This is a genomic window from Pseudoalteromonas sp. A3, from assembly GCF_025942345.1.
GTDB classification, from domain to species: domain Bacteria; phylum Pseudomonadota; class Gammaproteobacteria; order Enterobacterales; family Alteromonadaceae; genus Pseudoalteromonas; species Pseudoalteromonas atlantica.
The window spans coordinates 1-115,343 of record NZ_JAPCKL010000008.1; the positions used below are offsets into that span (position 1 = coordinate 1).

The window sequence follows — 115,343 nt, forward strand, 5'->3', positions numbered from 1 at the left end:
AGCATTTGCTATGTGAAAGTAGGACATTGCCAGGCTCCAAATAAGAGAAACCCGTTGCAGCGATGTAACGGGTTTTTTGCTGTCTGGGTTTTAATAAATAGCCGAACTCAGTAGTGAAACGAAACAGCTCGAAGGCGAGCCCTACGAAAGGCCGCCCCGAGACAATGATAATGTACATTTGCTATGTGACTCTCTACCGCTGTGGGCATTACGACATCGCTAGGCTCCAAATACAAGAAAGCCCGACTCGAAAGAGCTGGGCTTTTTTACGTCTGCAGAAAAGTAAAAATACATTCCAGATATTATTCTCACAATCTCCACCACCTCCGTAGCGTGGGTTGAGTATCACGAAACCCGCGGCAAAAGCCCACCACAGAACTCACACTCTTTGTATTAAAGGCTTCAATTTCAGCTTTAATAGCTGTTTAGCATGCTAAACCCGCTATTGAAAAGTGCTCTTTTATCCCAAGCTATAGTTATAGAGCATCTACACACTTATTTATGGCGAGTTTCTATGTTAAATAAACAAAGGCATATTTACACAAAAGATCAGGTTCGCTCCTATGAGGGAGAGGCGGCTAAGCAATGTGGAATAGATTTATTTACTTTAATGCAGCGAGCGGGAGAGGCAGTATACAAGCAGTGGCAGTCTTTTAACGCTAAGCTTACTTTGATTATTGTAGGTAATGGCAATAATGCGGGTGATGCTTACATAGCCGCGTGTTTAATTAAGGACTCTGGTGCAGAGGTTAAAGTTTGCGCTATAGATCCTGTTAAAACACTCAGTGGTGACGCTGCTAAAGCGAAGCAGCTATGGCTTGATAATGGTGGCATAGTTAACGAGTTTGCAAAGAGTGATTTAAATTGCTGTGATTGTGTGATTGATGGGTTACTAGGTACTGGGCTTAATTCACCTGTTCGCGAAAATTATTGTGAGATTATTACTGCCATCAACCAAAGCGAAAAGCCTGTTTTAAGTATCGATGTTCCCTCAGGGATTGATGCAAATACAGGTGAAGTATTAGGCGCAGCTATTCAGGCAACAAAAACACTTACTTTTATTGCGATTAAACAAGGCCTTTCTACAGGGACAGGTAAACAGCATGCCGGTGAGTTGATTCTCGATGAATTAGCAATTGAAGATACTTTTAGTCAACTCGCTTCACCTTCTGCTCATTTAATAAATATAGACAGCTTTAAACGTTTGGGCTCTCGGGCTTTAAATAGCCATAAGGGCAATCATGGCAAGTTATTATGCGTAGGTGGCAACCAAGGTACTGCGGGAGCAATTAGGCTCAGTAGTGAAGCTGCGCTACGAGCAGGTGCGGGGATGGTGAAGGTTTATACGCATCAAAGCTCTATTATGCCAATAAGCATAGGTAGGGCAGAATTAATGGTCATGAGTGAAAACCTTGAACAGGCTTTAGAGTGGGCAAGTTGTGTTGTACTTGGTCCTGGACTTGGGCAGGATGAATGGGCTAAAAAAACGTTTTGCACAGTAATGCACTATTGCCAAGAGCACAATACGCCGCTTGTACTTGATGCTGATGCACTTAATTTATTAGCTGAAAATGCAAGTGCTTATACGTTGGCTCAATGTGTCCTAACTCCGCATCCTGGTGAGGCGGCTCGGCTCATTAGCAAAAACACTTCTGAAATAGAGTCAAATAGGTTTGAAAACGTGCGACTATGCGCAAAACGGTATAATGCTACTTGCATATTAAAAGGCGCTGGGTCTTTAATTGATAACGGTAAAAGTACTTGGGTGTGTGAAAATGGTAACGCAGCACTTGCCGTGGGAGGGAGTGGCGACGTACTTACAGGTATTATTGGTGCATTGCTTGCTCAAGGGCTTAGTATCGATGAAGCAGCGCGATACGGGGTAACTCTTCATGCTCGAGCTGGTGAAGTTGCGGCTGAAGAGCAAGGGCAGCGCGGCATGCTACCCTCGGATTTATTTCAAATAGTCAGGTCGTTAATCAATTAAGTATTTAGCTCTGTTGAATAAGATCCCATTTGTTACCATAGAGATCTTCAAATACGGCCACCGTACCGTAAGGCTCATTGCGAGGCTGCTCATGAAATACTACGCCATTTTCTAGCATGCTTTCGTAGTCGCGCCAAAAGTTGTCAGTGTTTAAAAATAGCCATACACGGCCACCTGCTTGATTGCCAACAGCGTTAAACTGCTCAGGCTCTGTGGCTTGTGCAAGTAATATATGTGTGCCGTTTGAGTTGGGTGGAGTTATTAACACCCAGCGTTTTCCATCACCTAAATCCGTATCTTCCACTAATTCAAAGCTTAATTTTTTTGTATAAAATGCGATTGCTTCGTCATAGTCTTTTACAACAAGAGCAATACTACCTATATGCTGCTTTGGCATAACTTAAAAACCTTAAGTTGTTTTATGTCGGTGTATTTTCACATATCAATACAGGGTTGAATAGTATAGGTAAATGTTTATTAAAGCTTATTTTAAGGGGGGTTGTACGTTATACATTGGCTTCGCATATAGGGTTAGTAGTAAAAGGGTTCACTCTATTTTAAACCCTATAGCATGCTTAAAGCGTCCTTAAAGAGTGTTTTAATTTACGTAGCTAAACTGGCTTACTCATCTTCATTAGTAGGGTCGTCACCTGAGTCTTCTTTTCGTTTACGCTGCTCTTGCTTGGCCTTTTGAACATTTTCATAAGTAGGGGGTGGAATAGGCATAAGTGAAATTAGTGGAAAAAATGCTAAAAATAAATACGCTCCTTTAGACATGCTCTTACCCCATATAACAAGCTTAAGCATAATCCAAGCAATAAATACCACTAACCCTGTTATAAGTGATACCAAAATAAAGAAGGTGATTAATTCATTATTATTAAGCAAATCCTTTTACCTTTAATCCAATAACTCATGGTATAGATGTGGAGATAAATTAAGCAATAACAATAGGCTTGTATTAAAAAGCAAAAACCCAGCCGAAGCTGGGTTTTTATATAAGCAAGGTGCTTAAAGGAGGATGATCACATCATGCCGCCCATACCACCCATTCCGCCCATGCCACCCATATCAGGGGCACCAGCAGCTTCTTCTTTAGGGATTTCAGCAACCATTGCTTCGGTAGTGATCATTAGACCCGCAATCGAACCTGCAAATTGTAGTGCAGAGCGCGTTACTTTAGTTGGATCTAGGATACCCATTTCAAGCATGTCGTTGTATTCGCCAGAGGCTGCGTTGTAACCGTAGTTACCTTCGCCACCTTTAACAGCGTTTATTACTACCGACGCTTCGTCGCCTGCATTTGTTACGATTTGACGAAGTGGTGCTTCCATTGCACGAAGTGCAACTTTAATACCATGGTTTTGGTCTTCGTTGTCGCCAAGTAGCTCAACTAGCTTGCTAGCAGCACGTACAAGAGCAACACCACCACCAGGTACTACGCCTTCTTCAACCGCTGCACGAGTTGCATGTAATGCATCTTCAACACGGTCTTTTTTCTCTTTCATTTCAATTTCAGTCGCTGCGCCTACTTTAATTACTGCAACACCGCCGGCAAGTTTAGCCATACGCTCTTGTAGTTTTTCTTTATCGTAGTCAGACGTTGCTTCTTCAATCTGTGCTTTAATTTGAGCAACACGGCCGTTAATGCCATCTTCTTCACCCGCACCATCAATGATAGTTGTATCATCTTTAGTGATTACTACACGCTTAGCAGTACCTAGGTCTTCGATAGTTGCTTTTTCAAGCTCTAAACCAATTTCTTCAGAGATAACAGTACCGCCAGTTAATACGGCGATATCTTGTAGCATTGCTTTACGACGGTCGCCAAAACCAGGGGCTTTAACTGCTGATACTTTAACAATACCGCGCATGTTGTTAACTACAAGCGTTGCAAGTGCTTCGCCTTCTAGGTCTTCAGCAATGATTAATAGTGGCTTGCTTGCTTTAGCAACGGCTTCTAATGTAGGTAGTAGCTCACGAATGTTAGATACTTTTTTATCTACAAGTAGAATGAACGGGTTGTCTAGCTCAACAGCGCCTTTTTCAGCGTTATTGATAAAGTACGGAGATAGGTAACCACGGTCAAACTGCATGCCTTCTACAACATCTAGTTCGTTCTCTAGTGATTGACCTTCTTCTACAGTAATAACACCTGTGTTACGGCCTACTTTTTCCATTGCTTGTGCAATGATGTCGCCAATTTCTTTATCAGAGTTAGCTGAAATAGTACCTACTTGTGCAATAGCTTTAGTATCAGCACATGGTACAGATAGCGCTTTAAGCTCTTCTACTGCAGCGATAATTGCTTTATCAATACCGCGCTTAAGATCCATTGGGTTCATACCCGCAGCAACCGCTTTAAGACCTTCGTTTACAATAGATTGCGCAAGTACAGTTGCGGTAGTAGTACCGTCACCCGCTGCATCATTTGCTTTAGATGCAACTTCTTTCACCATTTGTGCACCCATGTTTTCAAACTTGTCTTCAAGTTCGATTTCTTTTGCTACAGATACACCATCTTTGGTGATCACTGGAGAGCCAAATGATTTATCTAGTACTACGTTACGGCCTTTAGGACCTAAGGTCACTTTTACTGCGTTTGCTAGGATATTTACGCCTGTTAGCATTTTAGCGCGTGCGTCACCTGCAAAAAGTACTTCTTTTGCTGCCATCTTTAATTTCCTCTAAATTCTTAAATGTTTGTTAAACGAAAAGTAGGGTTAGCCTACAATGCCTAAAATGTTGTCTTCACGCATGATCAGGTACTCTTGACCTTCGATCTTTTCAGTTTTTTCAACATATGAGCCAAATAACACAGTGTCACCGGCTTTTACTTCTAAAGCTCTAACGTCACCGTTATCTAGAACGCGACCATTGCCAACAGCAATAACTTCTCCGCGAGTTGATTTTTCAGCTGCAGAGCCAGTTAATACAATACCGCCAGCAGACTTGGTTTCTTCTTCTAGACGCTTAACGATTACGCGATCTTGTAAAGGACGAATGTTCATTTTTTTAGTTCTCCTAACAGTTTCTGAACAGTACAGAAAAAAGCTTTTCTAATTTGCATTCATTAATGGGGGTAGAGTGTAAAATTCCAAGAGAAAAATCGATAAATTTTTAATCTTTTCTCTCATACTCGCCATCAATGGTAGTTGGTTTATTTACATGCTGTTGTTCTTGCTGCGAGTGTGGGTGTTGTGTAAAGGCTGAAGAGCCTTGCTGTGCACCTGTGCTCATGCGTACCGTTGCCTGACTAGCAAGGCCTGCAGCAAGTTTATTGCGTATTGAGGGGGTTAATAATAGTAGGCCGAATACATCGGTCATAATGCCTGGGGTTAGCAATAAAACACCCGCAATGATCACGCAAATACCGGTAAATAATTCTTTAGCTGGCATTTGTCCTTGGGCCATTTGGCTTTGTGCATTTTGTAATGCACCCATACCTTGTTGTTTAACCATTCTGGCGCCCAAAATAGCCGTAACAATCACTAGGGCTATAGTCGCAAACCCACCAATTACATCGCTAACCTGTATTAGTAGCGCAATTTCGATGATAGGAATGATAATAAACAACACAAATAAAAATCTAAACATAGGGCTCTCTAAATTATGGCACTCAAAAGAGTGGATGAAATATAAGTGAGGGTGAAAGGGTCTATTTTCAAGGTTGAGCTTAAAGTGATTAATAATTGCTTAATATCTACAATTATTCATCGCCTACACATTACACTAGCTATCAGATACTATTGCATTAGTTCCCTATAAATTAGTAAAGGTTAATTATGACTACGCAATTTAAAATGATATTTACCACGTGCAAAGATGAGGCTGAAGCACGCACTTTAGCAAAAGCACTTGTAGCGCAAAAATTAGCGGCGTGTGTAAATATTTTACCAAATATGACCTCAGTTTATATGTGGGAAGGCGATGTTGCCCAAGAGATAGAAGCAAAGCTACTGATTAAAACAAAATCAGAAAAAATGAATGATGTTTTTGAAACCATCAAAAGTTTACACAGTTACGAAGTACCCGAAATTCAAGTGGTTGATGTGGCCACTGGTAATTTGGCTTATTTTCATTGGATGGATGAGGTATTAAATTAATGCGGTTTTTCTTTTTATTATTGGTTAGCTTGCTGGCGCTTCCTGCAAAGGCAAACACCAATAATGTGCTAGGTGATTTACTTGCCCCGCCACAGCAAACCTTTTTACCCGTAGACCAAGCGTTTGTATTTGATTTTGATCAGCAAGGTAGCACTTTATTTGTGGGGTGGGATATAGCCCCTGATTATTACCTTTATAAAAAGAAAATAGAAATTATCGCTAAAGGCGCCAACATAAAGGTCGGCGATGCCGGTACTGGCGAAATAATTGAAGACGAGTTTTTTGGCAAAACCGAAGTTTTTTTCAATAGTGTGAGTGTTATAAGTAAGCTCAGTAGTGTTACAGAGGGTGCTGTTGTAAAGGTGCGCTATCAGGGCTGTGCCAAAGCAGGGCTGTGTTATCCGCCTGAGGTTATTAGTATTCCTTTAAGCATTATTGCCTCAGAGCAAGCGCAAGGTAAAAACTCATCTGCTAATGCCGCTGATACATTAAACGCATTGACTCCTTCTGTAGACTCAACGCGTAGCCAAAGTAATACAACCACTCAAGATTTAAGTTTTACAGAGCGATTAGCAAGTCAAAGTTTAGTAACCAATTTACTCATATTTTTTGCTGTTGGGGTGGGGCTTGCGTTTACACCGTGTGTGTTCCCTATGTTTCCTATTTTATCGAGTTTAATTGCAGGGCAGCAAAATCTATCTACTAAAAAAGCGTTTGCGTTGTCGTTTGTATATATACAAGGTATGGCGCTTACTTATGCTGCATTAGGGTTAGTAGTGGCGGCCTTAGGCGGGCAAGTGCAGGGGTATTTACAACACCCTTATGTACTTATTAGTTTTAGTTTACTGTTTGTATTGCTGGCAATGTCGATGTTTGGCTGGTACGAAATTAAGTTACCCAGCGCCATGATGAGCAAGCTAACGCAAGTCAGTAATAACCAAAAAGGCGGCAATTACCTAGGTGTGTTTTTAATGGGGGTGTTGTCAGGGTTAATTGCATCACCTTGTACCACAGCTCCGTTATCTGCTGCGCTATTATTTGTAGCGCAAAGTGGTGACTACCTTGTCGGTGGTTTAACCCTGTATGTATTAAGTTTAGGAATGGGCCTACCGCTTTTATTACTCGGTACGTCTGGTGGCAAATTGCTTCCTAAAGCTGGCGGTTGGATGGAGCAAGTTAAAACGTTATTTGGTTTTATTATGCTTGTTGTGCCACTTATTTTATTGGAGCGCATAATTAGCGCCGACATTATTTTACTTATGGCGGGTATTTTAGCACTGGCAACGGCTGTTTATTTACACTATTGGCAGAGTGCTCAGCCACAAAGCACGCTTAAAACAGTGCTTTGGTTTAGTGCTACATTTTTAGTAGTTACTGGTTTTACATTAGCTAAAAACGTTATTTGGCCGCAGCAACAGGTTGAGCAGGTTAGTCAGCAAAGTAATGAGTTTAAACAAGTGGCTAATTTAACCGAGCTAAAAAACGCTGTTGCTGAAGCTAATCAGCAAGGCAAACTGGTGATGGTTGATTTATACGCCGATTGGTGTGTGGCATGTAAAGAGTTTGAACATTACACATTTCCAGATGCCAAAGTACAGAGCGAGTTTAGCCACTATCAGTTAATTCAAATCGATTTAACGCAAAGTGATGACACCACCATTGAGCTAATGGAAGAGTTCACTGTGTTTGGTTTACCCAGTATTTTGTTTTTTAACACACAAGGGCAAGAGCTAAGTTCAGAGCGCGTTACAGGATTTTTAAACGCTGATGATTTTGCCACCCACCTAGCTGCAGTGCGCGCCAGCGCACAATAATAGTGCAATTTAGCCGCTTGGGCTTACCAAGTGGCTTGCCTCCAATTACGTCATATTTATTACACCTCCAGAGATTAGACCAGTATTTTGCTGCTATTTACATCGAACTGACTATAATAGTTGGCTAACGTGAGAATTTGTTGCAATTTTTGTTTTTTATACTTACTTTAGTGTACAAAATTAGCTCGCAACGGCTTAACTCATTACTTAGAGGATATATCGCGTATTATGGCTGCAAAATTTAAACTTTTAGTTATAAATGGTCCAAATTTAAACATGCTAGGAAAGCGTGAGCCAGAAAAGTACGGTTTGCACACTCTTGGTGAAATTATGAGCGAACTAACGACTGCCGCAGAGGGTCTAGATGTTCAGCTTACGCATTTTCAAAGTAATAGTGAGCAAGCCCTTATTGAAAGAATACACGATGCTTGGCAGGCAGTTGATTACATAATTATTAATCCTGCTGCATTTACGCATACTAGCGTCGCTTTACGTGATGCATTGTTAAGCGTTGATATTCCTTTTTTTGAGGTGCACTTAAGTAATGTGCATGCACGTGAAGCATTTCGTCACCATTCGTATTTTTCTGATGTGGCGCAAGGTGTGGTATGTGGATTAGGTGCAATGGGTTACCACGCAGCATTGAACGCTGCCGTGAGCCGGTTGCAAAACTCGAATTAATTTAAACTAACAAACTTATAGGCGGGTCGTTCATGGATATTCGCAAGATCAAAAAGCTAATCGAATTAGTAGAAGAATCAGGTATTGCTGAGCTAGAAATCACTGAAGGTGAAGAATCAGTACGTATTAACCGTAACAACATGAGCGCAGGTCCTGCTTACGCTCAGTACGCACCACAGCAATTGGCTGCTCCAGCGCCTGCGGCACCAGCACAAGCTGCGCCAGCCGTTGAAGCCGATGCTACACCAGCAGCGCCTGCAGGCCATCAAGTTAAATCACCTATGGTTGGTTCATTTTACTCAGCAGCTTCTCCAGAAGCGCCAGCATACGTAGAAGTAGGTTCTCAAGTAAAAGTAGGTGATACTTTATGTATCGTTGAAGCAATGAAAATGATGAACCAAATTGAGTCAGATAAAGCGGGTACAGTTACAGCTATTTTAGTTGAAAATGGCGAACCAGTAGAATTTGATCAACCTCTATTCATCATTGAATAATTTAGTAACCTAAAGGCCAACTCTTATGTTAGATAAAGTAGTCATTGCAAACCGAGGTGAAATAGCACTTCGCGTATTGCGCGCCTGCAAAGAGCTTGGGATCAAAACGGTTGCTGTGCATTCAACGGCGGATCGCGATCTTAAGCACGTATTACTTGCAGATGAAACCATTTGTATCGGTAGACCTCCAGCCACTGAAAGTTACTTAGATATTCCGCGCATTATTGCGGCTGCTGAAGTAACAGACGCTGTAGCGATTCACCCAGGGTATGGTTTTCTTTCAGAAAATGCAGATTTTGCTGACCAAGTTGAGCAAAGCGGCTTTGTATTTATTGGTCCAAAAGGCGACACTATTCGTCTTATGGGCGATAAAGTATCGGCAATCAATGCAATGCGCAAAGCCGGTGTACCATGTGTACCAGGTTCTGACGGACCAGTATCGGATGACAAAGAACGCAACATGCAAATTGCAAAGCGCATTGGTTACCCGGTAATTATTAAAGCCGCTGGTGGCGGTGGTGGCCGTGGTATGCGTGTAGTACGTAGCGAAGCTGAATTAATTGATTCAATCGCACTTACTCAACAAGAAGCGAAACAGTTTTTTGGTAATAGCATGGTTTACATGGAAAAATTCCTTGAAAACCCTCGCCATATTGAAATTCAGGTACTTGCTGATGGACAAGGTAATGCTGTTCATTTAGGTGAGCGTGACTGTTCTATGCAACGTCGTCACCAAAAAGTAGTTGAAGAAGCGCCTGCTCCAGGTATAACGGCAGAAGTGCGTAAATTTATTGGTGAGCGCTGTACACGTGCATGTATCGAAATTGGTTACCGTGGTGCGGGTACGTTTGAGTTTTTATACGAAAACGGCGAATTTTACTTCATCGAAATGAACACCCGTATTCAAGTTGAGCACCCAGTGACTGAAATGGTAAGCGGTGTTGATTTAATTAAAGAGCAGCTAAAAATTGCTGCTGGGCAACCGCTATCTTTCACGCAAGATGACGTGGTTATCCGCGGCCATGCAATTGAATGTCGTATTAACGCAGAAGACCCAGAAACGTTTATCCCGTCGCCGGGTAAAATTACCCGTTTCCACCCTGCAGGTGGTTTAGGTATTCGTTGGGATAGCCATATTTATGCTGACTATACAGTACCCCCACATTACGATTCGATGATTGGTAAGCTTATTACTTACGGTGAAAACCGTGATGTGGCTATTGCCCGTGCTCGTAATGCGTTGAACGAATTAGTTATTGATGGCATTAAAACAAACACGCCATTACATAAGAAAATTCTTGCAGACGAAAACTTCCAAAGTGGTGGTACAAATATCCACTACCTTGAGAAAAAACTAGGGCTATAAAGCCCCAGTTAATTAAAACCGGCTTAGGCCGGTTTTTTTATGCCTAAAACGCCAATTTATCGCCTTCAAGAAATATTCTGGTATGATTAGCAAAGATGCGCTTTTAGTAAATTTTTGAGGTAACAATGACGCGTAGTTTTGAAGCTCACCTAAATGATGAAATAGCCACAGTAGCAATGGGTAACAAAGTGGCTGCTATTATAGAGCAAGGTGCAGTAATTTATTTACACGGTGATTTAGGCGCAGGTAAAACAACATTTACGCGTGGTGTAGTGCAAGGCTTTGGCCACACTGGTAAGGTAAAAAGCCCAACCTATACGTTGGTAGAGCCATACGAACTGACACGTGCTAATGTATATCATTTTGACCTATACCGGTTAGGCGATCCTGAAGAGCTTGAGTACATGGGTATAAGAGATTACTTTTCTGAGCAGGCTATTTGTATTGTTGAGTGGCCAGAAAAAGGGGGAGAGTTTATACCAGTTCCCGATTTAGACATTACCTTAAGTTACGTTGGCGATGAACGCAAAATTGTTATTAATAGTGCCAGCGAGCGCGGAATAGCAATTGTCGAAAAACTAACTAACCCAAACCCGAGTTAATATACTTACTAACACATTGAAATATAAAAGCATCAAAGTTACCTTTTTAGTTGGCGTACAAAATAGCGGCTTAAGGTAGATTTACTATCCAACGTTTAGGTTAATAAGCTAATAGCGGGTTAAGGCGCCCGCTCTCATAATAATAAATAGTTAAGGCAATGGTAGTTATAATGAATCGAGGTGTAGTTAAACTTTTTATTTGTTTCATAGTTTTCGCTGTGAGCTTACCGTTGTGGGCAAAAAATACCATAAATAGTGTACGAGTATGGCCCTCGCCAGATAGCACGCGGGTGGTATTTGATTTAGATGATAAGCCCGATTTCAGCTATTTTATGCTTAAAAACCCGAGTCGCTTAGTGGTCGACCTTGAAAACACCAAAGGGTTAAAAGTATTACCGAGTATTCCTTCTAAACACAAAATTGTTAGCAAGCTGCGCTATTCAAAGCCTAAAAATAAACAAAGTGTACGTTTTGTATTTGAGCTAACCGCGCCTATTAAGCCGGTTATTTTTGCGCTGGCACCTACTGGCCCGTACAAAAACAGGCTGGTTGTGGATTTATATAATAAAAGTGAACCCGCAGTAAGCACTACACCTGCCCAAAAAGCAGCTAAAAAGCGCCAATTAAGCCAAGAGCGAGACATTGTTATTGCAATTGATGCGGGCCATGGCGGAGAAGACCCAGGTTCTATTGGCCCCTCTGGTACGTATGAAAAAACCATTACTCTACAAATAGCTAAACGTTTAGAGCGTATGATTGACGGCGAACGTGGCATGATTTCGCGCATGGTAAGAAGTGGCGACTACTTTGTTAAGCTTAATACCCGTACCAACCGAGCACGCCAGAAAAAAGCCGACTTTTTAGTGTCAATTCATGCTGATGCATTTACCAGCCCTGGGCCAAATGGTGCTTCGGTGTGGGTGTTATCGCTTGGTCGCGCTAATTCTGAGATTGGTAAATGGATAGAAGATAAAGAAAAACACTCAGAGCTTTTAGGTGGTGCAGCTGATGTAATTAAAGATGCTGCTAACGAAAAGTACCTCGCGCAAGCGCTACTCGATATGTCTATGGACCATTCAATGAAAACAGGGCTTAGTGTGGCTGAAGAAGTAGTAAAAGAGCTAAAAAAGGTCGCTAAATTACATAAAAAAGATCCACAACATGCAAGTCTTGCCGTATTAAAGTCGCCAGATATTCCTTCCATTTTGGTTGAGACAGGTTTTATTTCAAACCCCCGTGAAGAGCGCATGTTAAAAAGCGCTAATCATCAGGAACGCTTAGCTAAAGCGATGTTTACGTCTATAAAAAATTATTACTTAAAAAACCCACCTGATGATTCGTTATTTGCAAAGCTTAAATCGCAGTACCCAACTAAGCATAAAGTTCGCCCAGGTGAATCGCTAAGTCTATTAGCGAGTCGGTATGGCGTATCGGTAGCCAAATTAAAGCAAGTTAATCAACTACGCTCAAACACCTTGTTTATAGGTCAAGAGCTGGACATACCGCAGAGTTGATGTTTATTAAACCTGTACACGTATTAGGGGCCTCATGAGTATTGAAATATTACCTGCACGATTAGCTAACCAAATAGCGGCAGGTGAAGTGGTTGAACGCCCGGCTTCAGTGGTTAAAGAACTGGTAGAAAATAGCTTAGATGCGGGCGCTACGCGTGTGCAAATAGACATAGAGCGGGGTGGTCACAAGCTTATTCGTATTCGTGATAATGGCTCAGGTATTGGCAAAAATGAGCTCACTTTAGCGCTTTCTCGCCATGCAACAAGTAAACTTAAATCACTCGATGATTTAGAAAACATTTGCTCCTTAGGCTTTAGAGGGGAAGCGCTTGCATCTATTAGTTCGGTATCGCGTTTAACGCTTAGCTCAAAGCCCAAAGCACAAGATGCCGCGTGGCAAGCGTTTGCACAGGGGCGCGATATGGACGTGCAAGTAAAGCCGGTAGCCCACCCAGATGGCACAACGATAGAAGTTAAAGATTTATTTTTTAACACCCCAGCAAGGCGCAAGTTTTTACGCACCGAAAAAACCGAATTTAGCCACATTGATGAGCTTATAAAGCGTATTGCACTGAGTCGTTTTGATGTGTCGATTACACTGACGCATAACCAAAAGGTGGTTAGGCAGTACCGTGCTAAAACCGAACCAAATCAAGCGATTACTCGGGTTGCGCAAGTTGCAGGTAAAGCCTTTGCTGAGCAAGGATTGCATATTCAATCTGGTGAAAGTGGTTTACAGCTACATGGTTGGGTATTGCCAGTGGGATCAGCTAATACCACGCAATATACATATGTAAATAATCGCATGATGCGCGATAAGCTAATTTTACATGCTATACGTCAGGCGTTTGAAGAGGTAAGTGGAGCGCAAGAACTCCCAGGGTTTGTTATTTATATTGATATTGACCCAAGGCAAGTGGATGTAAATGTTCATCCTGCTAAGCACGAGGTGCGTTTTCATCAAGGCCGGTTAGTGCACGACTTTATATTACAGGCAATTAAGCAAGTAGTTGTGCCTCTACAAGGCGAATTTGCAACTAATCAAGCGCCCACAGACGATTACCAATCCTCGGCGTTTATTGAGCAGCCAAGTCATGCGGCTAATAACCAGCCAGTTCAGCAGGGGTATGATTACCCTAAGTCACAGTTGCAGCCAATAGATTCACAAAACGGTGGTTTTACTAGTCGTGCCTCCTCTAATCGCGCAGGGTCAGGTGGTGGCGCTACGGGGTATGCTTCACCGTCTCAAAAACATGGTGCAAATCATCACGATGTAAATGCATTTTATCAAGGGGTGAGTGAGCAACAAGCCGCTCATTTTGAGCATAGTGTATCAACGCAGCCCGTTACTGATGAAAGCGCTGCACACGCATTAAAAAGTGTGCAGGTATTAAATGTAAATAAAGGCGTGTGTGTATTTACTCAGCAGCAGCAGTTATTTTGTTCACACTATAAGCATGCACTTGTTGATTACTGGCATGCACAAATAAAAGAGTTGGGTAATTTAGAGGGTAAAGCCTTGCTACTACCAGTAAGGGTTAACCTTGAAAAAGCTGACTGCGAACTAATAGCTCAGCAGCAATCGTGGTTTACTTTATTAGGCTTTGAGCTAGTTATTGAAAAACAGTTTGTGATGGTTAAAAAGCTACCCACGTGTTTATATTTACTTGAAGTATCAGCTGCGGTTGAAAACTTGCTTAGCGCATGTAAAACACAGCTCAACGAGTTACAAGCGTGGCTTACATGGCAGCTTAGTTGTGTACCAGAACGCTTTTATGAAAGTAATGTATTTATTGAATTACAAATTAGCTTACAAAATAATCCGCAAACAATTGAACGTTTAAAAGAAAAAGCAGTTAAAATAGACCTAGAACACTATTTAACGCAATTAAATTAAGGTACCCGTGTTGAGCAATTTACCGGTCATATTTTTAATGGGCCCAACCGCAGCTGGTAAAACAGCGTTGGCAATTTCACTGTGTGAGCACTTAAATACAGAAATAATCAGCGTTGATTCAGCGTTAGTGTATAAAGGTATGGACATAGGTACGGCAAAGCCCGATGCAGAAGAGCTTGCTCGTGCTCCGCATCATTTAATTGATTTACTCGATCCGAGCGAAACCTATTCGGTCGCCGATTTTAGACGTGATGCGATAAAAAAAATTGATGAATTCCATCAACAAGGTAAAGTACCAATATTAGTGGGTGGCACCATGATGTACTTTAAATCTTTAATTGATGGATTATCGCCACTGCCTGAAGCCTGCCCAGTAGTTAGGGCTGAGCTTGAAGCGCAAGCAAAACAATTTGGCTGGCCACATTTACATCAAGAGCTGGCTAAAGTAGATCCGCAAGCGGCCGACAAAATAAGTGAAAATGATTCACAAAGAATAAATCGAGCTTTGGAAGTTTACCGTATTAGTGGTAAAACAATGACTGAATTGCAAAAGCAAAAGCAGCCAACGTTACCTTATACTTTTCATCAATTTGCGATTGCGCCTGATGATCGCAGTGAATTACATCAGCGAATTGAAAAAAGGTTTAAAATAATGATAGAACAGGGGTTTGAAAAAGAAGTTTCGACCCTATATCTACGTAAGGATTTACACCCCAATATGCCTTCTATTCGTTGTGTAGGTTATAGACAAATGTGGGATTATCTTGCGGGTGAAGTAGACCATGATGAGATGGTTTTTCGCGGCATTGCTGCAACGCGTCAACTGGCAAAACGTCAGCTAACGTGGTTACGGAGTTGGCCTGATGTTACTTGGTTAACAACAGACGATGAAGAAAACTTGCATCGCGTAGTAAGTTCGCTAAGCTAGTAGTAGTTGCGAATTATTTAATTAAATAAGTTCAGCTACTTAAATTATAATAACACCTAGAACGAAGGAACAATAACATGGCAAAAGGCCAATCGTTACAAGACCCATTTTTGAATGCACTACGTCGTGAGCGCATTCCAGTATCAATCTTTTTGGTAAATGGCATAAAATTACAAGGTAAAATTCAGTCATTTGACCAATTTGTTATTTTACTTGAAAACACTGTAAACCAAATGGTGTATAAACACGCAATTTCAACAGTTGTACCTGCTCGTGCAGTCAACTTCCAAGGTGTTCAAGGGAGCGATGACACTGAAGAGCAAGAACCAGGAAATATTTAATTAGGAGCGTAATGCTTGTTTGACCGCTATGAATCCGGCGAACAGGCAGTCTTAGTTCATATCGACTTACCTAAAGATGGCGATCGTGAAGATCTTCATGAATTAGAGTTGTTGGTATCTTCTGCTGGTGTTAGTAGTTTGGCGGTTGTGCAAGGCAGCCGCCAAGCACCACATCCGAAACTATTCGTCGGTACCGGTAAAGCAGAAGAAATAGCTGAGATTGTCAAAATCCACAATGCAGATGTTGTCATCTTTAATCATCAATTAAGTCCGTCTCAAGAACGTAATTTAGAGCGCGTTTGCCAATGTCGTGTACTTGATAGAACAACACTTATTCTTGATATTTTTGCCCAAAGAGCCCGTACCCACGAAGGTAAGCTACAAGTAGAGCTTGCCCAGCTTAGGCATATGTCTACTCGATTAATCCGAGGGTGGACTCACCTTGAGCGCCAAAAAGGGGGAATAGGTTTACGAGGCCCAGGCGAAACACAGCTTGAAACCGATAGACGTTTATTGCGCGCGCGCATTAAAAATATTCGTGCCCGATTAGCCAAAGTGGCTGTACAACGTGAGCAGGGTAGACGTGCGCGTACGCGTAACGAAATTCCTACCGTGTCGCTTGTAGGGTATACCAATGCGGGTAAATCAACCCTGTTTAACCGTATAACAGACTCAGATGTATACGCAGCGGATCAGCTTTTTGCCACGCTTGATCCAACACTACGTAAACTTGATATAGGTGATGTTGGTTCGGTTATTTTGGCCGATACAGTGGGATTTATTCGCCACTTACCACATGACTTAGTGGCAGCCTTTAAAGCAACATTAACAGAAACGCGTGAAGCCGACCTACAATTACATGTAATTGATGTGGCAGACCCGCGCAGACGCGAAAACATAGAGGAAGTACAGTCGGTTTTAAAAGAGATTGAAGCTGATGAAGTACCGCAATTATTAGTTTATAACAAAATTGATGCGCTTGACGATGTAAGCCCACGAATTGATCGGGATGACCAAGGGCAGCCTATAAGAGTATGGTTATCTGCACAAACCGGCGAAGGGTGTGAGCTACTTAGCGAAGCAATAAGTGACCTGCTTGCTAAGAAAATGCTTAGTGGTACGTTATTACTTGCCCCTCAATATGGCCGCTTAAGAGCGTCTTTATTTAGCTTAAGTGCAGTCCATGAAGAGCGCTTTGATGAACATGGTAACTGGTTGTTGGATGTACGTTTACCTATGGTTGAATGGAACCGATTAATTAAAGAGTTTGGTCCTGAAATTGAGGGTTTTATCAATCGCGATTAAAAATTGGCATATAAATGTCGGTTTTTGTATGAGAAACGCGGTAGATTTGATAGATTTAACACAATTTCCTAATTTATTTAGATAACAATGGAGTATAGCTATGGCCTGGAATGAACCGGGTAATAATGGCAATGACAAAGATCCGTGGAACAATAAAGGCGGACGTGATCAAGGCCCACCTGATTTAGACGAGGTGTTCCGTAAGTTTAGCAACAAGTTAGGCGGCATATTTGGCGGTAAAAAATCCGGCAATAATAGTGGCGGTGGACTTGGCGGAGCCGGTATTTCATTTATCCTCATTATCGCCGCAATTGTGTGGGCGTTAAGTGGTATTTATACGGTTAAAGAAGCCGAACGTGGTGTGGTACTGCAATTTGGTAAGTATGACCGTATTGCAGAGCCAGGCTTACGCTGGAAAATGACCTTTATTGAAACGGTTATCCCGGTAGATATTGAAGCTGTGCGTTCATTATCTGCATCAGGGTTTATGCTAACGGAAGATGAAAACGTAGTAAGCGTTGAGTTTGAAGTGCAATACCGTGTTATTGACCCGTACCTTTACAAGTTTAGCGTAACTAATGCTGATAACAGCTTAGAAGAAGCGCTTGATAGCGCGTTACGTTACGTTGTTGGCCATGCAAAAATGGACCAAGTACTGACTAATGGCCGTGAAGTTGTTCGTCAAAATACGTGGGATGAGCTTAATAAAATCATCGAACCGTATAACTTAGGTTTAATTGTGACCGATGTGAACTTTAAAGATTCACGTCCACCAACTGAAGTAAAAGATGCATTTGATGACGCTATTGCCGCACAAGAAGATGAAGAGCGTTTTATCCGTGAAGCAGAAGCGTATGCACGTGAAATTGAACCGCGCGCGCGTGGTCAAGTAACACGTATGACGCAAGAAGCAGAAGGTTATCAAGAACGCATTACACTTGAAGCACAAGGTGAAGTGGCTCGTTTTGAAAAGCTATTACCTGAGTATCAAGCAGCTAAAGAAGTAACGCGCGAACGTTTATACATTGATGCTATGGAAGAGGTGCTTAGCAGCAGTTCTAAAGTCATTGTTGATGTTAAAGGCGGTAACAACATGATGTACTTACCACTTGATAAAATTATGGAAAAGCAAGGCACTGCAACACGTGTAGCTTTACCAAGCTCAAGTGATATTCAAGATTTACGCAATAAAGTAAATACATCACGAAATAGCACTGTGAATAGCGGTAATGACCGTTTTAACAGTGATCGCTTTAACAATAACGGGAGATAAGCGTAATGAAAAACTTTAGTTTAGTCATACTATTAGCTGCCATTGTTATGTCTTTCTCTGCGGTATTTGTAGTACCTGAAGGGCAAAAAGCGATTGTGCTGCTATTTAGCAAAGTTGAAAAAGACAGTGAAGACAAAGCCGTTGTATACAGCCCAGGCCTTCACTTAAAAGTACCATTTTTTAGCCAAGTACGTCGTATTGATGCACGTATTCAAACGCTAGATGGCACGCCAGACCGCTTTGTAACAAGCGAGAAAAAAGACTTAATTGTTGATTCGTTTGTTAAATGGCGCGTAAACGACTTTAGCGCATTTTACCTTCGTGCTCGTGGTGATAAGCAATACGCTGAAACACTACTAAAGCAAAAAGTTAATAATGGTCTGCGCACTAACTTTGGTACGCGTACTATTCGCGAGATTGTATCGGGTGAGCGTAGTGAGCTAATGGAAGAGGCGTTAGTACAAGCTTCTGAAAGTGCGCGCGAGTTAGGTATTGAAGTACTTGACGTGCGTGTTAAGCAAATTAACTTACCACAAGAAGTGAGTAGCTCTATTTACCAACGTATGCGCGCTGAGCGTACTGCTGTTGCAAAAGAGCACCGCTCGGAAGGTCAAGAAAAAGCAGAAACTATTCGTGCTAATGTTGACCGCCGTGTAACGGTAATGCTTGCTGATGCAGAGCGTAATGCGCGCTCAGTACGTGGTCAAGGTGATGCAGAAGCTGCCGCTATTTATGCTAAAGCATACAACAAAGATCCAGAGTTCTTTGGTTTTGTTCGTTCTTTAGAGGCGTATAAAAAGACCTTTAAAGATAAACAAGATGTTATGGTACTTTCACCAGATAGTGACTTCTTTAAATATATGAAAGGCGCTGCAGCGCAATAAGCGATGCCTTAATCATTTAAAAAGTTATAAAGCCCCGCCTATGCGGGGCTTTTTGTTAAGCATAATTTAAAACTTTAAATTACTGTTATATATGTGGTTATTTAAAAAGTGTGATGGCCTAAAAAATACGCGCAGAAAAAATAAGCTGAACAGGGGTGATCTTTACTTCCGTTTTCTGGTAAAATCTCGTCCTAATTTTCTCGAAGTGAATTTACAATGGGTAAAAACGTTGTTGTATTAGGCACCCAATGGGGTGACGAAGGTAAGGGTAAGGTTGTTGATCTCCTTACAGACAAAGCATCTTTAGTAGTTCGATACCAAGGTGGCCACAATGCGGGTCATACTTTAGTTATTGACGGTGAAAAGACAGTTCTACACCTTATTCCATCGGGTGTATTACGTGACAATGTTAAATGTGTGATTGGTAATGGTGTGGTTTTATCACCAGAAGCGCTAATGAAAGAAATTGGCATGTTAGAAGAGCGTGGCGTACCTGTACGTGAGCGTCTTTTAATTAGTGAAGCATGTCCGTTAATTCTGCCTTTCCATGTTGCATTAGATGTAGCTCGCGAAACTGCTCGCGGCGACAAGCCAATTGGTACAACTGGCCGTGGTATCGGTCCTGCGTACGAAGATAAAGTAGCCCGTCGCGGTTTACGCGTAGGTGACTTATTCAATCCAGAATTATTCGCAGCTAAACTAAAAGAAGTACTTGAATACCATAACTTCACTTTAGTTAACTACTACAAAGTAGATGCTGTTGATTTCCAAAAAACGTTTGATGATGCAATGGCTGTTGCAGACATCTTAAAAGCAATGGTTGTTGATGTAACTGAGCTTTTAGATCAAACACGTTTAGCGGGCGAACACATTTTATTTGAAGGTGCACAAGGTACATTACTTGATATCGATCACGGTACTTACCCTTATGTAACCTCTTCAAACACCACTGCTGGTGGCGTTGCGACTGGTGCTGGTTTTGGTCCATTAAACCTTGATTACGTGTTAGGTATTATTAAAGCGTACACTACACGTGTTGGTTCTGGTCCTTTCCCTACAGAGCTTTACGATGGCCTTGAAAAACAAGACCCAGTGGGTAAGCACTTAGGTGATAAAGGTCATGAGTTTGGCGCGACAACAGGTCGTTTACGCCGTACTGGTTGGTTAGATGCTGTGGCAATGCGCCGCGCAGTTCAAATCAACAGCATCTCTGGTTTTTGTTTAACTAAGTTAGATGTTTTAGATGGTTTAGAAACGCTTAAAATCTGTACTGGTTACCAGCTTGAAGATGGCACAGTGACTAATGTAACGCCATTAGCTGCTGAGGGTTACGAGAAAGTAACACCAGTATATGAAGAGATGCCAGGTTGGTCTGAAAACACAGTTGGTGTAACTAGCCTTGAAGGCTTACCAAAAGCTGCGATTGACTACATCAAGCGTATCGAAGAAATCACAGGTGTACCTGTTGATATTATTTCTACCGGCCCAGATCGTGTAGAAACAATGGTACTTCGCAACCCGTTTGCTTAATCACCATTAGTTTAAAAAAAAGCTGCTTTTTGCAGCTTTTTTTATGCCTAAAATTCACCTTGGAACGATCTTTGTATATTATTTGATAAGTTTTATTTTATACGTGGTAAACATGCGCCTATCTATCTGTAACACTTTTCTAGCGTCTTTGCTCACTCCGTTACTTTTATCTATAAGTAGCAATGTGTTAGCTGAAGAAACGCCCGCTGCGGTGCCGCTTTATACCGAACCGGAGCTGATTGCACTAATAAATAAAAATACACATTTGCAGCGTGTAAAGGCAGATGATTGCCAATTAGTACAAGATATAGAGGCAAGGGCCAATAAAATGGCGCTGCCATCTTACCAATTTTTATATGGCGATATGCTGGCATATAACGTGTGTGTTGAACGCAATGTGGAATTAGGTGTGTACTACATGCGTAAAGCGGCTGAACAAGGCTTAGCGGCTGCGTTAGAGCAGCTTGGACGTTATTACGACACGGGTCGCTTAGTGCAGCAAGATAAAGCGATGGCCATTACCTACTTACGAGAGGCCTCAGCGCAAGGGAACTTAAAAGCACAGCTAAGGCTGGTGAAGCTTTTTAATGCAGGCTACGGAAGCCCACGTGACTTTGAAGATGCGTACCGCTGGTTATTCAATGCCATGGTGGCAGATAAAGCAACCCATAAAAAAATTGAGCGTGCGCTTAGCTTACTCGCTAAAAAAATGCCCGATAGTGTTGTTGCCCGCGCCCGATTGCCCATGTAAGTGCCGATAATGCACGCTATTTTTATAAAATAAAAAAGCCCTAATATTTAATTAGGGCTTTTTTGCAATAACGAAAAGAGGTTAGCTCTCTTCTTTAGTTTTTGATTTTGCGGGGTCTTTTAATACCGACATTTTTGGCGGCTGAAGTGCAAAGATACGCTCTCCCTCTTGCGGTGGCTTTTCCATATTACTGGTAAATGGGCGAAGCTTAACTGGCGTATCGTCGTCGTTGTCTTTATCACCTTTTAAAATAAACAACGGGATCGCTTCAGGGTTCATCTCTTGGTATTTTTCCCAATCAAATTCTTCTGAAATACGCGTCGCACTTACTTTACCGCCTTTAGCAATAATACTGCTTAGGCGAGCGTAAGAGCCATCTTCACCAAACAAAATTTGTCTAGATAGGAATGTTGCACTGTCTTTATTCGCTTTAGCATGCGAGGTAGATGAGCGTAGTGAAAATACATTTTTTTCATTCAACAAGTGAGAAAAATATTGTACACCAAGCGCATTATGGTGGCGGTTTGGTGAAAGTGCTAATACCGTTCTTATTGTTGTGAGCGGCAAGTAACGCTCAGCATGCTCTGATTGTGGGTTACCATAATAACAGGCAAGGCCGTCCATACGAGCCATTTTACAGTTCTCCCATGCGGGGTCTGATAGATGAACAGGAATGCTTTGCTCTTGTAAACCTTTACCTATAGCGCGAGATACATGGTTTGCACCAATAATCAGTATGGTATTTGGAGAAGGTTGGCGCACGCCCAATAGTTTAGCAACAGGAATAGCAGTTAAGCTTTGCAATACCACAGTGATGATAATAACGGTAAATATTAACGGTACCATTTTTTCTGCATCAGCTACGCCAGCTTCCATCATACTTAGCGCAAACACCGACCCAACAGCAGCTGCAACAATACCTCTTGGGGCTATCCACGATAGCACCAAGCGCGATTTCATTGGCAAGTCAGTACCAAAAGTAGATATAGCAATACACAATGGGCGCGCTATAAATAACACCACTGCAAGGAATATAAATACGTCGCTGTCTAACATCATCAAGTCAGAAAGCTGTAGCCGCGCAGCAAGTAAAATAAACAGTGATGATATTAAAATCATCGATAAGTCTTCTTTAAACTCAAGTACAGAATCGATTTCTAAATCATTTTGATTAGCAAGCCAAATACCAAATACGGTAACAGCCAATAATCCCGATTCGTGACTTAAGTGATTAGATACCGAAAAGCTAATAAGCACCAAGGCAAGTATGCCAAATTTATGTAACTCGAACGGTAGCCATTCACGGCGCATAAGCTGTGTGGTGATCCAGCCCGCAACAACACCGATAGAAAGCCCCACGCCGACTGTTTTAACAAGTGCAACAATAGTGTGGCTAAGCACTTCTCCTTGGCCTACCAGCATGACTGCTTCAAATACAAGCACAGCAAAAAGAGCGCCGATTGGGTCAATTACAATGCCTTCCCATCGTAATATACGGTCAATATCTTGTGTTGGGCGCATCGAATTAAGTAAAGGGGCGATTACCGTAGGCCCTGTTACTACTAGCACAGCGCCTAATACTGCAGCCACCCGCCAGTTAAGCTCAAGTAACCAATAGGCACTTAAGCTTATTACCACACAGGTGGTGATCATGCCGATAGAGCACAGGTTACGTACGACCTTACTTATGCCTTTTAACTCTCTAAAGTGCAAAGTAAGGGAGCCTTCAAATAAAATGACAGCCACACTCAGTGATACAACAGGAAATAATAAATCACCCAGTAAAGCATCAGGGTCTAATACACCACTAAACGGCCCTAGCAATAAACCGGTAAGCAATAAGAACAAAATAGCGGGTACTTTAAACGCCCACGCTACCCATTGGGCAAGCACCGAACAAAGTGCGATACCGGCTATATAAATTGCTGACATAAATTAAGAATTCCTTATTTATCACAATGTGAAAAGTATAACTTTTGTTAAATATTAATACAGGGGTATACACGTGAAATGTTTAATTTGCTAATAAAATTTTAGCGCTTAATACAAAAATTGTAGGTTAAACTTATTGATTTATTTATAAAAATTGAATTAAAACTCAAAAATAAATATAACCTCTTGATTTTAAATGATTAACCGCTTAGAAGTGAGGCGGAGCTCTACATTAGAGTGATTTTTAGCCTTGATCTTACCCCTTGAAATGTCGTATTATATTTAGAGTTCAAACAATTAGTCATCTAAATATAATTTTGCAAAATAACGGTATGTATTAATACTAGCGTCATATTTGCCCTGTAATAATAGATTTGTACGCTATTTTTACCATTAATTAGTAGCTATTGTATTATTGAATATCTTGGTATGGTTTTTTCAAACAAGTTTATTTAAGCAATTAAGTAAATAAATGTTTGAGTTGAACTATTACTTTCAATGTTTAGCTCCCATCGTGGCGGCTAAATCTCGGTCCTTAAGTCATCACCCTATCTGTTGGTGTATCTGACTTTAGAGGCTCTATGTATGTTGTTAACAAAAAGGCCGCACACAGCTTTTTACAGCGATACATAAACAACACTTTTTATTTTTATATTTAATAGACCTCCATTTATTTTGGTTGGTGCTGTTTCATGTCTTTACAAATCTAAAAGCAATTTTAGGTCGTGTATTTGCGTGCGTTTAAAAAGTGTATAAACAAACAACCTATTCGAAATTGCGTATTTTATACGCAATTACCTAGTTTTAGTTCACACTATGTGAATGCAGATAAAATGGAAAGTTGAGATTTTATGCAAAAGTTAAATTGGCGTCGTATTGTTTTAAAAGTAGGTAGTGCATTAATTGCTCCAGATCAAGATGGGTGCCGTTCACGCTACTTATTAACCATTGCGCAATTTATTGTTCGCTGTCGTGCTCGTGGTATTGAAGTTATTTTAGTATCTTCAGGCTCAGTAGCTGCAGGCTCACACTTATTCCCATCTGACATTCCTCGTTCAGTTGTGATGAAAAAAGCGATGGCAGCAGCAGGTCAAACTGAAATGATGGCCATGTGGGATCGCTTTTTCGATTTTCCATCAGCGCAATTATTATTAACCCATGGTGATTTACGTGACCGTGAGCGCTATGAAAGTATTCGCGAAACTATTTTTACTTTGTTAGAGCATGGTGTACTGCCTATCATTAACGAAAATGATGCTGTAACAACGGATGACTTAAAAGTAGGTGACAACGATAACTTATCAGCCATGGTAGCGGCGGCCGCTGATGCCGATGCATTAATGATTTTTTCTGATGTAGATGGGCTGTATGATAAAAACCCAAATTTGCACGACGATGCAGTTTTACTGCCTGAAATAAAATCAATTGATGAGTCTATTTATGCTATGGCAGGATGTGCTACAAGCTCTGTAGGAACCGGTGGCATGAAAACCAAAATTGAAGCTGCCGAAAAAGCAACGTCTCACGGTATTGCTACTTATATTATTAATGGCTTTAAAGAAGAAACCTTTAATAGATTATTGGCAGGTGACAACCCTGGTAGTGTTTTCCTTCCTTATGAAAAACCAATGCAAGAAGCTGTGCACTGGATGACGCATACAGCTAATGAGCAAGGTGAAGTAGTTGTAGATGGCTCGTTTGATGAGTCTCTTGAAGGTGAAAACGGTTGCATACGTGGCGACGAAATAATGGAAGTTCATGGTGAGTTTGCCATTGGCGATACCATTTTAGTTAGAAGCGAGGATGGCACACGTTTAGCAAAAGCCACCGCAAATTATAGTAGTTGCTTGTTAAGCTTTATTGCAGATAACGAGCAAAGTGAATTTAGCGAAAAAATGCAGGATTCTATTGGCCCTGTTATTTCAGAAAAAGATATCGCATTATTGGAGAAGTCATGAGTTTGATTACGGATATTTCACGCCAGGCAGCAAAAGCTGCAAACACACTTGCTTTACTCGATACCGAGACCAAAAACCAAGTGTTAACCGAAATGGCGGCAGCATTACGCGCAGAAAAAGCATTTATAATTAAAGAAAACGAAAGTGATTTAAGCGCAGCACGCGATAATAACTTAGCCGCTTCGATGATCGACCGCCTAACGCTTAACGAAGAGCGCATTGAAGCAATGGCAGAAGGTATTGAAGTTATTGTAAGTTTAGATGATCCTGTCGGTCAGCTACGCGACATTACAGAGCGCCCAAATGGCATTAAAATACGTAAAATGCGTGTGCCATTAGGTGTTGTATGTATGATTTACGAAGCGCGTCCTAATGTAACTGCGGATGCAGGCGCATTGTGTTTTAAATCGGGTAATGGTGTTATTTTACGCGGCGGTAAAGAAGCCCTTAAAAGCTCGCAAGCCATTGCGAGTGTAATGCACGGTGTACTTGAAAAACATAACTTACCTAAAGCGCTGATCTCAGTTATTCCTGATCCAGACCGTGCATTGCTTATGGAGCTAATGCAGCAACGCGAAAGTATTGATTTAATCATCCCACGTGGTGGCGAAGGCTTAATTAACTTTGTAACAGAAAACAGTACTATTCCTGTTATTCAGCACTTTAAAGGGGTGTGTCATTTATACGTAGATAAAGATGCCGACTTAGAGGTTGCACTTAATTTACTATTAAATGGTAAAACACAGCGCACAGGCGTATGTAATGCGCTTGAAGGGCTAGTGGTTCACCAAGACGTTGCTGATGAATTTTTAAATTTATGTGCCGTTGTATTGCGCCAAGAAGGTGTGAAAATTAATGCAGATGAGCAAGCTGCAAAATACTTCGATAATGCTACAGTACTTGCTGATAATGAATTTGGTGAAGAATACTTAGATTTAGAAATTGCTATTCGTGTAGTACCAAGCTTTAGTGCTGCTGTGGAGCATATTGCTCAATTTGGTTCAAACCACACTGAGGTTATTTGTACTAAAAACGATACTGCGGCTGAGCTTTTCCAACGCAGTGTTGACGCATCGGTAGTAATGGTAAATGCATCATCGCGTTTCTCAGATGGCTCGCAATTAGGGTTAGGTGCTGAAATAGGTATAGCTACAACTAAGCTACATGCTTATGGTCCTATGGGGCTTGAGTCACTTACAACTGAAAAGTATTTAGTTAATGGCGAAGGCCAAGTACGTAAGTAACGTACTTCACATATAAAAAACGCCGATTGTTTAATCGGCGTTTTTTTATGCGTTTTGCAAAGTATGGTTTAGTTTTTCTAACCAGCTTTCTAATGGCTCAGGCCGGTGCAAATGGTACCCTTGTAGGATAACCTCAGGGTACTCTTGTAATAAGTCAAAGTGCGATTGATTCTCGACTCCCTCCGCTACCACTTCTAATTGAAACAACCTGCCAAGGCTGACAATCATATCAATAATTAATTTATCGTTGTTATCAGTGGGGGCTTCAAGCACAAATGAGCGATCTATTTTTAGCTCATGAATAGGTAACTGTTTTAAATAGGTTAAACTTGAGTAGCCCGTGCCAAAGTCATCTATTGATACACGTACGCCCAGCTTTTTAAGGTAGTGCACGGCTTCAATGGCCGCTTCCATGTGATTAAGTAGCGTCCCCTCTATTATCTCTATTGTGAGTTGCTGAGGATTAATATCAACACTTTTAATTTGTTGGCTTATAAAGTTTAAAAATCGCGGTTCATGAAAATGTCGACCGCTTATATTTACCGAAATATTCAAACTTGGGTGGCTGTATTTAAGCTTGGTAAGTAAATTAAGTGCATTAGTTGTAACCCAGCAGTCTAACTCAAAAATAACATCAGATTCTTCAGCTATTGATATAAATTCACATGGGCTTATAAAGCCTTTTTGAGGGTGATTCCAGCGCAGCAGTATTTCTGCGCCTTTTAACGTTTGCTTACTATCAAATTGCGACTGTAAAAATATGGATAGCTCATTTTGAGGAATGGCTTTTCTTAAGTCTTGTTCAATTTCAAAGCGTCGTTTAGCCTGCTCGCCAAATGTGGTATCAAAAAATGTAACTCTGTTTCCGCCTTTTTCTTTGGCTTTATAGCAGGCTGCTTCACAATTTCTGATTGTCTCAATAGCACTTTCCCATACATCGTCTCGCGGGAAAATATAAGTGCCTATACTAATTGTTAAGCTAACCTCTTGCCCATCAACGTCAAAAGGGTGGTTGACTGCGTTTAAAAGCTCTTGCGCTTTGTTTTCGGCGATTGATTGCGCACGTGTACGCCCAATTCCTTTATCTACGCTACATAAAGCAGCAAATTCATCACTGCCTAAGCGTGCAATAATATCTTTTTTATCTACATTGGCATGAATACGCTGAGCAAGCTCCTTTAAAATATTATCCCCTGCTAAAAGCCCTAAGCCATCATTAATAGAGTGAAAGCTGTCAATGTCGATAATATAAATATAGGCACATGTTTTATCGCTACTGCACTCTTGCAGTTGTTGCTCTAACTGTTTTAAAAAGCCATTACGGTTAGGCAGTTTAGTAAGCTCATCATGCCAAGTTAGGTAATCTATGCGCTCTTGCGTTACTTTTACGCTTGAAATATCACTAAAAACGCCAATGTAGTGAATATTGGTATCTTGCTCGCTCTTTACCTTACTAAGCGTTAATAGCTCAGGGTATAGCTCGCCATTTTTTCTTCGTGTTACAAGCTCACCGCTCCAGTAGCCAGCTTCATATGCGTGTTTCCACACTTCATCAAAGCTAATACTTGGGTGATTATTTTGTTTGATCTCTTTTAAATCCATTTCCAACGATTCAGCTTCGCAATAGCCGGTAATTCTACAAAATGATGGATTAACCGCGATAATCTTGCCATCGCTATTAGTAATTACAACACCATCGGCGGTACTGGTAAGTGCCTGGTAAAATAACTTTTGCTTAGATGACAGCTGCTTTAGCTCTTCCTCGCGTTGGCTTAACTCTTTTGCAAGAGCTTCTATTTCGAGTAATTTGTCGTGTAAGTCAAAGTTCTTTTCAATGAGCCTGTCTAGCATGCCTTGCGAAGTAATATGTGTACGTATACGCGCTCTTACCAAAGCTAATTTGTAGGGTTTATGGATATAATCAATGGCCCCCATTGCAAAGCCTTTCTCTTCAGACTCTTCTTCAGTAAGTGCGGTGACAAAAATAATGGGAATGCCTTTGGTATTTTGTTTAGCTTTTAATCTTTGACATACTTCATAGCCATCCATGCCTGGCATCATAATATCGAGTAAAATTAAATCTGGGCGCGTGGATTCAACAAACACAAGCGCTTGTTCGCCACTTGTTGAAATGCGTACATCGTAGTCTGCAAGTAAGCCTTCAACTAATACATGTAGGTTGCTAGGTTCGTCATCAACAATGAGTATCAAAGGCTTTCGCGGTTGAGTTACTGCAGTTTCATTATTGTTAGCGAGAAAGGTTGAATGCACACTAAATCCTTATTCTTTAATAACCCCTTAAAGTTAGTTTATAGTTGCCATAATTGTCTAGTTTTTATAGTTATTTCTGTATTTATCAATAAGTTTAATCACTAAAGCGTAGTTAAAATTATCTATTGCCTCTTTTAGCTTGAACAATGGATGGGAATGTTCGAATTTTTGAAGCGCAATTTCTCTAATTAATTTACTAGGAATAGGGCGGGCAGATAACGCTAAAGAATAAATTTCATCAATTAATGTATCTGGATTTTGTCCAGAGCTTATAGCTTCTGGCTGATGATTATAGGAGTTTGTTACCAGTAGCTGTCTGACTGCATAAAGTGCTAAGGTCAATTGTTCATTAAAAACACTAAGATCGGTGCATGCGTTACTGCTCAGTTCTAACTCTGCTTTTTTAACGCTTTGCTCTAGTAGCTCTAACCCTAAGGTGCCGGCTAAGCCTTTTAAGTTATGCATCGCTCTAGCTAATGTTTTATGCTCATTATTTTTCAAGTGCTTTACAGCTACCTCCATAAAGTGGCTGTAATCGGTATTAAACTTAGTGAAAATTGAATTAATGAGTTCGTCATTATCTTCAAGATTAGCCCGTGCTACATCGAGGTTTAATGTACTTAAAGTATGGGTTTTTGTTAGATGCTTTTCTATGCTGTCACAAAGCAGACCAAATAATAACGGCTTGACTAAATAGTCATCCATGCCTGCTCGAATGGCGGCTTTCTTATCATTAGAAAATACAGCTGCAGTTACAGCAACAATAGGCGTTGTATATCCCCTTTGACGCAGTATACGCGTCGCTTCTAGGCCATCCATCACTGGCATTTGAATATCCATAAAAATAATATCAATTGCGTTTTCTTCTACTTTAATGAGTGCTTCCTCGCCATTACTTGCAGAGATAACAGTCATATTCATTTTGGTTAATAGTGCTTCAAGAATCTCTTGGTTTACAGGGTTATCATCTACTGTCAGTGCAGTGTAACCGGTAAACTGTGGGTAAGACTCTCCTTCTTTAAGCTGTGTTGAGTCGGGTAATAATAAACGCATTAACTGAGAATCAGTGTGAGTATTACCTATTGTTATAATATCAATATGATCGCTATCGGGGACTGCCTGCGGGTGCTCTTGATCGTTAATGAGTAAAATAAGCAGCAGTTTGTGTTTATTTTTTTGTTTTTGTAAGTACAGTTGCTGCAAAATAAAGTTATCTTTTAGTTCTTTGTGTGACAACGTCATGATCACAATATTAAAAGGGTTACTCGGTTGAGACATTTTTGCAATTGCACGCAACGGCTCTTGGGTAATTTCTGCAGTAATATCAGCGCTACTTAATAACTTAGTGAGTGATTTTATTTGCTCAGTATCGGGACTAATTAGTAAGGCATGCTTTTTAAGCGCTTCTTTGCTCGTCATTTTAAACGGTAGTGTAAAATAAAACTCACTCCCGACGTGGGGTGTGCTGCGTACTTGTATTTCGCCGCCTAGTAACTTGGTTAGTTGCTTACAAATAGTTAAACCTAATCCGGTGCCGCCATATTTACGTGTTGTACTGGAATCGCCTTGGTAGAACGAGTCAAAAATTGAGGCGGTTTGCTCAGGCGTCATGCCTATGCCAGTGTCTTTAATACCAAAGCGTAACTGTATTTGCTGCTCATCTTGTGTTGTGGCCTCAATTGTTACAGTTACTTCACCGCGCTCTGTAAATTTAATGGCATTACCTACACAGTTATTAATAATTTGACTCAAGTGCAGTGGATCGCCCATCAGCTCAAGCCCTGCATCAACATGCAATACAAAATTAAGGCGCAACCCTTTTTGTTTCGCATTTACCGAAAATAAATTTTTTACATTAGAAACAACGGTATGCAAAGTAAATGGGATTGATTCAAGCTTTACTTTGTCAGACTCAAGCTTTGAAAAGTCGAGTACGTTATTAAGTATTTGCAGTAAGTTTTGAGCACTAGAAAACGCTTTATCTGCATAGTGTTTTTGTTTTGCTGGAAGAGCGCTGCTTTGTAATAGCTGCAGCATGCCTAAAATACCGTTCATTGGAGTGCGAAGCTCATGGCTCATATTAGCTACAAAGTCACCTTTCGCTTGGTTGGCATTTTTTGCTTGGGTGATGGCAACTGTAAGCTCTTTATTCATTAATTCCATTTTAGAATTAAGCGCTTGGGTTTCTGCTAGTAGCTCTTTTGTTTGTTTGTTTTTTAAATACAGCGCATTAGCCGCGGTAATAACCGAGTTAATTTCATTTTGATGATGCTCATCACTATTTAGTGTTACTTGCTTTTCATTGCTCATATCATTTAACAGCTTAGTTAATTTCGCAATGGGCTTAATGACAGAGTTAAATATAAAAAAGGTAATTACTATTATGATAACAGTGATCAGCGCGGCAAAAAGGTTGGCCATTTCGGTACTTTTTAATACGTGGTCTCTTAGCTGCTGCTCGGTATGGGTGAGCTTTTGCTTCTCTACATCCCTAATTTTTTCGGCTAGGTAAAGCAGCTCGTTTTCTATTCCTGTTAAAACTACATTTATCGAAAACGTATAGCTACGGGTTAAAATAACTAATTGGCTATACGCTTGCTCAAGCTCGTCAGTATTATTAAGTAGGTTAACATTAGCGGTTTCAATACTCGCCAGTAGGGTATTTAAGTGTGCTAGGTTATCTTGCACATTTTGTGCCTCATCATAATTTGGCTTGTGTAAATAATTGGTTGTTGCTTGTTCTATATTGCTAATAGTTAAAAGGGTATTCACTATTTTATTTTGCTTGCTGGTTAGCGTGTTTTTTTTAAGCTCATTAAGTTGTGCTTTTAGCGCTTCAATAGGGTGTTTGAACTGTGTAATGTACAGCTGCTCTCGTTTGGTTCTGTTAACGACTACGCGATTGAATGTATCTTGATAATTATTTAAGTACTCGTTAAGGCGCTTTATATTGTTTTGATAGTTTTCATCATACTCATTTAAATGTGTACTCAGCGTATCTAAATCCCTTTTTGCAGCATTTAAGTGCATATTAAACTTTTCAATGGTATTGCTATTAGCATGATCTAGATAAGCAATGGCTTGGCTTTGTAAAGAAATCACATCGTTTTCTAAACGGGTAACAGACTCGCTTTGTAATAAAGCTTTGTGCTGCGCATTTTGCAGCTCAAAAAGTGATTTTTGCGAATAATTGAATAGGTAACTTTGCAAAATTAATAAAGTAATTAATACGCATAGGGCAATTATTATTTTTGATTTTATTGAACGGGTTATCATTATCTGCTTATTAACTCATACCATTTTTGCAAGCTGTAATCGTAAGTCGGCATAACGCTATTCCAAACAGCTACATTGCTTAAGCGTTTTAAATAGCTACCACCATTTCGCTGCTCGCCGGCTTTTACTGCGACTTGTTTTTGGGTGTTTAGTAAGTCAACCGTAGTGGGCTTGCCTAAGTACCAGTAATTCCATTCACTTGGTGAAAGCATTGCTTTTGAGCGCTGTGGATTACTAATGTAATACCCTTGGCGAGCAATAAATGCGCCGGCCCACCCCGAAAGCCACCAGTTCATGTAATCGTATGCGGCATCTTTTTGGTTATTATTAACCTGTGACGATAAGCACATTACCCCATGCCAGCCACGGTAGCCCTCTTTTGGAGCGGCAAATCGCACGTTAACATTTTGACTATTGAGCGCGGACACAGCGGGGGAAAACATACTTTCTATGTGCACGCGTTGGCTTTTCATAAATTCAACAGACTCTGGCACCGAGTTCCAATAACCTGCAAAATGCCCTTGGCGTTTATAGTCAATTAAAATACTAAATAAACGGTCAAGCTCGGAGCGAGTAATCGCACCAATATCTTTAAATGTTATTAACCCTTTGCTTTGTGCTGCCAAGGCAAGGTCAAATAAGCCAATTGTGGGTGCATTTACAATACCTACTTTACCTCGGTGGGCATCATCAAGTAACCAGCCCCAGCTTTCAGTTTCGTAGGCAATACCAGGTTTTATTTTGGCGGTGTTATAGCCAAAAGAGTCAACATTATGTACATAAGGTAAAAAGCTAATGTAATCGCTTTCGTTTGCGCTTAGTGTGCCGTCCTCTTGTACGTTGAGTAATTTATAAGGGGCGTCGCCTGCACCTAATTTTGCATCGGGAGTGAGTTTCCCTGTTTTGGTAAGAGAATTTATTTCATTAAAGTAGGTTAGCCGTTTTTTTTCTATGGGCTGAATAGACCCCGCCCGCCAAAGCACATTTATACTGTTTGACCATTGCTCATATAAATCAAATGAGCCAGGGTCCATAGAGGCTTTTTGTAATACGGCAGCACTACCTGCAGGGGAAAATTCTATATTTATGCCTAAATCAAGCATTGCTTGTTTACGAATGGCTTCTTGTAGCGTTACATGTGTTCCTAAGACTCTTAGGGTTACTTTTTTTCGGGCAAACACATATGGTACATGAGTAACTACACCCGCGGTTAAACCGATGACAGCGAGCTTTTTTAACGTGGTGCGTTTAGGGGTATCCATTGTTTAAGCCAAAAGTATGATTGCTACAGATGAGATAATTTATAGCCAACAAAGACTAAACAAACAAGGAATGGGCAAATATAAAAGTTATTGTGTAGAAGATAAAAGAATAATAAGACGATGAAAAATAGGAAGTAATAGAAGAGTAGGAAAGTGGTGGAGCTAAGCAGGATCGAACTGCTGACCTCCTGCGTGCAAGGCAGGCGCTCTCCCAGCTGAGCTATAGCCCCACATTCCTAAATTACATAGTTGTAATTACTTGGCTGCTGAGTTCCAAGCGGGGTGAACTTTAAATATTTTTATAAATTTGGTCAAGTATTTTTTAGCAATATTTAACTGTTATCGTTTATTTTTGATAGACTCGAGAAAAATACCTCGCGAAACGACAAAAACAATGAAAAAAAGTATCTGTATACTTGCTTTGCTACTTGCAGGGTGTGCAAGTAATGAAGCGCCTCCTTATGAAATAAATAACAAGCAGTTTTATGAGAACGTGGATGAGCAAGGTAACAAAATATTTGCTTATGTTGTATCGGTAAAGGCTGAGCATCGCAGTAACATAAACTTAAATAACGGCGGGCGAGGCGAAAAAAGACCGAGCCGCTCTGATGTAAAACGTTACATAGAACAAGAACACTTCGAAGACTCTAGTGTGTTAAAACTTAAGCTTGAGGATGAAGCCGTCAGGTTTTTAAACGAAACCCTCAGTGAAAATAACTATTGTGAAAATAAACACGAAATTACACAAGTACTATGGCGTGACTTAAGTGTGCAGCTAAGAGGGCGTTGTTTGTAGTATGTTGGCCGATAAAGTAAAGCTTGCGCAGTTGTTAGCGCAATTAGGTATAAATTACGATGTAATAGAACACCCTGCGTTACATACCAGTTTAGATGCTGATGCATTTATGGTGGAGCGCCCAGGTACGCGACTTAAAAACTTGTTTTTGCGTGATAACGAGGGCAAAAAACACTTTTTAGTAATTACCGCACACGACAAACAGCTCGATTTAAAAACCCTATCTAAGCAACAGGGACTTTCTCGGTTGGGGTTTGCCTCTAGCGAGCGGTTAGCACGTTATTTAAAAGTGGCGCCCGGGTGTGTGTCTATGCTTGCTTTAGCAAACGATAAACAAAGCAATGTTACTTTGTGGCTTGATCAAGATATTTGGTTTAACGAGCTGTTTCATTGTCACCCGTTTGAAAACACCCAAACTTGGCTGCTTACAAAAAATGATTTAAATACCTTTTTTGAGCATACAGGGCATCACCCTCGGGTAATGTTTTTACCTTCTCGATAGCCTAAAGTGACTAATACTAAACCAATAAAACACACACTCAGTAAGCAAAGCATAAATGCAGTTTGCCCTGAGTGTTGATAAACAATACCTGGCAATAACGAGCCCAGTGCCCCACCACTATAATAAAACGATACATACCCGCCATTCGTTACACTTGCAGGCGCTTTGCTAATCTTGTTAACAAGTGGAGCAGCGCTTGAGTGTATAACAAACATAGCAGCACAAAATAACGTAAACGCGATTAAAAATACACTCAGTTGCTGGCTTATAAGTAATACAAGGCTTAAGTTATACACGATATAAACCGCAGCAAGTAAATGCCAAGTTGAAGGCACTTTTTTAGCAAGCCAAGGTGTTGCAATAGAAGCTAAAGCACCGATTAAGTAGCCGCTGTACACTAAGCCAATATCGCGTGTGTTTGTAATTAAAAAGGTGTTTTGCAAAATAAACGGTAGGTAATTTAATAAGGCTGCAAAGCAAAAAAACATACAAAAAACGGCGCCATACAATTTTAGTACTGCCGCATCTTTTAGCTGCTTAATATACGTTAACGGCGTAAGTGCTGACTGATTAGATACCACAAAGCCCGTGGGCTTTATACTTATAGCCAGGCCAATAAGCACAATCGAAATAACATAATAAAAACTTTGCCAATGCCATACATCACTAAATAAAGCGGCTAATACTCGGCCAAAGTAGCCGCCAGCTATGGTACTGCCTATGTATAAGGTCATATTTTTTTGTAAGGCATCTGCGCTGTAACGTATACCAATAAAGCTCGTCATCGCGGTAAGCGCGGCAGGTAAGGTTAAGCCTTGTATAAAACGCACCAAAAGTAATAGCTCAAAACTTGGCGCTACTGTAAACAGTATGCAGCTCACTCCTAAAATAAGCATAGCAATACGTAAAATAATAAGCGGGTTTTGCTTGGCTAAAAATAGCCCATAAACCAAAGGTGCAATTGCTAGAGGCAGCATGGTTACGCTCATTAAGCTGCCGGCAAGCGCAGGGGGAACGTTAAATTCGCTAGCAAATAAGCTCAATAAAGGCTGAGGTGCGTACAGCACAAAAAATATAAACACCGAGCAAATAAGTAAATGAGCAAAACGCATTGTAGGGCTTAAAACATAAGCTGATAAGTTAGCCAAAGTATATGAAAAATGGCTTATATTTCATAGGTTAAATCATTAACAATTGCGCTAAATCAAAGTGTATATTCAGCCCTTTGCTAGATTAATGCTAATAGCACTGTTATTTGTACTCGTTGGTGATTAAAATAAACCTAATATAAGTTTTTAGTGGAACAAAGCCATGGGTTCATTACAAGACCAATTGCTGCAAGCAGGGTTAACAACATCGCACAAAGCTAAAGTTGCTAAGTCAGAAAAACGTAAGCAACAAAAAAAGCAAAAAAAAGGGGCTACCAGTAACCCAAGCGATCTGCAAAAGCACATACAGCAAACTAAATTAGAGCAGCAAAAAAAGGCTGAAGAACTTAACCAGTCGCGCCAAGAAGAGCTTAAGCAACGTGAGCAAGTTGCTCGTGTTAAGCAAATACTTGAGCACCATAACCAAGACTCTATCCGCGGTGAGCGTACCTTTAATTTTACTTACGATAACAAAGTAAAAGGGATAGACGTAAACGAGAAAACCCAAAAAGCGTTATCGGGTGGTCGTTTAGCTATTTGTGTACTGGAAGGGCAGTTTTACGTACTCGATGATGAGCCGGCGCGTAAAGTCGCAGAAGTTGATGAAAAGTACATTGTTTTTCATGTTGAACCTGAAAACAAACCAAAAGATGAAGACGACCCATATGCAGACTTTGAAGTACCAGATGATTTAGTATGGTAAGTGTCTGTTCAGTATTGTTTGCTAAAGTTAACAACAATGGCTGAAAACGTAGTCATGTTTGTTTGATCGCCTAACGTAAATTGATACGTATGCTTTTTACTAGATTGTTTACTACAATCAATAGACTATTTTCTAACCGTCAAAAAGAAGAGTGAATATAATGAGCAAGATGAAAGCACTAATAGTAGGCGCGGGTATTAGTTTAGCCGCAAGTTTTTCGTTTAACGCCGCCGCTGCTGATGGCGAAGCCCTTTACACCCAAAAAATGTGTCAAACATGTCACGGTGCAGAAGGTAAAGCACCTATTATGGGCGCATACCCTAAAATTAATGGTCAAAACAAAGACTATTTAGTGGCCCAAATGAAAGATATTAAATCGGGCGCGCGTAGCAATGGTATGACTGCCGCAATGAAAGCAATGGTTGCAACGGTAACGGACGAAGAGTTTGAAGCAATTGCTGACTACCTTTCAAAGGTAAAATAAAGCACCGCGTTTAAAAACGTATTATCGTTTTAAATTAAAGCGCAGCGTAAACAGCCACACAATTGTGTGGCTGTTTTGTTTGTGTTTGCTATAAAATTAATACTGCTTTAGACTTCTAAACATCTATTCGTACTTGAGTTGTTGTACGTATTTTAAAAGGCTGATTATGATTGATTTACCCCAACTAGATTTAAAAAATAAAGTGTCGGAGCAAGAGTGGCAATTGCGCGTAGATTTAGCAGCTTGCTACCGATTAGTAGAGCATTTTCGTTGGGGGGATTTAATATACACGCATTTATCGGCACGTTTACCTGGCACCGATCACTACCTTGTAAATGCGTTTGGCTTAACGTTTGACGAAGTAACTGCATCAAACCTAGTAAAGGTTGATTTGCACGGCAATATTATTGACGACACCCCCTTTAGCATTAACCCAGCAGGTTTTACTATCCATAGCGCAATTCACGAAGTGCGTGAAGATGCTCATTGTGTTATTCACTTACATACTAAAGAAACCATTGCCGTTGCTACACAAAAAAATGGCCTATTGCCACTAAGTCAATACTCTATGTTTTCGCTTCCTTCGCTGTCGTACCATGGCTATGAGGGGCTGGCTGTAAATGATGACGAGCGCAAAGTATTACAAGATGATTTAGGCAATACCAATCATATGCTATTGGTAAATCATGGTGGTTTAACCGTAGGCCCAACCGTAGGCGATGCCTTTATGCGCTTTTATGACTTGCAACGTGCCTGCGAAATACAGCTTGCATTACAAGCCAGCTCACAAGAGGTTATTCCGGTGCCGCAGCCAATTATCGACAATATTTATAATCAAGCTAATGTGGTACATAGCGGCAGCACAGGTGGGCAATTAGCGTGGCCTGCCATGTTACGAAAAGCGTACCGACTTGATCCCAGTTTTGCACAATAGCCTGCGTGGCTAATAAGGAATTTTAATGAAAGTAAATCGCGTAGAAGTATTTGATATTCATTGCCCAGAGCGTCCAGCCTGGACGCCGGTTTTTGTACGTATTCATACCGATGAAGGTATTAGTGGTGTAGGTGAAGCTGGTTTAGCTTACGATTTAGGCCACAGCGCAGCAGCAGCAATGATAAAAGAAATGGCTGATGCTTTTTTAATTGGGCACGACCCGTTTCAAACCGAAAAGTTATGGTCGCGTATGTTACGCGAAAGCTTTTGGGGTTTAGGTGGCGGCCCTGTTGTTTATGCAGCAATGAGCGCCATAGATACAGCACTTTGGGATATAAAAGGTAAAGCACTTGGTTTACCGGTATACCAATTACTAGGCGGTAAAGTAAACGATAAGCTGCGTACTTATGCATCGCAGTTACAGTTTGATTGGGACAGCGAATTTAAAGCGTTAGTACAACCGCAAGAATACGCAGAAGCGGCGTTAAAAGCGATTGGCGAAGGTTATGATGCAGTAAAAGTTGACCCTATCCAATACGATAAAGACGGCAATACGTATTACGACCGTACTAAAATAATTTCTCGCGCCGAAATGAAGCTATACCGTGCTCGTATGCAAGCTATACGTGAAGCAGTTGGTGATGAAGTGGATATTATTTTTGAGTGCCACAGCTTACCTGGCGCGACCTCTGCAATACAAATTGGTGAAATAGCCGAAGAGTTTGATTGCATGTACTACGAGGAGCCAGTTAACTACTTAAACCATTCTTTACATGCAAAAGTAGCAGATAAAGTGGCAGTGCCGATTGCAGGCGGTGAGCGTTTATACAACCGCTGGGGTGTGCGCCCTTATTTAGAAGATCAAAGCATTGATGTACTTCAACCCGATATCGGTTTATGTGGTGGCTTTACTGAAACTAAAAAAGTATGTGACTACGCCGATATTTTTGATGTGCGTATTCAGGCGCATGTATGTGGCGGGCCTGTTGCTACAGCTGCATCGCTTCATTTAGAAACCGCTATTCCTAACTTTTTGATTCATGAGCATCATACATATGCCATTAAAAAGTGGAACCGAGAGCTGTGCTTACAAGATCCACAACCAAAAAATGGCTTTTTTGAAGTATCAGAAGAGCCAGGCTTAGGCATTGAATTAAATGATGAGATTGTTATGCGCTCGCAGCGTGTAGAAATTAAATAATTTAAGCGTTATTTAAATACTATTGTTTAAAGTAAAAGCCGGTAAGTGATAGCTCACTTACCGGCTTTTTTATAGCTGTGTTTCTCTAATACCTATGAGCAATACCATTTGAATAGTTAGTGGGTTTAATTGGCAAGATTAATTGTACACGTAACGCCTTTTATCTCAGCGGTGGCTTTACTATCAAGGTGGCGTATATAGCAGCGATTATTGTTTATCATTAACTCAAATTGATCGGGAAAGTTAAGCTGTTGATTGGCTGTTATATCGCTACGGTTTGTGTTTTTAAGAGTAAAGGTACTGGTGTGAATAAAGATATCGTCAGCAAGCGTTACGTTTTTAATATGCATTAAGCGCTCTATAACACGCTCTACCGCTTGGCTATTTGGCTCGGTAAGTAAGGCATGATGCAGCTTAGGAGTAGGCTGCGTGTTAGATGCGCAACCACTTAAAATAGTTAAGATGCCAAGGGCTGATAATTGCGAGTGTAATGTCATAGTCATTGCCGCATTTACGTAAGTGGTTAAATTTAATATAGCTTAACTAGGGCATGTTATAAAAATGCTTAGCATTTGCGTAGCTAAGGTTGTGCCATATTTTATTTGTTTTACACAAAGCTTGATGGCTATGCCAAACATCATTATAGCTTGCGTTAATTTGGCAAACCGGAAAGTTACTCGCAAACATAATGCGCTGCTCGCCAAAGTACGAGAACATAGTTTCAAAACAATCTTGTTGCTGTTGTAAATTCAACGCTAAAAGCTCAAAACCCGAAAACTTAATCGCTATATTATTGTGCGCACTTAGCATGCGAATGCTTTGCTGCCAGTTATCAATATTATTAGGTAGGCCGCCATGGTTTATTATTATTTTTAGCTGAGGCAGCGCCTTAGCGTAACGAGCAAGCTGAGCAGCTATTGCGGTATTTTCAAGCTCAAACTGGGCTTCATAATGCAGCCCTTGCTGGCAAAGGGTTTGCAAATTACTAAAGCACTCTGGGTTTAGTAATCGCTGTGCACCTGCGCCTTCGGTGATATCCCGTATGCCTATTACATGGGGGTGGGCAAGGGCGTTTATTGCTTTTGCAAATTGCACAGGTGCGCAATCTAACTGGGCGTAACTAATGGCTTTAAAGGGAAGCTTTTTTAAATGCGCCGTTAGCCAATTAAGTTCGTTAATGGGGGCGTTGTTATCAAAACCTGCCTCTATATGTACTATGCCGGCGAGGGTAAAGTCACTGCTCTCTAGTAGCTTTTTTTCACTAATAGGTTGTTTTATTAACTCTAAATTTGGCCATGCTGGTGGGTTTTCGCCTTGCAGCCAAGTATATTGCCCCTCGGCAAGGTTAAAAAAATGCACGTGGGGGTCAATAATTTTCAGGCTCATCGGCATGTGCTCATTGTGTGGTATAGCCGCCATCAATATTTTGTAGGCTACCGGTTATAAAGCTTGCATCATCACTTGCTAAAAAGCTAACTAACGCGGCAACTTCATCAGCTTGTCCTAAGCGGTTTAGCGGTTGAAGGCTTGCCTCTTCTGCCACTATATCGGCCTTGTTAGTCCCACTTTTTTTACAATAAGCATCTATCGCATTATGAAATAGAGGGGTTTCTATTGTCCCTGGGCATACCGCATTCGCGCGAATATTAAATTGGGCGTAATCAAGCGCTGTGGTTTTTGCCATAGAAGCAAGAGCATGTTTTGTCAGGTTGTAGGCAAACGAGTTAGGTTTACCAATTATTGCCTGATCTGAGGCTATTAAAATAATAGCGCCATTGTTTTGCGCTTTCATGCTGGGTAGTACACTTTGTACAGCCGCATAAGCCCCTTTAACGTTCAATGCAAATAACGCATCGAAAGTGTGCTCATCGGTATCTTCAATACTAGCACTGAGGTGTTTACCTGCGTTAGAAACAAGTACATCTATGCGTGGGCTTTGTTTACAAATGGCCGTAATACAGGCTTTTACAGCACTAACATTACTCACATCGCATTGGTGAAAAACCCCGAGCTCGCTGTACTCAATATCCAGATTGTGCACCGTGTAGCCATTTTCAATAAAGCGTTTTACAACCGCTAATCCAATGCCTTTTGTACCGCCTGTAACAATAGCAACCTTAGACATACTTGCTCCTAATTTAAGGTGTGTGATTAGTGAGAGTGACCACAGCCGCCTTCAGCGTGAACATGGCCATGCGAAATCTCTTCACTGGTTGCTTCACGAACCGATACCACTTCTAAATCAAACGTTAGCGTTTTGCCTGCAAACGGGTGGTTTAAATCACAATCTGCATTAAAGCGGCCTACTTTAACTAATGTTACCTGGTGTTGGCCTTGGTTTGAGTGCACCATCGCAGTCATACCTGGTTTCCACACCTTTACGTCACCTTGTAGGTGCTTAAGCGGAATACGCTGAATTAAATCGTCAACGCGCTCACCGTATGACTCGCTTGGCTCAAGTGTTACGCTAAACTTATCGCCTGCGGCTTTGCCTTCAAGGGCTTTTTCTAAGCCAGGAAGCATGCCTTCGCTGCCATGAATATAGCTAAGAGGCGCGTGGTTTACACTGCTTTCTAGTTGCTCGCCCGCTTCGCTTAATGTGTAATGAAATTCAACTGCTGAATTTTTGCTAATTTGCATGCTTGTCTCTTTAAGTTTTTGACTAAGTTAAAAGCCGATTTTACGCGAAATACCGAGCTTTATAAACTCAGCGTGGTTGAATAAGTGATTTTTGTAGATCTTGCAGTAAATCTTGTTTTTGTTGCGGCTGTTTGGGTTTTTCTGCCTGGGGAATAAATAGCGTTAATTGCGTGCCAGGCTTTAAAATGCTTGAGGCACTTAAGTTGTTCCATTTAGCTAAATCACTGTGTGGCACTTCGTAAAGCTGACTAATGCTCCACAAGCTATCGCCTTGTTTTACTTCATAGTCTATTTCAATGGTGGGGATCACGACTTCTTGTGGCTCTAAATAAGGACTAATTTGATAATCTATAGTGAGCGATTTTGGGAGCGTTTTAGGCTGTCCAACCAGCAGTTTTTCACCTATGCCTATCATATTATTTTGTTTGCCATTGAGCTGCTTTAACGCGCTTACCGACATGCTGAAGCGCCTTGCAATGCTGTATAGCGTATCATTTTTTTTAACGATGTATTCGCCTGCAAAATTAGACTTAAAAAACTGACTTTTTAACAGTGCCTCTTGGCCGATAGGTAAAAGCAATGAGTGGGGACCATTCGGTGAGCTTTGATTTTTTAAATAGCCTTGGTTAAGCGCGTGCAACTGTTTTGATCCAACCCCAGAGAGCTTAGCGATGACCGAAAAATCAAACTGTTGGCCAACATTCATTTGCGTTGTTATTGGTTTATTAGCCAGTTTAGGGCGCTTAAAGCCTTTTTGCGGGTGTTTAACTAAGTAGCTTAGCGCTAACAGTTTAGGTACGTAGTCGGCCGTTTCTTTTGGCAGCTTTAGAGAAAAGTAATCGGTACTTTTACCGCGTTTTTTATTTCGCTCAATGGCTCGTTTAACACGCCCCTCACCACTATTATAAGCCGCTAGGGCGTGTAGCCAGTCGCCATCAAAGCGTTTGTGTAAATAGCTGAGGTATTCAAGTGCGGCATCGGTGGAGGCAAGTACATCTTGTCGGCCGTCATACCACTGATCGGATTTAATGCCAAAATGATGCGCTGTGGCGGCCACTAACTGCCAAACACCTACTGCTTGCTGCGATGAGGCAATGGTGGGTCTAAAATCACTTTCTACAAAGGGCAGTAAAGCCAGCTCCATAGGCAGGCGCTTTTGCTCAATTTTTTTTACGATATGATACAAATAAGGCGCGGCGCGTTTATTTACCGTGGGTAAATAGTTAGGTTGTTTTAAATACCAGTTAATACGCTTTTTTAAGGCGCGATTTTGATACACCGTAAAATGTAGGTTGTTGGCAATATGCACCCATAGGTTTTTAGCTTTGGCGGGGCGCTTTTTTACAATTGTTTTTTTTGCCTTTACCGGCGGCGCAGTATTGGCTTGTTGTAATTGTTTTGGCTGTACAGGCTCAAGCTCTATTTGATTTTCGTAGCTTGGCTCAAAGTGAGTAAAAATTTGTGGTGCGTCTGTTTCGGGTTGTGTTTGTGTGCTGTTACAGCCGTACAAAAAAATAATTACACAACTTACAAGCAATCCACGCATCTTCATCTCTTATCTACAATCCTTTATTTTATAACACTACTGCGCGTGCTCAATTAACTGGGCGCGCTTAAGCCCAGCCTGTAAAAATAACTGGCTCGACTTTGTATTTAACGCTTCTTGTTTATATGGTGCTAAAACATTCGCGGGGAAACTCTCAGTAAGTTGCTCAAGCGTTTGTTTTTTATTGTTTTTCACATGGGTTATTAAATTTGTTAAAAACAATAAAGGCTGCTTAAGTTGCGCTTTTTCAAGCGCCCCGCCGTGGCCGGGAAGTATTGTACGCAAATTAGGCTGATTAATATAGCGTTTGAGCAAGGCTCGCCAATTTTGTAACTGGCCGTGGCCTGGGTAGGGTAGCCAGTCAACAATATCGCCGCCTATTAGCAGCGTGCCATTATTGGTGCTAAGTGTTAAATCGCCGTTTGTGTGGGCTTTTTCGGGTGTTATTTGTACCGAAAAGTTACCTAAATCAATACTTTGTTGTTTACCGATTACGGTGCTAGGTGATTGTAAGTGATAGTTTTTCCAACGTAAAAAACGTTGTTTAGCTAAAGAGAGCTTTTCGCGCCACTGTGTTTGCTGTTGCTCGGGCAATGTGGCTAAGCGCTGATAGCTCAGCTCTATACTTTTTTCATAGCCTGCTAACTTATCATCGTAAGCCTGTTGGTATGTGGCAAAATTATCGGCTACCTGTTTATGCACTATTAGCTGCGCTTTTGGGAAGGCGTTTTGTAATACGGCCATGCCGAGTAAATGGTCGTCATGAAAGTGTGTTGCAACTAAATAACAGAGCGGTGTTTTAAGGTGTTTTTTTAACTGTTTTGCTAGTGCTTCAACGGCTGCAAAGTTTCCGCTTGCATCTACCATTAGTGCGCATTGCTCGCCCTCTATGAGCACTTGGTTGGAATCGTAAAAACGTAGCTTATCTTGTTGTTTTAAAAATTGTACATTTTCGTTTATTTGCTGCCAAGTAACCGCTGCCTTACTAGAGTGAGAAAATAGGCTAAGGGTAATAAAAAGGGCGGGGATTACAGTTACTAAAAGGGGTTTTAATGTCATTGTGTGTCTCTGCGCAGCATTTATTTACCCTCATAATAAACAAAAAGCGCACGGGGCGCTTTTTATTTTTTTATTGGGTCACTCGCCAAGCATTGGCTGAGTTTATCAATGAGTTGATCTTGCTGCTGTTGCTCTACACTGGCATGCGTTTTAGCTTCTAGCAACTCATGGCTAAGTGTAAGTGCTGCTAAAAGTATCGCCTGTTGTTCGTTACGAACTGATGAGCGTTGCTTTGTTTGCTCAACCAAGTCATTTAAATTTTGTGCTGCTGCTATTAATGCATCTTCTTGCCCAACCGGGCATGCAAACTGCTGCTCTTTACCTAGCAACTCAACTGTGACCCGCTGGTTTTGCAGCTCAGACATTAGCTTGCCTGTTGTGCGCTTTGTAGTTTATCAAGTAAGCCTGTTAACGTAGAGCTGGCATCTTTTTGCTTTTCTTCGTTTTCAAGGGCTTCTAGTTGTAAAATTTCGTTTTCGTCACTTAGTTTTGCGTTTTGCTCTTTTAAGCTAGCAACATCTGTTTGTAATTGGTTGTTGCGCTCGATAAGCGAGTCAATCAGTTGTTCGAGTTGTTGAAGAGTTGTGTTGTTCATAAAGGCGCTCATATAACTGTAATTAATGTCATGCAAATGTAAAGCAAAGTGTGTTGTTTTGCCAGCATTTACGGTGGTTTTAGCACAATTTTATTGTTTATTAAGTGATAATTCAGGGTGGCGGCTTTTTTGTTCATAAATGGTTCACTTAACTGCTCGCAAAGCGGTGTATAGGTTGCCAAAATACAGAGCTTATGGTTCACTGCCGATATTAAATTGCGTATAGCGAAAATTAACAATGCTTAGTTACAGACACTCTTTTCATGCAGGTAACCCTGCCGATGTGCTTAAACATTTAGTACTTGCACAGGTACTTCAATATCAAACCATTAAAGATAAACCCCTCGATTATATTGATACCCACTCTGGTGCGGGTTTTTTTGAGTTAAGTTCATCTGATGCCCAAAAAACACAAGAATACAAAGAGGGCATTGCTAAGCTTTGGCAGCATAGCAGTGAGCACGAGGCGCTAAACGATTATATTGCATTAATTAAATCGTTTAATGATGGGGATGAACTGGCGTTTTACCCCGGTTCGCCAAAAATTGCTGAGCATTACTTACGTCGTCAAGACAAAGGCTGGTTTTTTGAATTACACCCGCGCGATTTGCAGTTACTTGAGCAAAACATGCAAGGTAAGCGCTCTATTCGCGTACGTGGCGAAAACGGTTTTGCCGGATTAATAGGGCTACTTCCGCCAGCTTCGCGCCGTGCATGTGTGCTTATTGACCCACCTTATGAAATAAAAGACGATTACGATACTGTAGTAAGCACACTAGTTAAGGCGCACCAGCGCTTTGCTACCGGCACATATATGATTTGGTATCCCGTTGTTGATAGAGAGCGAATCAATACAATGGAGCAAGGGCTGATTGAGTCGGGAATGCGTAATATTCAATTATTTGAGTTAGGCACGCAAGCGGATACTGACGTACACGGTATGACGGCATCAGGCATGATTGTTATTAACCCACCGTGGAAATTAAAACAAACTATGGACAGCATATTACCTGAGTTAGTTGAACTTTTAAGTGAGCCTAGCGGGTTTTATAGAAGCGAGCAGTTAGTCGACGAATAACTGCCTGCCATTATGTAAAGTAAAAGCCCTGCTGGGCTTTTATTTAATTAAAATAAACCGCATTAAAGGTGGCAAGCGTGTTGCCACTGCTATCTTTTAATTCTAAAGACTCGCCTTCTATAGCCCACTTTTGCGTGTTATTGAGCATATTTAACATAGCCGCTTCTTGCTCCATGCTTTGTGAGCACATTTTTTTTGTACTTGCCAATTGGCTAAACGAAATTGAATGTTGCTCTGTGCTATAGCTACCACTGACATTATTACACCCTAAAAAGCCGTTAACGCGGTTATCTTTATCAAATTGTATAAATGGCTCTTTTGTTCTTACACTGACTGTTTGCGCATTAATTGTAACGGCTTTCCAGTATGTATTTGTAAGGGTAACATCGTTTTTAGGTGAGGCGACTTTTTCAAGCTCAATTTCGTGAAGAATCCCCGAGTTTGCATTTTTAAAAGGGTCGTACTGCATTGTGCTGGTATAAAGAACCTTGTCTTTATTAATGATTCTAGCGGTGAGGTTATAGCGGTGTTTATCAACAATGTTGTTGTCATCATAAGCTAGCTCCACGGTATACGGCGGCGCTTTATTTATATCAATTACTTGTTGCGTAATTATTTCGGCTTTTACATCTGCTTTTGACACATCAGATAGCGTTACAATTAGTTGTGAGCCAGGGCGTGGCATACTGCGATCTTTATAGCTCACTTGCGTGGTTAAACCCATAACGCTTTTTTCTTGTACTGTGGATTGTGATTCGTTAGCTGGTTTTTCACAGCCCGCTAATGTGAGTGCACTTAGGGCTAATAAACCTAAGCCAGTAAATGTACGTTTTTGAAACCTAAATTGCTGCTTTGCCATGCTTGCGCTCCTTATTCCTATATTGCTGGTAAGTGTAGGGGGGAGGAGCTTAATCATGGCTTAATTTTTTTAGGCACAAAAAGGCGCTAATGCGCCTTAACATAATGCTTTAACGCTATTTTTTTACAAACTTTGTTAAAATAACAATACGTTGGCCATCTACTCGCCCTTCAATATGTTCAGGGTTATTTGTTAAGCCTATATTGCGTACTGCTGTGCCGCGTTTGGCGGTCAAGCTACTACCTTTAACGTCTAAGTCTTTAATTAAAGTAACCGTATCGCCAGCTTGTAGCACTACGCCGTTACTGTCTACGTGTTTTATATCGTCATCTTCAGCAAGGGCTTTTTTGGCCCAAGTAAGGGTGTCTTCTTCTAGGTAAATCATGTCGAGCGCATCTTGTGCCCAGCCATTATCAACAGCTAAGCGCGTTAGCATTCTGTAAGCCACTACTTGTACGGCAGGTGTTTGGCTCCACATGCTGTCGTTTAAACAGTGCCAATGTGTTGGGGTAAGCTCGCTGTTGTTTTCTATTTGATCTTTACAGGTTTGGCAGGTGTAAATGCATTTGTCTGAATGGGTTTCGGTAACAGGAGGCACTTCGTAAACAGATAAATGTTCGGTTGCGCTGCATAATTCACACTGGTTATTACTGCGCTCGATTAAGGCTTTTTCAATACTCATAAGGCGTTCTTATATAGGAAGAGGTTTACATTTGGCCGTATTATACCCTAGCAAAGGTGGGCGGCGATACTAATCCCTTAAATTTTGTGCGGGTATTGGGTTAATGTATTTATCTTCTATGCGTTTTATGTAACCACTGCTATGTAAGTGGGCAAGGGCTTGGTTAATTTTAGGCAGTAACGCTTTGTGCTTAGCAAGTAAACGCACTCTTAAATAACCATGCGAATGCTGGGCGCCAAACTCAGTATTAATATTTAATTGTTTAGACCAATACGCTGCGGTATGAATACCCATAATAGCAACGTCAATACGCGCTTTAGATAATGCAATCATTAGCTCTTTTTCAGAGGGAAAATCGACGCGGTTAAATTTTGCATCATCATGGTAGTAGTAGCCAAGTACTGTACCAACCTCTTTAGAGTATAAACTTTGCTTAGTTTGATACTGCGCGACGTTATCAGGCAGTGCGACAATCATTTCGGTTGCGGGGATCAGCGGCTCTGAAAAAATATAGTAAGGGTTATCTCGCTCGCTTTGCGCTAACCATTTCAGAGTGATTACATCAAAATCAATTATGCCGTTTTCTAAGTATTTGGTAATTCGCTTAGTGGGGAGCTCAACGTGATTGGCGGTAATATTTGCTTGCGCCATTAAAGCGGTGATTATTTCTGGCAAAATGCCGGGTTTTTCTGGGTTGTTGGTGTAAAAAGGGTAGTGACTACCTGACGCACTGACATTGTAATTTAGTTCTGGCTGGTTTTGCTGGGCATGAGCAAACGTAGCAAGATGCAAAATAAATAAGGGTAAAAACAACTTTAAAAAAAACAAATACGTAACCTTTGCTAAACTTTTAACCTTGAGCGTTATGTAATTTAACTCCGCTTGCAATGATTCTAGAATCTTCATAGCAGTTGAATTACAGTGTATAACCTAATTGTAATAAACAACGTCAAATTAGATAGGCTTTTATTAAGTGAATCCCACAAATATTCTACAGAACGGGCAAAAGATAACACAGTTTGTTGCAAGGCAACCTATTTTTGATGCGCAGCAGAATGTGTTTGCTTATGAGCTGCTTTATCGTGATTCAGCCCATAATGCATTTCCTGTGGGAACATCTGATGAGCAAGCAACCAGCCGTTTGTTTTTTAATACACTGATGATGCTAGGGCCAGACAAACTTACAGCGCATCATTTAGCGTTTATTAACCTTTCTTCAGCCACTATTTTAGAAAATTTCCCTAAATTGTTAGTGCCACAAAATTGTGTGTTAGAAATTGTTGAGCGTACGAACAAAATAGCTGAGGTAACTCAGCGCGTGAAAGCGCTCAAGCAAGAGGGATACAAGTTTGCCCTAGATGATTACGATGGCGACGATAAATGGTCGCCATTACTTGCGCATGTAGATTACATTAAAATTGAAATGGACGATGTAATAATTAAAACCAATATGCGCATAAAAAAAATTAAACGCGCTAATCCGCATGCAAAAATTATTGTTGAGCGTATAGAAACTCATGCGCAATTTCACTCGTTAAAACAAGCCGGTTGCGATTTATTTCAGGGTTATTTTTTTGCCCGCCCAGAGATGATCACTTACAAAGATGTGGAGCCGGGTAAGGTGATTGTGTTTGATTTACTGCGCTTTACGGCAAAAGAATCTTTATGCTTTGATGAAATACAAAAACAAGTAGCCAGAGATGTGGCAATTACAGCACGTGTATTGAAATTAGCGAACGCCCGCTCGGGCAGTACTAAATTAACCATTACCTCTATTTCGCAAGCGGTTGTGTATTTAGGAGAGGACAGCATAAGGCAACTGGTGCGGGTGCTGGCGCTGAGCGAATTAGGCGCCGATAAGCCCTCAGAACTCACAAAACTTGCCTTAACCAGAGCGCAGTTTATTGCGCTATTGCTAGGGCAAAACCACGCAGAACTGGTTGGTCAGGGCTACTTGGTTGGGTTGTTTTCTGTGATGGATGCAATTTTAGATGCAAACCTTGAAGCAATTGTTAAAGAGTTTTCGCTAGATGAAAGTATTGCCCAGGCATTATTAAACAATGAGGGCATTTTAGGGCAAAGCCTTGCGCTTATTAGGGCGTTTGAACTAGATGAAATGGATAAAATAGCGGTGTTAATGCCGGCAATAAACAGTGATTTGCATATAGGTCATATTTTTAATTATGTTCTTGATGCACTGTTGTATAGTGACGAAATTATTGAGGCTATTGCAGAATAAATATGCGTAATTGGTTATCTATTTTAAGTATTGTGGTTGCATTAGGGCTGTTATTTCCTGGTGTTACCAAGCCTGTATTATCGATTGAGGGGAACATTGATAAATCGCAACTCGCCAAAGCAGGCATAGAAATGCTGGCTGAGGAAGGCGATGGCCGTACCCGTAGTATGTTAATGATGTTCTCTAGCATGTTAGGACTTGATAAATTAGAGGGTGAAATAAACGCGTATAGCAAAACACAAAGTATTTGGGGAACCGTAAACGAGCTAGCTAATAATAATAATTTATTTGTAGCGGCGTTAGTTGGGTTGTTCTCTATTGTGATCCCAAGCTTAAAATTACTGCTGCAATTACTGTATTGCTGCTTGTCGCCCAGCAGATTTAAAAATAAGTTAGGTGTGGTTATTTGCGCACTGAGCAAGTGGAGCATGGTGGATGTGTTTGTTATTGCGTTAATAGTGACTTATTTGGCAGGCAATGCACATGGGCAAAGTAGCGATTTACTAATTATGCATAGCACTTTTGGTGAGGGATTTTGGTATTTTAGTGCTTATTGTATTTTTGCTATTTTAGCGAGTAGCTTAATTAAACCGCCTAAAAAAGAAAATTAATTATTTGAGTTAGCTTAATAACTCAAATATTATTACTGGGTAATTTACTTAATAGGTTTTGTTTTGCAGCGTTTTTACTCAAATTTACTCGTTGTTGTGATGCTACTCACGTTTGTGGGGCAAGCCGTTGCGTCTGTAAATCAGCAGTGCGAAATGCCACACATGAGCCTATCAGCAAAGCATGCCACACATGTAATGAGCGAGAGTAAATTGCATACAGGTATGATGGAAATGGATTGCTGCAGTGATGAAGCAGATGTTCAAAATGATTGTCATTGCCCAATAAATGGCTGTGGAAGCAGCTCTATTTTAACGTCCCCGGCCTTATTTACTGCTTTTTCGTTATCGAGTGAAAAAGTTACCCAGCTTAATAGCGGTATTTCCTCCCCACCTAGTAATACCTTATATCGCCCTCCTATGTTTGCTTAAACGCAGGATAGGTGTGATACCAATCGACTTGATTATTTAGTCATTTAGCGTGCCAAATAAAGCGTTAACAGCGTTATAAACCTCTCATGTAGAACACCTACATGCCGATATTTATGCTTTGTTATCACTCTATTTAACTGTCGCTATACATAACGACTAATTTAACATCATTGGTATAATTGAAATTTAGCTATATTCGCTTAAAGCGCCTGTTCTGCTTGTTAATTTAAGATTTTATTTTTAATTTTAGATGGAGCAGGCAATGACCCGCACTGTAATTTTTAAAGCTGTATTACTGAGCGCCACCTTATTTGGTGCTGTATTTAATAGTGATGCCATAGCAAAAGCATCAACCCTTAATTTAACGGATGCCATAAACCTAGCGCTCAATAACGAGCCGTGGCTGAGCGCCAGTGAGCAAAAGCAAGCCGCCGCCACAGCGCAAAGTATTGCTGCAGGTACTCTACCAGACCCCGTATTAAGCATAGGTTTGCAAAGTGTACCCGCAGATGGCTTTGCGTTTGATCAAGAAAACATGACGCAGTTAAAAGTGGGTATAAGCCAAAGCTTTAGCCGTGGCAATAGCCTAGCACTTAGCCAACAAGCAATAAAAGAAGAAGCACTTGAGCACCCGTGGCTTAGGGCGCAGCGAAAGGCGCAAGTAAAAGCGAGGGTAATGGAGCTGTGGTTAAATGCCTACAGAGCACAGCAAAGTATTGCGTTAATTGAACAAGATAAAGCATTGTTTAGCCAGTTAATTGAAGTTACCGAAGCCAGTTACTCCAGTAGTTTAGGTAAAACCCGTCAGCAAGATATTATTCGCTCACAATTGGAGCTCACACGCCTTGAAGATAAACTGATTGTATTAGCGCAGCAGCTAGATGCCGCTAAACAAGGGTTAGCCCAGTGGTTACCACAGAGCATATTACGCCAACCATTAAGCCTAACTTTTACAGCGCCAGCCCCGCTTACCCAATTTAATAGCTTAGACTTTGATGAACTCATTAAGTTACTTATGGCGCATCCCTCTATGGTGGCTATAGATCAACGTATAGCCGCTAAACGCACACAAGTGAGCCTTGCTAAACAAAGTTATAAGCCACAACTTGGCGTAAATATGGGTTATGGCTACCGCGCTGATAACCAAGCTGGTGAATCGCGTGCTGATTTGCTTTCGGTGGGGGTGAGTATTGATTTACCTTTATTTACCGACAACAGGCAAGATCAGCAAGTTAATGCGGCTATTGCTAATGCAGAGGCCATTAAAACCGACAAACGCGTGGCTCTACAAAGCTTAAAAGGACAGTACTTTAAAGAGGTTAGTCAACTTGAGCGAATTGAGCAGCGCAATACGCTTTATCAAAACACGTTATTACCGCAAATGTCGCAACAAGCTCAGGCTACTTTAAACGCGTATACCCGTGACGATGGCGACTTTTCTGATGTTATGCGCGCGCGTATTAGTGAGCTAAACGCCAAAATAGATGCCCTTAATATTCAAATAGACAAACACATAATTATTGCTCGCTTAAATTATTACGCAGCCAGTTTAGACTCGCTAGTAATGGCTGAGTTACAAGGATAAAACAATGAAAACTAACTTAAAATACCTTGTAGCGCTGCTTATTGGTGCCACGTTAATGTTTATTGCTAATCGCTGGTTGATTGATAATACCGAGCACTTAGCCACAACCGCTGATAATAAAAAAGCGAAGCCGCTGTATTGGGTTGCGCCAATGGACAGTAATTATAGGCGCGATGAACCAGGGCTATCACCAATGGGGATGGAGCTGGTGCCTGTATACGCAAACGCTGAAAACGACAGCCCAGGTACTATAAAAATATCACCTGAAGTGGTTAACAACTTAGGCGTTAAAACCAGTAAAGTGCAACTGAAAACACTGCAAAGTGATATTCAAACAATCGGTTATGTGCAATACAATCAAGATCAGTTAACTCATATTCACCCCCGCGTAGAAGGGTGGATAGAAACTTTATTTGTAAAAGCGCAAGGGGAGCCCGTTAATGCCGGTGAGCCTCTTTACACACTTTACTCTCCTCAGCTTGTGAACGCACAAGAAGAATTTTTACTCGCAGTAAATAGAAAAAACAGCGTATTGTTTCGTGCTGCTAAAGCGCGTTTAGAGTCGCTAAATGTGTCTGATGGCTTTATTGAGCGCTTAGAAAAAAATAAAAAAGTGATGCAAAACATTACATTTTACGCGCGTCAAAGTGGCGTGCTTGATGAGCTTAATATACGTGAAGGTTTTTATGTTAAGCCCGGCACCTCAATGATGAGCATCGCTAAATTAGATCAAGTATGGGTAGAGGCAGAAGTATTTGAGCGCCAAGCAGCTTTAGTGAGCAAAGGGCTTCCCGTTACAATGACCCTTGATTACATTCAAGGTAAGCAGTGGCAGGGCGTAGTAGATTACATTTACCCAGCGCTGAATGCTAAAAATCGCACTTTACGTGTAAGGCTGCGTTTTGAAAATACCGCAGGGCTACTTAAACCTAATATGTTTGCCCAAGTAAGTATTCACACACACAGTGATTCACCGCAACTAGTTATACCTAAGCAAGCGCTTATTCGTACAGGTGCACAAAACCGAGTAGTACTTGCTCTAGGCGATGGGCGTTTTAAATCGGTGGCGGTAAAAGTAGGGCAAATTAGCCACCATGAGGTGGCTATTTTATCGGGCATTACCAAAGAAGACCGTGTTGTGACTGCTGCGCAGTTTTTAATAGACTCTGAGTCGAGTAAAGACTCGGACTTTAAGCGTATGAGCGCACCGAGCACTCATGCCATGAGCGACATGCCTAACATGGAAATGGACAAGGCTGAAGCGGTTCAAACAGCCACAGTAATGGGAACCATAAATAATATAAACGCAGCGCAGCGGGTTATTAATATTAGCAGAGAGGCTATTGCTAAATGGAACAGAGGCCCTGCTACTATGGACTTTATACTTGCTAAAGAGCTTGATATTAGTGCGCTTTCCCCTGATCAGCAGGTGCATTTTACATTTAGCATTATTGAGGGCGAATTTGTAATAAGCAAAATTGCTGAGCACCCTACTGACGAAGGCGCAGCTCATCATTCAATGCATGGGGAGTCATTATGATAGCTGCTGTTATTCGCTGGTCGGTCGTTAATCGTGTTCTCGTATTGTTACTGAGTATTATTGTATTTGGCGCGGGTATTTACAGTGTGAAACAGACACCCGTTGATGCGCTTCCGGATTTATCGGACGTACAGGTAATTGTTAAAACCAGCTACCCAGGCCAAGCACCCCAAGTAGTGCAAGACCAAGTTACCTTCCCGCTCACCACAGCAATGCTGTCTGTGCCTGGTGCTAAAACAGTGCGTGGTTTTTCGTTTTTTGGCGACTCGTATGTGTATATTATTTTTGATGAAAATACCGATATTTACTGGGCCCGAAGCCGCGTTCAAGAGTATTTAAGTCAGGTAGAAAGCCGCTTGCCGGCAAGTGCAAAGGCACAACTTGGGCCCGATGCCACAGGAGTGGGGTGGGTTTATTTATATGCGTTAGTCGATAAAACAAATCAGCTCAATATTAGCCAGCTTCGTAGCTTGCAAGATTGGTTTTTAAAATTTGAACTGCAAAGCGTTGAAGGTGTATCTGAGGTCGCTGCTGTAGGTGGCATGATAAAGCAGTACCAAGTGGTTGTAGACCCCGTTAAGTTACGTGCTTATAGCCTTCCTCTTAGTTTGATACAAACTGCAATTAGCCAAGGTAATCAAGAAACTGGCGCCTCAGTAATCGAAATGGCTGAGGCCGAATACATGGTAACCAGCACAGGTTATATTAAAAGTGTCGCCGACTTAGAAGCCATTCCATTAGGAATTAACGCCCAAGGAAGTGCATTACAATTACGAGATGTAGCGGATGTGCGCTTAGGTCCTCAAATGCGACGAGGCATTGCAGAGCTAAATGGCGAAGGCGAGGTTGCGGGTGGCATTGTGGTGATGCGTTATGGCGAAAACGCCCAAGAAACGATTTCTCGCGTAAAAGCAAAACTTGAGTCTTTAAAACAAGGGTTACCCGAAGGGGTTGAAATAATTCCGGTTTACGACCGCTCCACGTTAATAAAAAGCGCGGTCGATAACCTAAGTAATAAATTGTTTGAAGAGCTCATTATTGTAGCCTTAGTGTGCGTGGTATTTTTATTTCATGTGCGCTCATCGCTGGTGGCTATTATTACCTTGCCTATGGGTATATTAATGGCTTTTATTGTGATGTATTGGCAAGGTGTAAACGCTAATATTATGTCGTTAGGCGGGATTGCAATTGCTATTGGCGCTATGACAGATGGTGCTATCGTAATGATAGAAAACATGCATAAACACATGGAAAAAACGCCTCTGACTAAGCAAAACCGCTGGCAAATAGTGACTAAATCGGCCACCGAGGTAGGCCCTGCGTTATTTTTTAGTTTACTCATTATTACTGTAAGTTTTATGCCTGTATTTATTTTAGAGGCGCAAGAAGGGCGCATGTTTGCCCCGCTTGCTTATACAAAAACGTATGCGATGGCAGCCTCTGCCGGTTTAGCTATTACGTTAGTACCGGTGCTAATGGGCTACTTTATTCGGGGTAAGGTCATTGCTGAGCATAAAAACCCAGTTAATAGAGCCTTGGTTGCAGGGTATAAACCGCTGTTAGCCACCGTACTTAAATTTCCAAAAAGTACGTTATTTATTGCATTTATAGTGACGGTTATAGGCTTTTATCCGGTAAACAAAATAGGCAGTGAGTTTATTCCTTTGCTAGATGAAGGCGACTTAATGTATATGCCAACAACTTACCCTGGGCTCTCTATTGGTGAAGCGCGAAAAATTTTACAGCAAACAGATAAACTCATAGCCTCTGTGCCTGAAGTTAAAACTGTATTTGGTAAAATAGGGCGCGCCGATACCGCAACCGACCCCGCACCGCTGACAATGATTGAAACCTTTATTCAGTTTAAGCCTAAATCACAGTGGCGAGAGGGCATGACGAAGCAGAAAATTAAAGCCGAGCTGGAAAGCTTAGTTACATTACCGGGCCTTACAAATGCGTGGGTTATGCCAATAAAAACGCGAATTGATATGCTTGCCACCGGTATTAAAACGCCTGTGGGTATTAAAATTGCGGGCCCAAGCCTGTTAGAAATTCAAAACATTGGGCAGCAAATTGAGCAATTGTTAAAAGATGTGCCCGGCACAGCCTCAGTGTATTCAGAGCGTGTAGCCACAGGGCGTTATATTAAAGTGGATATAAACCGCGAAAAAGCAGCACGGTATAATCTAAATATAGCCGACATACAACAGGTTGTAGCTACTGCAATTGGCGGCTCAAACGTGACTGAAACAATTGAAGGGCAACAGCGTTACCCGGTAAATTTACGCTACCCGCAGAGCTTTCGTGCTTCGCCTGAAGATTTAAAATTATTACCTATTATTACACCATCAGGCCAACATATTGCACTTGGTGATGTTGCTAAAGTATTTATTGAAGATGGCCCTACCGGCATTAAAAGCGAAAATGCGCGTTTAAATGGGTGGAGCTTAATTGATATTAAAGGCAGTGATATTGGCAGCTATGTAGCACAAGCTCAGCAAGTACTTGGTGATAACCTACAATTACCCGCTGGTTATTCAATTACTTGGGCAGGGCAGTACGAATACATGCAACGCGCAAAAGCAAAGCTTACTTATGTGATCCCGCTTACACTCGCGATTATTGTAATACTGCTATACCTTAATTTTAAATGCCTAAGCGAAGTACTTATTATTATTGCCACCCTTCCTTTGGCTATGGTAGGCGGCATTTGGCTAATGTACTTTGAAGCGTTTAACTTTTCGGTGGCAGTGGGTGTAGGGTTTATTGCATTGGCCGGTGTTGCGGTAGAAATAGGCGTCATAATGCTTGTATATTTAAACCAAGCTTATACAGAGCAGCGCCAGCAGTGCGAGCAAACTGAAACTGCATTTAACTTACAAGCGTTACAACACGCTATTATGCAAGGTGCAGGGCTAAGAGTGCGCCCCGTAATGATGACGGTAGCTACCATTATTGCTGGCTTATTACCCGTTTTATACGGCACCGGCACCGGTAGCGAAGTGATGAGTAGAATAGCTGCGCCGATGGTAGGCGGGATGTTAAGCGCAATTATACTTACGCTATTGGTTATACCTGCGGTGTATTTACTGTGGAAAAAGCAGCATATTAGTCAATAGGTGTTGTTCTTTGTGAGTTAAAATTTGCTGAATGAAGGGGCGGTTAAATCGCGGTGTACGGTTTTTACCCTTGTGAGCTTGATAGCTGCCCCTAATTCAGCAGGCTCTAATAGCACACTGTGGGCAATATCTGTTTTATTGCCCTATAAAAATTACCCGTATTTTGTAACTTGTACCAAATAACCCACCTAGCTGCTGTTTTTTTATTTTTAATGCATTGTTTTTAATTGAGTTTATGTTGGCACGGTTTACGCAACCTATACCTTATACAGTCAACTTAGTAAGGAATGCACATGCAAGTTAAAACAATTAAAGAAGTGTACGATTGGACCGTTTTATTTCACACACAAATGGCGGCAAATTTTTACAGCGTTAAGGAGTTACTTGATGAACGTAACGCGATGCTAGTGGACTATTATTTAGATTATGAAAAAAAGTTAGCTGAAGACTTGGTTGGCTTTAAAGCAATTACAGAGATCAACACCTTAGATACTTACAGCTACGAATACTTTGCAGACAACCCCGAGTTAATTACGTTTAACGATATTAGCAAAGACCAAGAATTTGATGAAAAGGTGATTCAAAACTACCTCTCTGAGCAGCACAAAAAAGTAATCGAACTTTACGAGTACTTATTAGAGCGCGCTGAGACAGAAAACGGTAAAGAAAAGCTCGAGCAAATTTTAGAGCTTGAAAAGCAAGGCGTTAAGCAAATGATGCAAAGCTCAAACCGCCACATGGATATGTAAACCTGATAAAATAACTCGGCTTTTATGTTTATAGGTAAAGCTTCAAACGCCCTTGGGTTTACCCCAAGGGCGCTTTATTATGTGTGCTTTACATGGGGAAAGTAAAGCAGCAAGCTCATGTTAAAAGGCGCGCGTCGCAGTTACTTTACTTTAGAACAAACAATGTTACAGGCTTTTAATAGCCTTATAAAATTAAACGCACTCAAACTGAATCCCTGCTTTTTTAAGATAGAGCTGCTCTTGCTCTAGGTCTGCTTGTAGCAATGTATGCTCTTGCAAATAGCTGTTACTAAACTTAATAAATAACCCTAAGTTGCTTGCGCTTATTTCCATATCCGGCTTTAAGCTCACTTGGCGCTTTTGATTAAATAAAATGGCCAAGCGTAAAATAACAATCAGTTTAAGCACGTGCTTTTGAGAAATAGTTAAAAACTCTGGCAGCTCTGTCAGTTTAATTTTTTTACGATAAAAGCGTATAAGTGAGCTTAAAATAAGTTGCTCTTGCTGCGTAAAACCGGGTAATTGACTATTCGCCACTATATAAGCGCTGTGTTTGTTAATCCCCGATGAGTTAATTGATAAACCAATTTCGTGTAATTTTGCCGCCCACGTTAACAAAGCAATATCGTCGTTATTATCTAAATGCCATACATTTTTTAACTGTTTATAGAGCCAAATAGCCGTATCAGCAACACGCACTGCATGCGCTTTATCAGCGGTGTAGCGCTCACTTAAGTTATTAATGGTGTTTGAGCGAATATCTTTATCGGCCAGCTTTTGCTGCATTTCGTGCAGCAGCCCTTCGCGCAACGAAAAATCGCTGTAGGTCAGCTCTTTAATGGCAAACTCTGTAAATATCGCAATTAAAATTGCTAACCCACCGCATATGCTTTGTTGGCGCTCGGGTGTAAGCCCTGCAATAGCTAAGTTATCAATATGTTTAGCACTAATAAACTGTTGTTTTAACGCGAGTACATCGTCGTAAGTAATGTTAGGTTGTTGCGGGTTTGTGGCGCTTATCATCGCTAATATTGACTTTATAGTGCCCGACGTGCCAATTACTGTTTGCCAATTTTCGCTTACATAATTAGAAAAAATGGCTTCAAGCTCTTGCTCGGCTCTTATTTGCGCTTTGTTAAAGCGTTTGGCCGTTATTTTTCCATCGCTAAAAAACTGCTTTGTAAAGCTAACGCAGCCCATATTACGGCTAGATAAAAGCTTATGCTTAAAATGTTTACCTATTATAAGCTCGGTACTGCCACCGCCAATATCGATCACTAAACGGTTTTCTTCATTATGAACATAATGCGCAACGCCCTGATAAATAAGGCGCGCTTCTTCTTGACCTGCAATTACATCAATATGAAAAGGAAATACAGCGCTAGCTTGGGCTAAAAAGGCGTTAATATTTTTAGCGCGCCTAAAAGTGTAAGTGGCAGCTACCTTTACATTACTTGCGGGGAACTCATGTAAGGTTTTAGCAAATTGCTTTAGTACCACGAGGGCGCGGTCTATTGCAGCTTGGCTTAAGCGAAATTTATCATCTAGCCCATCGGCTAAATAAACGCGTTGTTTTTCTTTGTGCAAAATTTGCAAAGTGCCGTTTACTTCTCGGGCAACCATTAAATGAAAGCTGTTGGAGCCTAAATCAACTGCGGCTATTGAAGGGTGATCATTCATTATAATAAGTGTGTTCCCATTTTTTTAGATAATCGTAAATTGCTATTTGAGAGCGAATTTTTTTACGGTTACCCCTTCTTACATAAGCGTTTTTTTGCTCGCTATCAATAATGCGTGCTTTGGTACGGTCTTTAAATTGTAGCTCTAATATATCAACTATAAGGCGTTTTAACTTAACATCCAAAATAGGAACACCTACTTCAACACGATGATCTAGGTTACGTGTCATCCAATCAGCAGAAGATATAAATACTTTTTCATCGCCATTGTTACCAAATACCATTACGCGAGGATGCTCTAAAAAGCGATCAACAATACTAATTACCTTAATATTATCGCTAAGTTTAGGCACGCCAGGGATGAGCGAGCACATGCCACGTACAATAATTCTAATTTTAACGCCGATTTGACCAGCTAGGTAAAGCCTGTCTACCAGCTCTTTATCGACGAGGTTATTTATTTTTACCGTTATTTTGCCTGGTTTGTTGTTTTTAACATGGTCAATTTCGTTATTGATTAAATTAAGCAGCGTTTCACGGGCATTAATTGGCGAAAGCATTAAGTAGTCAAATTTGAACGGTTTATAACTGCTTTCTATAAATCTAAATACGCTGTCGCTTTCTTCACAAATACCAGTGTGGCGAGTAAATAGGCTAAAGTCAGTGTAAATTTTGGCTGTTTTTTCATGGAAATTGCCTGTTCCAATATGAGCATATTTTACTATTTGGCCTTTTTCTTTACGGTGTACCACACATAATTTACTGTGCACTTTTAGTGCGGGTATACCAAAAATTACTTTAATACCTGCACTGCTTAGCACCTTTGCCCATTCAATATTATTTTGCTCGTCAAAACGTGCTTTTAGCTCAACCATAACGGTTACTAATTTACCGTTTTGAGCGGCATTAATTAACGATGAAATCAGCCTAGATTTGCTCGCTACACGATAAATATTAACCTTTATTTGCGTAACCTTAGGGTCGAAGGCCGCTTGGCGCACATATTCAAGCACATGATTAAAAGTATGATAGGGGTAATACAGTAAAATATCTTGCTCGCTAATAGCGTCAAATACACTGGCATGTTTATTAAACGCACTACTTTGCAATGCTGGGAGGGGTTTGTTTTCTAAATATTGGCGCCCTACATTAGGAAACGATATAAAGTCTCTAAAATTACGATAACGCCCCCCAGGAATTAACGCATCATGATGCGTGACACCGAGGCGCTTTTTCATCACTTTTAGCATGTTTTCAGGCATGGCTTGATCGTAAACCAACCTTACTGGCTCAGCATAAATACGTTGTTTTAACCCTTTGGACATTTTATCAAGTAAGCCAGCCTCTAGCTCGTCGTCTAGGTTGTACTCTGCATCGCGAGTTAATTTAATTGCATAACCGGCAATGCTTTTATAAGAAAAAAAGCTACTAAATACATCGTTTAAAAAGTAAGTGATAACATCATCAAGCATTACAATGGTTTTATGGCGGCGGGTTTTTTCTGGAGGCAGGTTTATAAAGCGATCAACCCTGTCGGTGGGTACCTCAAGCATTGCGTAATAACTTTTTTCATCACTCATTTCTACAAATAAGTAGGTCATGGTGTCGTTTATATAGGTAGAGAAGTCTTTGTTCTCGTTTAGCAAAATAGGAGAAGTATGTTGAAGAACGTGATCATGAAAGTAATTTTTTAACCAGTTTAAATGAAACTCACTGAGCTCATCAGGGCGACTAACATGAATGTTATGATGGTTTAAGTCGGTTAATACCTGCTGATGTATGTGGTTAAATTTTTTACCTAACTGCAGTACCTTTTTTTGTATCTCACTAAGCAGTATTTCGTCTTCTTCAAAATTAGCATCGGGGAGTTTATTTAATAAAATTCGGCGCTTTACATCAGCAACACGTACTCTAAAAAATTCATCTAAATTATTAGAGAAAATGCCCAAAAAACGCATGCGCTCAATAATCGGGTTATTTTTATCTTTAGCCTCTTGTAGTACACGCTCGTTGAATGACAGCCAGCTTAATTCTTTTGCAAAATATTCAGTTGTTTGAGGGGGCTCTATATGGGCATTCATATCTATTCCGTTATCAGGATATGTTTCAAATTTAATTTGGGGCTGTGTGTGCGCTTATGAGGTTTACAATGTAAAAAGCAATAAAAGTAGTAATAATCAGCCCTTTTTACTCAAACATACGCCAGTTAGATGACATAAAAATGACTACCATGTCATTTTTATGTCAACGGCGTTTGGGCTATGCCTCTTCAATATCTACAATTAAATCACTGGTAATCGATTCAAGTGCATCAATAACTTCTTCTTTATTCATACCGCTGGGTAAGGTGACTGTAGCTACGGCACTAAAAATAGGCACTCCCCAATTTGGCGCACTTTGTTGCCTTGAGTTTAAGTGAGTAATGCTAGCGCCTTTGTGGCGTATTACACTTGCCAGCTCCTGCACAATGCCCGGGCGGTCATTGCCAGTAATGACAAAATTTATTTGTTCTTTGCTACTTGGCTCTACTTCAGTGTTGCCAGTTTCAATCCGTACGTCGAGTTTAGGTAAGGCATTTAATGCGTTTTGCAATGCTTCAAAGTGCTCTTGCGCTACTTCTACCTGAATAATGCCGGCAAAGTGGCCTAGTAAGTGGCTTAAATTACTGCTCAGCCAGTTACCCTTATTTTGCAAGATAACCGATGAAATACTTTCTACTAATCCGGGCCGGTCTTGCCCTAAAATGGTGATCACCAACTGCTTCATAAATAGCTCTCTCTAAGCCTGAAAATGTAAATGCGTAGGCATTAAGTGTTTATAACGTTTCTATCATTGTAGTGGGTAATATAAACCCATAAAAAACTAATTGTTTATTATTACTTATTTGTGTCTTTATCGTTGAATTTTTTTAACTTTAGCGCTGCGGTCTGGTTTCGTTATACATAGATTTAGTATTGTCTGCGTTAAATTGTTTGTCCAATAAAAGCACAAATTAGTTCCCATAAGAAGATAAACTCACACTGAATTTATTAACAATTTTATAGCACTTTTGATAATAAGTGTCATTTATGAACCATAACATTTATTTTTTCCATGCTTTGAGCGCTATGCACTTTATTTAACCATAAAAGTGTTAACAACTAATGCGCCATAAAAGCATAAATTTAGTCATCTCCAGCAGGGCAGTAAAACGCGTTATTAAATAGCTAAATAGGCACTAATTTAGGGCATTTATATTAAATATTTCCCCTTTTTTGTATCGATTTATGTTGTGGCATATCAGTGAGTAACAATTAAGCAAGCGCTGTCATTAGAAAAAAGGACTGATTTTAAAGCATTTAGGCGGGTATTTATTACATCTGTAACATTACTGTCATCTTGATGAAATATAATTTGCGCAACGACAGAATTAAAGGGTGTTTTGATGACTTCCAATCCGAATAAGCCGACTTTAAATACGGATCGAAGCCGTCTATTTAAAGACCGGTTTGCAAAGTGGGGTATTTCCGCAGGCGGAGTAATGGTATTAATAGCATTGTTATTAATATTCTTTTACCTTCTTTATGTAGTACAACCAATTTTTGAATCAGCAAAAGTAGAAAAACGTAACAGTTTTAACGTTGCTAATGCTGAACAAATTGTGGGCTTAGGTGTTGAGGAGCAAACTGAGGTTGCTTTTTTACTCTCTCAGCAAGGAAAGGTAGATTTTTATAGTGTGCAAGATGGCAGCTTTGGTAAAAAGCTTAAAACATTAAGCGCCGAGCTACCTAGTGATGCATCAAGCTTTGCAAACAGTGCGCCGTTTCAGGGGCATTATGCGTTTGGTTTAGAAAATGGCTCAGTGGTGCTGGTAGCACCTAAGTTTTTAGTTACTTTTCCTAACAACGAAAGAAAGCTAACGCCACGTTTAGATTATCCACTTGGCAAAATGGCATTAGAAGTTGACGAGCAAGGTGCTGCCATTAAGCGTTTTGCATTTAGTCATTACGAAGATAAAACAGCCGTGGTTGCTTTAACCGAAGACAAACGCGTTTTATTTAGCAGCTTTGTTGCTGAAGAAAACATGTTTACCGGTGAAGTAGAATGGGTAGTTGAGCGCACTGAGCTTAATATTGAAGGCCGTGTTGATGAGCTTTTAATTTCGCCAGACACCACCCGCACATTTGTACGTTCGGCGAATCAAATTTATGTTTACGATACACGCTATCCAAGCGAAGTAGAGCAAATTCAGCTGCTTTCGGCTAACGAAGAAAGTGCTAACTTAGTGTCTGCGCAGCTACTTGCTGGTGCTAACTCACTCATGCTTGCAAACGATAACGGTGAAGTATCGCAGTGGTTTGAAGTCAATACAGACAGCGGCCGTGAGTATCAAAAAATTCGCTCGTTTGAAACAACTAAACAAAGCAAGCTGAACATTTTTACCGAGTTTTATCGTCGAACTTTCTTCACTACGAGCAGTAACGGTGAGTTAGGTGTGTATTACACCACTAGTGAGGCAAAACTTTGGCAAGGTAAAGTAAGTGATGGCGAGATTAAAAACTTTGCTATAGCTCCGCGCTCAAATGCCGCCCTTATTTTAGCCGATAATCAACTAACCGTATTAGAAATTCATAATGAGCACCCAGAGGTTACCTGGTCTGCACTTTGGCAAGAAGTGTGGTACGAAGGTTACCCTGAGCCTGGTTATATTTGGCAATCTACATCGGCAAGTGATGACTTTGAGTCTAAATTTTCTTTGGTTCCTATTTCGTTTGGTACGTTAAAAGCAGCGCTTTACGCCATGCTATTTGCAGTACCCATTGCGCTTTCTGCCGCTATTTACACCGCTTACTTTATGTCGAGCGAGCTGCGTAAAGTGGTAAAGCCAACGGTAGAAATTATGGAAGCCCTCCCAACTGTAATATTAGGCTTTTTAGCAGGCCTGTGGTTAGCGCCACTTATAGAAGAGCACCTACCAGCTATTGTCGGCTTATTGATTTTATTACCGTTAGGTGTGCTAGCAACAGCACTAGGTTGGACTAAGTTACCAGCGAGTATTCGCCATAAAATCCCTGAAGGGTCGCACTCTATTTTACTTATTCCGGTTGTATTATTTATAGGCTGGGTATCGTTTGCAATGAGCGAAACCGTAGAGCTTTGGATGTTTGACGGAAATGTACGTCAGTACCTAACTAACGAGCTGGGTATGACGTTTGACCAACGTAACTCTTTAGTGGTGGGGATTGCGATGGGCTTTGCCGTTATTCCTACTATATTCTCGATTGCAGAAGATGCCGTATTTAGTGTTCCTAAACATTTATCAAATGGCTCACTAGCACTTGGTGCTACGCAGTGGCAAACGCTAGTACGTGTTGTACTACTTACAGCAAGCCCAGGTATTTTCTCTGCTGTAATGATGGGACTTGGCCGTGCAGTAGGCGAAACCATGATTGTATTAATGGCAACAGGTAATACGCCCATTATGGATTGGAGTATTTTCCAAGGTATGCGTACGCTTGCAGCAAACATTGCGGTAGAAATGCCTGAATCAGAAGTAGGCAGCTCGCACTATAGAATATTATTCTTAGCAGCATTTGTACTATTCATATTCACCTTTATTTTCAACACAGTGGCTGAGTTTGTTCGTCAGCAACTGCGTGAAAAATACAGCTCAATGTAAGTGGAGAGACACGACATGGTAAAGCAGTGGTTTAAGTCTGGTTCTCCTTGGATTTGGATGACAGGTGGTGCGGTAAGCATCAGCTTAATTTCAGTTCTCGGTTTATTAGCAATGATAGCTTGGAAGGGATTAAGCTTTTTCTGGCCATCAGAGGTAGTTCAATTTGAGCTAGAAGGGTCTATTTCAAAACAAACCATCATTGGTGAAGTTTACGACCGAGAACTTGTGCCTACAGCGCGTTTAGCTGCAACAGGTATTGATGTATCAGATTTTAATAAAGACGAAGTTGAGCGTTTACTTATAAAAACAGGTAACCGCGAATATGTAGATTTAGATTTTCGTTGGATATTAGAAACCGATATTACTGAGCAAAGTACACCGGCTACGCTTGCTGTATTTGAGCGCAGTAAAAACGGTAACTTTTATGGCTACATAGAAGGTGTAATTAAAGATGGAAAGCCGGTTACTGGCGATAAAATCGAAACTTTACATGAGCTAGTAGAGCGTGCGGTTGATTTAAACGACGAAGCGCTTGATTTACAAAATGGCGACATCGGTCATATCAACTACGAATTAGAGCGTCTTCGCTTACAAGAAAAAGCGTACCTACTTGATGACGAACTAACCGATGAGCGTGTGGCTGAGCTTGCTCAAGCACGTGCCGAGTTACGTAACGAATACGCAGTACTTGAAAAAGAGTTATTTGCACTGCGTAAAAAAGCCAAACGTGACCAAGTTTTAGTTAAGGACATGCGCGGTGAAGTAGTCACCATTCCACTGTATCAAGTGCTTGATGTTTGGTTGCCTAACGACATGGGCTTTTTCTCAAAGTTAGGTCATTACTTTGTACAACTGGGTAAGTTTGTATCAGACGACCCACGTGAAGCAAACACCGAAGGCGGCGTATTCCCTGCTATATTTGGTACAGTATTTATGGTTATGCTGATGGCCGTTATTGTGACCCCATTTGGTGTTGTTGCTGCAATTTACTTGCATGAGTACGCAGCTAAAAATGCAGTAACTAAGATGATTCGTATTGCGGTAATTAACCTTGCCGGTGTACCGTCTATTGTTTACGGTGTATTTGGCTTAGGCTTTTTTGTTTACATGTTAGGTGGTAGCCTTGACCAACTGTTTTACCCAGAAGCTGCGCCAACGCCAGTATTTGGTACGCCGGGTGTTATGTGGTCTGCGCTTACATTAGCTATTCTTACATTACCGGTTGTTATTGTATCAACCGAGGAAGGTTTATCGCGTATTCCTAGTACAGTGCGTGATGGTTCATTAGCGCTTGGTGCAACCAAAGTTGAAACCTTATGGCGTATTATTATTCCTATGGCAAGCCCAGCAATTATGACAGGTTTAATACTTGCAGTTGCTCGAGCGGCCGGTGAAGTTGCGCCGTTAATGCTCGTAGGTGTGGTAAAAATGGCCCCTACGTTACCACTTGATGGCAACTTCCCTTATTTTCACTTAGATAGAAAGTTCATGCACTTAGGCTTTCATATTTATGATGTGGGCTTTCAAAGCCCGAATGTTGAAGCGGCACGCCCGCTGGTATACGCAACGGCCTTCTTATTAGTGTCGGTGATTATTACCCTCAACATAACAGCGATAGGCATACGTAACCATTTACGTGAAAAATTCAGATCGCTTGAACACTAATTAGTAAAGAATTATAGGTAACAAACATGATTACAGTCGCTCCACAAGTAAACCAAGCTAACAAAAGCTTGAAGTTAGACTTAGAAAACTTAACTGATGACCAAAAAGCGTTAGAGATTAAGGACCTTGATCTTTACTATGGTGAAAAGCAAGCGCTTAGCAAAGTAAATATGAATATTCCGAAAGGCCAAGTTACGGCGTTTATCGGTCCATCTGGTTGTGGTAAATCAACGCTATTGCGTTGTATTAACCGCATGAACGATTTAGTTGATGTGTGTCGTATTGAAGGTGAAATATTACTTCACGGCCAAAACATTTACGATAAAAGTGTAGATGTAGCCGCGCTTCGTCGTAACGTGGGTATGGTGTTTCAGCGTCCTAACCCATTTCCTAAATCAATTTATGAAAATGTGGTTTATGGCCTACGCTTACAAGGTATTAAAGAAAAGCGTAAGCTAGATGAAGTGGTAGAACAATCACTTCGCGGTGCGGCTTTATGGGATGAAGTAAAAGACAGATTACACGATAGTGCATTTGGCCTATCAGGTGGTCAGCAACAGCGTTTAGTTATTGCCCGTTCAATTGCGATTGAACCTGAAGTACTATTACTTGATGAACCAACATCGGCACTTGATCCAATTTCTACTTTGGTTATTGAAGAGCTAATTAACGATTTAAAGAACAAATTTACCGTTGTTATTGTGACACATAACATGCAACAAGCAGCGCGTGTATCTGATCAAACGGCCTTTATGTACATGGGCGAGTTGATTGAATACTCAGACACAAATACCTTATTTACAACGCCAAGCAAAAAGAAAACGGAAGACTACATTACAGGCCGTTACGGCTAGTCGTATACGTTTTAGTGTTGTAAACGAATTTAAGAGAAGGTAATTATGGAACATAATATAAATAAGCATATTTCTGGGCGCTTTAACCAAGAGCTAGAAAATGTTCGTAACCATGTACTTAACATGGGTGGCCTAGTTGAGCAGCAGCTAAGCAGTGCATTAGATGCAGTAAGTCGCAATGATGCTGAACTGGCACAAAAAGTACGCCAGAACGATTACAAAGTAAATGCAATGGAAGTTAGCATTGATGATGAATGTACGCGCATCATTGCTCGTCGTCAGCCTGCAGCGAGCGATTTACGCTTAGTAATTGCTATTGCAAAAACGATTGCCGATTTAGAGCGCATTGGCGATGAAGCAGAGCGCATTGCTAAAGTTGCACTTGATTCATTTACTAAAGATCAGCAAGATTTATTAGTGAATATTGAAAACATGGGTCGCCAAGTTTTAAAAATGCTACACGATGTACTTGATGCGTTTGCGCGCATGGATGTACAACGCGCCTTTGAAGTACATAAAGAAGATGCAAAAGTTGACCGTGAATATGAAGCAATCACGCGTCAAATTATGACTTACATGATGGAAGACCCACGCTCAATTCCTAAAATTATGGATTTAGTATGGTCTGTACGTTCATTAGAGCGTATTGGCGACCGTTGCCAAAATATTGCGGAATACATTATTTATTTTGTTAACGGCAAAGATATTCGTCATACATCTCAAGAAGATATAGAAAAATCGTTGTAGGTTTTTATCTATCATTCTTTTTTATTAAAGCGGCTTAGTGCCGCTTTATGCATTGTTAGCCATGATGAAATAATAAAAAGCGTTCACAATCGCGGCTAATACTGTAAAATTCATGCTGCAAAGCATATCAATTTGATTAAAGGGTCAGTTATGCCTACAAACGCGTTTTTAGGAGTATTTGCAAAATCTCCTATCAAACCAATGGAAGAACACATCAAGAAGGTTCATCAAGCAAGTAAAGCCTTGATACCTTTTTTTAATCACGTATTTAAAGAAGAGTGGCAGCAAGCAGAAGAGCTTCGCTTAACTATTCGTAATTTAGAGCGTGAAGCTGATGATATGAAAAGAGATATACGCTTACAATTACCGCGTGGTTTATTCATGCCGGTAGAGCGTACAGATCTGCTCGAACTCGTAACTCAACAAGATAAAATAGCAAATAAGGCTAAAGACATTGCAGGGCGCGTAATTGGCCGTGAAATGACAATTCCTAGTGCTATGCAAGCAGACTTTTTAGCTTATCTAACACGTTGTGTTGATGCGACTAAACAAGCATCAAAAGCAATTAATGAGTTAGAAGAATTGTTAGAAACGGGCTTTAAAGGTCGCGAGGTGACTTTAGTAGAAAAAATGCTCGTAGAATTGGATGCCATAGAACAAGACACGGATGAAATGCAAATTAAAGTACGCCGCCAACTACGCGATGTAGAAAGCGAGCTAAACCCAATTGATGTTATGTTTTTATACAAAATAATTGAATGGGTTGGCGAACTTGCAGATATTGCAGAGCGCGTAGGATCACGTCTTGAGCTGATGCTAGCTCGTTAATTTATAAAAATCAGTTCAAACGAAAGATTAAGGTTACACAATGGATATCATTGCATCTTACGGCACGGTATTAGTTTTAATTGCCGCAGCAGTCGGCTTTTTTATGGCTTATGGTATTGGCGCGAACGACGTTGCTAATGCGATGGGTACTTCGGTAGGTTCAAAAGCGTTAACAATTAAACAAGCAATTATTATTGCTATGATTTTTGAATTTGCTGGTGCTTACTTAGCAGGTGGTGAGGTTACATCAACAATCCGTAAAGGTATTATTGATGCTGCGCCTTTTGCTGCTCTCCCTGATTTAATGGTTTTAGGTATGATCTCTGCACTTTTTGCAGCAGGTACTTGGCTATTAATTGCCTCATTTTTAGGTTGGCCTGTTTCAACAACTCACTCAATTATTGGTGCAATCATTGGTTTTGCATTAGTTGCAGTGGGTACAGAGGCTATTCAATGGAATAAAGTAGGTGGTATTGTAGGCAGCTGGATTATTACACCTGCTATTTCGGGCTTTATTGCTTACTTAATCTTTATGAGTGCGCAAAAGCTGATTTTTGATACTGATGCACCGCTTAAAAACGCAAAACGCTTTGTACCTTTGTACATGGGTTTAGCGGGCTTTATTATGGCGCTAGTAACAATTAAAAAAGGCTTAAAGCATATAGGTATTAACCTAGGCGCTACTGAAGGTTATTTAATTGCGATCGCGATTGCTGTGATTGTAGCTATTATTGGTAAAATTGCGATTTCACGTTTAAATATCGACCCTAAAGCCGATAAACAAATGCAATTTAATAACGTAGAAAAAGTATTTGCGGTATTAATGGTATTAACAGCGTGTTGTATGGCGTTTGCGCATGGCTCAAACGATGTAGCGAATGCAATTGGTCCACTTGCTGCGGTTGTGAACATTGTTGAAAGCAACGGTGAAATTGCTAAAAAAGCGGCTATTGCTTGGTGGATTTTACCACTAGGTGGTTTTGGTATTGTTGCCGGTCTTGCTATTTTAGGTAAAAAGGTAATTAAAACGATAGGTGAAGGTATTACTCACTTAACGCCTAGCCGTGGTTTTGCTGCAGAATTAGCTGCTGCGTCTACCGTTGTTATTGCATCAGGTACAGGTATGCCAATTTCTACTACACAAACCTTAGTTGGTGCGGTATTAGGTGTAGGTATGGCACGTGGTATTGCTGCACTTAACATGGGTGTTATCAGAAACATTGTAGTTTCTTGGGTAATTACATTGCCAGTTGGCGCTGCCCTTGCTATTGTTATTTTCTACGTACTAAGAACCGCGTTTGGGGTTTAACAAAAAAGTACTCAAAGACTTTTAGCTTGAAAAGATCTCAACGCCCTAGGTGTTGGGGTCTTTTTATTTGTGGAAAGAAAAAATGACCAACCTACCAAGTATTAAACAGCTACAGTATTTATTAGCTGTACATCAGCACCAGCATTTTGGCCGTGCAGCAAGTGCGTGCTTTATTGGGCAATCTACTTTAAGCAGTGCAATTCAAAACCTTGAAGAAACACTCGGTTGTCAGCTAATTGAGCGAGAAAATCGCAGCCTTATGTTTACCAGTATTGGTGAAGAGGTCGTGGAGCGCTCTCGTAAAATTATTAACGATACAATTAGTTTAAAAGAGCTAACCAAAAGCTTTTTAACGCCACTCAATGGCAAGTTAGTGGTAGGGGTTATACCCACTATCGCCAGCTTCATAGCGGCGCCTTTGTATCACTTTTGTAAGCAAACCTTTTGTGATTTAGAGTTGGTACTTGTTGAAGATACCAGCGACAAGTTATTAGATAAGCTTGAACACGGCCATATTGATTTAGCCTTATTAGCCTTACCGTACCAAACGGAGAAGTTTCATACTCAAGTATTGGCTAAAGATCACTTTAGTTTAGTGCACCATAAAGATTACAGCCCTGCTAAAGGCGTTGAAGACTTTAACTTGCTACCCGATGCTAGTGTGTTTTTATTAGAGCGAGAGCATTGTATGACGGGGCATGCATTGAGTGCGTGCCACTTAAACCGCTCAAGCTGTATTAATCCTTTTGAAGCTGCAAGCTTACATACCTTATTAAGCATGGTAGAGCATCAGTTGGGGGTTACATTTTTACCGCAAATGGCGATTAATGCGGGCATTCTTAAAGATAAAAACATGATAGCAACCCCATCGCAAGGCGATGCCTACAGAGATATAGGCATATTGTGGCGTAAAACCACAGGAAGAATTCGCGACTTTAAGTTATTCAGCCAACAGCTAGAAGTGTTTTTAGCTCGCCAATGTAGCTTAGATTTTGAGAGTTAAGCCTATTTACCTTTAAGGTTAAAGTGCAGCAGTAATATGCTGTTTTAGGTAAACAGGGTTTGTGCAGTGTGGTTATTGGTCACTATTAAGCACTCGCGTAGCATAAACAAAACAGCAGCCTACAAGGGCTGCTGTTTGCTATGTGTTTGGCTTTCAAAGGGTTCGAGTTCGGGTAGAAAAAGCAAGTAAATCCAAACCACTACATTAAAATACGGGAGTAGGCCTAAAGTAGCAAATACGCCTACTGGGTAGCCCTTTAGCTGCGCGTACCGGTAGCACTGATACGCAATTACACAATGTATTACGAGAAGTAAAATAATCAACTGCGCCATACCTTCCTCCTTAAACCTGACAAGCTTTAACCTCTATGTAATTGCTAGTCATGTATGCTTATAGGTAATGTCATGTTTTTATTGTTAAATCATCAAAATAACAAGACATTTACTAAGTGGTACGTAAAGTATAGGCAATAAGTGCAATAATGATAGTAATAAAATGCTTAAAACTGTTTAAAAATGTTTAGCTGGCGCTAGTGTGTTGTTGGATAAAAGGTTTCTTCTGGTAAATAATTTTAAGCGTCGATTGTACTTTTTCTACAGGCACAGGACGGGCAATAAAATAGCCTTGTCCGTAGTCAACACCAATCTCTTTTAGTGCAAAAAATATCTCTTCGCTTTCTACGTATTCTGCCACAGAGCGCTTATCAAGGGAGCGGCTTATATCGTTAATGGCCTTAACCAGTGCTAAGTCAATAGGGTCGTTAATCATGTCGCGTACAAACGAGCCATCTATTTTTACATGCTGTGCAGGTAACTGTTTTAAATAGTTAAATGTGCTAAAGCCTGTACCAAAGTCATCAATAGAAAAATGACAGCCTAAACTGTTTAGTTTTTCTATCATTTTACGGGTGGCTTTTAAATTGTTAACTGAGGCAGACTCGGTGATTTCAAAAATAATACGCGAAGGCGGTACGTGGTATTTTTCTAGGCTCGATTCTATATGTGGCAATAAGCGCTCATCTAAAAACGATTGAGCAGAGAGGTTAATAGCCACTTGATTTAAATCTGGGTGCTCAGCCACGCTAGCAATGGCATTGCGAATAACACATTGGTCCATTAAAAAGGTGTCGTTTAGCAGCTCAAGAGAGGGAATAAATTGATTAGGGAAAATAAGTTTATCGTCTACTTTTAAACGCAGTAACGCTTCAAAATAAGCCACTTTATTGGCTTTAAAGTCCCATATTGGCTGATAGTGCAGCTCTACGTTATCCTGCTGAAGTGCTTGTCGAATCTCATGCCCCCACTCAAGCCCGGTTTGCAAGGTGTTATTTTGCGCATCATCTTTTGAGTAGCAGTGCACTAGGTTACGGCCTAAACTTTTAGCAATATATAAGGCAATATCGGCTTGCTTAAGGCACTCACTCGGGTCGCAATTTTTAGCCGTTATTTGCGTTAAGCCAATAGAGCAGCTAATTGAATACACTTGGTCTTCAGATTTAAACTCGTGCTGTTCAATCGCGCTACAAATACTCTCTGCAATTAGGTGAGCGTCAAGCAGTTGGGTGTTTTTTAAAATAACAGCAAATTCGTCACCACCTATTCTACACACTAAATGTTTAGCGCTAATGTTTGCTTCAAATAATTGAGCTACATCTTTTAGTACAATGTCGCCTTGTTGGTGGCCTTTGCTGTCGTTAATTATTTTAAAATGATCTAAATCGATGTAAATAAGTGCGTGCTCTACATCACCATAGGTGTGCTTGGTTTGGCATATTTTATTGAGTTGTTGATCAAAATAATAACGATTATGTAAACCTGTTAGCGTATCGTGCAGGGCTAAGTGGCGCAGCTTTAATTCAGCTTGTTTACGCTCGTGTATGTTGTCGATTGTGGCAGTAATGGTGGCATTATTACGGCTGTTTTTTATTAGCTGTAAGCGGCATTCCACCCAAATCTGATTGCCATTTTTATGATTAAGTTGAATCTCGACTTGCTGCTGGTGCATGCCGCCATTAAGAATATCGTTAATGGTCGTATTGAGTTTTACTTGGCACTCATCAGAGCAATAATCGATTAATGATTTTTGCAAAGACGATTTAACCCCAAAGCCACTTAGTGTTTCCCAAGCAGGATTGATAAAGCGAATTTTACCTTGTTGGTCGAGCTCTAAAACCACCGTATTTAAATGCAGCAAAATACGTTGGTGCGCCGAAAACAGCTCTTTGTAGCGTACTTCGCTAATACTTAACTGCTCAACCTTTTGGGCAAACTCAGCATAACTAACCATAAAGTCTTCACGGCGCGCAGCATGGTCACATACTTTATTTAAAAACGACGGGTCGTATGGCGCTCTTATAAAGTCGGTAACACCGGACAGCAGCAGCTGCTCTGCATAGTCGGCATCGTTATTATCAATAATAGTTACAATGGCTTGTTTAGGGTTATGTTGCAGTATTTCTTCGACTAACTTATCGGATGTGCCCGCATGTGAAGCGGTTGCATCAAGTAGGACAATAGCAAACTGTTGTTGATTATAGGCACTGAGAGCACTTTGGCTTGTGGTGACATGGGTAATGGCAAAATTGAGCTTAAGTTGCTCAGCTATTTCATCGGCTTTTTGCGCTATTGGTTCAAGCAAGAGTAAATTAAGGCGACTGCTTTTTTCTAAATGCGTAGACAGAACATTGGCTAGAACCTGCGGTAACATGTCTTGGTGCTCAAAGGGCAGTACGGCATCTATGCCATAACTACGAGCGGTGGTTTCAGCTATACGCTCACAATAAATAGGCGGAATAAGTAAAATAGGGGTGTTTTTAGGTGTTTTAAGTAAGCCTGAGCGGATCATGCGAGAAAAACGCCAGCCATCTATTTTCCCCACGCTCAAGCCCGTAATAATCATGTTTACTGGCTGCTTTTTTAACAGAGTGAGCGCATCTTGGCTATCTGCTACTTCTATGAATTCAAATACCTTTAAATGTCCTAAAGTGGCGCGAATAGTGCGGCGTTCTTCACTACTTGCGTTTAGAATGAGCAACTTCAGCTTACCTGCCACTTTTTTAACCCCGAAATTAGAAACATCATTATTTAAGGTGAGTAAGAATAATGATATTTACCAATAAGAACAAGATTATTTAAAGTAGTTACTCAAATGTATCTAAAATAGGGCGAATCCTCTCAACTGTGTTAGATATCTTGAGCTTAGCCGAGGATAGATATACACTTGGCGCGATTTTAATGATGTGGAATACCGACTATGCGCGTGGCTGACTTTAGCTTTGACTTACCTGATGGATTAATTGCTCGTTTTCCTAAACAAGACAGAACCAGCAGCCGTTTACTAACCCTAGATGGTCCAACTGGCAACGTTGAACACAAAGTGTTTAGCGACCTACTTGATTTAGTAAACGAAGGTGACTTATTAGTATTTAATAATACCCGCGTTATTCCTGCCCGTATGTTTGGCCAAAAAGCCTCTGGCGGTAAGGTCGAAGTACTTGTAGAGCGAGTAGTTGATGAACACCGCGTACTTGCCCATGTAAGAGCAAGTAAGTCGTTAAAGCCTGGTAACGAAGTTATTTTAGAAGGCAAAGCAAAAGCGACAATGATTGCGCGTCACGATACGTTATTTGAGCTTGAATTTGATCGTAGCCAAAATGTACTCGATATTCTAAACGACATTGGCCACATGCCTTTACCTCCTTACATTGACCGCCCAGACACCGAAGCTGACCGCGAGCGTTATCAAACCGTTTATGGCGAAAAGCCCGGTGCAGTAGCAGCGCCTACAGCAGGGCTGCATTTTGACGATAAGTTAATGGCGGCACTAAAACAAAAAGGCGTAAACATGGCGTTTGTTACGCTACATGTTGGCGCAGGTACGTTTCAGCCGGTGCGTGTAGAAAGCGTAGATGAGCATGTCATGCACTCTGAATATATTGAAGTACCTGATGAGGTGGTTCACGCTGTTGCTAATACAAAAGCTAACGGTGGGCGTGTTATAGCTGTGGGAACTACCTCTGTGCGCTCGCTGGAGTCGGCAGCAAAAGTACACGGCGGTAAATTAGAGAGCTATTTTGGCGATACCGATATTTTTATTTTTCCGGGTTATCAGTTTAATGTAGTTGATGCCATGGTGACTAACTTTCACTTGCCAGAATCAACCCTCATAATGCTAGTAAGTGCCTTTAGCGGCCAAGATAACATTATGGGCGCGTACAACACGGCTATAGAACAAAAGTACCGCTTTTTTAGCTACGGCGATGCGATGTTTTTAACACGTAAATAAGCACGTTTTTATCCGGTACCGTTTTTAAAAGCCCAGCTCGCACGCTGGGTTTTTATTTGCCTGCTCTAATACGCAGTGAATTTAGCGCAGCTAATAGTAATAACGGGGCAAAAAGGGTAGAATCGAGCGGTTAAATTATAGCTTGTTGGACTGTTTTTCCGACATTGAGGATGATATGAAATTTGAATTAGACCGCACCGACGGAAAAGCGCGCCGCGGCCGCTTGATTTTTGACCGTGGTGTAATAGAAACGCCTGCATTTATGCCAGTAGGTACGTACGGTACTGTTAAGGGCATGACCCCAGATGAAGTTAAAGCTACAGGGGCGCAAATTTGTTTGGGTAACACCTTTCATTTAATGCTACGCCCAGGTACTGAAATCATTAAACAACACGGTGATTTACACGACTTTATGAATTGGGACTTTCCAATTTTAACCGACTCAGGTGGTTTCCAAGTATTTAGCCTTGGTGCTATGCGTAAAATTACCGAAGAAGGCGTGTTGTTCCAATCGCCGGTAAATGGTGACCAAATTATGATGTCGCCTGAAAAATCAATGGAAGTACAGCGTGATTTAGGCTCAGACATCGTAATGATTTTTGACGAATGTACGCCATATCCCGCCACCGAAAAAGAAGCAAAAGACTCAATGGAGCTATCGCTTCGTTGGGCTAAGCGCTCTAAAGAAGGCCACGGCGATAACCCATCAGCCTTATTTGGTATTATTCAAGGTGGTATGTACCCAGAGTTACGTGCACAATCACAAAAAGGCCTAGAAGAAATTGGCTTTGATGGTTACGCATTAGGTGGCCTATCGGTTGGTGAGCCTAAAAACGAAATGATGAATATTCTTGATCATTGTGCGTACAAAATGCCAGAAGACAAACCGCGCTACTTAATGGGTGTAGGTAAACCTGAAGACTTAGTTGAGTCTGTACGCCGTGGTATTGATATGTTTGACTGTGTAATGCCTACCCGTAATGCACGTAATGGTCATTTATTTATTACCACAGGTACAATTAAAATTCGTAACGCAGTACATAAAACAGACACTGGCCCACTTGATCCTGAGTGTGATTGTCATACCTGTAAAAATTATTCGCGTGCTTATTTGCATCACCTTGATAAATGTAACGAAATTTTAGGCGCACGACTAAACACAATCCATAACTTACGTTACTATCAGCGTGTTATGGAAGGCCTACGCAATGCAATTAGCGAAGGTAAACTAGAAGAATTTGTTAGTGATTTTTATGCTAGCCGTGGCCAAGACGTGCCAGAGCTTGCAGATATAAATTAAAATTTAAAAATATAGAGGAAGTATTATGAGTTTATTTATTTCAAACGCACACGCCGCTGCTGGTCAACCTGCTGCAAGTGGTGGCTGGGAAATGCTAATTATGTTAGCTATTTTCGGTTTAGTTTTTTACTTTTTAATTTACCGCCCACAAGCTAAGCGTGTTAAAGAGCACAAAAGCCTTATGAGCGCGATGGCTAAAGGTGATGAAGTACTTACCCAAGGCGGTTTAGTAGGTAAAATTGTTAAAATTACTGAAGATAAAGATTTCATCGTGATTTCTTTAAATGAGCAAGCTGAAGTAACAGTACAAAAATCGGCAGTATCTGCTGTATTGCCTAAAGGCACAATGAAGTCACTATAAAAATAAAAAGGACATGCCTGTGTTAAACAAGTTTCCAATTTGGAAGTATTTACTTGTTTTAGCTGTGGTAGCCATTGGCCTTTTATATGCTTCTCCAAACTTGTATGGCCGCGATCCGGCCATTCAGGTTTCGGGGGCAAAAGGCGCAGATGTCGATCTCAGTGTAGTAGACAAAGTAAACGCAACCCTCAAACAACATAATGTAACAGCTAAGTCTACCGTGCTTGAAGGCGGCCAAGTATTAGTACGTTTTAAAAATGTTGAAGAACAGCTAAAAGCGCAAGACTTACTGCGTAATTCTCTTAGCGACGATTATATCTCTGCTATTAATATGGCACCTGCGCAACCTGCATGGTTAAAATCATTGGGTGGTAACCCTATGAAGCTAGGTCTTGATTTAAGTGGTGGTGTTCACTTCACCATGGAAATCGACATGGCAACCGCGGTAGATAATCAGCTAGAGCAAATGGAACAAGATTTTCGTAGCGACCTACGCGAAGAAAAACTTCGTTACCGTAGTGTTCGTCGCGTAGCGGGATCTGAACGTATGCGTGTAGAAATGCGTACAGAAGAAGATAAAGAAGCGGCTGAACGCTTTTTAGCATCGCGCTACCCACTAAACGTATACATTGATGATAGCAGTAACGATCGCGCATTTTTTGCCACTATGAGTGAGCAAAAGCTTAAAGAAATACGTGACTACGCTATTAAGCAAAACGAAACCATTATTCGTAATCGTATTAACCAAATTGGTGTTGCAGAGCCTAACGTACAGCGCCAAGGTGCTGAGCGTATTATTGTGCAACTGCCAGGTGTTCAAGATACAGCACGCGCTAAAGAAATTTTAGGTGCAACGGCCACGCTTGAATTTCGTGAAGTAGACGAAAACGCAGACCCAAGTGCTGCTGCTCAAGGACGTATTCCTGCGGGCACAGAAATGATCATGAGCCGTGATGGCTACCCTGTGGTACTTAAAAAACGTGTCATTCTTGAAGGTAGCCATATCACTGGTGCACAATCAGGAAACGACGAATACCAGCGCCCACAAGTAAGCATTACCTTAGATAGCAAAGGCGGGGCAAAAATGAATGCCTTTACCAAGCGTGCAATTGGTAAGCGCATGGCAACGGTATTTATTGAATACAAGCCATCGGGTAAAAAAGATGCTGACGGTAAAGCACTTCCACCTATTAAGGTAGAAGAGGTTATTAACGTTGCGACGATTCAAGCTCGTCTTGACCGCTCATTCCGTATTACAGGTATTGATAACCCAGCCGAAGCCCACAACTTAAGCTTACTATTACGCGCCGGTGCATTAGTAGCGCCAATTCAAATTGTTGAAGAGCGCACAGTAGGCCCTAGCCTAGGTCAAGAAAACATTGAAGCCGGTATGACAGCGGTAGCCCTTGGCTTTGCATTTGTACTTGCCTTTATGCTTATTTACTACAAAGGGTTTGGTTTAGTTGCCAACATTGCACTAGCAGCTAACTTAGTGCTTATTGTAGGTGTAATGTCGTTAATTCCAGGAGCCACATTAACGCTGCCAGGTATTGCCGGTATTGTATTAACAGTGGGTATGGCGGTTGATGCTAACGTACTTATTTTTGAGCGTATTCGTGAAGAGCTGGCCGATGGCCGCAGCCCTCAACAAGCCGTTCATTTTGGTTACGATAGCGCCTTTAGTACTATTTTTGATGCCAATATTACCACTTTAATTGCTGCGGTTATTTTATTTGCAGTGGGCACTGGCCCTATTGCAGGTTTTGCCGTAACACTGGCAATTGGTATTTTAACTTCAATGTTTACAGCCATAGTTGGTACCCGTGCGGTAATTAACTTATTTATTGGTGGTAAGCGCATTGATAAACTTTCAATTTAAGGAGCGGACATGCAAATTTTAAGTTTGGGTGGTAAAACCCTACGTTTCATGTCACTTCGTAAAGTGGCTATGGGTTTTTCTACGCTATTAATTTTAGCGTCGTTTGCCTCAATTTTTATCAAAGGTTTAAACTTTGGTTTAGATTTTACTGGCGGTACCGCTGTAGAGGTTGGTTTTTCGCAACCTGCAGATTTGAAAAAAGTACGCTCAGTATTAGCTGAAAACGGGTTTGCCGATGCCTCAGTGCAGCTGTTTGGTTCTAGCCAAGATATTTTGGTTCGTTTAGCGCCGCGTGGCAGTGAAGTAAAAGCCGAAGTTATTGGTAACCAAGTTATTACTGCCTTAAAGCAAGCTGATGAGAGCGTAGTAATGCGCCGCATTGAGTTTGTAGGCCCAAGCGTAGGGGAAGACTTAAAAGAGCAGGGTGGCCTTGCCATGTTAACTGCGCTTATTTGTATTTTGATTTACGTGGCATTTCGCTTTGAGTGGCGTTTTGCTGTGGGCGCGGTAGGTGCACTATTACACGATGTAATTATTACAGTTGGTTTGTTTTCTGTATTAGGGTTAGAGTTTGACTTAACTATTTTAGCGGCAATATTGGCGGTAATTGGTTACTCACTTAACGATACTATTGTTGTATCTGACCGTATTCGTGAAAACTTCCGTAAAGTACGCATCGACGACACTATCGAAATTATCGACATGTCGTTAACGCAAACACTTAACCGTACACTTGTAACGTCAATCACCACTATTTTGGTATTGATTGCGCTATTTGTGTGGGGCGGACAAACCATTCACGGCTTTGCTACAGCCCTGTTATTTGGTGTGTTCATTGGTACTTATTCTTCAGTTTACGTTGCAAGCTCGGTAGCTATTACCATGGGCGTAAGTAAAGAAGATTTAATACCAGAGGTAATTGAAAAAGAAGGCGCAGACTTAGACGCATTGCCGTAATAGAGTTAACGCTAAATAAAACCGCTCAATTGAGCGGTTTTTTATTGCGCGCTGTTTTATAGAGCTTGGTTGCCTTTAAGATTAAACGTACACGCTTTTTAGGCTGAACTTAAAGCCTAAAGCCGGTTATATAATTAAGCCATTACAATAACGTTTGAATATTTAACAGTATATTAGGCTATAAACTTAGTGCTGAGGTTGTACCGCCCCTAAATTGAGCAAATTTAATCCTGAATGGTCAATAGCGCCTAATGCCATAAAATTGTCATACAGGCTTGCTACTTTAATGCCCCTATTAAACGACAATCAGGTTTTGCAGTGACGATGCAGCGCAAAGTACTAGAGTACATTTTAAGTAACGGTGAAATAACCACGTTATTTCAGCCTATTTTTGATATAGCTAATCAAACAATTATAGGTTACGAAGCGCTAAGTCGAGGGCCTAAAAACAGCCCTTTGGAAATGCCTAACCGGCTGTTTGAAGCGGCCAGTGAACACGCTTTAATTTCAGAGCTTGAGCTATTATGCCGCTCAAAAGCAATTGAAAACTTTGTAAAGCTTAATCTAAACGGTAAGTTATTTTTAAATGTAAGCCCTAAAACCTTGCTCGACCCTTGCCACCCAAAAGGTGAAACCTTGCACTTAATAGAGCAGTTTGGTTTAGCAGCAAACCGCGTGGTAATTGAGGTGACAGAGCAAGAAAAGGTCGACGATGGTTTTTTATTATTAAAAACAATTGCACACTACCGCGAGCTTGGTTTTACCATTGCCATTGACGACTTAGGTGCTGGTTACTCGGGCTTAAAACAGTGGTCTGAACTATGCCCCGATTTTGTAAAAATCGACCGTTACTTTATTGATCATTGCGATGAAAGCGAAGTTAAAAAAGAGTTTTTAAAATCGATTACGGTACTCGCAAAAGCAACAAACACCGCAGTAATAGCCGAAGGCATAGAAAGAGTAGAAGAGCTTGCCTATGTTGAAAGCTTAGGAATAGCAAACGTACAAGGTTTTTTACTGGAAAAACCAAACTCAAATCCAAGCCTTGATTACAGCTCAGAGCAATTACAAGCATTGAACTTTAAACAGCCAAGCAATACGTTTGATCAATCAATGGCGATTGGCTGGCTTGCTGTTACACAAGAAGCAATAGACAGCGAAACCCGTTGCAAAGACGCCCACAAGCTATTCGAAAAAGACAAAGCCGTGATGAGCCTAGCGGTTTTAGATAAAGCCGGCCAACCGGTTGGATTACTACATAAAGATCAGCTTACTGAGGTGTTTGCAGCGCCCTATGGCCATGCACTTTACGACAAGTGCCCCGTAACTGACTTTATGGATAAACAACCTTTAGTGGTGGATGAAAACCAACTTCTTGATACCGTGAGTCAGCAAATTACAGAGCAAGACTTTGATATTCGCCGCCATATTGTGATCACCCGTAATAAACGTTACCTAGGGCTTGCCCCTTTGCGTGATATTTTAAAGCACATAACAGAAGAAAAAATTCGTCACGCCCAGCATGCTAATCCACTCACTATGCTCCCTGGTAATGTAGCGATCAATGAGGCAATAGAGCAAAGGTTACGCTCACAAAGTGCGTTTTCGCTTGCCTATATAGATCTTAATCACTTTAAGCAGTTCAATGATTTATACGGCTATGCCAGTGGCGATAGTGTGATTAAATTATTGGCAGATGTAACCGTGCAAGCATGCGAAAACAGTGCTAACTTTGTAGGACATATAGGTGGTGATGACTTTATGGTTGTGTTTGACCAATCAGATGCTGTGTATATTTGTAATACCATAATTGAGCAGTTTGAACTTCAATCACGCACTTTTTTTACGCCTGAGCACATTAAGAGCAAAGGCTACTGGGCTACAAATCGTGAGGGAGAAAAGCAATTTGTACCTTTACTTACGTTATCAATTGGCCTTGTGGAGCCCGACTTACAAGAATGTAAAAACAGCCATCAAGTTGCAGCACTTGCAACAGATGCTAAAAAAGAGGCTAAGCGGTATCGCCATAGTTATTTGTTTATTTGTAAGCGCAGAAAGCCTGCGCCTGCCGTAGTGCGCTTAGCACCAGAGAATAAACAGGTGGTATAAAAAATAGGTAATTATTATGTTGCCATTAAAAGTAGTTGTTGGTGGGTTTGCTTTATTTGCGGTTAGTTTTTTTGTGCAAGGGGTAGAGATTGTTAATGTTGCTCAAAAGCAAAGTGTGCAAAATGCCCGTGAAGAATACCTAAGTGAGCTATTAACACGAGCCCTAGAGCGGGCTAATTATCCTGTAGACATAAAAATGCAGCCAGTGAGCTTACAGCAACAGCGTGACCTGATTGAGCTAGATAAAACAGAGTTAGATGTTTATTGGAGCATGAGCAGCCCAGAACGAGAGGCACGGGCAATAGCCGTTAAAGTCCCGCTATTTAAAGGCTTTATAGGCAAGCGCGTTTTATTAACCAGTAAAAAAAATGTCGGGAAATTTAAAGGCATTACCACTTTGGCGCAATTAAGTGAGCTCTCGGCAGTGCAAGGGCATGATTGGCCAGATACAAAAATAATGGCCTATAACGGCTTACATGTAAGGCCGCTGAGTAACTATCAAGCTATGTTTACGCTTACTAGCCGGGGCAGAATCGATTACTTTCCTCGCTCATTTATCGAAGTTAATTCTGAGCTTGTTGCCAATGCGCAGAGTAACTTAGTTATTGTGCCTAATTTATTTATTAGTTATCCCACCGGTATTTATTATTTTGTTGTAAGTAGTAAGCCAGCTTTAGCGCAAGCCATAGAGCTTGGGTTGCAAAACATGCAAAACAGCGGAGAGTTTGATGCGTTATTTGATGAGTATTTTGTAAAAGACATAAACTCTCTCCCTTTCACAAAAGGTTATACCACGGAGCTAAAGCTCGATAACCCTTACTTTTAAAACAAAAAAGGAGCCATAGGCTCCTTTTTTATAATAGGGTTACATGCACTTTATTAGCGAAGTAACGCTTCAGGTAATACAGGGCGAATTTCACGGATAATTGCTTGAGTAAGCTTAGGTGCACCACAAATAATGTTACCGCTATTGTTGTAGTTAACGCCACCTGCAAAATCAACAACCATGCCGCCAGCTTCTTTTACAAGTAACTCGCCTGCTGCTGTGTCCCACGGTTTTAAACCAATTTCAAAAAAGCCATCAACACGGCCCGCAGCTACATACGCCATATCTAGCGCTGAAGAACCTGCACGACGAATATCAGCAGTTTGTGTAAACAATGCTTTAAACGCGTCTGTGTATGCATCTAAGTGGTGTTTTTGTTTGAAAGGGAAGCCTGTTGCTAAAATTGAACCAGCTAATTCTACGGTTTTAGTAACGCGTAAACGCTTGCTGTTTAGCTGTGCGCCTTGACCACGAGATGCAGTGAAAAGCTCGCCACGAATTGGATCGTAAATTACAGCTTGGTCTAAACGACCTTTTACTTTAAGTGCGATAGAAACCGCGAAATGAGGGATACCCTTGATGAAGTTAGTTGTGCCATCAAGCGGGTCAACAATCCATTGGTAATCTGCATCTTTGCCTTTGTGCTCACCTAGTTCTTCACCAACAATGCAGTGATCAGGGTAAGATTTTAAAATTGTATCACGAATTACGGCTTCGGCTTCTTTATCAATGTTAGTCACTAAGTCGTTAGTGCCTTTTTGTTGAATTTCAACTTTTGATAAATCTTCACTTGCGCGAAGTAAAATTTTGCCTGCGTTGCGCGCAGCGCGAACCGCAATGTTTAACATTGGATGCATGGTATTACCTTTGGGTTGTAAAAGAACGTTTATATATTTAAGCCGGCGTATTTTAGCGACTTTTGCCATAAAGTAAACAATAAACCCTAAATACTTTTGTGCGTTTTTTGTACGGCCCTGAAATGCATGTAAATTTATTCGTATCTAAGACATGTTGGCGTGTATGGATTGAAATTTGTTCAACCGAAGGGCAACTTAATCACAGCGCGAAGTGCGAAGCCTTGGGGGCTCAATAACTTCCATGAAGCAAAGCTTGCGCGTCCTGCTCACGCTCCTTACCTACATCCTTGTAGGCAAAGCTTGCGCGTCCTGCTCACGCCCCTTACCTACATCCATGTAGGCAAAGCTTCCGCGTCCTGCTAGCAAACATACTGTTGTAAAAATTAATCTGAAAAGGGCAGTACATGCCAATAATAATAAAAAGTAAAAAAAGTGCTTTACCTAAAGTTAGCTTGAGGTTTTATCTTGTGTTTAAGCAATCAACTAGGGTAAATAATAATGAAATTAGAACACGTACATTTAGTAGTAAACGATATAAATGCCATGCTTAAATTTTATCAAGCAGCCTTTCCTTATTGGTCTATTAGAAGTGAAGGGCATAACACTTGGTATGGTAAACCTAAGCGCTGGGTACATTTTGGCGACGATAACCATTACATTGCTATAAGCGATAATGGCGAGCATAAAAACAGAGATTTGGCAGGGCACCAAGTCGGACTGGCTCACTTTGCCTACGTTACAAACAACCTAGACGCTGTTATACAGCGCTTAAAACACGCCGGATTTAGCATTGATAAAGAGGGTGCAGAAAACCCATTTAGAAAAAACGTATATTACTTAGACCCAGCCGGGTTCGAGGTTGAGTTTGTGCAGTATATGAGTGACATTCCAAGCGAGCGTAATAACGACTTATAAAATAGGCAGTAACTAACGGTGTAGAAAAGCGCATAATATGGCTTTTCTACCCATTGTGTTTTTACCCGTATTATTTATTACTCACCCCAAGCTGGGCCTTTAAATCATTAGCAAAACTCACAAACTTTTCTTTAATGGTGCGTTTAACTTTTACCTCCACCGAACCTAAAACTGTTTTACCTTCTAGGTTAATTGTGGGGCCTTGGCGCTTATTAAGCGACACCGTTTTGTTTTCAAAACTGCCTAATATACAAAACATTTTAGAAACTACATTAACGTGCTCTGGTACGTAAATTTCTTCGCTGCCAAAAATACAATTTACATGCACGGTAACATGTTGGTGGGCAAAAATAGCATCAGTAAAATCTAAAACAATCGACCCCATATAGTTTTGAATGTAAATATCTTTAGGCACCACCCATTGGCCGCTACGCTCGCTTGAGCCTAAAATGCTTCGCAGTGTTAAGTTTTCTTCATCCGCTTGTTGGGCGCTGTAGTTAGGGGCAAATTGAGTTTGCTTTTGAGCACTGTACTGGGTATCTGTAGTAAGGGTTAAATCCTCTACTAAATTAAGTAACGCGATATTATCGATTGCTTCCATTGCACTGTCTAAGCGCCTTTCAAAGGCTTCAGCTGAAATAACGCCATGGCTGTAGTTATAAATAAGTTGGTCTATCACTTGTTCGCGAACTTGCTCTATTGGGCGGTCTTCAATTTTTACAGACATGGGAATAATCCTTTTTATATGAGTTACCACTTTACATAGCAAGTGCTGTACCAAAACTTAACTACATATATATCAATGGCTTATTATTTTTATAGCGCGGCTTAATTTATTATATTAACGATAGATTAACCAAAACAGCAATATAATCGTTATTTTCACCACTTAAGAAAGTTTTACCTAATAGCCTGTAAATGTTTACTCGGAGGTATTTTTATTTATACCCAATGAAATAGCTAACTCCATGAATTTAAAGTGTTAATAAAGTTGGCCTAAAGCTCGCATACATAAAAGTGTCTTTAATCAAAAGGAGAAAGATTATGAAAACATTCAACAAATCTATGATTGCGGCTTTAGTTCTAGGTACTACAGCTATGGGTGCTCAAGCGGGCACGTGGGAAAATGAAAGTAAAGATGCTTGGATTGATGGTAAGGCAGAAACAGTGCTTCTTATGAACACTAATCTAAACAACTTTGACATTAACACTGATGTAAAAAATGGCAAAGTAGTACTTACAGGTAAAGTAAACAGCGACCTTGATAAAGAGCTAGCTGAAGAACTTGTAATTAGCCTAGATGGCGTATCTGATGTAGAAAACAACCTAACTGTTGTGAAAAACATGGATATGGACGACAAAGATCGTGACACTATGGATGATGATAACGACTTAACTGACGCTAAAATCACCACAGTAATTACTACACGTTTCTTATTTGACTCAGAAGTTGACGGTACAGATATCGATGTTGATACCGACAACGGTATAGTAAAACTTAAAGGTTCTGTTGAAACAGAAGCTGAAAAGCAGTTAGCAGTAAAAATTGCTAAAAATGCTGAAGATGTTCGTGACGTAGTAGATGAACTAACTATTGTTGCTGAATAATACACTATACTAAAAAGCCCAGCTTAGCTGGGCTTTTTGCTTGTCATTTTTAAAGGAGCTACATCATGGATATCATTCGTATAATATTGTCGATTTTATTACCGCCACTGGGTGTATTTTTACAAGTTGGTTTAGGTATGCACTTTTGGCTAAATATTTTACTAACTTTACTAGGTTACTTCCCTGGTTTAATTCACGCTATCTACATTATTGCTAAAAAATAATGTGTGGTGTGTTCAATGTGAGCCGGCCACTTTTTTATAGTTATTAAAATTGTAAAAAAGCGGCTTACATACTTCTGTGTTTATTTTTCTGTTATTTCCTGCCTATTCGCATGCAAAAAGATTACTATTTAAGCAGTCAGCTTACTGATTGTTAAAATAAAGGTTTTTGCTAGTGACAAGCCTTAAAAAACTTTTTATACTGCAACCCGCTTTAGTCGCTCAGTGGCTAAACGCTTCAAAAATTAACTACCTCGTAGTTATACAAAGTTGGCCCCTTAGCTCAGTTGGTTAGAGCACACGACTCATAATGAGCGGGTAGGAGCAGTAAGAGTAGAAAAGCAAGTCCAAGCTTTAAAAATGTGGCCCCTTAGCTCAGTTGGTTAGAGCACACGACTCATAATCGTTAGGTCCCCAGTTCGAGTCTGGGAGGGGCCACCATCTCCACTAAATATGTGGTCTGTATGGTGAAAGAGCATAAATTTTTACTGTTTTACCAGATAAGTCGCCAATCCCGACCAAGGTCAACTAGGACCACCTCAATTTTCCCTAAATTTCATTTTAAAAAGTAGCCACGTTTGATAGGGGATCGCCCCTAGTAACGAAATTCGTGTAATTTTTTGGTAACTATGAATTTGGTTGAAACCCTGATTTTAACAGGGCTTAATCTCTGACAGCTCTATCAAAACGCTCATATCCAATAACAACATGGTCAAGCACATCGATACTGAACATCTTTGCGGCTTGTTTAATTTGTTCGGTAAAATGAAAATCTTGCTGACTTGGTTTTGGATCACCTGATGGATGGTTATGAATTAGAATAATAGCTGGTGCGTTAATTAAAATGGCTGTTCTCAATACTTCAGCCGGACGAAGTGATATCTGATTTACCGTGCCAATCGCTATAACTTCATAATTGATAATTTGATGCTGGCTGCTCAAGTTCACCACGATAAAACGCTCTTTGGTTTCATGTTTCAAATGCTTAAACACTTGATAGACCTTCTCTGGACTATCAAGTGTTACATTCAAAATGTCATCATCTACTTCGCTAAAGGTATAGACACAGCTTATTTCACGTAATATAGCCACGCTTAGACCTTTGCTTTTCTTGGTCCAGTAACGGCTTTTAGCTGAGTATCTAACTCTCCTATTTCAACAGCCTGAATTAAGGTGTCGATTGTTGTCAGTAAATTTTCTTGCTTACCCACTTCAATCGCAACTTTGCCTTTCTGTAATTCCAATGACTTGTTGCCATACTTTATTTCAAAGAACCAAGTATCATTCACTTGATAGAACCACTGTCTTAGCTTCTTAGGTTGCTTTACTCGTTTCTTCTCTCCGGTAATACTATCGGTTATCCAAACCTCTTTATAAGCGGTATACGCCTCATTTTCCAATAAGCAAGCAGCCATAGCACGTTGTTCGTTTAATCGGGCAATCAGTTTTTCGCGTTTAACTTGAATAGGCTCGATAGCTGGAATAGTCGGACGGGCAGTACATTTCAGTTTTGCTAGTGTTGATTGACTCATTACTTCACCTGTTGGTTATTTAAGACCCAATAACCATCCGACCATTCGCCTATTATTGGCAACAGCCAATTTCCTTATTTAAATGACACATTTTTGCTGTTCTCCCGTTGTCTATTGCTAGAAGATGCAAGAAAGTTAACAGATACTTACAAGGAGATATCATGTTAACGAACAATCAGATCAACCAAATAGCCAAAATGATGATTGAATCAGGTAGTCTTAACGATGATATTAGTGAGCATATTGGTCTTATTTTGGAAAACATTGCTGGTATTGAACTATTGGATAATGACCGAGTTAATTCGCTGCATTCAAAAATTGAGCAAGCAGTAAAAAACCTCAAAGGCTCATAAAAAGCCCACCAACTTAGCTTGAACCCGAATAATTCAGTGCTGAGTTTATTTCACCTGACAGGATATCCAGATCCGTTGATTTTTTTAACGAGACACTGTAAGTACCTAATGCTCATATCAAAGAATATCCGCGTACGGATCCCACGGTAGTGCCCAGTAAAGAGAAGCCTTGACCAAACTGGTTCAGGTTTAATACCAGATATACTCAAGTGTTCTTTAGTTTTTAAAATACGTCTAGAAACAATCAAGTTTTTATCAAAAATCTAAATTTGATGGATCATATCTGGTATATCCCCACATTGTATTATCGGGTTATTTTCATGGTAAATACTGACTTCTGTCCGTAATAAAAGTTTACCGTCAAATAACTCATTGCAGGCAAAATCCATTGCCGTCTGAATTTTCTCTATTACCTGCGATTGCTCCGTGACCGTTGCATTAACATAAATTGCATCATGCTGTGTGCAGATAAAGTCAATGTCATCGTACTTAGCTAATTCTATGATAGCTAATCGCATTAATGCTGCGCCATTGGATTGCATTGGAAAATTAAGAAGTTGCGTATCTTTTATCCTATCGTTAACAAAATAAGTCCAACCATCCTGTGACTGCATAAATCTTTGCTCTCGGGCTTGGTTGATAGCAGCGCTTACCCATTGCCAGTAGACTGAAAATGTTTCCTTATGCCAATCGTGAATTTGCTGTGCTTTGTTATAAGCTTGCGCCATCGAAAGGCTGGTTGAAATAGCTTTAATATCTTTTGCTAATGACCAGATTGTTTTGCCATACCCTAATCCAATTTGTACAGTTTTAAATATTTGTCGTACTTCAGGGTGAGTATATTTTGTAGCACTAGGTGGAGCAAAACCCGCTTGCTTTGCTAAAGCAATATATACATCGCCATCTACTGTGTTGTATACCTTCATCAATTTCTGATCACCAGATAATACAGCTGCAATACCAATTTCTTGCTGGCACCAGTCGATTGCAATAACGCTGTACTCTGGTTTCGGAGTGATAAGAGAGCGTATCCAAGTCCCAGCATTTAACAAGTACCCTTCCGTTGGTTTAGGGCTGTTACGACCTGTTTTCTGACACATCAAATGCAAACTTGGTTTAATATATCCATCATTGCTTAGCTGTCTTAAATCCCTTGAATTAATGGCGTTGATGAAATTAAACGACTGATAGAACATCATTAGGTCTGGGTGTTGATTTGCCAGTTCTTTTAAGTAGCTCTTATCTAAGTTTAAATAACTGCCATTGCCCCACGTTTGCCATGATATATTATTAATATTAGCTAATAGCTTTAGCCTCTCATGGCTCAGCTTTCGGCCTTTATTGTCAGAGGTCGTTACATATACCTCACCATATACATCATTTACTTTCTGCTGAATTCTATCAATGGTATCCGCTTGGTTAACGAACCAGTCATTGAGTTTATCTTGATCTATTGGAAAGCCAGCCCCTTGTTTATCCAGTTTAACGACGGCCTTTATATACTCACCTCGAATGACCATTTGTTGAATAATGGCATTAGTGCTTATTAAATCCTGTAGCGTTGCATTTAACAGGTCTAAAACTCGCTTAAAGAGGATTGTTTGTCTTTGGCTGTGGCTTGTCTCCAATTTCACATTAAAAACGTGATACGCGTTTTCTATACTGAGGTCTGCTGATTGATACTTTGGATGCGTTAGCATCAACATTTTGGCTTCAGCGGTTAAGTCAATCAAAGGCACTTGGGTCAACTGAAAGCCTGTTTCTAATGCAGTTTTGACTAAAGCAGTTAAATCAGAAGTTAACCATATAGCTGTAGGGTGCTGTTGCTGTAATTTTGTAAGTCTTATCTCTAACTCACTACCTGATCGGCAATAGACACTTACCTGATTTACCATTGGTGATATACCACAGCAATATTCTAACTGGTAGCCATTACTGCTTATATCGCTTCGGATAGAAACGGAGAGGATATCCATATCACGACTCCATTGTCATTACTTCATCAAGGCTAAGCCGCCTACCTTCGGCTGGCGCAATGCCTGCGTAGAAAATACGGCCATTTTCTTCAGAGCGCTTTTTCCACCTAGCTCCTTTTCGATTAACCAACCAATCAACAAACTGATCATACTGAGGCTTACTTTGTAGTCCTTCTACTTTCAATTTTTCTTTAATAATTGAAGCTGCAACCTCTGATTGCTCGTCTACATGCCAGTGTTTACTGAAAATAATGTCAAAGTGTTCAAAGTACTGCTCTGTCAGTGCTTTTACATCATTATCAGTATCAGTTTGTATGCGGTAGTTGTCAGGGCAACGTTCTTCGTAACATTGCTCTGCATAAGCTAAAAAACCTGATAACTCCGCCTTCAACCTTTCCTTCACTGTTGGGTCAGGTTTTTCGTCCACCATAGGCGAAATGCTTATATACAATAGACGACTGGTCATGAAATTATCACTAGTGACTTCTGGTGAGAAATTTGAGCATATCCACATTCTGGCATTTAAGTAAGCCGTGTAAGCCTGCTTGCCTTTACGCTCTATCAGTACAGGATCAGAACCTGCACTTGCCAGTGTCTTAAATTCTTCACTAGACAAGCACTTACGGTTGCTAGCATCGGGATAAATCACTAACGCGGCATGTTCAAAGTGACTATTTAAAAACCGCTTTTCATTCGAGTTTATCGATGCGTTGGATATGGCGTTGTGAGCAGGCCCATAGAGTTCTTGCCCAATAATACGGGCAATTGCCGATTTTCCTTCTTCGCCATTTTCGCCATGCATCCATAACATTTGTCGCCCTTGATAGTTGCCAGTGTAGACACCGTATTGCCATGCAGCAAAAGCAATTGGGTCGCTCATTCTGTCAAGTATTCGCTGCCATGTGGGGAATTCTACGTTTGGGTCTGGAAAGTATTTGCTACGATGCAGACACCAATTATCATCACCAGGCAACCCCATGATAACTGGCTCGGCAACTAACTCGGTATGATTGAGCCAATACTTAACCAATTCATTAGCTTTGCGTGGTGGTAGAGGGACACCTAACTCCTGTAACCAACGAGTCGATATTTCACGAGCAAGTATTTTATCAATTTCCTTTTCTAAGATAGGTTGCAAGGTCTTATCTTGCTCTGAAATCACTTCATAAGTAACTAATTGCCCATTAACTTCGCTTTGTTTGAAGTTGGATAGAAAATAGCTCGCCGCATAGTGCATCGAGATAGGGTTGTCGCTATTTAACTCGGGAGATATAACACTGGACTCGAGTCCCGACTCAGCTATTGCTAGCTGAGCGGGAGATAACGAATCATAAATCGCTTTGGGTATGCAATCGAGCGCCTCGTCCCAAGGAATGCCTTTTCTGGCACACTCTCGTTTTGCAATTAACAAGCTATCAGTGTCGTCACGCTTTAAAGTGTGCAGACGTTCCTGAGTATGCTTCGTTATCTGAGCCATTACGCAACCTCGTCGTACGCATCAATATGACAGAAGCTAATCCATTGGCTGAATTCCCTGCCATCATTGCCCTTCACCTTTTTACTACGGACTATGTAGGTGTCTTCTTCATTGATACCAAACTCTACAAGGTAGTCGTGTACCAACTTGCCTTGACCATCAAAAATGACACCTTTTTTATCTCGCCACTCGGACAATTTAGTATCAAGGTACATACTCTGCCAACGTATTTTTACGTAGGGGTTGTTGTTTTTCGACAGAGCTTCGAAGTACTCAACGTTGCGAATTTTTACAGGTCGCTCAGCGTCGTTGAAGCTGGTCATACGGTCTTTAACTTCCTCTAAGGTTAGCGGCCTTTCGTCGCTAGTTATGTCGGCAGTAGCGGCTTCAACCTCAACTTGGTTCGCGTCTTTGTTGATACCTGCTTCGATGGTTGCTACTAGTTTTGCTTTGTTAAAAGTCATGGCGATTATCCTCTTGTTGACTTTGTGCCTAATTAACGTAATTAGGCGGTTAAGTTTGCCGAAATCGGCGGTTTTTAGGCGCAGCTGTCCCTTACTCGATTTCAGAGCAACTGCGCGGTTTTTATTACGGGTTAAGTTTGTTAAACGGTATGCTGGAGCGTTATTCGTCTGGATTGCCAATTAACGCTAGGTAGTGGTCTAAGTGGTCAATCGTAAAGTCACGCTTCACCATATCGGTAAAAAGCTTTTCGATTAACAGCACATCATTGGTTTGCGTCATGTCTTTATGCCAGTAGACACTGATTTCCAGATCGTTAGCACCTTCTATGCGCTCACCATCTTCGTCGAGCTGATAACACAGGACAATGCTGGTTAACTCAGCAGAATCTAGGTGGCTTAAGTCATACAGCTTCTGACCTTGAAAGTAAGCATCGATGAACTCAAGCCCTTCAAACTCGCCATTTAGCTGAGGCTCTAGGATTAATGCTATCCATTCCCAGAATGTCATTTCTAACGAAATGGGCGCGGAAGTTAACTTTAACCTTAGCTTATTGGTGTCAGGGTTAGCGGTTAACCAATACGGTTCAAGTATTTGACGTAGCGGTTCGCCAACAATTGACACCATAGCTTCATATGCAGCCTCTGATTGCTCAAAGATGTTATTTACTGCGTTGATGTTTACGTTGGTTTGGCTATTTACTGCGCTAGCCGTTGCGCTTAAAGGCATATTCATAATGCACTCCTTTTACTACATGGTGGGGTTTGCCCCCGTTTCAAACTAAGTTCATTAAATCAACTTGCGTTTGCTGGTTATATTTCGTTTTGCCGTAACTCTGCATTTCTAAGCTTTTATCGTTTCGGCTAATTAACTCGTTTGCAGACTACAACTGCTTATATCGTTGCCTGCTATGTACATTTGAACCCAACTTAAGCATGGTTAAAATTAAGTTCTGCCGTTGGCTGGCAACTGGATTACTTGTTTATATTTAACCTAACTGCTCGTCCTTATAGCGGGTCACGACGTTGTATTTCGTCACCTGCCAGAGCACTACATATCACTTGCACCACTCAAGATATTCAATGGTGCAGCAAGCGGCTGAAAAAGACTTTAAAGAAATAGCAGTGGGTTACTGCACTCCTGCAATGTGAACTCAACCAGTTGTGCAAAGTTCGTTGCTGGCGCATCTGTATTAATTGCTTTAAAAGGTGCTCGACCTTTATAAATGGCGGTCTCAGGGATAGGCACATAGTTCAATAAGAAATACTTCATGCGATCTTCACTGGGCAATTCCAGTCCCATTTCTTTTAACTGACGTTTTTTGTAGAAGCATTGCTGGTGAATATGGTGAGTAATAGCACCAACAGGTGTGTATGGCTCAAATTTGTATACAAATTGCGCTATATCTTCAAGGAGATACAAAAACTTATTGCAACGCTCATTAAACTTTTTGGCCTTTAATCTTGCTTTGTCTGCATTAGACATAGGTGGCTTTGGCGTCAGCTTTTTAATTTGTTGGCGGTAATGTTCTTCTTCATCCAGTTTATCAATTAAAGCTGAAGATAATCGGGCAATACCAATCAACTCATTTGCTGCACTAAAATGTTTTACGCTCGCTTGTTCTTGTGACCCTGTGGCATGATTTATGGCATCGTAACAAACTGATAGTGCAACAATAACTAGAAAACCAGCGTCAATAACAGGGTGTTTTTCGTTTATATAGGTCGACACAATTGAATTGGACTGTGGCAATTCAATCAGCCCTGAGCTAAATAAGCCTTGATATATAGAAAAGTCATCGTCGATGAAAACAGCGGTGGCATGAGCCAGATCTGACAACACTTCGTGATCGAAGCTATCATTCGAAAATAACAAAGCAGTTGCTTGATCGACAACGAAAATGAAGTGATGCAAGTCTGCTTTAACTAGCGCGTCTGTTAGCGGTTGGAATGAAGTTGTATTGGTTAATAGTTGATTTTTATTTAGCATTTCAGCCTCCTGTTTTAAAAGAGGCTATAGGTTATTAGCTTATCGCTGCCCGTTCTTGCACCCTGAACAGGGTGTTGTTTTGGTTAAGTAAAACAACTATCGCCAAATAGGAAAGTGCTTAATCGCTTCAAAGAAATACTTTTCTTCACTGACAATGCGCTTGAACCACTTATCTGGAGCATCATCCATGATGAATTTATTGTTTGTCTCATTTTGCAGCCACTTTTTTACTTTAGCACTCAATTGTTTTGCATGGGGGGCATCGGTGAGAATAATATGAACTTGCTTTCTGATTGCGGGCTCTAACTCTTGGTATTGTCGGGGGATATTGACATCTTTAACCGTAGGGTTGTACTGACTTGCGTTACTATCTATCACTTGCCAGCACATTTGCGCTAACCTTGCTGTTTGAACTAACTCACCAATTCTGAATGACTTTACATATGAAAAAGCATTAACTTGTATCGCCTTGTACACATATTGCAAAGCTGCGATCAATGGAACAACAGGATGAATGACCAATCCTCTTTCAATTAATTCGGAGCAAAAACGTTTAATATCTATCTGATTTTTAGGTTTCATAATGCTATGCCTAAGGTATAGCAACTCTGAAATGGCTATGGAAACATCGTTTATTATTTCAACATATTGCTCATTACCACTTTCACATGTTTGCCATATAGTTTGAGCTAGTTCTTCTATTTCTTCGGAATCCACACTTTGGCTGTCTATTTGAAACAGCTCAATTAGTCTAAAAATTACATTACAATCAGATAGTTCATAAAACTTATTAAGCTGAGATTTGAAATCATTTTGCCAATCTACAGATTGATGTAGGTTTTCAATAAATTGCGTAAAGGCCAAAGCGTAATCCCTCAAAGATAAAAAGCTATAATTTACATCCATATACTTTACATACTCCAGTATTTTGCTTTTTTATTACTTAATTTTTGTAGTAGTGGGGGTTTTTTAATAAAACTCGCTTTGTGTGGAGTATATAAAGTATGCAATCCAGATAAGCAGGTGATGGGAGTTGGAACAACTCACGTACACCTGTTGGTTGGACACAACCAACATATTATTTAGCGTTCCTGTAGGCTTGTTTCTTCTTGATCTTTTGGTAATAAGTGGACGCTCCTGCTGGAGTTAAACCGCATGTACTTATAAATTCAGCAATAATATCTTTCCGTCTGATGCCTTCCTGAAGCATCATCTTTAAGTAAATCCGAGTGGCTTTATCCATCTTGGTTACAGGTAAGTCTTTCTTTGTTTTGATCATAACTATCTTCAATAAATTTTTTATTGCAGTATCTCCAAGGCACTGGAAATCAGGCAACAGTTGAAAATTAACCAATTCTTGCTGATGATAAATTTATTAATTTTCGAGGTGGAACTGATGATAGAAAAACAAATACGACTACCTAGTGGTCAACTGATCGGGCGAATTACTGATGTTGGCAATCGTATAGAAGCAAGAAGAACGGACGGAGTATTACTAGGCTGGTATTGTAAAGCATCAGATAACACTCGTTTAGCCAACGGATATTTATATTGTTGGGGTAATGGGGTTCAAATGTTACTTTGAACCCTTGTTGTTTTTATCTACTTTTACTTTTGAATTTTTAATCAAAGGTGTTTGTATTGGTGACTGATTAGCGGCTCTAACACGATATTCCAAGTAAATAACATGCTCGCCCGATTTTTGATCGAACACCTGTTTTACACGCTTCAGTTTTGAATTACCGTCAGATTTGAAGCCAAATATCTTATCGAGTATGTACAACGCTTTATTCCACCAACCAACAGATGCCTCCTGTAAAACATCATTAATCAACATGGTTACCTCCATTTGGTTGTAATCGTTCCAAAATGTCACGTGCTTTGGCTGTGATATCTTTTCGTTCAAGGTGTGCGTAAATTTGAGTGGTTTTTATATCAGTGTGACCAAGTACTTCTTTCACTTCATACAAGTTTAAACCAGCTTGTACTAATCGGCTTGCACATGTATGTCGTAAATCGTGAATTTTGAAGTTTTCAATACTAGCTCGCTTTATAGCTGCTCTAATCCCCTTGGCTTGGTAGCCTCTTGGCTGTCCTGTTGAATTAGTAAATACAAATTCTTCAGATAACCGATTTTCGAATCTACGTTTAAAAATTTCTTTAACACGGTTTGTCATGTAGATAATTGATTCGTTTCTAACCTTGGGTCGCCATAGGTTTAATGTACCTTCATCAATATTAATTGAGTCCCATTTAATAGCTGCAATTTCTGAATAGCGAGCCCCTGTATCAAGTAAGCACACTACCAAATCGTAATTATCTTGATATCGACGATTTTCTTCTGATGTTCTGTATTCATAATCAGGGCGAAATGGACGTTTTCGTTTAGGATCCAACTCGGTAAGTAATCGCACTTCTTCATCATGGGATAAGTAACGCAAACGATGTTTTGGTAACTTAATTTTAGGGAACGATACTTCTTTCACACTGTAACCATGCTCTTTAGCCCAATTTACAGCGCTTCTAATCGCTTGAAAGTTATGTTTTATGGTTTGTGGTGCTATACCTTCTTTTTCGCGAGACACCTTAAATTTAGTTAAATCTGCGTCACGAATTTGATCTACATATACATCAACATTTACTCGATCGGTTACTGTTTTGACGTTAGAAAATGCATAGTTTTGACTACCAGTACCTTGCTTTTCATCAAGATATCCATTTAATGCATCGCGTAGTGTGATTCTTGGACGTTCGCCTAGTTCGTCAATTTTATGCAGTTCATCACGCCACTCTCTCTCCATACGTTCAGCTGTTCGCTTATTTGATGTTTTAGAACTTTTGCAGTAAGTTTTTCCATTGAAATTAAACTGGATGTAGTAGTTACCCACACCGTTTCTTTTGAATACACTCATAAATATAAATCCTATTAAATTGGCTTGTACTTAGTCGTACAGCTTCATAGCTATTTATGTTTGAGTACAACGGGTTTACCAGGTCTCGGCGAAACTTTTCTTTATTATTATTGCCAAGCTAGTTATTAATTATTATTAAGAATTTCTGCTGCTTGATTTGCTACAGCTTGTTGCTCCAAGTGGGAGTAGCGCTGTGACATAGATATATTTGAGTGACCTAGAAGTTTAGATACAGCAAATAAGCTCATACCATTTTTTACGAGTTTAGAGGCTGTGGTATGGCGTAGTGAATGAGTACAAAACCCTTCTAAACCAAGCTCTTTATAAACATTTTGAATAGATTTAGGTGTAGTTCTGCGTAAACTACCACTTTTCGACGGGAAAACTAACTCTTTCTGGGAGCTTGATTCATATCTACGCTTCAAAATGGCTAAAGAGCGTTCTGTAAGTTTTAAAACTGATGCTGTATTTGTTTTAGTTCGCCATAAGTGAAGTTCAGCTGTTTCTAAATCGACAGACTCCCAATGTAGTTGTTGGATTTCATTTAATCTAGCTGCAGTATCCAGCAATAAAACTACTAGGTCATAATCATCAGGATTTTTGTTTAGCTTCAATCGTTCGAGAAGTTTAATTTCTTCCTGATTAGACAAGGTTCTAGTTCGTTGATTATTGACACGAATTTTAGGTATTACAAGGTTTTCAGGTTGTAAGAATCCTGCCGATTTTGACCAATTGATTACCCCTTTTAGGGTAGTAAGCATCAATCTAATTGTGCCTTCTGAAACGCCATCTTTGCGTCTAAGTGATACTAATTTAGTTAAGTGTGCGCCATTCAAACCATGCAAATCCGCTTGAATTGAATAAACTCTAGATAGCTGAAGGTTAAGTGTTCTAATTTGTGTTTCAAGGTTCTGTTGGTTGACAGATCCCTTCTTGCTACTTGTATATCCTTGTATCACTTCAGCTAAAGTGATCGTCGGCCTATCACCTAATACATGCTGTCTATAAAGTGTTTCTCGTAGTTGGCTCTCAAAGCGCAACGCTAGTGATTTCTTAGTAGTTTTAGTACTTTTTATTACCACATTGCCGTTGATATTAATTTCACAGTAGTAGAATTTTGAATTTTGACGTTTGTAGATAGACATTTTCTGCTTCAGTCAGTTGTATTTAGAACAGTTTCTTACCTAATTAGTTAAAGGTCACCAATAACTGTATATCTAAACAGTTATTGGTGACTTTTAAGCTATGCAATGTTAGTATTGAACAAATTACTTTTGGTATAGAAATAACTACATGAATGAACAAAAAAATTTAAATTTGCAACTAGATGTAGCAGCTAAACACGTCACCCATTCTGGTGGAAAAGGTGAGTACTTGCATGATTGGTTTGCATATTTAGAAGGTTATTCATCTGAGTTTGTTCGATCAGTTCACCAAACATACATGCCAAATAGTAAAACCATATTAGAACCATTTGCTGGTGTTGGAACAACACCTCTCACTTTAGGTATTGATAGCGTTAATTCGTTATACTGCGAAGTGAACCCTGCTATGCGTAGAGTAATAAATGCAAAAATATCAGTTGCTTCGCTACCACCAGAGAAGAAAAAATTCCTATGTTCTGAATTGCTTAAATTAGCTGATGAACTCCCAAAATTAGTTGATGTCAGTTTAGAAGACGTTGTACTACATGAAAGCTATAAGAATGCTTTCGGAAAAAGTAAATTTTTCAGTGAAAAAACCTACAACCAAGTACTTAAATTAAGAAGTCTAAATAACTCTCTAATACTAACTGAACCTTTACTTGGCAAAAGCTTTGAGATCGCAGTTATCTCTAGGTTACTCAAATGCTCTTTATTAAAAAGAGCTGGCGACGTAAGGTATAAAACAGAAAAAGAACTCGCTAAAGGAGTTCCAGAGCTTATAAGTTCTATTTCTGAACAGCTTAGATTAATGGCTAAAGATTGTTTACGTTGTCCACAATTATTGGGGAATTCATCACTTTTCGCTACTAATGCCAAAAATATTATTGAACTTGATCATCAACCTATTGACGGCGTAATCACTAGCCCTCCCTATCTTAATGGAACAAATTACTTTAGAAATACTAAGCTAGAGTTATGGTATATGGGTGATATTTTAAATAACACATCATTAAGGTACTTTAGAGACGAAGTTGTTACATCAGGAATCAATGATGTGACTAAAAATAAAGGAAATTCCGTTCACCCATTCATTGACGAGCTGGTATCAGAGCTTAGAGATAAAGCATATGATGGTCGAATTGCCAAGATGGTCAGTGGCTATTTTGATGATATGAACAAAGTATTCAAAGGTATTTCGAAACATTTAGTTAATTCAGGAATAGCATGTATAGATATTGGTGATAGCATTTATGCAGGAATTCATGTTCCGACTCACGATATTTTAAGTGAAATAGCAAGTGAATCAGGTCTGCATACTTTAGAAATAAAGAGACTGAGAACCCGTAGATCAAAAGATGGGACTGAATTAGCTCAATCACTGATAGTTTTAGAAAAGCGCGAAGCAAGTAACAAAAGCTTTGTGGCATCTTTCTCAACGCCTAAATCTAAAATTGCTAAGTGGGAAAACTTCAAAGAAACACTACCACACCTTAGGCATCCATATACTAAACGCAGTTGGGGCAATGGATTACATTCAGTTTGTTCATATCAAGGAAAAATGAAACCTGCTTTGGCTCACAAGTTAGTCGAGACCTTTACTGTTGTAGGTGAGTCAGTTTTAGACCCATTTAGTGGTTCGGGAACAATTCCCTTCGAAGCTGCCTTGATGGGCCGAAATTCATTTGGTCTAGACATAGGGCTATTAGCAACTACGCTAAGCAACGCAAAGATGAAAAAGCCAAATGCGGAGAAAGTGGAAGAAATATTGTTAGAACTTGAATCCCATATTGAAAAAAACTCGCCATCCGCAAAGTCTATTGAAGATAGTTTAGAGGTAAAGTTTAACAAAACAATCCCAGAATACTTTCACGAAGATACTTTAAAAGAAGTTTTGTGTGCTAGGGATTTCTTTTTAAAAAACCATACACCAAAGGACTCTAATTGGGCTTTGGTAATGTCGTGTATGTTGCATATTTTACATGGAAATCGACCTTATGCTCTTAGCCGAAATAGCCACCCTATTACACCTTATGCACCAACAGGGGATTACATATATAAGAATGTAGTCGAGAAGCTCCGAAATAAAGTGCAGAAGTCTCTTGATACTGATCGTGGAGATTTATTCTTAGATGGGCATTGCTTTCACGGTGATATATTAAAAACTTGGCCAAGTGAGGTTAAAAATTTAGATGCTATCATAACTTCCCCCCCATTTTTTGATAGCACCAAGTTTTATATGACAAACTGGATGCGTTATTGGTTCTGTGGTTGGGATAAAAATGATTTTAAAAACCAGCCTTTAAACTTTATTGAAGTAATGCAAAAGAAAACATTTGATGTGTATGATTTTATATTTAAATCATGCCATGAAAAGCTAAAAGTAAACGGTTTCGCAGTATTCCACTTAGGTCATAGCGATAAATGTGATATGGCAAAAAATCTTGAACCTATAGCCTCCAAATACTTTAAGGTTATTGATATGTTCACTGAATCAGTTGAGCATTGTGAGAGCCATGGAATATCAGATAAAGGTGGGGTTAAAGGTCACCAGTACCTGATATTACAAAAATAAAAGTTAACAAATTACATTAAATTACTCCTGATAGGTCTTCTGACTCATCTAGAAATATTGATGTATCTCGTCGTTTGTTATATTCCTCTACAAACGAATACTCGTATTTTTCTATTTGTGAACGCTTTAGTACTTTATCTAAAGCTTTCACAACCAGTTCGGCTGTAATTTTACCTTCTTTTTCTTTCAATAATTCAGCCTTTTGTAAAAACTCGTCAAATAACCAATCTTCACGCCTAATCAGCTCTTTTATAACTTCATGATTTGGCTCAACACATTTTAACTCCTGTACTGACAAACCAGTATATCGAGATAAACTATCAAGCTCATCATCAGAATAATACTCCGACGGGGGTTTATCTCTTTTTGCGGTATTACATGCTGAGCATAATGCTGTGGCAGTCTCATCCAGAGGCCACAACAATGCTAAGGGTCGAGTGTGATCAAGGTGCATTTTATTGCTAGTTTTAATTTCTTTACCACACTTAAAGCAACTCTTACCAAATTTAAGCCAAATATCTTCTGTTAGCTCCTTACCTGTCTTTTGTCGATAACTCAGAAGTTTAGAATTCTGATAGATCTCAGCTATTAAAAGCTCAAAGTTGCGTCTTCTCTGTCCATCTTCTTTCATCTGTGCGGCTGTTCGCTTGATGTTAAGTGGCATATTTACAAAATATTTTTTGCAAAAACGACACTCCAATTGATAACCATAATACAGATCGATAAATTCAAGAACGTTTATATCAAATTGATAATTCAAATTTTTTAGTAAGCCAAACCCAGAGTGCTTGCAGGGTGCATTAGCAACGCAGTGACTAGAAAAAGCTAAGTGATTTCGCTCGTTTTCAAGATTAATTGGCAGAAATCTCGCACATCTATTGCAAGACTTTAGATCAATATCAATACAAGAATCACCTTCCGATTCAATGTCTATTTGTATTTCTCCAGTTTCGTGGATAAATCCAGCTTCAGGCATGATTGTATGCATATTTTTTAAATAACTCTCTTGATCATTCGCTATTGCGGAATCAAATGCATCATGCCAAATACTTCCACAAATAAGACTATATAAGGCTAGATCAGAGTCTTCTGGAGAAAGAAAGGTAACCGTTACTGGTTTATTAGGTTGGTGATTACGCCACATTGAACCAAATTTAGAAGTATTAGGTAATTCATATTGCTCTAGTATGTTTTTCTTGCTATTGGGGTTATTTATCGTAATGCTTACTTCTGAATCACATTTAAAATAGCCTCCAAAACCAACAAAAACCTCACCTTCAACTTCAGGAAATATAAACTGAATAACAGCAGGTTCATTAGCCTTGAGAGTATAAATCGGAGCCAACTCCGTTTTATATTCTCCCCCAGTACTGTCAGGATGACTTTTAAACCCTGATCTTTGTCTAGTGCCCCTTCTTCTTCCTGAGTATGCTGTTTTTCCCGGTAATTTACTCATCGTAAGTCCTTATAATCTAATGGTGGTTATAGATTATAAGTATGCCCTGACTTAAAAGTCCTGTAAATCCAAAAGGTTATTTTGTAAATTTAACTAGGTATTAGGGGTTTTATTAGCGAATTGAGAGTTCTAAGATATTTTTTATGTTCAGGTTTTTATCAATTCTAACGATATATTGATCAAATATTAAAGTGGGATACATGAACTATTCAATAGAATATCGCTGAAGCTCCTGTCTGCAATACTGTTTGAATTTACTCCGTTAGCTTATATTCAAATATACAAGCCCAGAACTAACTATAATAGATAAGATCTAGCTGGATACAACAAAAGAAAAATCTACGGTTAGAGTCTACTTATTACTCGTTATGTATGGATTTCAATCAGACAGTGCGCTTTAACTGTTTAAAGGCTTGCATTATAGGTTTATTGCTATATGATTGCGCTCTCTTTGAAGCAGAGTCGAAAATATCACGATGCACTGCTCAAATAATTATAGGCGCGGGATGGAGCAGTCTGGTAGCTCGTCGGGCTCATAACCCGAAGGTCGTCGGTTCAAATCCGGCTCCCGCAACCAATTTTGAAAAGTATTTTGATTCATTTTAAAAGTGTAACTACCGTCAGTTAGTTATAATTACTTTTTCTGAAAATTACTCTATACATTGGAAGCCAAGTTGTTATGTAAAGCAACTTAAAACAAATCTACAATTTCAGGCGCGGGATGGAGCAGTCTGGTAGCTCGTCGGGCTCATAACCCGAAGGTCGTCGGTTCAAATCCGGCTCCCGCAACCAATTTTGAAAAGTATTTTGATTCATTTTAAAAGTGTAACTACCGTCAGTTAGTTATAATTACTTTTTCTGAAAATTACTCTATACATTGGAAGCCAAGTTGTTATGTAAAGCAACTTAAAACAAATCTACAATTTCAGGCGCGGGATGGAGCAGTCTGGTAGCTCGTCGGGCTCATAACCCGAAGGTCGTCGGTTCAAATCCGGCTCCCGCAACCACTGAAATAATAATTTTTTATGAGCCTTTTACTATGCCTAATAAGTTACTCATAGAAAACAAGTTTTCCTGTCTTTTGTGATTATCCACCTGATTTCATCAACAAAAAATATATAGAACCTTTGAAATATAAAACTCCCCTTGTAATTTTAAGTATGCCTCTCGAGGGATTACTAAAAAGACTGGACATTATATATTGCTCCCTTATATGTTAGGGGAAGTATTAGCTATATGACCTTTTTCAATTTAAGAGGGAATTTTTAGGAGCTAGTTTCAAGTTCCTTTAGGCTTACACCTTTAGAATCTAACCAGTGGTTTCTCCCATTAATAGCATACCCAACTAGAACCGCAGCAGCTTGAGAAGGGCTGGTAAACAAATAGTTTTGGGTAAAAACAAAAGTATTACCGTTATCTAGCAGCACACCAGTATCAATGAGTTTAGTTCTAAGTTTTTTGTATCCAGTTGATAGGCTATCTTTGACAAACTTAGTTGCGAATGAACCTTCAGTAACTACTATACCTTCATCATTCAAAATGGCCTGAGCTTCTAGCCCTTTTATATTTAAAAACAGTGAAGTTTCATTGGCAGGTTCATCTTGTTTTTCAATTTTTTGCCAAACAGAGTCTAGAGGCTTTTGAATTAATGGCTCTAGTGTTTTATGCCCTAAGGCACCTAAAAGCGTTTTAAGATTTTGAAAATACTCCTTCATTGATGCTTGCTCGCTTCTAGGTAAAGCCGGCTGATTTGGAGTATTACCGTTTAAAAGTAGTTGTCTATTTGCATTTTTAGCAGCTTTAACTAACTCAGACTCTAAAAATTTAACATGTGATTTAGTTAAATTTTCATCTTTACTAGTAAAAAATACTATCTCATTCCAGAAGTCTTTATTAGCTAAATGATTAAGAACTCGATCATACACATTCTCAGCTTCACCAATATAGACTGCTGGTTCACCAGATTCATCATCAACGCCATATAAAAAATAACATCCTGGCTTTTTAGATTCAGGCCAGTCATTTAGGTTCTTAACATGTTGCCTTGGACAAGATATAGCTTGTCCTGTCCAATTGACTATTTCAGCATGCTTAACTCCTGTTACTGAACCGTCATCTAAATAGATTCTAATTGTTCTTCCTAAACTCATATTCTGCTGCTTGATTCACTGGTATATGACCATCAAATTAACACTTTATTGCTCTACTAAAAAGTAAAACGTACTTCTAGTACTTGAGTATATTTAGGTAGATAGTTAGGTTTAAGCAATCCAACTTTAAGGTCAAAACATGAATAAACTTGAGTATGATTTACTAGAAAAATACTTAGCGCAATTATCTTTCAGGGCTAGTAACGCTATAAGGGAACTTCAGCAAGTTAAAAGCCATATTGAGTCGTTCCAATCACAAATATCAAAACGATCATTCGTTTCGCAATCAACACCAAAACTAGAATCAAGCCAACTAAATACACATAAGGAGAAAAACGTAAATAAAAGCCCCAATGATCTCATCAGAATGAAGGAAGTAGTTAGAATGACAGGTTTATCTAGATCTACGTTATATCGCCTGCAGCAACTTGAAGAATTTCCAAAAGCAGTAAATCTAGGATGCAGATCTGTTGCATGGGTTAGAAGTGATATAAATGATTGGATTAGAGAAAAAGTTCAGCAATAGCATGGTACGAGTTATTAGTAACTTTTAAGAATTATCGCTCGAAAATAATGCTGATTAAACCGTTACCAATAAATGTGACCACTCAACTATTAACTGGTAACGAAACTCGTAAACTAAAGGTCAGGACCAACTTCTAAGCTGCATTATATGGGCTTTAACAAACTCGCCAATGGGGCCTCATAATCGTTAGGTCCCCAGTTCGAGTCTGGGAGGGGCCACCACTTTTCAAAGCTTTCCAATTTTTTAAATAGTTATAGCCAATACAAAATATTTTCTACGGTACTTTTTATACAGTATTTAGGTTAGTTGTTTGTGTGCCTATACCGCCTCTATTATTTAAAAACCAGCTTCAATCATTTTTCTTTTTTACTAATAACAGCGACATATGTTGGTTCGGTTGCTAGATTTATATTTGCAATCAATAACCTAGTTGTGTACTTTTTAGGGACAATTTAAGGTTGTTAAAATAAATTTAAAAGGAAGTATTATGAAAAAGAATAAAATTGCAATCTTGCTAGTGACAGCTGTTATTACAAGTCCAGCTGCTTTCGCAGAGTCACCTAACTTTAACTATGTTGCTGCTGGTTATCTTGACGGTGATATTGATGGCGATGATGCAGATGGATGGACATTTGATGGTAGTACGCTATTAGGCGAAAACTTTTTCCTATCTGGTCAATACCAAACTCTGGGTAATTCAGATGATGGTGTTGATGTGGACTTAAACTGGCTTAGTGCTGGAATAGGTTATCGCACAGCTATTGGCGCGAACACTGACTTTTATGGTTTAGCAACTTACGAAAACGTAGAGCTAGAGGCATCGTATCGTGGAAGTAGTGCTTCGAATGACGAAAATGGCTATAGTCTATCTGTAGGTGTTCGCTCTATGGTAAGTGATAATATTGAGCTAGATGGCCGAGTAGGCAATGTCGATATTGCAGATGAGAGTGAAACATCTTTCAGTGTGGGCGCACGTTACTACATTAATAACAACGTTTCACTTGGGGCTAATTACACCTCATTGGACGAGCTAGATTTAGTTAGCTTAACTGCTCGTTATAGCTTTTAAGTATTAATAAATAAAAAATAAGCGCACTAAACAGTGCGCTTTTTTTATGCCATTTACTTTTTATAAGTAGTTTCTAATTTACTTGGTACTTACTGTTAGTACGAATGTAAATAGAGGTTGTTTTGTCGCTAGTGTTCTCAATCGTGTGGGTAAAGTTACCGGTTGATTCTACATAGCTGCCTGCGCTTAGGTTTTGCGCTTTATCTTGCTCGCTTGAGTTGTACTCAACGGCGCCGGCTATAACAACAGCACGAAATTCGCTTGCATCTGTTTTTATTTCACCTTTAAAGCCGGCAGGAAGTTTAATCATTGAGCCGTTCATATCGGCTGTACTTCCCCAAAGGTAGGCGGTTTGCACGCCTTGGGCGTTAATGTCGTTTAAATCGCTGCTGTTTAGCCATACCATGTTGTCTGCATGTAGGTTTAACGGGCGCTCACCATTATCAAACTGGGCATTAGTTGGTTTAACTAAGTACGGCCCTGAGTCGATTTCTAAGTAAATTAAATTTGTTTCAGCATTGGCTGCAGTGGTGTGGTTTTCACCTGCAGGTTGTGTCCAAAACGAACCCGCTGGCATCCACATTTTTTCAGCTGTTGGGTCGTCATTATGCATTTGCCCTTCAATAACGATACCGCGGTAAGTAATGTTGTGAATGTGCGGCGGAGATTCAAAGCCTTTTTTAAAGCGTACTAACATGCCTGTTGCGGTGTCGGTTGTGCGGTTTCCCCATAAATCTGCAGCGCCAGGGCTTTTATCACCACGTAGCGGGTTTAAGTAACCCCAGTCAATATTGCTTGCAGCAACAACTTTTGATGTGCTTTGCTCTGCAGAGGCTGGCGTTGATATAAGTGTTGCAACCAGTGCAAGAGTTGATGCGTTTAGTAAAAATTTCATTTAAAAGCTCCGTTAAGTTGGTATAGCGCTATAGTACGGCTTAAAATTCAGTCAATAAATGGGCATAAGTTAAATACACTTTCGCAAAAACGTGGATAATAACGCCATAGTTACACATGCTGATTTATGCAATAAGAGGGTTTGATGAAAATAGCTGATTTACAAGTATTACTCAAAGTGGCTGAGCTGCAATCAATTACAGCTGCTGCAAATCAATTAGATATGAGCTCATCGGCTGCAAGTGTCTCATTAAAGCGAATAGAGCAGGCGCTTGGGGCACAAATATTTGTACGCACAACAAGGCAAATTCGCCTCACGCCCGAAGGGGAACGGTATTTACCTCTGTGTCAGCAGGCTCTCGATTTATTGCAACAAGGGCAAGTGCTTATTCATGAGGAGCAGCAATCTATTAGTGGTGAAGTGCGAATAGCAGTGTCATCGGAAATGGGGCGCAACCTTATGCGGGTATTGCTAAATAATATTATGGATAAACACAGCGAAGTGACGCTGCGCTTACAAGCAAGCGACAGCCGCGCTGATTTTTACCGTGATGGAATTGATGTTGCGCTGCGTGCCTTAACTAAAGAGGCCGCACAGGAGCTAAATTTATACGGCTTTAAAATTTGTAACATTGCACACGTGCTATGCGCCTCGCCTGAGTACATTAAAAAGCACGGTGAGCCGTTAACGCCAGATGACCTACTGAATCATAATGCCCTTTTATATAAGCTCTACGAGGTAGTGCATGATGGGTGGGAGCTGTATAACGATAACCAAAAATACAAGGTTAAAATGAGCAGCGACCGCGCCGTTAACGATGGCGATATAGTTAGGCGTTGGTGTGTTGATGGCACCGGGATTGCCAAAAAATCGGCCATTGATGTAGCTGAAGATTTATTAGCGGGCAGATTAAAAAGATTAATGCCCGATTACAAAATCCCCCTCACTGAAATGTGGTTAGTACTACCTAGCCGCCAGCTTATAACGCCTGCCATTAGGCTTATTCGTGATGAGTTAAAACACACGATTAGCCAATTAAGAAAAAACCTGATTGCGCAAGGGATAATTAACGAGCAAGAGTGGCCCGATTCACCCTAGCGCACCTTACGCGAGGTTAGTTTTAGCTAGCCTTGCGCCTTTAAAATTTAATTCGCTTTCCTGTGGTTGATTAAATTAAAATACACGCTCTTCTTTTATGTTCTATTTTTTCTAATTATTGGGCTTATTGCTCAGCTGATCCTATATTTATTCTAAGCAAGTGTTAGTTAAGCCCTTTATCCATTTACAGGTATCGTATGTTACTTAAACAAAAAGTTTATATTAGTCTTATTTTGGCTATTGTTGTGCCGTTAGCGGTTTCTACATTTTTATTTTCAAATAGTATTCAAAATCATACCGATGAAAAGCTCGCAAAGGTTGATTTACCCACCGCACTGAGTGAAGTAAAAAGCAAAATTGAACTCGAACTTGCCACTCCTATAATTGTTGCCAAAGAAATTGCGCAAAACAGCTTTGTAAAACAGTGGCTAAGCAACGGTGAGAGTGAGCAAGCAAGAGCCGATTATATTAATTATTTAGCCAGTATTAAAAAAGATAACAACGCAGTTATTGCTTATATAATTTCCAAAAATACCAACAACTATTACACCGATATTGGTATATCTAGACAGATAGATAGAAGCGAAGATGTATGGTTTGATCAGTTTTTATCCTCTAACAGACCCTTTGAAATAGCACTGGATATAGATAAAGCCACAAATAGCATGGTGGTTTTTATTAACTATGCACTGCAAATTAACGGTGAGCGTACCGCCATTACAGGCGTGGGGCGCTCGCTCGATTCTATGATCAACTTAATTAACGAATACCGTATTGGCGAAGCCGGCGTGGTGTATTTGGTCTCTGATGAAGGTGAGGTAATGCTTCACAGTGACAGAAGTAAAATGGGTCAAAAAATTAATATTAACGATATTAAAAATGGCGCCATTATTAGTAAAACAATGGCAGGTGAAGATTATGTTGTGTCGAGTACGCCTATTGAGTCATTAGGTTGGCATTTAGTGGCAGAAGTGCCCGAGCAGCAGTTATACGGGCCAATAAATAGTGCCATTAATAGCAATTTATTATTTGGTGTGATCATCGCCATTATAGGCTTTGCCTTGGCCAGAGTTTTAGTGTCGCAAATATTTAAACCCATTGAAAACATAACTGCTGCAGTGAGCGCGTTAACTAAAAAAGATGGCGATTTAACCGTAAGGCTGCCTACTAACGATAACAACGAAATATCAGAGCTTGCCGCTAACTTTAATTTATTTTTAGAGCAGCTACATGGCATGTTTAAGCAAGTGTCGGACTCAGCAAACCATGTTAAAAGCATTTCAGAAAATGTGTTAGTACAAGTACAGGGCGCGGCCAACTTGGCCGAGGTACAATCATCTAGCACGCAAACGGTGGCGGCAGCCGTTAACGAAATGGAAGTAACCGTACAAGACATTTCAAACAGTGCCAGTAACGCCTCTGACATTGCGACTTCAACAGAAGAAGCGACTCATAAAGGGGTGGAGTTTGTAAATAGCACGATAAAGCAAATGGAGCAGCTAGAAAACGCCATGGCTACCTCGGTTGCCTCGGTAACTGAGCTTTCAGGAGAGATAAAGTCAATTACGCAGGTGCTTGATGTTATTAAAGCAATATCAGAGCAAACTAACTTACTGGCACTCAATGCTGCCATAGAAGCTGCGCGGGCAGGCGAACACGGTCGTGGTTTTGCCGTTGTAGCCGATGAAGTAAGAACCCTTGCTATGCGTACTGCAGAGTCGACCGAGCAAATTAACGAAATGATAGACACGTTAAATTCTAAGGCTTCAAGTACGGTGTCGGCTATAGAGCTTGGCAGTAAAAATACCCTAGAAAACGCCGAACGTTTAAAAGTAACAGGGAGTACCTTAACGGGTATATCTCAAGAAATTGTTACGCTAAGTGAGCTAAATAGCTCAGTGGCTACAGCCACCCGCGAGCAAACGTTGGCTACCTCAGAAATTAGTCAAAATGTGGTGATGATTTCTGATTCTGCTGAGCAAACAAAACAAAATATGAAAACCTCAGAGCAGCTATGCAATGGGCTAAATGAAGAGTCGAATATATTAAAAGACTTACTGGGTAAGTTTACACTCTAAAAAGTGACAACATTAAGCTAAAAAACGCGTTGTAACTTAGTTAATCTAAGCTTTGGTTAAGAGGTTTATTATCCAAAGCTTAGGTTAAAAAAACGCGTTTTTAAACGGGTTAATTTTTACGGTAAATTTCGTGTTGAATGTCGTAAATATTAACGCTTAAGCTGTCAGAATCTCGGCAATAAGTTTTTAAGCACTCAAGCAAGCTCTCGCTTAACATTTGCTTTTGTTCAATAGAGCGCCCGGCCATGATATGCGCCGCAATATGAATAAACCCTTCTTTTCCTTCACCTAGTTGGTATTGCTGATAAGCAATAGCGCGGGTTTTAATGGTTTCTAAGTCAAACAAACCACTTTGAAAAGTCGCGTTATGCACTTTTTCAACAAGTACTTGCGGTAATACAGGAAGATCTTCAGAGTGTTCAATAATAATGTGCGGCATTTACGCGTTTCCTATTATGAGTTACTACGTGGGCGTACGTATAATTGTACCAAAGCCTGAACTGTGCGCTAACCCCTCAATGGCCTAAATTTAGTTGTATTAATTTTTGATGGTAGTATAAAAACAGTCACGTGAACCTTCGCTTATAAAGCAAAATTAAGGATTAATATGAAATTTCCACACCGCTTTAAACGTTTAGCTGTGCTATTAAGTGCAGTGGTTACCTTAAGTGCCTGCTCAGATGATGTTGCATCGGTGAGCTTAGGGCTGTTTACTACTAAAGATGTAGTGGTAAATTCCCAGCAAGACCCACTAGTAAAAGGGGTTACGTGCCATATTAGCCATATTGAGGCCGACTTAGATTTTTCAGATCCCTCTGATATGTCTATTGCGTGTCGCCAAACTGGGCCAATTACAGCCGATATGTTACAAGCAATAGATCGCAGTAAGTCGGGCGAAGTGGTATTTAAGTCATCAAAAAGTATTTTATTTAAATCGCTAAAAGTGCGCCGTATTTACGATGCACAAAACCGCACATTACTGTACTTATCGTACTCGACTAAGGAGTCGAGCGGCAGCCACCACCACGCACTTTCAACTGTGCCTTTATACAATACACAAGCTTGGAACTGGGCACTTGAACAAAAATAAGAGCACACTATGTTAGCGTTATTTAAATCAAAGCCGCTGCTAGAACAAGCCGAGCAGCAGTGGCTAATTGATACCTTTATTTGGGCGGTAGAGCACTTTGATGCCGCATTTTTTACCAAGCACACGCAAATAATATTGCCAACGGTGGCGCATTTTCCTGATTCGGTATCGAGTATTGAGGAAATGGCCACTAAGGTATTTGTACGAGTACGTGATTACGCAGGTATGAGTGCGTGGCCAATACAATTAGTTGCGCCACAACAGTTACAGCCGCAAGTATTTCCGCATTTTGAATTTGCTGAACACTTACGCGGAGAGCAAAGCCAGCTTATTGTACCGCCAAGCCATACGATTAATATCTCATTTAACCCTAATCAAATTAATCAGCCGCAAGATTTAGTGGCCAGCTTTGCCGGTACGCTGGCTACTGTATTAATTCATCATGTTGGGGTGTTACCGCCAGGTGGTAAAGACTACTTGCCACAAGCGGCAGATGCGCTGGCCTGTTTTTTAGGGTTTGGAGTAATGATGAGCAACACTGTGTATCAATTTAAAGGCGGGTGTGGCTCGTGCTATAACCCTTATGCTAATCGTGAAGCGAAGCTAAGCGAAACCCATACCGTATTTATGCACGCGCTGATTAGTTATTTTAAAAACGATCGTGTCTCTAAAAAACATTTAAAGCCACATTTGCGCAGCCAATTTAAAAAAGCCCAAAAAGAGATCAAAACATTAGTTGATAACTCTGCTAATCCACTATTGCTTGCCTATGCACCAACTTAAACCGGATACTTGTGAACTACTTAGACGAATTTTTACTGATTGCCATCGCCCACTTTTTTGCAGTAGCCAGCCCAGGCCCCGACTTTGCCGTGGTGCTCAAACAAAGTATACAGCAGGGCAGGCGTAACGCCCTATGGACAAGCGCTGGCGTGGGCGCTGCTATTTTATTACACGTAGGATACTGCGTATTAGGGGTTGCGCTAATTTTAACGCAGTCGCCTAATTTATTTATGGCATTAAAGTACGTTGCGGGGGCGTATTTAGCCTATTTAGGCGTACAAGCATTAAGGGCTGCCAAACCGCCGGTAAATAAAACAGACAACATAGAAAACAAAACTACCCCACAAGAAAGCGTATGGCATGCATTTAGGCGCGGCTTTTTAACCAACGCGCTTAATCCTAAAGCCACTCTCTTTTTTATGTCGTTATTTACCTTAGTTATTAGTGTAACTACACCAACTAGCGTGCAAATTGTGTATGGGGTTTATATGGCTCTGGCAACGTGGGTGTGGTTTTCTATGCTTTCTTTAGTGTTGTCAAAACCCAGTGTACGGGCGTTTTTTCAAAAAAGCGGCTATTGGTTTGACCGGGGTATAGGTGTTATTTTAATTGCTTTAGCCATTCGTGTAGTAATTTAACCCTAGGGAGAAGTCATGCCTATTTATAATTTTTCGTTTGGATCGAATATGTCCTCTAACCGCTTGCTTGCGCGTTTACCAAAAGCAAAGCGAGTTGGCACAGCTGTACTAAAAGGCTACGAGCTTACGTTTAATATGCTATTTAAAGATGGCTCGGGCAAGTGCAGTATTCAAAAAAGTGATGACAAAAACGCCTTGGTATATGGCGTGGTGTATGAACTTGATGAAGCCGAAAAAGCAATTTTAGATACCATAGAGGGCCCAGGTTACGATTGCGTGGCTATTAAGCCCACTTTGTTAAATGGGGAGCAAATAGAGGCCCACTGCTATATTGCTAACACCCACGATAACGATGTACTGCCATACGACTGGTATATTCAGCACGTTCATCGCGGCGCGCTTGAGGCGGGCGTACCAAAAGAATACAGTGATGCAATACTTAATCGGCCGCATAAGCCCGATACAAATAAAGAGCGTGCTGATATTGAATTTGCAGTGCACCAAAAATAATAAGGATAATCATGAAACTCACCAAATTAGCCAGTTTAGCGTTGCTTGCCAGTGCCACTTTTAATAGTTGGGCACAAATTAATACTACGGATTTAGAAGAGGTCATTAACACCTCAATGGCACGCTTTGACGTACCGGGTATGGCGGTAGCGGTTGTGCAAGACGATAAAGTTGTATTTGCTAAAGGGTTTGGGACAAGCAACCTCAATACAAATGCAAAAGTGAACAAAGACACACTTTTTGGTATTGCCTCAAACACAAAAGCGTTTACCAGTGCAGCGCTGGCTAAGTTGGTTGATGAAGGTAAGTTAAGCTGGGGTGACAGGGTAATTGACCACTTACCTGAGTTTAGGTTGTACGATTCCTACGTAACCCGCGAAATGCGTGTTCGTGATTTATTAAGCCATCGCAGTGGCTTAGGGCTTGGGCAGGGCGATTTAATGATTTGGCCAAGTACTGATAAATCTATAGAGGCTATTTTAGCCGGCCTACAGTATTTAAAGCCAGCCAGCAGCTTTCGCAGCCAGTATGCCTATAACAACTTAATGTTTGTAACCGCAGGCGAAGTGGTGGCACGTGTATCAGGAATGAGCTGGAACGATTACATCGAAAAAAATATATTACAGCCTTTGCACATGGATAACTCGCGCGCGGGCTTTTCGCGTATTCCAAAAAGTAATAAAAACTGGGCAATTGGCCACATACCAATGGATGGCAAGCTCAATCCTTTTTTTGTTAACTACCTAGAAGACTTTAGAGGCGCAGGGGCTATTGCATCGAGCGTAAACGATATGAGCCAATGGTTACTAACGCAGTTAGCTGGCGGAAAAATGCCAAGCGGCGAGCAACTATTTAGTGAAAAACAGCAAGCGCAAATGTGGCACCCGCATATTACCTCTATGGCTTCTAAAAGTGCGTATGAGGCCTATCATCAGCAATTTAGAGGCTATGGGCTAGGTTGGAGCATTGAAGATTACCACGGCTTTAAAAAGCTAGGCCACGGCGGGGGCATTTTAGGTATGGTGTCGCAAGTTACATTATTGCCTGAGAAAAAGCTCGGCATTGTTATTTTATCTAATCAGCAAGCATTTAGTGCACTTTCGGCAGTTACCCACGAAGTGCTTGAAGACGCCCTTGAGCTTGAAGATAAAGACTGGGTTGAAGAGTTGGCTAAAAAACATTTTGCGAGTAAACAAAAAGCCTACGCCAATGCAAAACCCGACACCCCAGCAGATTACCAGCCACAGTTACCTAATATAAATTACACCGGCACGTTACATGACGATTGGTACGGCGATGTAATTATTGAGCAACTAGATGGCAAACTACGTATTGATTTTACCCATACCAAACGCTTAAAAGGCACGCTTGAGCATTACACAGGTAATACGTTTATTGTTAAATGGGATGAAAAGCTACTCGAGGCAGATGCGTTTATTCGTTTTGATATGGGCGCAAACAACCGTGTTAATAGCGCAAAAATGCGCGCGGTATCAACAGCGGTAACAGACTTTAGTTTTGATTTTAGAAACCTTAATTTAAAAGCTAAGTAGTGATGCTATACACCAAAGTCGCAAAGCCACCGTAAGGTGGCTTTGTTATATTAAGCACTCACATTAAAGGAGCGTTTATGCGTACTGCAGTTATTTCACACCC

The 115,343-nt window shown here is 40.4% G+C and carries 105 protein-coding genes and 5 tRNA genes (1 of these 110 running past the window's edge); 65 read left to right on the forward strand and 45 right to left on the reverse strand.

The window, feature by feature from the left end; translation table 11 throughout:
- Positions 1 to 514: 514 nt before the first annotated feature.
- A complete protein-coding gene (locus OIZ54_RS14005; RefSeq protein WP_264390637.1) occupies positions 515 to 1,987 on the forward strand; it encodes an NAD(P)H-hydrate dehydratase in 1,473 nt (490 codons plus the stop codon).
- 4 nt (positions 1,988 to 1,991) lie between these two features.
- Here the strand turns inward: OIZ54_RS14005 and OIZ54_RS14010 are convergent, their stop codons facing one another.
- The 5 genes from OIZ54_RS14010 to OIZ54_RS14030 form a co-directional block, all read right to left on the reverse strand.
- Entirely contained in the window at positions 1,992 to 2,384 is a 393-nt protein-coding gene (locus tag OIZ54_RS14010; protein ID WP_004587679.1) for a VOC family protein, read from the reverse strand.
- 224 nt (positions 2,385 to 2,608) lie between these two features.
- The gene (locus OIZ54_RS14015; protein ID WP_084554425.1) at positions 2,609 to 2,875 is read right to left on the reverse strand and encodes a hypothetical protein; all 267 of its coding nucleotides are present in this window, start codon (positions 2,873 to 2,875) and stop codon (positions 2,609 to 2,611) included.
- Between the two features lie 137 nt (positions 2,876 to 3,012).
- Positions 3,013 to 4,662 (reverse strand): chaperonin GroEL, encoded by a 1,650-nt coding sequence (gene groL / locus OIZ54_RS14020; protein WP_004587677.1) that lies wholly within the window; start codon positions 4,660 to 4,662, stop codon positions 3,013 to 3,015.
- 48 nt (positions 4,663 to 4,710) lie between these two features.
- Complete coding sequence (locus OIZ54_RS14025; RefSeq protein WP_004587676.1) at positions 4,711 to 4,998, reverse strand: co-chaperone GroES; 288 nt, start codon at positions 4,996 to 4,998, stop codon at positions 4,711 to 4,713.
- 109 nt (positions 4,999 to 5,107) lie between these two features.
- Positions 5,108 to 5,584 carry an FxsA family protein gene (locus OIZ54_RS14030; protein WP_004587675.1) on the reverse strand — a complete coding sequence of 159 codons (477 nt, stop codon included), beginning with the start codon at positions 5,582 to 5,584 and terminating at the stop codon, positions 5,108 to 5,110.
- Between the two features lie 188 nt (positions 5,585 to 5,772).
- Here OIZ54_RS14030 and cutA point away from each other — a divergent pair, with 188 nt between their 5' ends.
- The 15 genes from cutA (at position 5,773) to OIZ54_RS14105 (ending at position 21,473) form a co-directional block, all read left to right on the forward strand.
- Entirely contained in the window at positions 5,773 to 6,093 is a 321-nt protein-coding gene (gene cutA, locus OIZ54_RS14035) for a divalent-cation tolerance protein CutA (RefSeq protein WP_004587674.1), read from the forward strand.
- The gene (locus OIZ54_RS14040) at positions 6,093 to 7,907 is read left to right on the forward strand and encodes a protein-disulfide reductase DsbD (RefSeq protein WP_264390638.1); all 1,815 of its coding nucleotides are present in this window, start codon (positions 6,093 to 6,095) and stop codon (positions 7,905 to 7,907) included. Before cutA ends, OIZ54_RS14040 begins: the two co-directional genes overlap by 1 nt.
- Positions 7,908 to 8,135: 228 nt before the next feature.
- Positions 8,136 to 8,588: a type II 3-dehydroquinate dehydratase gene (gene aroQ, locus OIZ54_RS14045; protein WP_024031479.1), complete on the forward strand. Its 453-nt coding sequence runs from the start codon at positions 8,136 to 8,138 to the stop codon at positions 8,586 to 8,588.
- A gap of 32 nt (positions 8,589 to 8,620) precedes the next feature.
- Positions 8,621 to 9,082 (forward strand): acetyl-CoA carboxylase biotin carboxyl carrier protein, encoded by a 462-nt coding sequence (gene accB / locus OIZ54_RS14050; protein WP_096042395.1) that lies wholly within the window; start codon positions 8,621 to 8,623, stop codon positions 9,080 to 9,082.
- A 25-nt stretch (positions 9,083 to 9,107) separates the two neighbouring features.
- Positions 9,108 to 10,448, forward strand: a complete 1,341-nt coding sequence (gene accC, locus OIZ54_RS14055) for an acetyl-CoA carboxylase biotin carboxylase subunit (protein WP_024031477.1) — start codon at positions 9,108 to 9,110, stop codon at positions 10,446 to 10,448.
- Between the two features lie 125 nt (positions 10,449 to 10,573).
- On the forward strand, positions 10,574 to 11,050 hold the full coding sequence (tsaE, locus tag OIZ54_RS14060; protein WP_096042394.1) for a tRNA (adenosine(37)-N6)-threonylcarbamoyltransferase complex ATPase subunit type 1 TsaE: 477 nt from the start codon (positions 10,574 to 10,576) through the stop codon (positions 11,048 to 11,050).
- A 170-nt stretch (positions 11,051 to 11,220) separates the two neighbouring features.
- The gene (locus OIZ54_RS14065; protein WP_031289362.1) at positions 11,221 to 12,564 is read left to right on the forward strand and encodes an N-acetylmuramoyl-L-alanine amidase; all 1,344 of its coding nucleotides are present in this window, start codon (positions 11,221 to 11,223) and stop codon (positions 12,562 to 12,564) included.
- A gap of 34 nt (positions 12,565 to 12,598) precedes the next feature.
- Positions 12,599 to 14,461 (forward strand): DNA mismatch repair endonuclease MutL, encoded by a 1,863-nt coding sequence (mutL, locus tag OIZ54_RS14070; protein ID WP_096042393.1) that lies wholly within the window; start codon positions 12,599 to 12,601, stop codon positions 14,459 to 14,461.
- Positions 14,462 to 14,471: 10 nt separating this feature from the next.
- A complete protein-coding gene (miaA, locus tag OIZ54_RS14075; RefSeq protein WP_029772607.1) occupies positions 14,472 to 15,389 on the forward strand; it encodes a tRNA (adenosine(37)-N6)-dimethylallyltransferase MiaA in 918 nt (305 codons plus the stop codon).
- 77 nt (positions 15,390 to 15,466) lie between these two features.
- Complete coding sequence (gene hfq / locus OIZ54_RS14080) at positions 15,467 to 15,730, forward strand: RNA chaperone Hfq (protein WP_004587665.1); 264 nt, start codon at positions 15,467 to 15,469, stop codon at positions 15,728 to 15,730.
- A gap of 15 nt (positions 15,731 to 15,745) precedes the next feature.
- Positions 15,746 to 17,035 carry a ribosome rescue GTPase HflX gene (gene hflX / locus OIZ54_RS14085; RefSeq protein ID WP_024031472.1) on the forward strand — a complete coding sequence of 430 codons (1,290 nt, stop codon included), beginning with the start codon at positions 15,746 to 15,748 and terminating at the stop codon, positions 17,033 to 17,035.
- A 100-nt stretch (positions 17,036 to 17,135) separates the two neighbouring features.
- Positions 17,136 to 18,308: an FtsH protease activity modulator HflK gene (gene hflK, locus OIZ54_RS14090; protein WP_004587663.1), complete on the forward strand. Its 1,173-nt coding sequence runs from the start codon at positions 17,136 to 17,138 to the stop codon at positions 18,306 to 18,308.
- A 5-nt stretch (positions 18,309 to 18,313) separates the two neighbouring features.
- On the forward strand, positions 18,314 to 19,192 hold the full coding sequence (hflC, locus tag OIZ54_RS14095; RefSeq protein WP_004587662.1) for a protease modulator HflC: 879 nt from the start codon (positions 18,314 to 18,316) through the stop codon (positions 19,190 to 19,192).
- A gap of 216 nt (positions 19,193 to 19,408) precedes the next feature.
- A complete protein-coding gene (locus OIZ54_RS14100) occupies positions 19,409 to 20,722 on the forward strand; it encodes an adenylosuccinate synthase (RefSeq protein WP_004587661.1) in 1,314 nt (437 codons plus the stop codon).
- Between the two features lie 112 nt (positions 20,723 to 20,834).
- The gene (locus tag OIZ54_RS14105; protein WP_024031471.1) at positions 20,835 to 21,473 is read left to right on the forward strand and encodes a tetratricopeptide repeat protein; all 639 of its coding nucleotides are present in this window, start codon (positions 20,835 to 20,837) and stop codon (positions 21,471 to 21,473) included.
- 81 nt (positions 21,474 to 21,554) lie between these two features.
- Here the strand turns inward: OIZ54_RS14105 and OIZ54_RS14110 are convergent, their stop codons facing one another.
- Entirely contained in the window at positions 21,555 to 23,405 is a 1,851-nt protein-coding gene (locus OIZ54_RS14110; protein WP_096740241.1) for a cation:proton antiporter, read from the reverse strand.
- 851 nt (positions 23,406 to 24,256) lie between these two features.
- Between OIZ54_RS14110 and proB the strand changes: the two genes are divergently transcribed.
- Positions 24,257 to 25,363 (forward strand): glutamate 5-kinase, encoded by a 1,107-nt coding sequence (gene proB / locus OIZ54_RS14115; RefSeq protein ID WP_004587658.1) that lies wholly within the window; start codon positions 24,257 to 24,259, stop codon positions 25,361 to 25,363.
- Positions 25,360 to 26,607, forward strand: a complete 1,248-nt coding sequence (locus OIZ54_RS14120) for a glutamate-5-semialdehyde dehydrogenase (protein WP_004587657.1) — start codon at positions 25,360 to 25,362, stop codon at positions 26,605 to 26,607. The genes proB and OIZ54_RS14120 overlap by 4 nt, the downstream gene beginning before the upstream one ends.
- 45 nt (positions 26,608 to 26,652) lie before the next feature.
- Here the strand turns inward: OIZ54_RS14120 and OIZ54_RS14125 are convergent, their stop codons facing one another.
- The 4 genes from OIZ54_RS14125 to OIZ54_RS14140 all read right to left on the reverse strand — a co-directional run bounded on the left by OIZ54_RS14125 (position 26,653) and on the right by OIZ54_RS14140 (position 33,646).
- Positions 26,653 to 28,878: an EAL domain-containing protein gene (locus OIZ54_RS14125; protein ID WP_264390639.1), complete on the reverse strand. Its 2,226-nt coding sequence runs from the start codon at positions 28,876 to 28,878 to the stop codon at positions 26,653 to 26,655.
- A gap of 57 nt (positions 28,879 to 28,935) precedes the next feature.
- A complete protein-coding gene (locus OIZ54_RS14130) occupies positions 28,936 to 32,154 on the reverse strand; it encodes an ATP-binding protein (RefSeq protein WP_264390640.1) in 3,219 nt (1,072 codons plus the stop codon).
- Complete coding sequence (locus tag OIZ54_RS14135; protein WP_264390641.1) at positions 32,154 to 33,416, reverse strand: ABC transporter substrate-binding protein; 1,263 nt, start codon at positions 33,414 to 33,416, stop codon at positions 32,154 to 32,156. Before OIZ54_RS14135 ends, OIZ54_RS14130 begins: the two co-directional genes overlap by 1 nt.
- Positions 33,417 to 33,570: 154 nt before the next feature.
- A tRNA-Ala gene (locus OIZ54_RS14140) sits at positions 33,571 to 33,646 on the reverse strand.
- 164 nt (positions 33,647 to 33,810) lie between these two features.
- Between OIZ54_RS14140 and OIZ54_RS14145 the strand changes: the two genes are divergently transcribed.
- Both OIZ54_RS14145 and OIZ54_RS14150 read left to right on the forward strand, forming a co-directional pair.
- Entirely contained in the window at positions 33,811 to 34,212 is a 402-nt protein-coding gene (locus tag OIZ54_RS14145; protein ID WP_024031465.1) for a hypothetical protein, read from the forward strand.
- Between the two features lies 1 nt (position 34,213).
- Positions 34,214 to 34,714 (forward strand): prolyl-tRNA synthetase associated domain-containing protein, encoded by a 501-nt coding sequence (locus tag OIZ54_RS14150; RefSeq protein WP_264390642.1) that lies wholly within the window; start codon positions 34,214 to 34,216, stop codon positions 34,712 to 34,714.
- On the opposite strand, the gene OIZ54_RS14155 is transcribed toward OIZ54_RS14150, so the two are convergent.
- On the reverse strand, positions 34,681 to 35,826 hold the full coding sequence (locus OIZ54_RS14155) for an MFS transporter (protein ID WP_264390643.1): 1,146 nt from the start codon (positions 35,824 to 35,826) through the stop codon (positions 34,681 to 34,683). The genes OIZ54_RS14150 and OIZ54_RS14155 overlap by 34 nt on opposite strands.
- Before the next feature lie 199 nt (positions 35,827 to 36,025).
- Between OIZ54_RS14155 and OIZ54_RS14160 the strand changes: the two genes are divergently transcribed.
- From OIZ54_RS14160 to OIZ54_RS14175, 4 genes are all read left to right on the forward strand, one after another.
- Positions 36,026 to 36,565, forward strand: coding sequence for a DUF2058 domain-containing protein (locus OIZ54_RS14160; protein ID WP_004587650.1), 540 nt, complete (start codon positions 36,026 to 36,028; stop codon positions 36,563 to 36,565).
- Between the two features lie 160 nt (positions 36,566 to 36,725).
- Complete coding sequence (locus OIZ54_RS14165; RefSeq protein ID WP_004587649.1) at positions 36,726 to 37,049, forward strand: c-type cytochrome; 324 nt, start codon at positions 36,726 to 36,728, stop codon at positions 37,047 to 37,049.
- Between the two features lie 166 nt (positions 37,050 to 37,215).
- Positions 37,216 to 37,983 (forward strand): class II aldolase/adducin family protein, encoded by a 768-nt coding sequence (locus OIZ54_RS14170; protein WP_024031462.1) that lies wholly within the window; start codon positions 37,216 to 37,218, stop codon positions 37,981 to 37,983.
- A gap of 25 nt (positions 37,984 to 38,008) precedes the next feature.
- Positions 38,009 to 39,184 carry a mandelate racemase/muconate lactonizing enzyme family protein gene (locus OIZ54_RS14175; protein ID WP_054983246.1) on the forward strand — a complete coding sequence of 392 codons (1,176 nt, stop codon included), beginning with the start codon at positions 38,009 to 38,011 and terminating at the stop codon, positions 39,182 to 39,184.
- A 125-nt stretch (positions 39,185 to 39,309) separates the two neighbouring features.
- Here the strand turns inward: OIZ54_RS14175 and OIZ54_RS14180 are convergent, their stop codons facing one another.
- The 8 genes from OIZ54_RS14180 to zapB all read right to left on the reverse strand — a co-directional run bounded on the left by OIZ54_RS14180 (position 39,310) and on the right by zapB (position 45,024).
- Positions 39,310 to 39,681, reverse strand: a complete 372-nt coding sequence (locus OIZ54_RS14180; RefSeq protein WP_029772597.1) for a hypothetical protein — start codon at positions 39,679 to 39,681, stop codon at positions 39,310 to 39,312.
- 46 nt (positions 39,682 to 39,727) lie between these two features.
- Positions 39,728 to 40,570 (reverse strand): amidohydrolase family protein, encoded by an 843-nt coding sequence (locus OIZ54_RS14185; RefSeq protein ID WP_264390644.1) that lies wholly within the window; start codon positions 40,568 to 40,570, stop codon positions 39,728 to 39,730.
- Positions 40,571 to 40,580: 10 nt separating this feature from the next.
- Positions 40,581 to 41,309: an SDR family NAD(P)-dependent oxidoreductase gene (locus OIZ54_RS14190; protein ID WP_264390645.1), complete on the reverse strand. Its 729-nt coding sequence runs from the start codon at positions 41,307 to 41,309 to the stop codon at positions 40,581 to 40,583.
- A gap of 26 nt (positions 41,310 to 41,335) precedes the next feature.
- A complete protein-coding gene (locus OIZ54_RS14195) occupies positions 41,336 to 41,824 on the reverse strand; it encodes an FKBP-type peptidyl-prolyl cis-trans isomerase (protein ID WP_024031457.1) in 489 nt (162 codons plus the stop codon).
- 67 nt (positions 41,825 to 41,891) lie between these two features.
- Entirely contained in the window at positions 41,892 to 43,370 is a 1,479-nt protein-coding gene (locus tag OIZ54_RS14200; RefSeq protein ID WP_264390646.1) for a LysM peptidoglycan-binding domain-containing protein, read from the reverse strand.
- Positions 43,371 to 43,406: 36 nt separating this feature from the next.
- A complete protein-coding gene (locus tag OIZ54_RS14205) occupies positions 43,407 to 44,429 on the reverse strand; it encodes an MBL fold metallo-hydrolase (RefSeq protein WP_264390647.1) in 1,023 nt (340 codons plus the stop codon).
- 62 nt (positions 44,430 to 44,491) lie between these two features.
- Complete coding sequence (locus tag OIZ54_RS14210; protein WP_004587640.1) at positions 44,492 to 44,794, reverse strand: cell division protein ZapA; 303 nt, start codon at positions 44,792 to 44,794, stop codon at positions 44,492 to 44,494.
- On the reverse strand, positions 44,794 to 45,024 hold the full coding sequence (zapB, locus tag OIZ54_RS14215) for a cell division protein ZapB (protein ID WP_024031454.1): 231 nt from the start codon (positions 45,022 to 45,024) through the stop codon (positions 44,794 to 44,796). The genes OIZ54_RS14210 and zapB overlap by 1 nt, the downstream gene beginning before the upstream one ends.
- Before the next feature lie 238 nt (positions 45,025 to 45,262).
- Here zapB and OIZ54_RS14220 point away from each other — a divergent pair, with 238 nt between their 5' ends.
- On the forward strand, positions 45,263 to 46,102 hold the full coding sequence (locus tag OIZ54_RS14220; protein ID WP_029772041.1) for a 23S rRNA (adenine(2030)-N(6))-methyltransferase RlmJ: 840 nt from the start codon (positions 45,263 to 45,265) through the stop codon (positions 46,100 to 46,102).
- Positions 46,103 to 46,145: 43 nt separating this feature from the next.
- On the opposite strand, the gene OIZ54_RS14225 is transcribed toward OIZ54_RS14220, so the two are convergent.
- The 3 genes from OIZ54_RS14225 to OIZ54_RS14235 all read right to left on the reverse strand — a co-directional run bounded on the left by OIZ54_RS14225 (position 46,146) and on the right by OIZ54_RS14235 (position 48,471).
- The gene (locus OIZ54_RS14225) at positions 46,146 to 46,961 is read right to left on the reverse strand and encodes an META domain-containing protein (RefSeq protein ID WP_248530476.1); all 816 of its coding nucleotides are present in this window, start codon (positions 46,959 to 46,961) and stop codon (positions 46,146 to 46,148) included.
- Between the two features lie 115 nt (positions 46,962 to 47,076).
- Complete coding sequence (locus OIZ54_RS14230) at positions 47,077 to 47,643, reverse strand: PhnA domain-containing protein (protein WP_055252603.1); 567 nt, start codon at positions 47,641 to 47,643, stop codon at positions 47,077 to 47,079.
- Between the two features lie 69 nt (positions 47,644 to 47,712).
- Positions 47,713 to 48,471 (reverse strand): substrate-binding periplasmic protein, encoded by a 759-nt coding sequence (locus tag OIZ54_RS14235; protein ID WP_264390648.1) that lies wholly within the window; start codon positions 48,469 to 48,471, stop codon positions 47,713 to 47,715.
- A gap of 145 nt (positions 48,472 to 48,616) precedes the next feature.
- Between OIZ54_RS14235 and OIZ54_RS14240 the strand changes: the two genes are divergently transcribed.
- The 7 genes from OIZ54_RS14240 (at position 48,617) to OIZ54_RS14270 (ending at position 57,915) form a co-directional block, all read left to right on the forward strand.
- Positions 48,617 to 49,882, forward strand: coding sequence for an EAL and HDOD domain-containing protein (locus OIZ54_RS14240; protein ID WP_264390649.1), 1,266 nt, complete (start codon positions 48,617 to 48,619; stop codon positions 49,880 to 49,882).
- A gap of 2 nt (positions 49,883 to 49,884) precedes the next feature.
- Positions 49,885 to 50,493 carry a paraquat-inducible protein A gene (locus tag OIZ54_RS14245; protein WP_121638052.1) on the forward strand — a complete coding sequence of 203 codons (609 nt, stop codon included), beginning with the start codon at positions 49,885 to 49,887 and terminating at the stop codon, positions 50,491 to 50,493.
- A gap of 63 nt (positions 50,494 to 50,556) precedes the next feature.
- Complete coding sequence (locus tag OIZ54_RS14250) at positions 50,557 to 50,922, forward strand: hypothetical protein (RefSeq protein WP_024031447.1); 366 nt, start codon at positions 50,557 to 50,559, stop codon at positions 50,920 to 50,922.
- A gap of 262 nt (positions 50,923 to 51,184) precedes the next feature.
- Positions 51,185 to 52,507, forward strand: coding sequence for a TolC family protein (locus OIZ54_RS14255; protein WP_264390650.1), 1,323 nt, complete (start codon positions 51,185 to 51,187; stop codon positions 52,505 to 52,507).
- Between the two features lie 4 nt (positions 52,508 to 52,511).
- Positions 52,512 to 54,047, forward strand: a complete 1,536-nt coding sequence (locus OIZ54_RS14260) for an efflux RND transporter periplasmic adaptor subunit (RefSeq protein ID WP_264390651.1) — start codon at positions 52,512 to 52,514, stop codon at positions 54,045 to 54,047.
- Entirely contained in the window at positions 54,044 to 57,166 is a 3,123-nt protein-coding gene (locus OIZ54_RS14265) for an efflux RND transporter permease subunit (RefSeq protein WP_264390652.1), read from the forward strand. Before OIZ54_RS14260 ends, OIZ54_RS14265 begins: the two co-directional genes overlap by 4 nt.
- 293 nt (positions 57,167 to 57,459) lie before the next feature.
- Positions 57,460 to 57,915 (forward strand): hypothetical protein, encoded by a 456-nt coding sequence (locus OIZ54_RS14270; RefSeq protein WP_004587628.1) that lies wholly within the window; start codon positions 57,460 to 57,462, stop codon positions 57,913 to 57,915.
- A gap of 192 nt (positions 57,916 to 58,107) precedes the next feature.
- On the opposite strand, the gene OIZ54_RS14275 is transcribed toward OIZ54_RS14270, so the two are convergent.
- From OIZ54_RS14275 to OIZ54_RS14285, 3 genes are all read right to left on the reverse strand, one after another.
- Positions 58,108 to 59,595, reverse strand: a complete 1,488-nt coding sequence (locus OIZ54_RS14275; RefSeq protein ID WP_264390653.1) for an exopolyphosphatase — start codon at positions 59,593 to 59,595, stop codon at positions 58,108 to 58,110.
- Positions 59,588 to 61,675: a polyphosphate kinase 1 gene (gene ppk1 / locus OIZ54_RS14280; protein ID WP_004587626.1), complete on the reverse strand. Its 2,088-nt coding sequence runs from the start codon at positions 61,673 to 61,675 to the stop codon at positions 59,588 to 59,590. Before ppk1 ends, OIZ54_RS14275 begins: the two co-directional genes overlap by 8 nt.
- A gap of 178 nt (positions 61,676 to 61,853) precedes the next feature.
- Positions 61,854 to 62,360 carry a glycine cleavage system protein R gene (locus tag OIZ54_RS14285; protein WP_024031441.1) on the reverse strand — a complete coding sequence of 169 codons (507 nt, stop codon included), beginning with the start codon at positions 62,358 to 62,360 and terminating at the stop codon, positions 61,854 to 61,856.
- Between the two features lie 658 nt (positions 62,361 to 63,018).
- On the opposite strand from OIZ54_RS14285, the gene OIZ54_RS14290 reads away from it, so the two are divergent.
- The 7 genes from OIZ54_RS14290 (at position 63,019) to OIZ54_RS14320 (ending at position 71,659) form a co-directional block, all read left to right on the forward strand.
- Positions 63,019 to 65,253, forward strand: coding sequence for an ABC transporter permease subunit (locus OIZ54_RS14290; RefSeq protein ID WP_039972240.1), 2,235 nt, complete (start codon positions 63,019 to 63,021; stop codon positions 65,251 to 65,253).
- Between the two features lie 15 nt (positions 65,254 to 65,268).
- Positions 65,269 to 66,918 carry a phosphate ABC transporter permease PstA gene (gene pstA, locus OIZ54_RS14295; RefSeq protein ID WP_004587623.1) on the forward strand — a complete coding sequence of 550 codons (1,650 nt, stop codon included), beginning with the start codon at positions 65,269 to 65,271 and terminating at the stop codon, positions 66,916 to 66,918.
- A 26-nt stretch (positions 66,919 to 66,944) separates the two neighbouring features.
- The gene (pstB, locus tag OIZ54_RS14300; RefSeq protein ID WP_004587622.1) at positions 66,945 to 67,772 is read left to right on the forward strand and encodes a phosphate ABC transporter ATP-binding protein PstB; all 828 of its coding nucleotides are present in this window, start codon (positions 66,945 to 66,947) and stop codon (positions 67,770 to 67,772) included.
- Positions 67,773 to 67,817: 45 nt separating this feature from the next.
- The gene (gene phoU / locus OIZ54_RS14305; RefSeq protein ID WP_004587621.1) at positions 67,818 to 68,519 is read left to right on the forward strand and encodes a phosphate signaling complex protein PhoU; all 702 of its coding nucleotides are present in this window, start codon (positions 67,818 to 67,820) and stop codon (positions 68,517 to 68,519) included.
- 150 nt (positions 68,520 to 68,669) lie between these two features.
- Positions 68,670 to 69,347: a TIGR00153 family protein gene (locus tag OIZ54_RS14310; RefSeq protein WP_004587620.1), complete on the forward strand. Its 678-nt coding sequence runs from the start codon at positions 68,670 to 68,672 to the stop codon at positions 69,345 to 69,347.
- Between the two features lie 40 nt (positions 69,348 to 69,387).
- Complete coding sequence (locus OIZ54_RS14315; protein ID WP_024031439.1) at positions 69,388 to 70,656, forward strand: inorganic phosphate transporter; 1,269 nt, start codon at positions 69,388 to 69,390, stop codon at positions 70,654 to 70,656.
- Between the two features lie 82 nt (positions 70,657 to 70,738).
- Positions 70,739 to 71,659, forward strand: a complete 921-nt coding sequence (locus tag OIZ54_RS14320) for a hydrogen peroxide-inducible genes activator (RefSeq protein WP_054983262.1) — start codon at positions 70,739 to 70,741, stop codon at positions 71,657 to 71,659.
- Positions 71,660 to 71,778: 119 nt separating this feature from the next.
- On the opposite strand, the gene OIZ54_RS14325 is transcribed toward OIZ54_RS14320, so the two are convergent.
- Positions 71,779 to 71,991: a hypothetical protein gene (locus tag OIZ54_RS14325; protein ID WP_024031438.1), complete on the reverse strand. Its 213-nt coding sequence runs from the start codon at positions 71,989 to 71,991 to the stop codon at positions 71,779 to 71,781.
- Positions 71,992 to 72,178: 187 nt separating this feature from the next.
- On the reverse strand, positions 72,179 to 74,710 hold the full coding sequence (locus OIZ54_RS14330; protein WP_096740223.1) for an EAL domain-containing protein: 2,532 nt from the start codon (positions 74,708 to 74,710) through the stop codon (positions 72,179 to 72,181).
- Between the two features lie 201 nt (positions 74,711 to 74,911).
- Between OIZ54_RS14330 and queA the strand changes: the two genes are divergently transcribed.
- The 7 genes from queA to OIZ54_RS14365 all read left to right on the forward strand — a co-directional run bounded on the left by queA (position 74,912) and on the right by OIZ54_RS14365 (position 83,375).
- A complete protein-coding gene (gene queA, locus OIZ54_RS14335; RefSeq protein ID WP_264390654.1) occupies positions 74,912 to 75,943 on the forward strand; it encodes a tRNA preQ1(34) S-adenosylmethionine ribosyltransferase-isomerase QueA in 1,032 nt (343 codons plus the stop codon).
- 175 nt (positions 75,944 to 76,118) lie between these two features.
- Positions 76,119 to 77,243 carry a tRNA guanosine(34) transglycosylase Tgt gene (gene tgt / locus OIZ54_RS14340; RefSeq protein WP_264390655.1) on the forward strand — a complete coding sequence of 375 codons (1,125 nt, stop codon included), beginning with the start codon at positions 76,119 to 76,121 and terminating at the stop codon, positions 77,241 to 77,243.
- 25 nt (positions 77,244 to 77,268) lie between these two features.
- On the forward strand, positions 77,269 to 77,604 hold the full coding sequence (yajC, locus tag OIZ54_RS14345) for a preprotein translocase subunit YajC (RefSeq protein ID WP_004587613.1): 336 nt from the start codon (positions 77,269 to 77,271) through the stop codon (positions 77,602 to 77,604).
- A 19-nt stretch (positions 77,605 to 77,623) separates the two neighbouring features.
- Positions 77,624 to 79,483, forward strand: coding sequence for a protein translocase subunit SecD (gene secD / locus OIZ54_RS14350; RefSeq protein ID WP_004587612.1), 1,860 nt, complete (start codon positions 77,624 to 77,626; stop codon positions 79,481 to 79,483).
- Positions 79,484 to 79,492: 9 nt separating this feature from the next.
- On the forward strand, positions 79,493 to 80,440 hold the full coding sequence (gene secF / locus OIZ54_RS14355; RefSeq protein WP_004587611.1) for a protein translocase subunit SecF: 948 nt from the start codon (positions 79,493 to 79,495) through the stop codon (positions 80,438 to 80,440).
- A gap of 318 nt (positions 80,441 to 80,758) precedes the next feature.
- A complete protein-coding gene (locus OIZ54_RS14360; protein WP_024031436.1) occupies positions 80,759 to 82,549 on the forward strand; it encodes a bifunctional diguanylate cyclase/phosphodiesterase in 1,791 nt (596 codons plus the stop codon).
- A 16-nt stretch (positions 82,550 to 82,565) separates the two neighbouring features.
- Entirely contained in the window at positions 82,566 to 83,375 is an 810-nt protein-coding gene (locus OIZ54_RS14365; RefSeq protein WP_264390656.1) for a substrate-binding periplasmic protein, read from the forward strand.
- A gap of 53 nt (positions 83,376 to 83,428) precedes the next feature.
- Here OIZ54_RS14365 and suhB read toward each other — a convergent pair whose 3' ends face one another.
- Positions 83,429 to 84,232, reverse strand: a complete 804-nt coding sequence (gene suhB, locus OIZ54_RS14370) for an inositol-1-monophosphatase (protein ID WP_264390657.1) — start codon at positions 84,230 to 84,232, stop codon at positions 83,429 to 83,431.
- A 498-nt stretch (positions 84,233 to 84,730) separates the two neighbouring features.
- Here suhB and OIZ54_RS14375 point away from each other — a divergent pair, with 498 nt between their 5' ends.
- Positions 84,731 to 85,147 carry a VOC family protein gene (locus OIZ54_RS14375; RefSeq protein WP_004587607.1) on the forward strand — a complete coding sequence of 139 codons (417 nt, stop codon included), beginning with the start codon at positions 84,731 to 84,733 and terminating at the stop codon, positions 85,145 to 85,147.
- Positions 85,148 to 85,217: 70 nt separating this feature from the next.
- Here the strand turns inward: OIZ54_RS14375 and OIZ54_RS14380 are convergent, their stop codons facing one another.
- A complete protein-coding gene (locus OIZ54_RS14380) occupies positions 85,218 to 85,874 on the reverse strand; it encodes a cell wall-active antibiotics response protein (RefSeq protein ID WP_264390658.1) in 657 nt (218 codons plus the stop codon).
- A gap of 317 nt (positions 85,875 to 86,191) precedes the next feature.
- Here OIZ54_RS14380 and OIZ54_RS14385 point away from each other — a divergent pair, with 317 nt between their 5' ends.
- The 3 genes from OIZ54_RS14385 (at position 86,192) to OIZ54_RS14395 (ending at position 87,417) form a co-directional block, all read left to right on the forward strand.
- Positions 86,192 to 86,755 (forward strand): BON domain-containing protein, encoded by a 564-nt coding sequence (locus OIZ54_RS14385; protein WP_264390659.1) that lies wholly within the window; start codon positions 86,192 to 86,194, stop codon positions 86,753 to 86,755.
- Positions 86,756 to 86,820: 65 nt separating this feature from the next.
- A complete protein-coding gene (locus OIZ54_RS14390) occupies positions 86,821 to 86,979 on the forward strand; it encodes a YqaE/Pmp3 family membrane protein (RefSeq protein WP_004587604.1) in 159 nt (52 codons plus the stop codon).
- Between the two features lie 361 nt (positions 86,980 to 87,340).
- Positions 87,341 to 87,417 (forward strand) — tRNA-Ile (locus OIZ54_RS14395).
- Between the two features lie 222 nt (positions 87,418 to 87,639).
- On the opposite strand, the gene OIZ54_RS14400 is transcribed toward OIZ54_RS14395, so the two are convergent.
- Positions 87,640 to 88,068: a JAB domain-containing protein gene (locus tag OIZ54_RS14400; protein ID WP_264390660.1), complete on the reverse strand. Its 429-nt coding sequence runs from the start codon at positions 88,066 to 88,068 to the stop codon at positions 87,640 to 87,642.
- 2 nt (positions 88,069 to 88,070) lie between these two features.
- The gene (locus OIZ54_RS14405; protein ID WP_264390661.1) at positions 88,071 to 88,508 is read right to left on the reverse strand and encodes a DUF6641 family protein; all 438 of its coding nucleotides are present in this window, start codon (positions 88,506 to 88,508) and stop codon (positions 88,071 to 88,073) included.
- A 161-nt stretch (positions 88,509 to 88,669) separates the two neighbouring features.
- Between OIZ54_RS14405 and OIZ54_RS14410 the strand changes: the two genes are divergently transcribed.
- The gene (locus OIZ54_RS14410) at positions 88,670 to 88,861 is read left to right on the forward strand and encodes a hypothetical protein (protein ID WP_264390662.1); all 192 of its coding nucleotides are present in this window, start codon (positions 88,670 to 88,672) and stop codon (positions 88,859 to 88,861) included.
- A gap of 263 nt (positions 88,862 to 89,124) precedes the next feature.
- On the opposite strand, the gene OIZ54_RS14415 is transcribed toward OIZ54_RS14410, so the two are convergent.
- The 10 genes from OIZ54_RS14415 to OIZ54_RS14460 form a co-directional block, all read right to left on the reverse strand.
- On the reverse strand, positions 89,125 to 90,837 hold the full coding sequence (locus OIZ54_RS14415) for a DNA polymerase (RefSeq protein ID WP_264390663.1): 1,713 nt from the start codon (positions 90,835 to 90,837) through the stop codon (positions 89,125 to 89,127).
- A gap of 1 nt (position 90,838) precedes the next feature.
- Positions 90,839 to 92,314, reverse strand: coding sequence for a DUF5906 domain-containing protein (locus OIZ54_RS14420; protein ID WP_264390664.1), 1,476 nt, complete (start codon positions 92,312 to 92,314; stop codon positions 90,839 to 90,841).
- Positions 92,314 to 92,778 (reverse strand): hypothetical protein, encoded by a 465-nt coding sequence (locus tag OIZ54_RS14425; protein WP_264390665.1) that lies wholly within the window; start codon positions 92,776 to 92,778, stop codon positions 92,314 to 92,316. The genes OIZ54_RS14420 and OIZ54_RS14425 overlap by 1 nt, the downstream gene beginning before the upstream one ends.
- Before the next feature lie 160 nt (positions 92,779 to 92,938).
- Positions 92,939 to 93,511, reverse strand: a complete 573-nt coding sequence (locus tag OIZ54_RS14430) for a hypothetical protein (RefSeq protein WP_264390666.1) — start codon at positions 93,509 to 93,511, stop codon at positions 92,939 to 92,941.
- Between the two features lie 375 nt (positions 93,512 to 93,886).
- Positions 93,887 to 94,765, reverse strand: coding sequence for a hypothetical protein (locus tag OIZ54_RS14435; protein ID WP_264390667.1), 879 nt, complete (start codon positions 94,763 to 94,765; stop codon positions 93,887 to 93,889).
- Positions 94,766 to 94,861: 96 nt separating this feature from the next.
- A complete protein-coding gene (locus OIZ54_RS14440) occupies positions 94,862 to 95,671 on the reverse strand; it encodes a hypothetical protein (RefSeq protein ID WP_264390668.1) in 810 nt (269 codons plus the stop codon).
- Positions 95,672 to 95,843: 172 nt separating this feature from the next.
- Positions 95,844 to 96,044 carry a hypothetical protein gene (locus OIZ54_RS14445; RefSeq protein ID WP_264390669.1) on the reverse strand — a complete coding sequence of 67 codons (201 nt, stop codon included), beginning with the start codon at positions 96,042 to 96,044 and terminating at the stop codon, positions 95,844 to 95,846.
- A 297-nt stretch (positions 96,045 to 96,341) separates the two neighbouring features.
- Positions 96,342 to 96,602, reverse strand: coding sequence for a hypothetical protein (locus OIZ54_RS14450; RefSeq protein ID WP_264390670.1), 261 nt, complete (start codon positions 96,600 to 96,602; stop codon positions 96,342 to 96,344).
- Positions 96,592 to 97,677 carry a tyrosine-type recombinase/integrase gene (locus tag OIZ54_RS14455; protein ID WP_264390671.1) on the reverse strand — a complete coding sequence of 362 codons (1,086 nt, stop codon included), beginning with the start codon at positions 97,675 to 97,677 and terminating at the stop codon, positions 96,592 to 96,594. Before OIZ54_RS14455 ends, OIZ54_RS14450 begins: the two co-directional genes overlap by 11 nt.
- 125 nt (positions 97,678 to 97,802) lie before the next feature.
- Entirely contained in the window at positions 97,803 to 98,822 is a 1,020-nt protein-coding gene (locus OIZ54_RS14460; RefSeq protein WP_264390672.1) for a site-specific integrase, read from the reverse strand.
- Positions 98,823 to 98,970: 148 nt separating this feature from the next.
- On the opposite strand from OIZ54_RS14460, the gene OIZ54_RS14465 reads away from it, so the two are divergent.
- Positions 98,971 to 101,394, forward strand: a complete 2,424-nt coding sequence (locus tag OIZ54_RS14465) for a site-specific DNA-methyltransferase (protein ID WP_264390673.1) — start codon at positions 98,971 to 98,973, stop codon at positions 101,392 to 101,394.
- A 16-nt stretch (positions 101,395 to 101,410) separates the two neighbouring features.
- Here OIZ54_RS14465 and OIZ54_RS14470 read toward each other — a convergent pair whose 3' ends face one another.
- On the reverse strand, positions 101,411 to 102,850 hold the full coding sequence (locus OIZ54_RS14470; RefSeq protein ID WP_264390674.1) for an HNH endonuclease: 1,440 nt from the start codon (positions 102,848 to 102,850) through the stop codon (positions 101,411 to 101,413).
- Positions 102,851 to 103,350: 500 nt separating this feature from the next.
- On the opposite strand from OIZ54_RS14470, the gene OIZ54_RS14475 reads away from it, so the two are divergent.
- The 3 genes from OIZ54_RS14475 to OIZ54_RS14485 all read left to right on the forward strand — a co-directional run bounded on the left by OIZ54_RS14475 (position 103,351) and on the right by OIZ54_RS14485 (position 103,857).
- A tRNA-Met gene (locus OIZ54_RS14475) sits at positions 103,351 to 103,427 on the forward strand.
- 138 nt (positions 103,428 to 103,565) lie between these two features.
- Positions 103,566 to 103,642: transfer RNA gene (locus OIZ54_RS14480), tRNA-Met, on the forward strand.
- Between the two features lie 138 nt (positions 103,643 to 103,780).
- A tRNA-Met gene (locus tag OIZ54_RS14485) sits at positions 103,781 to 103,857 on the forward strand.
- Positions 103,858 to 104,115: 258 nt separating this feature from the next.
- Here OIZ54_RS14485 and OIZ54_RS14490 read toward each other — a convergent pair.
- Positions 104,116 to 105,000, reverse strand: a complete 885-nt coding sequence (locus OIZ54_RS14490) for a GIY-YIG nuclease family protein (RefSeq protein ID WP_264390675.1) — start codon at positions 104,998 to 105,000, stop codon at positions 104,116 to 104,118.
- Positions 105,001 to 105,139: 139 nt separating this feature from the next.
- Here OIZ54_RS14490 and OIZ54_RS20290 point away from each other — a divergent pair, with 139 nt between their 5' ends.
- Both OIZ54_RS20290 and OIZ54_RS14500 read left to right on the forward strand, forming a co-directional pair.
- Complete coding sequence (locus tag OIZ54_RS20290; protein ID WP_319641007.1) at positions 105,140 to 105,526, forward strand: AlpA family transcriptional regulator; 387 nt, start codon at positions 105,140 to 105,142, stop codon at positions 105,524 to 105,526.
- 487 nt (positions 105,527 to 106,013) lie between these two features.
- Positions 106,014 to 106,595, forward strand: coding sequence for an outer membrane beta-barrel protein (locus OIZ54_RS14500; protein ID WP_248443989.1), 582 nt, complete (start codon positions 106,014 to 106,016; stop codon positions 106,593 to 106,595).
- 73 nt (positions 106,596 to 106,668) lie between these two features.
- Here OIZ54_RS14500 and OIZ54_RS14505 read toward each other — a convergent pair whose 3' ends face one another.
- The gene (locus OIZ54_RS14505; protein ID WP_264390676.1) at positions 106,669 to 107,490 is read right to left on the reverse strand and encodes a DUF4437 domain-containing protein; all 822 of its coding nucleotides are present in this window, start codon (positions 107,488 to 107,490) and stop codon (positions 106,669 to 106,671) included.
- Between the two features lie 144 nt (positions 107,491 to 107,634).
- Between OIZ54_RS14505 and OIZ54_RS14510 the strand changes: the two genes are divergently transcribed.
- A complete protein-coding gene (locus OIZ54_RS14510; RefSeq protein ID WP_064387367.1) occupies positions 107,635 to 108,588 on the forward strand; it encodes a LysR family transcriptional regulator in 954 nt (317 codons plus the stop codon).
- A 197-nt stretch (positions 108,589 to 108,785) separates the two neighbouring features.
- Positions 108,786 to 110,666, forward strand: a complete 1,881-nt coding sequence (locus OIZ54_RS14515; protein ID WP_264390677.1) for a methyl-accepting chemotaxis protein — start codon at positions 108,786 to 108,788, stop codon at positions 110,664 to 110,666.
- A gap of 109 nt (positions 110,667 to 110,775) precedes the next feature.
- On the opposite strand, the gene OIZ54_RS14520 is transcribed toward OIZ54_RS14515, so the two are convergent.
- On the reverse strand, positions 110,776 to 111,105 hold the full coding sequence (locus OIZ54_RS14520; protein ID WP_004588643.1) for a 5-carboxymethyl-2-hydroxymuconate Delta-isomerase: 330 nt from the start codon (positions 111,103 to 111,105) through the stop codon (positions 110,776 to 110,778).
- A 168-nt stretch (positions 111,106 to 111,273) separates the two neighbouring features.
- Here OIZ54_RS14520 and OIZ54_RS14525 point away from each other — a divergent pair, with 168 nt between their 5' ends.
- The 6 genes from OIZ54_RS14525 to OIZ54_RS14550 form a co-directional block, all read left to right on the forward strand.
- Entirely contained in the window at positions 111,274 to 111,756 is a 483-nt protein-coding gene (locus OIZ54_RS14525) for a CreA family protein (protein WP_064387365.1), read from the forward strand.
- Between the two features lie 9 nt (positions 111,757 to 111,765).
- Positions 111,766 to 112,539, forward strand: coding sequence for a hypothetical protein (locus OIZ54_RS14530; RefSeq protein WP_264390678.1), 774 nt, complete (start codon positions 111,766 to 111,768; stop codon positions 112,537 to 112,539).
- Between the two features lie 11 nt (positions 112,540 to 112,550).
- On the forward strand, positions 112,551 to 113,177 hold the full coding sequence (locus OIZ54_RS14535) for a LysE family translocator (RefSeq protein WP_054983275.1): 627 nt from the start codon (positions 112,551 to 112,553) through the stop codon (positions 113,175 to 113,177).
- Between the two features lie 15 nt (positions 113,178 to 113,192).
- Positions 113,193 to 113,687 (forward strand): gamma-glutamylcyclotransferase family protein, encoded by a 495-nt coding sequence (locus OIZ54_RS14540; protein WP_004588639.1) that lies wholly within the window; start codon positions 113,193 to 113,195, stop codon positions 113,685 to 113,687.
- An 11-nt stretch (positions 113,688 to 113,698) separates the two neighbouring features.
- Positions 113,699 to 115,240, forward strand: a complete 1,542-nt coding sequence (locus OIZ54_RS14545; protein ID WP_264390679.1) for a serine hydrolase — start codon at positions 113,699 to 113,701, stop codon at positions 115,238 to 115,240.
- Positions 115,241 to 115,317: 77 nt separating this feature from the next.
- Positions 115,318 to 115,343 carry the 5' end (the start) of a histone deacetylase family protein gene (locus tag OIZ54_RS14550; protein WP_264390680.1) on the forward strand. Its footprint extends 892 nt past the window's final position, so the window shows 26 of its 918 coding nt (coding positions 1-26); the start codon lies at positions 115,318 to 115,320; the stop codon falls past the right edge of the window.

Excerpts from the sequence above, each read along its gene's own strand:
- OIZ54_RS14255 (WP_264390650.1), top strand. The coding sequence starts at position 51,185 with ATGACCCGCACTGTAATTTTTAAAGCTGTATTACTGAGCGCCACCTTA.
- OIZ54_RS14145 (WP_024031465.1), top strand. The coding sequence starts at position 33,811 with ATGAAAAAAAGTATCTGTATACTTGCTTTGCTACTTGCAGGGTGTGCA.
- OIZ54_RS14165 (WP_004587649.1), top strand. The coding sequence starts at position 36,726 with ATGAGCAAGATGAAAGCACTAATAGTAGGCGCGGGTATTAGTTTAGCC.
- OIZ54_RS14205 (WP_264390647.1), bottom strand. The coding sequence starts at position 44,429 with ATGACATTAAAACCCCTTTTAGTAACTGTAATCCCCGCCCTTTTTATT.
- accB (WP_096042395.1), top strand. The coding sequence starts at position 8,621 with ATGGATATTCGCAAGATCAAAAAGCTAATCGAATTAGTAGAAGAATCA.
- OIZ54_RS14460 (WP_264390672.1), bottom strand. The coding sequence starts at position 98,822 with ATGTCTATCTACAAACGTCAAAATTCAAAATTCTACTACTGTGAAATT.
- OIZ54_RS14040 (WP_264390638.1), top strand. The coding sequence starts at position 6,093 with ATGCGGTTTTTCTTTTTATTATTGGTTAGCTTGCTGGCGCTTCCTGCA.
- OIZ54_RS14320 (WP_054983262.1), top strand. The coding sequence starts at position 70,739 with ATGACCAACCTACCAAGTATTAAACAGCTACAGTATTTATTAGCTGTA.
- OIZ54_RS14150 (WP_264390642.1), top strand. The coding sequence starts at position 34,214 with ATGTTGGCCGATAAAGTAAAGCTTGCGCAGTTGTTAGCGCAATTAGGT.
- pstB (WP_004587622.1), top strand. The coding sequence starts at position 66,945 with ATGATTACAGTCGCTCCACAAGTAAACCAAGCTAACAAAAGCTTGAAG.
- OIZ54_RS14315 (WP_024031439.1), top strand. The coding sequence starts at position 69,388 with ATGGATATCATTGCATCTTACGGCACGGTATTAGTTTTAATTGCCGCA.
- ppk1 (WP_004587626.1), bottom strand. The coding sequence starts at position 61,675 with ATGAATGCCCATATAGAGCCCCCTCAAACAACTGAATATTTTGCAAAA.
- OIZ54_RS14285 (WP_024031441.1), bottom strand. The coding sequence starts at position 62,360 with ATGAAGCAGTTGGTGATCACCATTTTAGGGCAAGACCGGCCCGGATTA.
- OIZ54_RS14445 (WP_264390669.1), bottom strand. The coding sequence starts at position 96,044 with ATGATCAAAACAAAGAAAGACTTACCTGTAACCAAGATGGATAAAGCC.
- OIZ54_RS14245 (WP_121638052.1), top strand. The coding sequence starts at position 49,885 with ATGCGTAATTGGTTATCTATTTTAAGTATTGTGGTTGCATTAGGGCTG.
- yajC (WP_004587613.1), top strand. The coding sequence starts at position 77,269 with ATGAGTTTATTTATTTCAAACGCACACGCCGCTGCTGGTCAACCTGCT.
- accC (WP_024031477.1), top strand. The coding sequence starts at position 9,108 with ATGTTAGATAAAGTAGTCATTGCAAACCGAGGTGAAATAGCACTTCGC.
- OIZ54_RS14105 (WP_024031471.1), top strand. The coding sequence starts at position 20,835 with ATGCGCCTATCTATCTGTAACACTTTTCTAGCGTCTTTGCTCACTCCG.
- OIZ54_RS14450 (WP_264390670.1), bottom strand. The coding sequence starts at position 96,602 with ATGTTGATTAATGATGTTTTACAGGAGGCATCTGTTGGTTGGTGGAAT.
- OIZ54_RS14260 (WP_264390651.1), top strand. The coding sequence starts at position 52,512 with ATGAAAACTAACTTAAAATACCTTGTAGCGCTGCTTATTGGTGCCACG.
- OIZ54_RS14290 (WP_039972240.1), top strand. The coding sequence starts at position 63,019 with ATGACTTCCAATCCGAATAAGCCGACTTTAAATACGGATCGAAGCCGT.
- OIZ54_RS14110 (WP_096740241.1), bottom strand. The coding sequence starts at position 23,405 with ATGTCAGCAATTTATATAGCCGGTATCGCACTTTGTTCGGTGCTTGCC.
- groL (WP_004587677.1), bottom strand. The coding sequence starts at position 4,662 with ATGGCAGCAAAAGAAGTACTTTTTGCAGGTGACGCACGCGCTAAAATG.
- OIZ54_RS14230 (WP_055252603.1), bottom strand. The coding sequence starts at position 47,643 with ATGAGTATTGAAAAAGCCTTAATCGAGCGCAGTAATAACCAGTGTGAA.
- hfq (WP_004587665.1), top strand. The coding sequence starts at position 15,467 with ATGGCAAAAGGCCAATCGTTACAAGACCCATTTTTGAATGCACTACGT.
- OIZ54_RS14500 (WP_248443989.1), top strand. The coding sequence starts at position 106,014 with ATGAAAAAGAATAAAATTGCAATCTTGCTAGTGACAGCTGTTATTACA.
- OIZ54_RS14515 (WP_264390677.1), top strand. The coding sequence starts at position 108,786 with ATGTTACTTAAACAAAAAGTTTATATTAGTCTTATTTTGGCTATTGTT.
- OIZ54_RS14440 (WP_264390668.1), bottom strand. The coding sequence starts at position 95,671 with ATGGATGTAAATTATAGCTTTTTATCTTTGAGGGATTACGCTTTGGCC.
- OIZ54_RS14375 (WP_004587607.1), top strand. The coding sequence starts at position 84,731 with ATGAAATTAGAACACGTACATTTAGTAGTAAACGATATAAATGCCATG.
- OIZ54_RS14420 (WP_264390664.1), bottom strand. The coding sequence starts at position 92,314 with ATGGCTCAGATAACGAAGCATACTCAGGAACGTCTGCACACTTTAAAG.
- OIZ54_RS14430 (WP_264390666.1), bottom strand. The coding sequence starts at position 93,511 with ATGAATATGCCTTTAAGCGCAACGGCTAGCGCAGTAAATAGCCAAACC.
- OIZ54_RS14270 (WP_004587628.1), top strand. The coding sequence starts at position 57,460 with ATGCAAGTTAAAACAATTAAAGAAGTGTACGATTGGACCGTTTTATTT.
- OIZ54_RS14465 (WP_264390673.1), top strand. The coding sequence starts at position 98,971 with ATGAATGAACAAAAAAATTTAAATTTGCAACTAGATGTAGCAGCTAAA.
- OIZ54_RS14490 (WP_264390675.1), bottom strand. The coding sequence starts at position 105,000 with ATGAGTTTAGGAAGAACAATTAGAATCTATTTAGATGACGGTTCAGTA.
- OIZ54_RS14190 (WP_264390645.1), bottom strand. The coding sequence starts at position 41,309 with ATGTCTAAGGTTGCTATTGTTACAGGCGGTACAAAAGGCATTGGATTA.
- OIZ54_RS14180 (WP_029772597.1), bottom strand. The coding sequence starts at position 39,681 with ATGACATTACACTCGCAATTATCAGCCCTTGGCATCTTAACTATTTTA.
- OIZ54_RS20290 (WP_319641007.1), top strand. The coding sequence starts at position 105,140 with ATGAATAAACTTGAGTATGATTTACTAGAAAAATACTTAGCGCAATTA.
- OIZ54_RS14520 (WP_004588643.1), bottom strand. The coding sequence starts at position 111,105 with ATGCCGCACATTATTATTGAACACTCTGAAGATCTTCCTGTATTACCG.
- queA (WP_264390654.1), top strand. The coding sequence starts at position 74,912 with ATGCGCGTGGCTGACTTTAGCTTTGACTTACCTGATGGATTAATTGCT.
- mutL (WP_096042393.1), top strand. The coding sequence starts at position 12,599 with ATGAGTATTGAAATATTACCTGCACGATTAGCTAACCAAATAGCGGCA.
- OIZ54_RS14185 (WP_264390644.1), bottom strand. The coding sequence starts at position 40,570 with ATGAGCCTGAAAATTATTGACCCCCACGTGCATTTTTTTAACCTTGCC.
- OIZ54_RS14545 (WP_264390679.1), top strand. The coding sequence starts at position 113,699 with ATGAAACTCACCAAATTAGCCAGTTTAGCGTTGCTTGCCAGTGCCACT.
- OIZ54_RS14220 (WP_029772041.1), top strand. The coding sequence starts at position 45,263 with ATGCTTAGTTACAGACACTCTTTTCATGCAGGTAACCCTGCCGATGTG.
- OIZ54_RS14435 (WP_264390667.1), bottom strand. The coding sequence starts at position 94,765 with ATGCTAAATAAAAATCAACTATTAACCAATACAACTTCATTCCAACCG.
- suhB (WP_264390657.1), bottom strand. The coding sequence starts at position 84,232 with ATGCATCCAATGTTAAACATTGCGGTTCGCGCTGCGCGCAACGCAGGC.
- OIZ54_RS14470 (WP_264390674.1), bottom strand. The coding sequence starts at position 102,850 with ATGAGTAAATTACCGGGAAAAACAGCATACTCAGGAAGAAGAAGGGGC.
- zapB (WP_024031454.1), bottom strand. The coding sequence starts at position 45,024 with ATGAACAACACAACTCTTCAACAACTCGAACAACTGATTGACTCGCTT.
- OIZ54_RS14160 (WP_004587650.1), top strand. The coding sequence starts at position 36,026 with ATGGGTTCATTACAAGACCAATTGCTGCAAGCAGGGTTAACAACATCG.
- OIZ54_RS14170 (WP_024031462.1), top strand. The coding sequence starts at position 37,216 with ATGATTGATTTACCCCAACTAGATTTAAAAAATAAAGTGTCGGAGCAA.
- OIZ54_RS14275 (WP_264390653.1), bottom strand. The coding sequence starts at position 59,595 with ATGAATGATCACCCTTCAATAGCCGCAGTTGATTTAGGCTCCAACAGC.
- OIZ54_RS14030 (WP_004587675.1), bottom strand. The coding sequence starts at position 5,584 with ATGTTTAGATTTTTATTTGTGTTGTTTATTATCATTCCTATCATCGAA.
- secF (WP_004587611.1), top strand. The coding sequence starts at position 79,493 with ATGCAAATTTTAAGTTTGGGTGGTAAAACCCTACGTTTCATGTCACTT.
- aroQ (WP_024031479.1), top strand. The coding sequence starts at position 8,136 with ATGGCTGCAAAATTTAAACTTTTAGTTATAAATGGTCCAAATTTAAAC.
- hflC (WP_004587662.1), top strand. The coding sequence starts at position 18,314 with ATGAAAAACTTTAGTTTAGTCATACTATTAGCTGCCATTGTTATGTCT.
- OIZ54_RS14135 (WP_264390641.1), bottom strand. The coding sequence starts at position 33,416 with ATGGATACCCCTAAACGCACCACGTTAAAAAAGCTCGCTGTCATCGGT.
- OIZ54_RS14385 (WP_264390659.1), top strand. The coding sequence starts at position 86,192 with ATGAAAACATTCAACAAATCTATGATTGCGGCTTTAGTTCTAGGTACT.
- hflK (WP_004587663.1), top strand. The coding sequence starts at position 17,136 with ATGGCCTGGAATGAACCGGGTAATAATGGCAATGACAAAGATCCGTGG.
- OIZ54_RS14010 (WP_004587679.1), bottom strand. The coding sequence starts at position 2,384 with ATGCCAAAGCAGCATATAGGTAGTATTGCTCTTGTTGTAAAAGACTAT.
- OIZ54_RS14410 (WP_264390662.1), top strand. The coding sequence starts at position 88,670 with ATGTTAACGAACAATCAGATCAACCAAATAGCCAAAATGATGATTGAA.
- OIZ54_RS14540 (WP_004588639.1), top strand. The coding sequence starts at position 113,193 with ATGCCTATTTATAATTTTTCGTTTGGATCGAATATGTCCTCTAACCGC.
- OIZ54_RS14455 (WP_264390671.1), bottom strand. The coding sequence starts at position 97,677 with ATGAGTGTATTCAAAAGAAACGGTGTGGGTAACTACTACATCCAGTTT.
- OIZ54_RS14210 (WP_004587640.1), bottom strand. The coding sequence starts at position 44,794 with ATGTCTGAGCTGCAAAACCAGCGGGTCACAGTTGAGTTGCTAGGTAAA.
- OIZ54_RS14200 (WP_264390646.1), bottom strand. The coding sequence starts at position 43,370 with ATGCGTGGATTGCTTGTAAGTTGTGTAATTATTTTTTTGTACGGCTGT.
- OIZ54_RS14155 (WP_264390643.1), bottom strand. The coding sequence starts at position 35,826 with ATGCGTTTTGCTCATTTACTTATTTGCTCGGTGTTTATATTTTTTGTG.
- pstA (WP_004587623.1), top strand. The coding sequence starts at position 65,269 with ATGGTAAAGCAGTGGTTTAAGTCTGGTTCTCCTTGGATTTGGATGACA.
- OIZ54_RS14505 (WP_264390676.1), bottom strand. The coding sequence starts at position 107,490 with ATGAAATTTTTACTAAACGCATCAACTCTTGCACTGGTTGCAACACTT.
- OIZ54_RS14100 (WP_004587661.1), top strand. The coding sequence starts at position 19,409 with ATGGGTAAAAACGTTGTTGTATTAGGCACCCAATGGGGTGACGAAGGT.
- tgt (WP_264390655.1), top strand. The coding sequence starts at position 76,119 with ATGAAATTTGAATTAGACCGCACCGACGGAAAAGCGCGCCGCGGCCGC.
- tsaE (WP_096042394.1), top strand. The coding sequence starts at position 10,574 with ATGACGCGTAGTTTTGAAGCTCACCTAAATGATGAAATAGCCACAGTA.
- OIZ54_RS14390 (WP_004587604.1), top strand. The coding sequence starts at position 86,821 with ATGGATATCATTCGTATAATATTGTCGATTTTATTACCGCCACTGGGT.
- OIZ54_RS14265 (WP_264390652.1), top strand. The coding sequence starts at position 54,044 with ATGATAGCTGCTGTTATTCGCTGGTCGGTCGTTAATCGTGTTCTCGTA.
- OIZ54_RS14005 (WP_264390637.1), top strand. The coding sequence starts at position 515 with ATGTTAAATAAACAAAGGCATATTTACACAAAAGATCAGGTTCGCTCC.
- OIZ54_RS14405 (WP_264390661.1), bottom strand. The coding sequence starts at position 88,508 with ATGAGTCAATCAACACTAGCAAAACTGAAATGTACTGCCCGTCCGACT.
- OIZ54_RS14525 (WP_064387365.1), top strand. The coding sequence starts at position 111,274 with ATGAAATTTCCACACCGCTTTAAACGTTTAGCTGTGCTATTAAGTGCA.
- OIZ54_RS14225 (WP_248530476.1), bottom strand. The coding sequence starts at position 46,961 with ATGGCAAAGCAGCAATTTAGGTTTCAAAAACGTACATTTACTGGCTTA.
- phoU (WP_004587621.1), top strand. The coding sequence starts at position 67,818 with ATGGAACATAATATAAATAAGCATATTTCTGGGCGCTTTAACCAAGAG.
- cutA (WP_004587674.1), top strand. The coding sequence starts at position 5,773 with ATGACTACGCAATTTAAAATGATATTTACCACGTGCAAAGATGAGGCT.
- OIZ54_RS14310 (WP_004587620.1), top strand. The coding sequence starts at position 68,670 with ATGCCTACAAACGCGTTTTTAGGAGTATTTGCAAAATCTCCTATCAAA.
- OIZ54_RS14325 (WP_024031438.1), bottom strand. The coding sequence starts at position 71,991 with ATGGCGCAGTTGATTATTTTACTTCTCGTAATACATTGTGTAATTGCG.
- proB (WP_004587658.1), top strand. The coding sequence starts at position 24,257 with ATGCAAAAGTTAAATTGGCGTCGTATTGTTTTAAAAGTAGGTAGTGCA.
- OIZ54_RS14425 (WP_264390665.1), bottom strand. The coding sequence starts at position 92,778 with ATGACTTTTAACAAAGCAAAACTAGTAGCAACCATCGAAGCAGGTATC.
- OIZ54_RS14365 (WP_264390656.1), top strand. The coding sequence starts at position 82,566 with ATGTTGCCATTAAAAGTAGTTGTTGGTGGGTTTGCTTTATTTGCGGTT.
- OIZ54_RS14195 (WP_024031457.1), bottom strand. The coding sequence starts at position 41,824 with ATGCAAATTAGCAAAAATTCAGCAGTTGAATTTCATTACACATTAAGC.
- OIZ54_RS14025 (WP_004587676.1), bottom strand. The coding sequence starts at position 4,998 with ATGAACATTCGTCCTTTACAAGATCGCGTAATCGTTAAGCGTCTAGAA.
- OIZ54_RS14415 (WP_264390663.1), bottom strand. The coding sequence starts at position 90,837 with ATGGATATCCTCTCCGTTTCTATCCGAAGCGATATAAGCAGTAATGGC.
- OIZ54_RS14510 (WP_064387367.1), top strand. The coding sequence starts at position 107,635 with ATGAAAATAGCTGATTTACAAGTATTACTCAAAGTGGCTGAGCTGCAA.
- OIZ54_RS14530 (WP_264390678.1), top strand. The coding sequence starts at position 111,766 with ATGTTAGCGTTATTTAAATCAAAGCCGCTGCTAGAACAAGCCGAGCAG.
- OIZ54_RS14120 (WP_004587657.1), top strand. The coding sequence starts at position 25,360 with ATGAGTTTGATTACGGATATTTCACGCCAGGCAGCAAAAGCTGCAAAC.
- OIZ54_RS14130 (WP_264390640.1), bottom strand. The coding sequence starts at position 32,154 with ATGATAACCCGTTCAATAAAATCAAAAATAATAATTGCCCTATGCGTA.
- OIZ54_RS14065 (WP_031289362.1), top strand. The coding sequence starts at position 11,221 with ATGAATCGAGGTGTAGTTAAACTTTTTATTTGTTTCATAGTTTTCGCT.
- OIZ54_RS14175 (WP_054983246.1), top strand. The coding sequence starts at position 38,009 with ATGAAAGTAAATCGCGTAGAAGTATTTGATATTCATTGCCCAGAGCGT.
- OIZ54_RS14380 (WP_264390658.1), bottom strand. The coding sequence starts at position 85,874 with ATGTCTGTAAAAATTGAAGACCGCCCAATAGAGCAAGTTCGCGAACAA.